The sequence below is a fragment of the Brevundimonas sp. GW821-FHT12C05 genome (assembly GCF_058807475.1).
Window position 1 is genome coordinate 221,160 of the sequence record NZ_JBXAQS010000002.1, and the last position, 110,279, is coordinate 331,438.

The 110,279-nt window shown below is 69.2% G+C and carries 107 protein-coding genes and 1 riboswitch (2 of these 108 cut by a window edge); of the genes, 61 read left to right on the plus strand and 46 right to left on the minus strand.

Annotated elements, in window-relative coordinates:
- Positions 1-342, plus strand: the 3' portion of a protein-coding gene (locus tag AC1RRF_RS10410; RefSeq protein WP_492834364.1) for a hypothetical protein. It extends 93 nt beyond the left edge of the window; the window shows 342 of its 435 coding nt (coding positions 94-435); its start codon lies off the left edge, out of view; its stop codon occupies positions 340-342.
- A 9-nt stretch (positions 343-351) separates the two neighbouring features.
- On the opposite strand, the gene AC1RRF_RS10415 is transcribed toward AC1RRF_RS10410, so the two are convergent.
- Together AC1RRF_RS10415 and AC1RRF_RS10420 are read right to left on the minus strand one after the other, a co-directional pair.
- Complete coding sequence (locus tag AC1RRF_RS10415; RefSeq protein ID WP_492834365.1) at positions 352-1,158, minus strand: SDR family NAD(P)-dependent oxidoreductase; 807 nt, start codon at positions 1,156-1,158, stop codon at positions 352-354.
- A gap of 7 nt (positions 1,159-1,165) precedes the next feature.
- Positions 1,166-1,636 (minus strand): Rrf2 family transcriptional regulator, encoded by a 471-nt coding sequence (locus AC1RRF_RS10420; protein WP_492834366.1) that lies wholly within the window; start codon positions 1,634-1,636, stop codon positions 1,166-1,168.
- 159 nt (positions 1,637-1,795) lie between these two features.
- On the opposite strand from AC1RRF_RS10420, the gene AC1RRF_RS10425 reads away from it, so the two are divergent.
- Together AC1RRF_RS10425 and AC1RRF_RS10430 are read left to right on the plus strand one after the other, a co-directional pair.
- The gene (locus AC1RRF_RS10425) at positions 1,796-3,784 is read left to right on the plus strand and encodes a potassium transporter Kup (protein ID WP_492834367.1); all 1,989 of its coding nucleotides are present in this window, start codon (positions 1,796-1,798) and stop codon (positions 3,782-3,784) included.
- Positions 3,781-5,166, plus strand: coding sequence for an RsmB/NOP family class I SAM-dependent RNA methyltransferase (locus AC1RRF_RS10430; RefSeq protein WP_492834368.1), 1,386 nt, complete (start codon positions 3,781-3,783; stop codon positions 5,164-5,166). The genes AC1RRF_RS10425 and AC1RRF_RS10430 overlap by 4 nt, the downstream gene beginning before the upstream one ends.
- Here the strand turns inward: AC1RRF_RS10430 and AC1RRF_RS10435 are convergent.
- The 5 genes from AC1RRF_RS10435 to mutS all read right to left on the minus strand — a co-directional run bounded on the left by AC1RRF_RS10435 (position 5,159) and on the right by mutS (position 14,112).
- The gene (locus tag AC1RRF_RS10435; RefSeq protein ID WP_492834369.1) at positions 5,159-5,839 is read right to left on the minus strand and encodes a GNAT family N-acetyltransferase; all 681 of its coding nucleotides are present in this window, start codon (positions 5,837-5,839) and stop codon (positions 5,159-5,161) included. The two genes, AC1RRF_RS10430 and AC1RRF_RS10435, sit on opposite strands and share 8 nt — an antisense overlap.
- A gap of 66 nt (positions 5,840-5,905) precedes the next feature.
- Positions 5,906-6,955, minus strand: coding sequence for a tryptophan--tRNA ligase (trpS, locus tag AC1RRF_RS10440; protein ID WP_492834370.1), 1,050 nt, complete (start codon positions 6,953-6,955; stop codon positions 5,906-5,908).
- A 144-nt stretch (positions 6,956-7,099) separates the two neighbouring features.
- Positions 7,100-8,695, minus strand: coding sequence for a murein biosynthesis integral membrane protein MurJ (gene murJ, locus AC1RRF_RS10445; protein WP_492834371.1), 1,596 nt, complete (start codon positions 8,693-8,695; stop codon positions 7,100-7,102).
- Between the two features lie 30 nt (positions 8,696-8,725).
- Complete coding sequence (gene glnD / locus AC1RRF_RS10450) at positions 8,726-11,404, minus strand: [protein-PII] uridylyltransferase (protein ID WP_492834372.1); 2,679 nt, start codon at positions 11,402-11,404, stop codon at positions 8,726-8,728.
- A complete protein-coding gene (gene mutS, locus AC1RRF_RS10455) occupies positions 11,401-14,112 on the minus strand; it encodes a DNA mismatch repair protein MutS (RefSeq protein ID WP_492834373.1) in 2,712 nt (903 codons plus the stop codon). Before mutS ends, glnD begins: the two co-directional genes overlap by 4 nt.
- 92 nt (positions 14,113-14,204) lie before the next feature.
- Here mutS and AC1RRF_RS10460 point away from each other — a divergent pair, with 92 nt between their 5' ends.
- Together AC1RRF_RS10460 and AC1RRF_RS10465 are read left to right on the plus strand one after the other, a co-directional pair.
- Positions 14,205-15,053 carry a hypothetical protein gene (locus AC1RRF_RS10460; RefSeq protein ID WP_492834374.1) on the plus strand — a complete coding sequence of 283 codons (849 nt, stop codon included), beginning with the start codon at positions 14,205-14,207 and terminating at the stop codon, positions 15,051-15,053.
- Between the two features lie 24 nt (positions 15,054-15,077).
- A riboswitch (cobalamin riboswitch) is annotated at positions 15,078-15,269 on the plus strand.
- A 144-nt stretch (positions 15,270-15,413) separates the two neighbouring features.
- Entirely contained in the window at positions 15,414-17,249 is a 1,836-nt protein-coding gene (locus tag AC1RRF_RS10465; protein WP_492834375.1) for a TonB-dependent receptor plug domain-containing protein, read from the plus strand.
- Here the strand turns inward: AC1RRF_RS10465 and AC1RRF_RS10470 are convergent.
- On the minus strand, positions 17,233-18,129 hold the full coding sequence (locus AC1RRF_RS10470; RefSeq protein WP_492834376.1) for an aldo/keto reductase: 897 nt from the start codon (positions 18,127-18,129) through the stop codon (positions 17,233-17,235). The two genes, AC1RRF_RS10465 and AC1RRF_RS10470, sit on opposite strands and share 17 nt — an antisense overlap.
- 333 nt (positions 18,130-18,462) lie before the next feature.
- Here AC1RRF_RS10470 and AC1RRF_RS10475 point away from each other — a divergent pair, with 333 nt between their 5' ends.
- A complete protein-coding gene (locus AC1RRF_RS10475; RefSeq protein ID WP_492834377.1) occupies positions 18,463-19,695 on the plus strand; it encodes an argininosuccinate synthase in 1,233 nt (410 codons plus the stop codon).
- A 9-nt stretch (positions 19,696-19,704) separates the two neighbouring features.
- Here the strand turns inward: AC1RRF_RS10475 and AC1RRF_RS10480 are convergent, their stop codons facing one another.
- Positions 19,705-20,988, minus strand: coding sequence for a PQQ-dependent sugar dehydrogenase (locus AC1RRF_RS10480; protein WP_492834378.1), 1,284 nt, complete (start codon positions 20,986-20,988; stop codon positions 19,705-19,707).
- 190 nt (positions 20,989-21,178) lie between these two features.
- Here AC1RRF_RS10480 and AC1RRF_RS10485 point away from each other — a divergent pair, with 190 nt between their 5' ends.
- From AC1RRF_RS10485 to AC1RRF_RS10500, 4 genes are all read left to right on the plus strand, one after another.
- Positions 21,179-21,640: a translation initiation factor IF-2 gene (locus tag AC1RRF_RS10485; protein ID WP_492834379.1), complete on the plus strand. Its 462-nt coding sequence runs from the start codon at positions 21,179-21,181 to the stop codon at positions 21,638-21,640.
- Positions 21,641-21,717: 77 nt separating this feature from the next.
- Positions 21,718-22,317 (plus strand): hypothetical protein, encoded by a 600-nt coding sequence (locus AC1RRF_RS10490; RefSeq protein ID WP_492834380.1) that lies wholly within the window; start codon positions 21,718-21,720, stop codon positions 22,315-22,317.
- Between the two features lie 44 nt (positions 22,318-22,361).
- Entirely contained in the window at positions 22,362-22,994 is a 633-nt protein-coding gene (locus AC1RRF_RS10495) for a LysE family translocator (protein WP_492834381.1), read from the plus strand.
- Between the two features lie 82 nt (positions 22,995-23,076).
- Positions 23,077-23,628: a CC0125/CC1285 family lipoprotein gene (locus tag AC1RRF_RS10500; protein WP_492834382.1), complete on the plus strand. Its 552-nt coding sequence runs from the start codon at positions 23,077-23,079 to the stop codon at positions 23,626-23,628.
- 62 nt (positions 23,629-23,690) lie between these two features.
- Here AC1RRF_RS10500 and AC1RRF_RS10505 read toward each other — a convergent pair whose 3' ends face one another.
- Positions 23,691-24,431 carry a DUF6065 family protein gene (locus AC1RRF_RS10505; RefSeq protein WP_492834383.1) on the minus strand — a complete coding sequence of 247 codons (741 nt, stop codon included), beginning with the start codon at positions 24,429-24,431 and terminating at the stop codon, positions 23,691-23,693.
- 50 nt (positions 24,432-24,481) lie between these two features.
- Here AC1RRF_RS10505 and AC1RRF_RS10510 point away from each other — a divergent pair, with 50 nt between their 5' ends.
- The 4 genes from AC1RRF_RS10510 to AC1RRF_RS10525 all read left to right on the plus strand — a co-directional run bounded on the left by AC1RRF_RS10510 (position 24,482) and on the right by AC1RRF_RS10525 (position 28,310).
- Positions 24,482-25,030 (plus strand): prolyl-tRNA synthetase associated domain-containing protein, encoded by a 549-nt coding sequence (locus AC1RRF_RS10510; RefSeq protein WP_492834384.1) that lies wholly within the window; start codon positions 24,482-24,484, stop codon positions 25,028-25,030.
- Positions 25,031-25,088: 58 nt separating this feature from the next.
- Positions 25,089-25,781 carry a hypothetical protein gene (locus AC1RRF_RS10515; RefSeq protein WP_492834385.1) on the plus strand — a complete coding sequence of 231 codons (693 nt, stop codon included), beginning with the start codon at positions 25,089-25,091 and terminating at the stop codon, positions 25,779-25,781.
- Between the two features lie 127 nt (positions 25,782-25,908).
- Positions 25,909-27,513: a bifunctional phosphoribosylaminoimidazolecarboxamide formyltransferase/IMP cyclohydrolase gene (gene purH, locus AC1RRF_RS10520; RefSeq protein WP_492834386.1), complete on the plus strand. Its 1,605-nt coding sequence runs from the start codon at positions 25,909-25,911 to the stop codon at positions 27,511-27,513.
- A 41-nt stretch (positions 27,514-27,554) separates the two neighbouring features.
- Positions 27,555-28,310 carry a dienelactone hydrolase family protein gene (locus tag AC1RRF_RS10525; protein WP_492834387.1) on the plus strand — a complete coding sequence of 252 codons (756 nt, stop codon included), beginning with the start codon at positions 27,555-27,557 and terminating at the stop codon, positions 28,308-28,310.
- On the opposite strand, the gene AC1RRF_RS10530 is transcribed toward AC1RRF_RS10525, so the two are convergent.
- Positions 28,307-28,768 carry an OsmC family protein gene (locus tag AC1RRF_RS10530; RefSeq protein ID WP_492834388.1) on the minus strand — a complete coding sequence of 154 codons (462 nt, stop codon included), beginning with the start codon at positions 28,766-28,768 and terminating at the stop codon, positions 28,307-28,309. The two genes, AC1RRF_RS10525 and AC1RRF_RS10530, sit on opposite strands and share 4 nt — an antisense overlap.
- A gap of 101 nt (positions 28,769-28,869) precedes the next feature.
- Between AC1RRF_RS10530 and rpe the strand changes: the two genes are divergently transcribed.
- The 5 genes from rpe to AC1RRF_RS10555 all read left to right on the plus strand — a co-directional run bounded on the left by rpe (position 28,870) and on the right by AC1RRF_RS10555 (position 33,266).
- Positions 28,870-29,529 (plus strand): ribulose-phosphate 3-epimerase, encoded by a 660-nt coding sequence (rpe, locus tag AC1RRF_RS10535; RefSeq protein ID WP_492834389.1) that lies wholly within the window; start codon positions 28,870-28,872, stop codon positions 29,527-29,529.
- A complete protein-coding gene (locus tag AC1RRF_RS10540) occupies positions 29,526-31,331 on the plus strand; it encodes a heparinase II/III family protein (RefSeq protein ID WP_492834390.1) in 1,806 nt (601 codons plus the stop codon). Before rpe ends, AC1RRF_RS10540 begins: the two co-directional genes overlap by 4 nt.
- 92 nt (positions 31,332-31,423) lie before the next feature.
- Positions 31,424-32,320 carry a thioredoxin gene (gene trxA / locus AC1RRF_RS10545; protein WP_492834391.1) on the plus strand — a complete coding sequence of 299 codons (897 nt, stop codon included), beginning with the start codon at positions 31,424-31,426 and terminating at the stop codon, positions 32,318-32,320.
- A gap of 11 nt (positions 32,321-32,331) precedes the next feature.
- On the plus strand, positions 32,332-32,991 hold the full coding sequence (locus tag AC1RRF_RS10550) for an LON peptidase substrate-binding domain-containing protein (protein WP_492834392.1): 660 nt from the start codon (positions 32,332-32,334) through the stop codon (positions 32,989-32,991).
- Between the two features lie 77 nt (positions 32,992-33,068).
- Positions 33,069-33,266, plus strand: coding sequence for a Trm112 family protein (locus tag AC1RRF_RS10555; protein ID WP_492834393.1), 198 nt, complete (start codon positions 33,069-33,071; stop codon positions 33,264-33,266).
- Positions 33,267-33,269: 3 nt separating this feature from the next.
- On the opposite strand, the gene AC1RRF_RS10560 is transcribed toward AC1RRF_RS10555, so the two are convergent.
- Both AC1RRF_RS10560 and AC1RRF_RS10565 read right to left on the minus strand, forming a co-directional pair.
- A complete protein-coding gene (locus tag AC1RRF_RS10560; RefSeq protein WP_492834394.1) occupies positions 33,270-34,523 on the minus strand; it encodes a UbiH/UbiF/VisC/COQ6 family ubiquinone biosynthesis hydroxylase in 1,254 nt (417 codons plus the stop codon).
- A gap of 55 nt (positions 34,524-34,578) precedes the next feature.
- Positions 34,579-35,103 carry a HEAT repeat domain-containing protein gene (locus AC1RRF_RS10565; RefSeq protein WP_492834395.1) on the minus strand — a complete coding sequence of 175 codons (525 nt, stop codon included), beginning with the start codon at positions 35,101-35,103 and terminating at the stop codon, positions 34,579-34,581.
- A 166-nt stretch (positions 35,104-35,269) separates the two neighbouring features.
- On the opposite strand from AC1RRF_RS10565, the gene AC1RRF_RS10570 reads away from it, so the two are divergent.
- From AC1RRF_RS10570 to xth, 5 genes are all read left to right on the plus strand, one after another.
- Entirely contained in the window at positions 35,270-37,678 is a 2,409-nt protein-coding gene (locus AC1RRF_RS10570) for an FtsK/SpoIIIE family DNA translocase (RefSeq protein WP_492834396.1), read from the plus strand.
- 28 nt (positions 37,679-37,706) lie between these two features.
- Positions 37,707-37,871, plus strand: a complete 165-nt coding sequence (locus tag AC1RRF_RS10575; RefSeq protein ID WP_492834397.1) for a hypothetical protein — start codon at positions 37,707-37,709, stop codon at positions 37,869-37,871.
- A 137-nt stretch (positions 37,872-38,008) separates the two neighbouring features.
- A complete protein-coding gene (locus tag AC1RRF_RS10580) occupies positions 38,009-38,641 on the plus strand; it encodes a LolA family protein (RefSeq protein ID WP_492834398.1) in 633 nt (210 codons plus the stop codon).
- A gap of 254 nt (positions 38,642-38,895) precedes the next feature.
- Positions 38,896-39,843, plus strand: coding sequence for a hypothetical protein (locus tag AC1RRF_RS10585; RefSeq protein WP_492834399.1), 948 nt, complete (start codon positions 38,896-38,898; stop codon positions 39,841-39,843).
- A 4-nt stretch (positions 39,844-39,847) separates the two neighbouring features.
- A complete protein-coding gene (gene xth, locus AC1RRF_RS10590) occupies positions 39,848-40,642 on the plus strand; it encodes an exodeoxyribonuclease III (RefSeq protein ID WP_492834400.1) in 795 nt (264 codons plus the stop codon).
- Here xth and AC1RRF_RS10595 read toward each other — a convergent pair.
- The gene (locus AC1RRF_RS10595) at positions 40,639-41,544 is read right to left on the minus strand and encodes a LysR family transcriptional regulator (protein WP_492834401.1); all 906 of its coding nucleotides are present in this window, start codon (positions 41,542-41,544) and stop codon (positions 40,639-40,641) included. The genes xth and AC1RRF_RS10595 overlap by 4 nt on opposite strands.
- Before the next feature lie 75 nt (positions 41,545-41,619).
- Between AC1RRF_RS10595 and AC1RRF_RS10600 the strand changes: the two genes are divergently transcribed.
- Positions 41,620-42,804, plus strand: coding sequence for an MFS transporter (locus tag AC1RRF_RS10600; protein WP_492834402.1), 1,185 nt, complete (start codon positions 41,620-41,622; stop codon positions 42,802-42,804).
- Between the two features lie 11 nt (positions 42,805-42,815).
- The gene (locus AC1RRF_RS10605; protein ID WP_492834403.1) at positions 42,816-43,850 is read left to right on the plus strand and encodes an aldo/keto reductase; all 1,035 of its coding nucleotides are present in this window, start codon (positions 42,816-42,818) and stop codon (positions 43,848-43,850) included.
- Here the strand turns inward: AC1RRF_RS10605 and AC1RRF_RS10610 are convergent.
- Positions 43,831-45,387 carry an MFS transporter gene (locus AC1RRF_RS10610; protein ID WP_492834404.1) on the minus strand — a complete coding sequence of 519 codons (1,557 nt, stop codon included), beginning with the start codon at positions 45,385-45,387 and terminating at the stop codon, positions 43,831-43,833. The genes AC1RRF_RS10605 and AC1RRF_RS10610 overlap by 20 nt on opposite strands.
- Before the next feature lie 93 nt (positions 45,388-45,480).
- On the opposite strand from AC1RRF_RS10610, the gene AC1RRF_RS10615 reads away from it, so the two are divergent.
- A complete protein-coding gene (locus AC1RRF_RS10615; RefSeq protein ID WP_492834405.1) occupies positions 45,481-46,371 on the plus strand; it encodes a LysR family transcriptional regulator in 891 nt (296 codons plus the stop codon).
- Between the two features lie 12 nt (positions 46,372-46,383).
- Here the strand turns inward: AC1RRF_RS10615 and AC1RRF_RS10620 are convergent, their stop codons facing one another.
- On the minus strand, positions 46,384-47,070 hold the full coding sequence (locus AC1RRF_RS10620; RefSeq protein WP_291834768.1) for a response regulator transcription factor: 687 nt from the start codon (positions 47,068-47,070) through the stop codon (positions 46,384-46,386).
- 63 nt (positions 47,071-47,133) lie between these two features.
- On the minus strand, positions 47,134-47,835 hold the full coding sequence (locus tag AC1RRF_RS10625; protein ID WP_492834406.1) for a YggS family pyridoxal phosphate-dependent enzyme: 702 nt from the start codon (positions 47,833-47,835) through the stop codon (positions 47,134-47,136).
- On the opposite strand from AC1RRF_RS10625, the gene AC1RRF_RS10630 reads away from it, so the two are divergent.
- Complete coding sequence (locus AC1RRF_RS10630) at positions 47,834-48,487, plus strand: thiamine phosphate synthase (RefSeq protein WP_492834407.1); 654 nt, start codon at positions 47,834-47,836, stop codon at positions 48,485-48,487. The two genes, AC1RRF_RS10625 and AC1RRF_RS10630, sit on opposite strands and share 2 nt — an antisense overlap.
- Here AC1RRF_RS10630 and AC1RRF_RS10635 read toward each other — a convergent pair.
- On the minus strand, positions 48,484-48,876 hold the full coding sequence (locus AC1RRF_RS10635) for an NtrZ family periplasmic regulatory protein (protein ID WP_492834408.1): 393 nt from the start codon (positions 48,874-48,876) through the stop codon (positions 48,484-48,486). The genes AC1RRF_RS10630 and AC1RRF_RS10635 overlap by 4 nt on opposite strands.
- A gap of 337 nt (positions 48,877-49,213) precedes the next feature.
- Here AC1RRF_RS10635 and AC1RRF_RS10640 point away from each other — a divergent pair, with 337 nt between their 5' ends.
- The 4 genes from AC1RRF_RS10640 (at position 49,214) to holA (ending at position 53,843) form a co-directional block, all read left to right on the plus strand.
- Positions 49,214-49,687, plus strand: a complete 474-nt coding sequence (locus AC1RRF_RS10640) for a DUF3576 domain-containing protein (RefSeq protein ID WP_492834409.1) — start codon at positions 49,214-49,216, stop codon at positions 49,685-49,687.
- A gap of 63 nt (positions 49,688-49,750) precedes the next feature.
- On the plus strand, positions 49,751-52,303 hold the full coding sequence (gene leuS / locus AC1RRF_RS10645) for a leucine--tRNA ligase (protein ID WP_492834410.1): 2,553 nt from the start codon (positions 49,751-49,753) through the stop codon (positions 52,301-52,303).
- Positions 52,303-52,794 (plus strand): LPS assembly lipoprotein LptE, encoded by a 492-nt coding sequence (lptE, locus tag AC1RRF_RS10650; RefSeq protein ID WP_492834411.1) that lies wholly within the window; start codon positions 52,303-52,305, stop codon positions 52,792-52,794. Before leuS ends, lptE begins: the two co-directional genes overlap by 1 nt.
- Entirely contained in the window at positions 52,791-53,843 is a 1,053-nt protein-coding gene (gene holA / locus AC1RRF_RS10655; protein ID WP_492834412.1) for a DNA polymerase III subunit delta, read from the plus strand. The genes lptE and holA overlap by 4 nt, the downstream gene beginning before the upstream one ends.
- Here holA and AC1RRF_RS10660 read toward each other — a convergent pair.
- The 8 genes from AC1RRF_RS10660 to AC1RRF_RS10695 all read right to left on the minus strand — a co-directional run bounded on the left by AC1RRF_RS10660 (position 53,840) and on the right by AC1RRF_RS10695 (position 60,485).
- Complete coding sequence (locus AC1RRF_RS10660) at positions 53,840-54,028, minus strand: hypothetical protein (RefSeq protein ID WP_492834413.1); 189 nt, start codon at positions 54,026-54,028, stop codon at positions 53,840-53,842. The genes holA and AC1RRF_RS10660 overlap by 4 nt on opposite strands.
- A 4-nt stretch (positions 54,029-54,032) precedes the next feature.
- Positions 54,033-54,665 (minus strand): class I SAM-dependent methyltransferase, encoded by a 633-nt coding sequence (locus AC1RRF_RS10665; protein WP_492834414.1) that lies wholly within the window; start codon positions 54,663-54,665, stop codon positions 54,033-54,035.
- Position 54,666: 1 nt separating this feature from the next.
- Entirely contained in the window at positions 54,667-55,554 is an 888-nt protein-coding gene (locus tag AC1RRF_RS10670) for a ParB/RepB/Spo0J family partition protein (protein WP_492834415.1), read from the minus strand.
- Positions 55,555-55,580: 26 nt separating this feature from the next.
- Complete coding sequence (locus AC1RRF_RS10675) at positions 55,581-56,396, minus strand: ParA family protein (RefSeq protein WP_492834416.1); 816 nt, start codon at positions 56,394-56,396, stop codon at positions 55,581-55,583.
- On the minus strand, positions 56,380-56,952 hold the full coding sequence (gene rsmG / locus AC1RRF_RS10680) for a 16S rRNA (guanine(527)-N(7))-methyltransferase RsmG (protein ID WP_492834797.1): 573 nt from the start codon (positions 56,950-56,952) through the stop codon (positions 56,380-56,382). Before rsmG ends, AC1RRF_RS10675 begins: the two co-directional genes overlap by 17 nt.
- A gap of 53 nt (positions 56,953-57,005) precedes the next feature.
- Positions 57,006-58,874 carry a tRNA uridine-5-carboxymethylaminomethyl(34) synthesis enzyme MnmG gene (gene mnmG, locus AC1RRF_RS10685; RefSeq protein ID WP_492834417.1) on the minus strand — a complete coding sequence of 623 codons (1,869 nt, stop codon included), beginning with the start codon at positions 58,872-58,874 and terminating at the stop codon, positions 57,006-57,008.
- A 68-nt stretch (positions 58,875-58,942) separates the two neighbouring features.
- The gene (gene mnmE, locus AC1RRF_RS10690) at positions 58,943-60,250 is read right to left on the minus strand and encodes a tRNA uridine-5-carboxymethylaminomethyl(34) synthesis GTPase MnmE (RefSeq protein ID WP_492834418.1); all 1,308 of its coding nucleotides are present in this window, start codon (positions 60,248-60,250) and stop codon (positions 58,943-58,945) included.
- A 7-nt stretch (positions 60,251-60,257) separates the two neighbouring features.
- Complete coding sequence (locus AC1RRF_RS10695) at positions 60,258-60,485, minus strand: DUF6489 family protein (protein WP_492834419.1); 228 nt, start codon at positions 60,483-60,485, stop codon at positions 60,258-60,260.
- 63 nt (positions 60,486-60,548) lie between these two features.
- Between AC1RRF_RS10695 and AC1RRF_RS10700 the strand changes: the two genes are divergently transcribed.
- A complete protein-coding gene (locus AC1RRF_RS10700; RefSeq protein WP_492834420.1) occupies positions 60,549-61,538 on the plus strand; it encodes a quinone oxidoreductase family protein in 990 nt (329 codons plus the stop codon).
- Between the two features lie 2 nt (positions 61,539-61,540).
- Here the strand turns inward: AC1RRF_RS10700 and AC1RRF_RS10705 are convergent, their stop codons facing one another.
- From AC1RRF_RS10705 to hemE, 5 genes are all read right to left on the minus strand, one after another.
- Complete coding sequence (locus tag AC1RRF_RS10705) at positions 61,541-61,762, minus strand: hypothetical protein (RefSeq protein ID WP_492834421.1); 222 nt, start codon at positions 61,760-61,762, stop codon at positions 61,541-61,543.
- Between the two features lie 318 nt (positions 61,763-62,080).
- Positions 62,081-63,493, minus strand: a complete 1,413-nt coding sequence (rho, locus tag AC1RRF_RS10710) for a transcription termination factor Rho (RefSeq protein WP_492834422.1) — start codon at positions 63,491-63,493, stop codon at positions 62,081-62,083.
- Positions 63,494-63,709: 216 nt separating this feature from the next.
- Positions 63,710-64,180, minus strand: coding sequence for a CopD family protein (locus AC1RRF_RS10715; RefSeq protein ID WP_492834423.1), 471 nt, complete (start codon positions 64,178-64,180; stop codon positions 63,710-63,712).
- Entirely contained in the window at positions 64,177-65,214 is a 1,038-nt protein-coding gene (gene hemH, locus AC1RRF_RS10720) for a ferrochelatase (RefSeq protein ID WP_492834801.1), read from the minus strand. Before hemH ends, AC1RRF_RS10715 begins: the two co-directional genes overlap by 4 nt.
- Positions 65,215-65,219: 5 nt before the next feature.
- Positions 65,220-66,266 (minus strand): uroporphyrinogen decarboxylase, encoded by a 1,047-nt coding sequence (gene hemE, locus AC1RRF_RS10725; protein ID WP_492834424.1) that lies wholly within the window; start codon positions 66,264-66,266, stop codon positions 65,220-65,222.
- A 506-nt stretch (positions 66,267-66,772) separates the two neighbouring features.
- On the opposite strand from hemE, the gene AC1RRF_RS10730 reads away from it, so the two are divergent.
- The 5 genes from AC1RRF_RS10730 to dnaQ are packed head-to-tail and all read left to right on the plus strand — an operon-like array spanning position 66,773 to position 70,399.
- Entirely contained in the window at positions 66,773-67,642 is an 870-nt protein-coding gene (locus tag AC1RRF_RS10730) for a pyruvate, water dikinase regulatory protein (RefSeq protein ID WP_492834425.1), read from the plus strand.
- Positions 67,636-68,238 (plus strand): Maf family protein, encoded by a 603-nt coding sequence (locus AC1RRF_RS10735; protein WP_492834426.1) that lies wholly within the window; start codon positions 67,636-67,638, stop codon positions 68,236-68,238. Before AC1RRF_RS10730 ends, AC1RRF_RS10735 begins: the two co-directional genes overlap by 7 nt.
- Entirely contained in the window at positions 68,235-69,032 is a 798-nt protein-coding gene (gene aroE / locus AC1RRF_RS10740; RefSeq protein ID WP_492834427.1) for a shikimate dehydrogenase, read from the plus strand. The genes AC1RRF_RS10735 and aroE overlap by 4 nt, the downstream gene beginning before the upstream one ends.
- Positions 69,029-69,670, plus strand: coding sequence for a dephospho-CoA kinase (gene coaE, locus AC1RRF_RS10745; protein WP_492834428.1), 642 nt, complete (start codon positions 69,029-69,031; stop codon positions 69,668-69,670). Before aroE ends, coaE begins: the two co-directional genes overlap by 4 nt.
- Positions 69,671-69,676: 6 nt before the next feature.
- Positions 69,677-70,399: a DNA polymerase III subunit epsilon gene (dnaQ, locus tag AC1RRF_RS10750; RefSeq protein WP_492834429.1), complete on the plus strand. Its 723-nt coding sequence runs from the start codon at positions 69,677-69,679 to the stop codon at positions 70,397-70,399.
- 94 nt (positions 70,400-70,493) lie between these two features.
- Here the strand turns inward: dnaQ and secB are convergent, their stop codons facing one another.
- Positions 70,494-71,003, minus strand: a complete 510-nt coding sequence (secB, locus tag AC1RRF_RS10755; RefSeq protein WP_492834430.1) for a protein-export chaperone SecB — start codon at positions 71,001-71,003, stop codon at positions 70,494-70,496.
- A gap of 181 nt (positions 71,004-71,184) precedes the next feature.
- On the opposite strand from secB, the gene timA reads away from it, so the two are divergent.
- Complete coding sequence (timA, locus tag AC1RRF_RS10760) at positions 71,185-71,829, plus strand: TIM44-related membrane protein TimA (RefSeq protein ID WP_492834431.1); 645 nt, start codon at positions 71,185-71,187, stop codon at positions 71,827-71,829.
- Between the two features lie 2 nt (positions 71,830-71,831).
- Positions 71,832-72,974 carry an MltA domain-containing protein gene (locus tag AC1RRF_RS10765; protein WP_492834432.1) on the plus strand — a complete coding sequence of 381 codons (1,143 nt, stop codon included), beginning with the start codon at positions 71,832-71,834 and terminating at the stop codon, positions 72,972-72,974.
- A 3-nt stretch (positions 72,975-72,977) separates the two neighbouring features.
- On the opposite strand, the gene AC1RRF_RS10770 is transcribed toward AC1RRF_RS10765, so the two are convergent.
- Both AC1RRF_RS10770 and AC1RRF_RS10775 read right to left on the minus strand, forming a co-directional pair.
- Entirely contained in the window at positions 72,978-73,559 is a 582-nt protein-coding gene (locus tag AC1RRF_RS10770) for a hypothetical protein (RefSeq protein WP_492834433.1), read from the minus strand.
- A gap of 56 nt (positions 73,560-73,615) precedes the next feature.
- Entirely contained in the window at positions 73,616-75,190 is a 1,575-nt protein-coding gene (locus tag AC1RRF_RS10775) for a helicase HerA-like domain-containing protein (protein ID WP_492834434.1), read from the minus strand.
- A gap of 97 nt (positions 75,191-75,287) precedes the next feature.
- Here AC1RRF_RS10775 and AC1RRF_RS10780 point away from each other — a divergent pair, with 97 nt between their 5' ends.
- From AC1RRF_RS10780 to AC1RRF_RS10790, 3 genes are all read left to right on the plus strand, one after another.
- Positions 75,288-76,415, plus strand: coding sequence for an AI-2E family transporter (locus AC1RRF_RS10780; RefSeq protein WP_492834435.1), 1,128 nt, complete (start codon positions 75,288-75,290; stop codon positions 76,413-76,415).
- Between the two features lie 375 nt (positions 76,416-76,790).
- Positions 76,791-81,656 carry an NAD-glutamate dehydrogenase gene (locus AC1RRF_RS10785; protein ID WP_492834436.1) on the plus strand — a complete coding sequence of 1,622 codons (4,866 nt, stop codon included), beginning with the start codon at positions 76,791-76,793 and terminating at the stop codon, positions 81,654-81,656.
- A gap of 418 nt (positions 81,657-82,074) precedes the next feature.
- Positions 82,075-82,545, plus strand: coding sequence for a universal stress protein (locus AC1RRF_RS10790; RefSeq protein ID WP_492834437.1), 471 nt, complete (start codon positions 82,075-82,077; stop codon positions 82,543-82,545).
- A 12-nt stretch (positions 82,546-82,557) separates the two neighbouring features.
- Here AC1RRF_RS10790 and AC1RRF_RS10795 read toward each other — a convergent pair whose 3' ends face one another.
- Complete coding sequence (locus AC1RRF_RS10795; RefSeq protein ID WP_492834438.1) at positions 82,558-83,910, minus strand: serine hydrolase; 1,353 nt, start codon at positions 83,908-83,910, stop codon at positions 82,558-82,560.
- Between the two features lie 121 nt (positions 83,911-84,031).
- Between AC1RRF_RS10795 and AC1RRF_RS10800 the strand changes: the two genes are divergently transcribed.
- The 11 genes from AC1RRF_RS10800 (at position 84,032) to AC1RRF_RS10850 (ending at position 92,472) form a co-directional block, all read left to right on the plus strand.
- On the plus strand, positions 84,032-84,589 hold the full coding sequence (locus tag AC1RRF_RS10800) for a NifU family protein (RefSeq protein WP_492834439.1): 558 nt from the start codon (positions 84,032-84,034) through the stop codon (positions 84,587-84,589).
- Between the two features lie 78 nt (positions 84,590-84,667).
- Positions 84,668-85,249 carry a helix-turn-helix transcriptional regulator gene (locus AC1RRF_RS10805; RefSeq protein ID WP_492834440.1) on the plus strand — a complete coding sequence of 194 codons (582 nt, stop codon included), beginning with the start codon at positions 84,668-84,670 and terminating at the stop codon, positions 85,247-85,249.
- A gap of 66 nt (positions 85,250-85,315) precedes the next feature.
- Complete coding sequence (locus AC1RRF_RS10810) at positions 85,316-85,696, plus strand: helix-turn-helix domain-containing protein (protein WP_492834441.1); 381 nt, start codon at positions 85,316-85,318, stop codon at positions 85,694-85,696.
- 13 nt (positions 85,697-85,709) lie between these two features.
- On the plus strand, positions 85,710-86,384 hold the full coding sequence (tsaB, locus tag AC1RRF_RS10815; protein WP_492834442.1) for a tRNA (adenosine(37)-N6)-threonylcarbamoyltransferase complex dimerization subunit type 1 TsaB: 675 nt from the start codon (positions 85,710-85,712) through the stop codon (positions 86,382-86,384).
- Entirely contained in the window at positions 86,381-86,818 is a 438-nt protein-coding gene (locus AC1RRF_RS10820; protein ID WP_492834443.1) for a GNAT family N-acetyltransferase, read from the plus strand. The genes tsaB and AC1RRF_RS10820 overlap by 4 nt, the downstream gene beginning before the upstream one ends.
- Before the next feature lie 71 nt (positions 86,819-86,889).
- The gene (locus AC1RRF_RS10825; RefSeq protein WP_492834444.1) at positions 86,890-87,321 is read left to right on the plus strand and encodes a Fur family transcriptional regulator; all 432 of its coding nucleotides are present in this window, start codon (positions 86,890-86,892) and stop codon (positions 87,319-87,321) included.
- A gap of 89 nt (positions 87,322-87,410) precedes the next feature.
- On the plus strand, positions 87,411-88,841 hold the full coding sequence (miaB, locus tag AC1RRF_RS10830) for a tRNA (N6-isopentenyl adenosine(37)-C2)-methylthiotransferase MiaB (protein WP_492834445.1): 1,431 nt from the start codon (positions 87,411-87,413) through the stop codon (positions 88,839-88,841).
- The gene (locus tag AC1RRF_RS10835) at positions 88,841-89,830 is read left to right on the plus strand and encodes a PhoH family protein (RefSeq protein ID WP_492834446.1); all 990 of its coding nucleotides are present in this window, start codon (positions 88,841-88,843) and stop codon (positions 89,828-89,830) included. The genes miaB and AC1RRF_RS10835 overlap by 1 nt, the downstream gene beginning before the upstream one ends.
- Complete coding sequence (gene ybeY, locus AC1RRF_RS10840; RefSeq protein WP_492834447.1) at positions 89,827-90,288, plus strand: rRNA maturation RNase YbeY; 462 nt, start codon at positions 89,827-89,829, stop codon at positions 90,286-90,288. Before AC1RRF_RS10835 ends, ybeY begins: the two co-directional genes overlap by 4 nt.
- Positions 90,263-91,876 (plus strand): apolipoprotein N-acyltransferase, encoded by a 1,614-nt coding sequence (gene lnt / locus AC1RRF_RS10845; RefSeq protein ID WP_492834448.1) that lies wholly within the window; start codon positions 90,263-90,265, stop codon positions 91,874-91,876. The genes ybeY and lnt overlap by 26 nt, the downstream gene beginning before the upstream one ends.
- Before the next feature lie 215 nt (positions 91,877-92,091).
- Entirely contained in the window at positions 92,092-92,472 is a 381-nt protein-coding gene (locus AC1RRF_RS10850; RefSeq protein WP_492834449.1) for a helix-turn-helix domain-containing protein, read from the plus strand.
- 15 nt (positions 92,473-92,487) lie between these two features.
- Here the strand turns inward: AC1RRF_RS10850 and AC1RRF_RS10855 are convergent, their stop codons facing one another.
- Positions 92,488-93,012, minus strand: a complete 525-nt coding sequence (locus tag AC1RRF_RS10855) for an S-type pyocin family protein (protein ID WP_492834450.1) — start codon at positions 93,010-93,012, stop codon at positions 92,488-92,490.
- Positions 93,013-93,147: 135 nt separating this feature from the next.
- On the opposite strand from AC1RRF_RS10855, the gene coaBC reads away from it, so the two are divergent.
- From coaBC to AC1RRF_RS10870, 3 genes are all read left to right on the plus strand, one after another.
- Positions 93,148-94,374: a bifunctional phosphopantothenoylcysteine decarboxylase/phosphopantothenate--cysteine ligase CoaBC gene (gene coaBC, locus AC1RRF_RS10860; protein ID WP_492834451.1), complete on the plus strand. Its 1,227-nt coding sequence runs from the start codon at positions 93,148-93,150 to the stop codon at positions 94,372-94,374.
- A 14-nt stretch (positions 94,375-94,388) separates the two neighbouring features.
- Positions 94,389-94,838, plus strand: a complete 450-nt coding sequence (dut, locus tag AC1RRF_RS10865) for a dUTP diphosphatase (RefSeq protein WP_492834452.1) — start codon at positions 94,389-94,391, stop codon at positions 94,836-94,838.
- Positions 94,839-94,921: 83 nt separating this feature from the next.
- Positions 94,922-95,287 carry a hypothetical protein gene (locus AC1RRF_RS10870; protein ID WP_492834453.1) on the plus strand — a complete coding sequence of 122 codons (366 nt, stop codon included), beginning with the start codon at positions 94,922-94,924 and terminating at the stop codon, positions 95,285-95,287.
- Positions 95,288-95,296: 9 nt separating this feature from the next.
- Here AC1RRF_RS10870 and AC1RRF_RS10875 read toward each other — a convergent pair whose 3' ends face one another.
- The 4 genes from AC1RRF_RS10875 to dnaK form a co-directional block, all read right to left on the minus strand.
- Complete coding sequence (locus AC1RRF_RS10875) at positions 95,297-95,503, minus strand: hypothetical protein (RefSeq protein ID WP_492834454.1); 207 nt, start codon at positions 95,501-95,503, stop codon at positions 95,297-95,299.
- A gap of 23 nt (positions 95,504-95,526) precedes the next feature.
- On the minus strand, positions 95,527-96,276 hold the full coding sequence (dapB, locus tag AC1RRF_RS10880; protein WP_492834455.1) for a 4-hydroxy-tetrahydrodipicolinate reductase: 750 nt from the start codon (positions 96,274-96,276) through the stop codon (positions 95,527-95,529).
- Positions 96,277-96,304: 28 nt separating this feature from the next.
- The gene (dnaJ, locus tag AC1RRF_RS10885) at positions 96,305-97,492 is read right to left on the minus strand and encodes a molecular chaperone DnaJ (protein ID WP_492834456.1); all 1,188 of its coding nucleotides are present in this window, start codon (positions 97,490-97,492) and stop codon (positions 96,305-96,307) included.
- 168 nt (positions 97,493-97,660) lie between these two features.
- A complete protein-coding gene (gene dnaK / locus AC1RRF_RS10890) occupies positions 97,661-99,571 on the minus strand; it encodes a molecular chaperone DnaK (protein ID WP_492834457.1) in 1,911 nt (636 codons plus the stop codon).
- A gap of 286 nt (positions 99,572-99,857) precedes the next feature.
- Between dnaK and AC1RRF_RS10895 the strand changes: the two genes are divergently transcribed.
- Entirely contained in the window at positions 99,858-100,256 is a 399-nt protein-coding gene (locus tag AC1RRF_RS10895; RefSeq protein WP_492834458.1) for a hypothetical protein, read from the plus strand.
- Between the two features lie 56 nt (positions 100,257-100,312).
- Here the strand turns inward: AC1RRF_RS10895 and bioB are convergent, their stop codons facing one another.
- On the minus strand, positions 100,313-101,308 hold the full coding sequence (gene bioB, locus AC1RRF_RS10900; RefSeq protein ID WP_492834459.1) for a biotin synthase BioB: 996 nt from the start codon (positions 101,306-101,308) through the stop codon (positions 100,313-100,315).
- 43 nt (positions 101,309-101,351) lie between these two features.
- A complete protein-coding gene (locus AC1RRF_RS10905) occupies positions 101,352-102,686 on the minus strand; it encodes a metal-dependent hydrolase family protein (RefSeq protein ID WP_492834460.1) in 1,335 nt (444 codons plus the stop codon).
- A gap of 162 nt (positions 102,687-102,848) precedes the next feature.
- On the opposite strand from AC1RRF_RS10905, the gene ahcY reads away from it, so the two are divergent.
- A complete protein-coding gene (gene ahcY / locus AC1RRF_RS10910; protein WP_492834461.1) occupies positions 102,849-104,240 on the plus strand; it encodes an adenosylhomocysteinase in 1,392 nt (463 codons plus the stop codon).
- 24 nt (positions 104,241-104,264) lie between these two features.
- Here the strand turns inward: ahcY and AC1RRF_RS10915 are convergent, their stop codons facing one another.
- From AC1RRF_RS10915 to AC1RRF_RS10925, 3 genes are all read right to left on the minus strand, one after another.
- Entirely contained in the window at positions 104,265-105,743 is a 1,479-nt protein-coding gene (locus tag AC1RRF_RS10915; RefSeq protein WP_492834462.1) for a globin-coupled sensor protein, read from the minus strand.
- 106 nt (positions 105,744-105,849) lie between these two features.
- On the minus strand, positions 105,850-106,971 hold the full coding sequence (locus tag AC1RRF_RS10920; protein WP_492834463.1) for a hypothetical protein: 1,122 nt from the start codon (positions 106,969-106,971) through the stop codon (positions 105,850-105,852).
- Positions 106,972-107,075: 104 nt separating this feature from the next.
- On the minus strand, positions 107,076-109,229 hold the full coding sequence (locus tag AC1RRF_RS10925; RefSeq protein WP_492834464.1) for a TonB-dependent receptor domain-containing protein: 2,154 nt from the start codon (positions 109,227-109,229) through the stop codon (positions 107,076-107,078).
- Positions 109,230-109,368: 139 nt separating this feature from the next.
- Here AC1RRF_RS10925 and AC1RRF_RS10930 point away from each other — a divergent pair, with 139 nt between their 5' ends.
- Positions 109,369-109,572 carry a twin transmembrane helix small protein gene (locus AC1RRF_RS10930; protein ID WP_492834465.1) on the plus strand — a complete coding sequence of 68 codons (204 nt, stop codon included), beginning with the start codon at positions 109,369-109,371 and terminating at the stop codon, positions 109,570-109,572.
- Positions 109,573-109,576: 4 nt separating this feature from the next.
- On the plus strand, positions 109,577-110,149 hold the full coding sequence (locus tag AC1RRF_RS10935; protein ID WP_492834466.1) for a cob(I)yrinic acid a,c-diamide adenosyltransferase: 573 nt from the start codon (positions 109,577-109,579) through the stop codon (positions 110,147-110,149).
- On the opposite strand, the gene AC1RRF_RS10940 is transcribed toward AC1RRF_RS10935, so the two are convergent.
- Positions 110,146-110,279, minus strand: partial view of a DUF4287 domain-containing protein gene (locus AC1RRF_RS10940; protein ID WP_492834467.1) — the 3' portion only. Its footprint extends 85 nt past the window's final position; the window shows 134 of its 219 coding nt (coding positions 86-219); its start codon lies off the right edge, out of view — the gene reads right to left on this strand; its stop codon occupies positions 110,146-110,148. The two genes, AC1RRF_RS10935 and AC1RRF_RS10940, sit on opposite strands and share 4 nt — an antisense overlap.

Below are 110,279 nucleotides of genomic sequence, written 5' to 3' on the forward strand. Positions count from 1 at the left end.
GTCGCCCCGAACCCTCTGCTGAGCAGCGATGCCCGCAAGCGCAATGCGGAACTGCGTACGGGGGCGCTCGCGCTCGGCGTTCTCGTCGACTGGCGGGAGGTCAACAGCAATCCACGCGTCGTCCTGATGTTCGACGTGGATACCGCCGAGGGCGTCTCGTTCCGCGGTATCGCGGACGAAGATCTCACGATCACCGAACTCACCCGGCTCGCTCCAGGACAGACGTTGCCCGTGCGTTACCGGCCGGCCGTCATGGACCACTACGTCGCCCTTGCCCGGGATGCGGACCCCGCCCAGGTGCGGCAGCTTTCCGACGAGATGGCGAGCCGCAAGCGGGCCTGACCCGAAGCCTCAGATTCGCTTCAGCCGCTTGGCGTGGCCGCCGACCATGTTCAGGGCGATGCGGTCAGGCAGGTGCTTGGCCAGGCTGGCCAGCACATTGTTCATGGCCCCCGGCGTCACCTTGGGCCGGTTGGCCTCGACGGCGTCGTAGCCGACGCGGGCGACATGGTCGGCGGTCTGCCACATCCAGGCCGGATAGGCGGTCGAGACCTCGTCGCGGGTGCCGTTGACGTCGTGAAACTCGGTCAGGGTGTAGCCGGGGCACAGGGCCGTGACGTGCACCCCCGTGTCCCTGAGCTCCAGGTGCAGCCCCTGCGACGCCTTGATCAGGAAGCTCTTGATCGGCCCGTACAGGGTGTCCCCGCCGGTGGCGGGCATCTGCCCGGCCAGCGACGCCACATTGAGGATGCGGCCATGACTGCGGGCGACCATGTCGGGCGCGAACAGCCGGGCCAGCTCGATCGGCGCCGTCAGCATGACCCGGATCATCGCCGCATGCGCCGCCGGATCGGTGTTGAGGAAGCCGGCGGTCCGGCTGAAGCCCGCGTTGTTGACCAGCCCGTCGACCTCGATCCCGCGCAGGGCCAGGGCGTCGAACAGGCGGCGCGGCGCCTCCGGATCGGCGAGGTCTTCCGGAATGACGGTGACGGCCGAGCCGACGCGCCGCAGGTCCTCGGCCAGCGCTTCCAGAGGACCTTCACGGCGCGCGGTCAGGACCAGGTCCCAGCCCTCGGCGGCGTAGACGCGGGCCAAGGCCGCGCCGATGCCCGCGGAGGCTCCGGTGATCAGGACGGTGCGGCGCCGGCCGGGGTTCACGCGCGGATCAGGCCGCGACGGGGCAGGACTTGTGCGGCGTGAAAGCCGCCAGCGAAGGCGGGTTCTCAGCCAGCAGATCGGCGATGGTGACCTTGGACAGGGCGTCCGCCGCGGCCAGTTCGGCGGCGGTCAGGGCCTTGGCCACCTGACGCGGAATATGCTCGCTGACCGGACAACCCTTGGCCCCCGCGGGCGGCGAGCCGATATGGGCGCAGCCGTTCACGGCGGCCAGCACCTCATCCAGCCGGATATCCTCCGGACGGCGCAGCAGCCAGGCCCCGCCGGACGCGCCGGGACGGGTGGCGATCAGGCCGGCCTTGGCCAGCAGGGCGGTCACCCGGCGCACGACGACGGGATTGGTCGGCACGGAAGCGGCCAACACCGCGCTGGGCGCGGCGTCGGCGGCCGAATAGGCGCCCTTGTGGGCCAGATAGGCCAGGGAGTGGGCGGCGACGGGAAAGCGTTGGCTGTCGGACATGGGCCCTCGTTTCAGACCCCAAGATAGGCATTCGCAGGGCGTTTCACAAACCGACGTAGCCTTCGCACCTGCAGCACGATTGAATCGCCCAATGAAAGAGCCTAAAGGCTCGCGGCTCTTTTGATGGGGCCGCGTTGAGCGGAGCCCCGGAGGAACTTCATGGCCGGGGCCTCTCCCCAAGCTGAAGATGGCGCGAACGCCGCCAGCCAGCCGTCCAGCACCGACAGCGCCGCCGCCCAGACCCCGCCTTCGCAGGCGGAGATGCACGGGCACGGCCACGCCGTCGGCAAGATGGGCAAGTTCGGTCTGATCATCGGCGCCATCGGCGTCGTCTTCGGCGACATCGGCACCAGCCCGCTCTACGCCCTGCGCGAAGCGATCGCCCATGCCCGCGACGGCGTCGGCGGCGACCTGGCCGTGATCGGCGTGGTCTCGCTGGCCTTCTGGGCGCTGATGGTGGTGGTGACGTTCAAATACGTCTTCTTCCTCATGCGCGCGGACAACAAGGGCGAGGGCGGCACCCTGGCCCTGATGGCCCTGGCCCAGCACGCCATCGGCCGACGCAGCGCCCTGATCTTCCTGCTCGGCGTCTGCGGCGCCGCCCTGTTCTACGGCGACGGCATCATCACCCCCGCCATCTCGGTGCTTTCCGCCATCGAGGGGGTCAAGGAGGCCCCCGGCATCGGCGGAGCCCTGGATCCCTTCATCGTGCCGGTCGCCGCCGGCATCCTGGTCGCCCTGTTCCTGCTGCAGGCCCGGGGCACGGCCGGCCTGGCCAAGTATTTCGGCCCGATCACCGCTGTCTGGTTCCTGAGCCTGGGCGTGCTGGGCCTGATCCACATCTTCGACGACGTCTCGATCCTGCGCGCCCTGTCGCCCCACTACGGGGTTCAGCTGCTGCTCAACGACGGCTTCCTGGGCTTCGTCATCCTGGGCAGCGTCTTCCTGGCGGTGACCGGCGCCGAGGCGCTGTATGCGGACATGGGCCATTTCGGCAAGGCGCCGATCCGCGCCGGCTGGCTGTATTTCGTCCTGCCCTGCCTGACGCTGAACTACCTCGGCCAGGGCGCCCTGATCCTCGCTCACCCCGGCGCCGCCGAGAACCCGTTCTGGAGCATGGTGCCGCAGGTCATCTACTGGCCGATGCTGGCGCTCGCCACGGCGGCCACGGTGATCGCCTCGCAGGCCGTCATCACCGGCGCCTTCTCGGTGACCCAACAGGCGGTCCAGCTGGGCCTGCTGCCTCGCATCCAGATCCTGAACACCTCGGAAAGCCAGGCGGGCCAGATCTTCGTGCCGGCGGTCAACAGCCTGCTGATGATCGGGGTTCTGGTGCTGCTGTTCGTGTTCCAGAGCTCGCACAACCTGACCGCCGCCTATGGCGTGGCGGTGACCGGGGTGATGCTGATCAACACACTGATGGCCTGGTTCGTCATCACCAAGAAGTGGAACTGGCCGATCTGGGCCGTGCTGGGCTGCCTGATCCCGTTCGGCTTCATCGACAGCGTCTTCCTGACCTCCAACCTGCTGAAGATCCCGCAGGGCGCCTGGATGCCGCTGGTGCTGGGCGCGGCCCTGGTGCTGCTGATGTGGACCTGGGTGCGCGGCACCCAGATCCTGTCGGCCAAGACCCGCAAGGACAGCCTGCCGCTGCTCGACCTGATCGAGATGCTGCGCGCCCGCCCGCCGCACCGCGCCCCGGGCACGGCCATCTTCCTGACCAGCGACCCGGACATCGCCCCGGTGGCCCTGATGCACAACCTCAAGCACAACAAGGTGCTGCACGAGAAGAACGTCATCCTGACCGTGCGCACCACGGACCGGCCGCGCGTCGATCCGGCCAACCGGGTCTCGATCGAGCCGATCTCCGACGACTTCAAGAAGCTGGTCATCTCCTACGGCTTCATGGAGCAGCCCAATGTGCCCAAGGCGCTGGGCGTGTGCCGCAAACAGGGTTTGAAGTTCGACATCATGTCGACGAGCTTCTTCCTCGGTCGCCGCTCGGTCATCGCCTCGGCCACCGAGGGCATGCCGATGTGGCAAGACCGGCTGTTCATCTTCCTGATGCGCAACGCCGCCAACCCGACCGACTTCTTCCACATCCCGCCCGGCCGCGTGGTCGAGTTGGGCACACAGGTTTCCGTATGACCGGACGTGACACCGGCCGGAACTCGGCCTCCCGCGGGCGCCGCATGGCCGACAAGGCGCGCGGCCCCCGTCCGCCGCGGGTGGACGCCCCGCGCGACGAGGCCGCCGATATCGGCGTCGAGGCCCGCCTGGCCGCCGGCGTGCTGCTGAACGCGGCGCTGGAAGGCCGGGGCGGTCTGGACGCCGCCCTGAACTTCCGTGAGGTGGCCTCGCTGGAAGGCCCCGACCGCGCCTTCGCCCGCGCCGTGGCCATGGCCGCCCTGCGCCGCCTGGGCGAGATCGACCAGATCCTGGACCGCCGCCTGCAGAAGGCGCCGCCGCTGGCCATCCGCACCATCCTGCGCGTCGCCCTGGCCCAGACCCTGGTGCTGGAGACTCCGGCCTTCGCGGCGGTGTCGACGGCGGTGAAGCTGGCCGAGCGCGATCCCAAGACCCGGCCCTACAAGAACCTGGTCAACGCCGTGCTGCGTGGCGTCGGCCGCGACGGTCCGGGCCTGACCACGGCCGAGAGCAACCTGCCCGAATGGCTGGCCGCCCGCTGGAAAGCGACGTGGGGCGAGGCCGGTCTGACCGCCCTGGCGCTGGCCGCGCGCGAGGAGCCGGCGACGGACCTCAGCGTCAAGCCGGAGGCCGATCCCGCCGAAGTGGCCGCCCTGGTCGAAGGCGAAGCCCTGCCGGGCGGAACCGTCCGCACCGGCCGTCGCGGCGACGTGGCGACCTGGCCGGGCTTCGAGGACGGGACCTGGTGGGTGCAGGACGCCGCCGCCGCCGTCCCCGTCCGTCTGCTGGCCCCCAAGGCCGGGGAATCCATCATTGACCTCTGCGCCGCGCCGGGCGGCAAGACCCTGCAACTGGCCGCTTCGGGCGCTTCCGTCGTGGCTCTGGATCGGTCGGACACCCGCCTGAAGCGCCTGCGCGCCAATCTGGAGCGCACCGGGCTGGAGGCCGAGATCGTGGTCACCCCGGCCGAGGACTGGGAGGACGACCGCGCCTTCGACGCCGTCCTGCTGGACGCGCCCTGCACGGCCACCGGCACCTTCCGCCGCAATCCCGAGGTCCTGCGCGCCACCAAGCCGGCCGAGGTCGCCAAGCTGGCCGACGTGCAGCATCGCCTGTTGGACGCCGCCGCCGAGCGGGTGAAGCCGGGCGGGCGCATGGTCTATTGCGTCTGTTCGCTGGAGCGCGAAGAGGGCGAGACCCAGATCATCGCCTTCCTGCGTCGCAATCCGGCCTTCCGGACCGTCCCCGCCGTCCCCGCCGAGGTCGGCGCGCCGGACGAGGCGCTGACCCCCGAGGGCTGGCTGCGCATCCTGCCGTCCATGTGGGCGGAAAAGGGCGGGCTGGACGGCTTCTTCGTCGCCCGGCTGGACCGCGTCAGCTGAGCGCCGGCTCCATCACCACATAGCTGGGCTTGATCCGGGGCTGGAAGCCCAACGTCTCATAGAAGGCGATGGTGGCCGTGTGCCCGATGCGGGCGTGCAGGAAGACCGTGTCGCCCCGATCCAGAATACGTTGGCCCACGGCCCGCATCAGCGCCCCCGCATAGCCGTGCCCGCGATGGTCGGGGTGGGTGCAGACGCCGCTGACCTCGCTGAAGCCCTCCAGGCTCAGCCGCTCGCCGGCCATGGCCACCAGCGCCCCGTCATGCCGGATGCCGATGAAGGGGCCGAGCAGATGGGTCCTGGAGAAGAACGGCCCCGGTTGCGTCAGCGAGGCCATCGCCAGCATCTCGGGCCCGTCCGCATCGGTCAGGGCCTCGAACGCGACCTCCCGGCCGCCGGCGTTCATGGCCGTCGCCGTCATTTGCAGGCAGTCGATCCGGTCGACCTCGACCAGCCCGCGCGGCGCCGCCGCATCGGTCTCGAACAGGGCGACCCGGCCGGTCTCGCGGGCCAGGGCGACCCAGTCGTCGGCTGTCGCGTCCGGTCCGGCGGCGGCGAACAGGGCGTAGGCCGGATCGAACCGCAGCACGCCGCCCCCACGGATCGAGAGCGGCGCCTGACGGGTGGACAGGGCGTTCCAGACGGCGCGGTCGAGCGGATGGTTCGAGGACATGCCCCTACCTAATCGCCCCGACGGCGTTCGCCAGACCCCGCAGGACGCGGGGTCCGGAAATCGCCGTCACGCGCGCCAGAAACCCACGATCTTCTTGACCTCGTCCACCACCGGATCGGCGATTTCCGCCGCGCGTTCGGCGCCGTCCTTGAGGACGCGGTCGATCTCGGCCGTATCCGCCATCAGGCGGCGCATCTCGGCGGTGACCGGGGCCATGGAGGCCACGGCCAGTTCGGCCAGGGCGGGCTTGAAGGCGCCGAAGCCCTTGCCGCCCCATTCGCGCAGCACCTGCTCCCGGGTCTCGTCGGCCAGGGCGGCGTAGATCGTCACCAGGTTCTTGGCCTCGGCGCGGCCCTCCAACCCCTCGACCGTTTCCGGCAGGGCGTCAGGGTCGGTCTTGGCGCGGCGGATCTTGGCCACGATGGTGTCGGCGTCGTCGGTCAGATTGATGCGCGAGGCGTCTGACGGATCGGACTTGCTCATCTTGGCCGCCCCGTCGCGCAGGCTCATGACCCGCGGGGCCGGGCCCTGGGTCAGGGGCTCGGGCAGGGGGAAGTAGCCCGGGACGCCGAAGTCGTTGTTGAACTTGGCGGCGATGTCGCGGGTCAGTTCCAGGTGCTGCTTCTGGTCCTCGCCGGTCGGCACCTCGGTGGCCTTGTAGAGCAGGATGTCGGCCGCCTGCAGCACCGGATAGGTGTACAGGCCCACCGACGAGCGCTCCTTGTGCTTGCCCGACTTCTCCTTGAACTGGGTCATCCGGTCGAGCCAGCCGAGACGGGCGACGCAGTTGAAGATCCAGGCCAGTTCGGTGTGGGCGCGCACCGCCGACTGCGGGAAGATCACCGACCTGGCCGGATCCAGGCCCGAGGCCAGGTAGGCGGCGGCGATCTCGCGCGTCTGGGCGGTCAGCAGGGCCGGGTCCTGCCAAACGGTGACGGCGTGCAGGTCCGCGACGAACAGGAAGCAGGGCGCGCCCGTGTCCTGCAGCTGGGTGAAGCGCTTCAGGGCGCCGAGATAGTTGCCCAGGTGGAGGGCGCCGGAGGCCTGGATGCCGGACAGGATGCGGCGCGGGCCGTCATAGGCCGGAACGGTCTGGGCCGGGGTGGAATCGGTCATGGTCGGTACTCGGGAGGAAATCTGGATCAGGCGCGCGACAGCGCGCGCGGAAAGGCGCCGGAGAAGGTCAGCCGCGCCATCGGCCGGCGGTGAAGGTCTGTCCCGAAATCGTCATTTCCATCGCGCTTATCGTCTCGCTGGCGGTCAGTCCAGACCGGAGGAGATGGAGGCGCCCGGCTCGCGGCGCAGCACCGCCTTCAGTTCGGACAGGCTGACGGCCCGGAAGGCGATCAGACAGACCCCGTAGACCACCGCGCCGAGGCCGCAGACGGCCACCACAGCGACCTCCTTGGCGAGGAAGACCTGGCTCAGGATCTGGTAGCCGATCCCCGCCGCCAGCAGGCCCGCCGCCATGACGGCGCTGGCCAGCAGCACCCGCGACAGGCGCGATAGGAAGGGCGTGGTGGCCCGCCACGCCTTTTCCCGGATCAGGGTCCCGCCCAGCAGGGCGACATTGATCCAGGCCGACAGGCTGGTGGCGATCGCCAGCCCCAGCACGCCGTCGGCGCCCATGGACTGAAGCAGGAAGAACAGACTGGAACCGACCACCACGGTGATCCCCACCGAGGTCACGGCGAAGATCATCGGCCGGCGCGTGTCCTGGCGGGCGAAGAAGGGCGGGGTCAGGACCTTGGCCAGCACGAAGGCCGGCACGCCCCAGGCGAACTGGCGCAGCACATCTGCGGTGCGGGCCGCGTCGGCGCTGGTGAAGGCGCCGCGCGTGACGGTGGCGTCGATGATGAAGAAGGGAATGACGAACAGGGCCACCGCCGCGGGCAGGGTGAAGGCCATCGACAGGGTGATGCCGTCATCCAGCGTCTTGCGCCCGCCCTCATGGTCGCCCTGCACGAAGGCCCGGGTCAGGCGCGGCACCAGGGCCAGGCCGATGGCCACGCCGACGAGGCCCAGCGGCAGCTGATACAGGCGGTCGGCGTTGTACAGCACCGACCGGGCGCCCTCGTTCGATCCGGTCAGGAACTGGCTGACGACAGAGTTGATCTGCAGGGCGCCGCCGGCCAGGACGCCGGGAATGGCCAGGGCCAGGGTCTTCTTGACCCCGGCCGTCAGGCGCGGCCACGACAGCTTCAGCCGGACGCCGAGCCGGCGCACGCCCCACCACAGCAGCCCCGCCTGCAGCACGCCCGAGACGGTAACCGCCGCGCTGACGGCCAGCAGGGTGTCCGGCTGGCTCATCGGGATCAGGCTGGGCGCCAGCAGGGGCGCGAGGGTGCACAGGTTCAGGAACACCGGCACCCCGGCCGACAGGGCGAACCGACCGCTGGTGTTCAGCACGCCCGACAGCAGGGAGGCGATGGTCATGCAGGCCAGGTAGGGCATGGTCAGCTGGGCGGCGGTGACGGCGGCGTGCATCACCCCGGCGTCGTCCTTCCAGGCCGACAGCAGCACCGGCATGATCCACGGCATCAGCACCTGCAGCAGGATGCAGAAGCCGGCGACGACGGCGAACATGAAGCTGAGCGCCTCGGAGGCCGTGACGGCGGCGGCCTCCTCGCCCTCGCGTTCGCGCACCCCGCCGTAGATCGGCACGAAGGCCTGGGCGAAGGCGCCCTCGGCGAACAGACGCCGGAACATGTTGGGCAGCATCAACGCCGTGGTGAAGGCGTCCATCATCGGCCCCTGGCCGAAACGCGCCGACAGGACCAGATCGCGGGCGAAGCCCAGAAGGCGGCTCCCCAGGGTCAGGGTCGCTTGCACCAGGGTGTTTCGGGCGAGGCTCATCGTGAACTCGAATGTCGGATCAGCCGACGCTTAGCGTGCTTCCGGGCGAGGCGATACGGGCCGTTTCCGGCCGAATTCGGAGACGTCGCGCAGGCTGGCGCGAACGGGCGCGGAAACCGAGCGGCTGTTGGCGTCGCGACGGTCCAGCACTGCCTCCAGCTCGGCGCGAAGCCGCTCCAGCTTCGCGCCCGGCTGAGGGCGTCCGCCCTTCGCGTCCGTGACGTAGAAGCTGTCCACCGCCCGCTCGCCGAAGCCGGCGATATGGGCCGAGCGGATCGACAGGCCGTGGTCCGTCAGCATGCGGGACAGCTCGGCCAGCAGGCCGGGACGGTCGGCGCCCGACAGTTCGATCACCGCCGCGTCCGGGCTTTCGTCCAGATCGATCAACACCACCGGTCGTACATCGAAGGCGGCGCGGCGCGGATTGGGCTGGGGCTCGGGCGGCGGGGCGGACCGATCCCCCCGGGCCGCGCTTTCCAGCGCCGCCACCAGCCGGGTCAGCCGGCGCGGCTCGGCCTGGCCATAGGGCGCGCCCGACCCGTCCTGCAGTTCGAACACGTCCAGCGCCGTGCCGTCCTCGGCTGTGGCCACCCGGGCGCCGACCACGTCCGCTCCGCCCGCCGCCAGCGCCGCCGCCAGATCGGCGAACAGGCCCGGCCGGTCCTTGGCCGCCACGGCGACGCGGGCGGCGGCCAGGGGCTCGCTGCCCTCGTCGTTCTTGCGCTCGGCGACGATGCTCGCCGCCGCGCCCGAGGCGCCGGCCCGGGCGACCAGATCGGGGAAGTCGGCCAGCGGATCGGCGCGGGTCACGTCCTCGCCCCGGAACACCCCCTCGGTGCGCTGATACAGGTCGCGCATCAGCTGCCCCTTCCAGCCGTTCCAGACGCCGGGCCCAACGGCCCGGATGTCGGCCACCGTCAGCACCAACAGGGTCCGCAGCCGTTCGGGGTCGCCGACCAGTTCGGCGAAGGCCCGCACCGTCGCGGGGTCGGACACGTCGCGCTTCTGGGCGTAGTCGCTGAGGGCGAGGTGATTGCGCACCAGCCAGACCACGAACTCGGTCCGGCGCGGGTCGATGCCCAGCCGGTCGCAGGCGCGCCGCGCGGCGATCGCCCCGTCCTCCAGCTGCCCCCGGTCGCCGCCCTTGCCGACGTCATGCAGCAGCATGGCCAGCATCAGGGCCTCGAAATCGTCGATGCGGTGGACGATTTCGGTCGCACTGGGATGCTCGGCCGAAAGCTTGCCGCGCCAGATGTCGTTGATGATGCCGATGGCCTGCAGCGTGTGCTCGTCGACCGTATAGGCGTGATACATGTTGAACTGGGTCTGGCCGACGATCCGCCCCCATTCGGGCAGGAACCGGCCCAGCAGGCCTGTCTCGTTCATCAGCGTCAGCACGCGATAGGGCCGCTGCCCCGTCAGAATGTCCAGGAACGCGCGGGTCGCCTCGGCGTCGCGGCGCAGCGACGGGGTGACCAGCGACAGCGACCGCGTCACCGCCGAGAAGGCGTCGGGATGCAGATCCAGATCGTGTTCGTCGGCGGTGCGGAACAGGATCAGCAGCTTGGCCGGGTCCCCGGCGAACACCTCCGGCCCGATCACGGACAGCCGGCCCGAGACCTCCACGAAGCCCTCAACCCCCAGGTTGCGCTTCCGGCCAGGAATCAGTCTGGACAGGCTCATCGTCGGCTTCTGGTGGCGCGCCTCCAGCTTGGCCGAGGTGGCCCGGGTCAGGGCGCCTACATCCCGTGCGACGATGAAATAGCGGCGCATGAACCGCTCCACCGCCGGCTCGTCCCCCCGCCCCTGCCAGCCCATCCGGCGAGCCACCTCGGGCTGCAGGTCGAAGGTGAGCTTCTCCTCGGCCCGTCCCGCCAGCAGGTGCAGGTGAGCCCGGGTGCGCCACAGGAAGTCGAAGGATTCCTCGAACGTCCGCCGTTCGCGCGGGGTCAGCAGGTCGTCCATGACCCGCGCGCCCAGCGGGCTCTCGGGCGCCAGTGAACGGGCGATCCAGAACAGGGTGTTCAGATCGCGCAGCCCGCCCTTGCCGTCCTTGACGTTGGGCTCGACCCTATAGCGCACCGCACCGGTCTTCTGGTGGCGGACATCCCGCTCCTCCAGCTTGGCGGCGATGAAGGGGCGCGGATCGGCCTTGACCACGAAGGCGCGGAAGCGGGCGATGAAGTCGTCGGCCAGCCGCTCGTCCCCGGCCAGGGGGCGGGCCTCCAGCAGGGTGGTGCGGACCATCATGTCGGTCTTGGCCAGCGCCAGAGACTCATCGACCGACCGCGCCGCCTGACCGACCTTCACGCCCAGGTCCCACAGGACGTAGAGCATGAACTCGATCACCTGTTCGCTGCGCGGAATCGACTTCCAGGGGCGCAGGAACAGCAGGTCCAGGTCCGAGAAGGGCGCCATCACGCCACGCCCGTAGCCGCCCACGGCGATCAAACTCAGCCGCTCGGCTTCGGTGGGATTGGGAGCCGGATAGAGGACGTCGGTGGTGAAGCGCCACAGGGCGGTCAGCATGTCGTCGGCGGCGGCGGCGTAGAGCCGCGCGACCTCGACGCCCTCGCCGCCGGCCTCCAGCCGCCGCGCCGCCTTCGCCCGGCCCGCATCCCAGCTCTCGCGAAGGATCGCCGCCACGGCCCTGCGCACATCGGACGCCCCGGCCGTCTCGGCCAGCCGCGCGTCGAGGGTCGGGTTCACCGGCTTGCCGGCCCTTTGGCCAATCCCTTGAGGCGATACAGGGCCTCCAGCGCCTCGCGCGGGCTCAGTTCGTCCGGCTCGATGCCCTTCAGCGCATCCTCGACCATCGAGGGCCGGGCCGGCTCGGGCGCGGCCGGTTCGGCCATGGCGAACAGAGGCAGGTCGGTGAGATTGGCGCCGGCGGTCTTCTCGCCCTCCAGCCGATCCAGAACCTCGCGGGCGCGGGCGACGACCGGTCCCGGCACGCCCGCCAGTCGGGCCACCTGCACGCCATAGGAGCGGTCGGCGGCGCCCGGCGCGGCCTCGTGCAGGAAGACCAGCTCGCCGTTCCACTCCTTGGCCCGCATGGACAGGTTGCAGACGTGGGCCAGCCGCGTCTCCAGCACCGCCAGCTCGTGGTAGTGGGTGGCGAACAGGGTGCGGGCGCGATTGCGGTCGTGCAGCGCCTCCGTGGTGGCCCAGGCGATGGCCAGGCCGTCATAGGTGGCGGTGCCGCGGCCGATCTCGTCCAGCACCACGAAGCTGCGCTCCGTCGCCTGGGTCAGGATGGCGGCGGTCTCGACCATCTCCATCATGAAGGTGGACCGTCCGCGCGCCAGATCGTCGCCCGCCCCGACGCGGCTGAACAGCCGGTCGACCACGCCCAGCCGCATCGATTTGGCGGGCACGAAGGCCCCGGCCTGGGCCAGCACCACCAGCAGGGCGTTCTGGCGCAGGAAGGTCGACTTACCGGCCATGTTCGGCCCGGTGACGATCGACAGGCGCGCGCCCGCGACGCCGGAGCCGTCCAGACGGCAGTCGTTGGGCGTATAGGGATCACCCGCGGCCTTCACCGCCGCCTCGACCACCGGGTGCCGCCCGGCGGCGACCTCGAAGCAGAGGGTGTCGTCGACGTGGGGACGCACCGCCCCGACCTCCTGCGCCCATTCCGCCAGCGCGGCGTGGGCGTCGAGCTCGGCCAGCGCCTCGGCCACGGCCTGCAGCGGCTGGGCCAGCGACTGGACCGTGCGCCGCCAAATCTCGAAGGTCTCGCCCTCGATGGCCAGCGACCGGTGTCCGGCCTGGCTGATCTTCGCATCCAGTTCCGACAGCTCCACCGTCGTGAAGCGGACCTGGTTGGCCAGGGTCTGGCGATGGATGAATGGGCTTTCGCCGGTGGGCCGCAGCAGGGGCTCGGCGGCCTTAGCGCTGGTCTCCAGGAAATAGCCCAGCACGGCGTTGTGCTTGATCTTGAAGGCCACGCCGGACTCGGCGACCGCGCGCGCCTCCAGGTCGGCCACGACCCGGCGGCTGTCGTCGCGCAGGCGACGCGCCTCATCCAGCTCGGGGCGGAAGTCGGGGTTCACGAAGCCGCCGTCGCGCGCCAGATGCGGCGGCTCGGCGACCAGCCCTTCGGCCAGATCGACCAGCAGCCGCCCCAGGTCGGGGGTCAGGGTCAGGCGGTCGACGCAGGCGGCGATGCGCGGCGGCGGGCCGGTCAGCGGATCGGCGACCGGCGGGAACAGGCCGGCGATGCCCTCGGCGATCGACAGGCCGTTGCGGATGCCGGCCAGATCGCGCGGTCCGCCCCGGCCCAGCACCAGCCGCGACACGGCCCGGGCCACGTCCGACGACGCCTTCAGCCCGTCGCGCAGGTCGCGGCGCAGGTCACGGCGCTCCAGCAGCCATTCGACCGCGTCGAGTCCATGATTGATGGCGACGGGATCGCGCAGCGGGCGCGCCACCCGCTCGGCCAGCGCCCGGGCGCCCCCCGAGGTCACCGTGCGGTCGATCGAGGCCAGCAGCGAACCCTCGCGCTCGCCGCGCTGCGTCCGGTCGATCTCGAGGCTCAGGCGTGTCGCCGGATCGATGGCCAGGAAGCCCGTGTCGCCGGTGCGGCGCGGCGGGGTCAGGGCCGGAATCTTGCCCGCCTGGGTCGTCTCCAGATAGGCGGCGATCAGGCCCAGGGCCGAGACCTCCGCCTCCTCGAAGGCGCCGAAGCCGTCCAGCGAGGCCACCCCGTAAAGGCGCTCGACCCGGACCTTGGCCCCGACCGGCTCGGCCAGCGCCTGCGGCAGGGCCTGGACCACGCCGCCGGAGCCGTTCAGCGCGTCCTTGGTCGCCTCGTCCGAGAACAGGCGGTCGGGGACCAGCACCTCGGAAGGCCGGAAGGACGACAGGGTCGCGCCCAGGTCGTCCAGCGAACAGGCCACGACGTCCACGGCCCCGGCGGACAGTTCGACCACGGCCACCGCCGCCCGGCCCTTGCGCACCGCCACGGCGGCCAGCCGGTTGGCGCCCCGCGCGTCCAGCAGCGAATCCTCGGTCAGGGTGCCCGGCGTGACCACCCGCACGACGCCGCGATGCACGACCGCCTTGCCGCCGCGCTTCTTGGCCTCGGCCGGATCTTCCAGCTGTTCGCAGATGGCCGCCTTGAATCCCTGCCGGATCAGCCGGGCCAGATAGCCGTCCAGCGCATGCACCGGCACCCCGGCCATGGGGATGTCGTCGCCGTTGTGCTTGCCCCGCTTGGTCAGGGTGATGCCCAGGGCGGCGGCGGCGATCTCGGCGTCCTTGAAGAACAGCTCGTAGAAGTCGCCCATGCGGAAGAACAGGATGGCGTCCGGCTGCCCGGCCTTGGCCGTCAGATACTGGGCCATGAACGGCGTCGCGCCCTCCAGGGACGGGACGGCGTCGGCGTGCGGCGGGTGAGCGAGGGGAGCGTTCATGAGAGCGGCGCAAGGTGAAGGAATGCCGGGAACGGCTCAAGCGGAATAGGGCGTCCTTTACCTCGGCTCACAACTGAATGCATTGTTCAGCCATGATCCTGCGCGGCCTTGCTTCGATGTTCATTCTGGCGGTCTCGGCCTTGCCGGCGATGGCGGAGGAACCGCCTCTCTGGAAACTGGTCGCCCAGTCCGATCTGATTGTCCTGGCGTCGGTGGACATCCCTGCCGCCCCGCCGCCAAGAACCTACGTTTCCCTGCCGCTGAGAGACTTCACAGCGTTGAAGGGGGAAGTCGGCGCACACCCGAAACTGCAGTGGTACTCGGACCCCCGTCCGTACGCGCCGGCTCTGGAGCAGATGCGGGCCGCCGACAGCTCTCGATCTCTTGTGTTCGCCCTGCGCAGCGAAGGCCGTCTCTATTTCGCCGGCGATACGCCCACCGCCTTCCGTCCGGCCGATGCGGAATCCGTCGCGGCGGTCGAAACGGAGATTTCAAGGCAAGCCGGCGTGCTCGCGCGTTGGCGGCGCGACACATCGGTCCCGCATTACGCCGAGGTGCAGGCCATCATCGAGGCCATCATCGCCCTGTCGCCCGCATCAGGTGACGAAAGGCGGAGTGGACCGAGCCGGCAACAACACCTCTTTGATCGCTTGATCGCACTCGGCCCGGAAGCCGTGCCCGCCATCATCGAGCAGATGGATGACAGACGCCGCCTGCCGGAGCCGCAAATCTCCCTCGTGAACGATGCGTCCAACGCCTTCGAAGGCATTCGTCATTACGGACCCGATGTCATGACTGAGGCTCTGGCCGCTGTTCTGAACCAACTCACGAATGAGGACTTCGGCTCCATCTACAACGGAAGCACGCAGGCCGAGCGACAGGCGGCCGTCCAAGGTTGGCGTGTCTACCTTGATCATCTGCGCAACGACGACGCCGCCTGACCTTGCACAAGCGTCGCTGCACTGCGACAAGCCGCGTCGGCGGTTAAGGGAACACGGTGTGAAACCGTGGCTGTGCCCGCAACTGTAGGCGGCGAGATCGCTGTCCGCCCGGAGCTTGCTCCGGCGCCACTGGTTCCTCCCTCGAGGGACTGGGAAGGCGAGGGCTTCGATTGTCGACCCGCAAGCCAGGAGACCTGGCCGCCACCGTCGCTCGCCGCTGTCCGGGACCAGGCAGAGGCGCGGGGACTTCCGTCGCAGCGACCCGATCTTGCGCCGTCCGGACCTTCGGGTTCGGCGGATCGGTTCGCTCACATGAGGCCTCTCGCGCGCATTCGCGGGGCCCGTACGGGGTTTTCGCTCATGAAGCGCTCCATTCTGCTTTCCACCGCGGCCATGGCCGCGGCCTTCGCCGGTCCCGCCTTCGCCCAGGAGGCGCGGGACGATTCCCTGCCCGAGATCGTGGTCACCGCCACCCGCATTCCCTCCATCGTCGCCGACACGCCCGGCGCCCGCGTCATCGACAGCCGCACCATCGAACAGCGCGGCGCCGTCTTCGCCGCCGACATCCTGGCCGACGTCCCCGGCCTGTCCGTGACCCGTTCGGGCGCTTTCGGGGGCGTCGCCCAGATCCGCATGCGCGGCGCCACCCCGGGCAAGACCCTGGTGCTGGTCGACGGCGCCCCGGTCAACGACGCGGCCGAACCCAACGGCGCCTATGATTTCTCGGGCTTCGACCTGGGCGACATCGAGCGCATCGAAGTCCTGTCCGGTCCGCAGTCCTCGCTGTGGGGCTCCGACGCCATCGGCGGCGTGATCGCCTTCACGACGAAGGAAATCGACGGCGTTCGCGCCGAGGCCGAGGCCGGCAGCTTCGGCACCGTGCGCGGCCGCCTCGCCGGCGGCGTGGCCAATGAGACCTGGGCGCTGGGCGGCTATGTCTCGCGCTTCACCACCGACGGCATCTCCGTCGCCGACGAAGCCAACGGCAACCCCGAGGCCGATGGCTTCGAGAACACCACCGTGGGCGTTCGCGGCCGCTACGCCGTCTCCCCGACGGTGAAGCTGGACGGTTCGGCCCGCTGGTCGCGCAGCGAAGCCGATCTGGATAACGGCTTCCCGGTCTCAGACAACAGCGACCGCTCGGAATCGGAACAATGGTCGGGCGTCGCCCGCGCCAGCGTCGACGCCCTCGGCCTGGACCACCAGTTCAGCGTCTCGGCGTCGAATATCGAGCGCGAGACCTTCAGCGCCTTCGGTTCGGTCTTCGAAGCCGACCGCCAGGCCTACCGCTGGCAGGCCAACGGCGAGACCGGCGCCGCCACCTACGCCTTCGGCGTCGAGCGTGAAGAGAGCGAAGGCAGCATCTCGACCGGCGCCAAGGTCGACCTGGGGACCACTTCGGTCTTCGGCACGGGCCGCTATCAGCTCACCGACGCCCTGAGCGTCACCGGCGGCCTGCGCTTCGACGACACCGACGACTTCGGCTCCAAGACCACCGGGCGCATCTCGGCCGCGTGGGACTTCGGTTACGGCTTCACCCTGTCGGGCGCCTACGGCACGGGCTTCAAGGCTCCGTCGGTCAGCCAGGCGGTGTGCGATTTCTGCTTCTCGTCGATCCCCTTCCCGACCCTGCGTCCGGAAAAGGCGGAAGGCTTTGAGGCCGCCATCGGCTGGCGTTCGGCCGACGGCCGCATCGAGGGCCGGGCGACCGCCTACCACCTCTCGGTGGAGGACCAGATCACCTACTTCTTCGATACGGTCACCTTCGACAGCTACTACATCAACCTCGCCGAGACGGCGACGGACGGGGTCGAGCTGGAAGGTCGGGCCCTCCTGGGCGGCGGCTTCGATCTGAGCCTGGCCTACGCCTGGACCGATGCGAAGGACGAGAGCAACGGCCGCGCACTGGCCCGGATCCCCGAGCATTCGGGCTCGGCGACCCTGGGCTGGACCGGCGATCGCCTGTCGGGCGCCCTGACCGTGCGGGCCGAAGGCGACCAGCCGGACACCAACTCGGCCAACGCCCCGGTCCGCGACAGCTTCGTCACGGCGAACCTGAACGCGGCCTACGTCCTGACCGACAACGTCACCCTGACGGCACGGATCGAGAACCTGGCCGACAAGCACTATCAACAGGTGCTGGGATACGGCGAGCCCGGACGTTCGGGCTATGTCGGGATCAGGCTGCGCTACTGATCCGCGCGCGAGGCCCGGCCGCTACGGCGGCCGGGTGCTCGAGCTGCAGGCTCTGCCAGTCCAGCGCCGGCGCCGGCGCGTGGGCGGCGGCCACCACGGCGCGCAGTTCGGCGGCCGAGGCGGCGCTGGCCACCACGGCGGCGATCTGCGGCAGGCCCAGGGTGTAGGCGAGCGTCGCCTGCATCGGATCGACGCGGGCCTCGGCGAGGCGACGGCGGATGCGCGACAGCTGCGGCGCGTGATGCGCCATCTCGGCCGGAAGGGCGTCGCCGCTCATGAACAGCAGGCCGCCGGCGAACACCGACGACAGGTGGATGTCGGCGCCCAGTTCGGCGATTTCGTCCAAGGTGCCCGAGCGGTGGACCCGCTGATCCAGCAGACTGCACGGCAGCTGGACCACGTCCGGCTGGAAGCGGCGGGCCAGCAGAGCCGGACCGTCCTCGACGGTGGCGCAAAAGCCGATGCGGCGGAACAGGCCCCGGTCCTTGAGCGACTGCATGCGGTCCCACAGGGCGCGGCCCTCGGCCCCGACCAGGTCAGTGGCGTTCGACGCCAGCAAGGTGTCGCCGCGCGGCAGGCCCATGCGTTCCAGCGAGCGGCGGGCGCGGGCCTCGACCCGGTCGACGCCCTCCTCGATGGAGACGGTGCGCACGGTGACCTTGAAGGGCGACGGGAAGGGCCAGGCCTGACCCAGCCAGCGCTCGCCGTCGCCGTCCGGCCTGGTCGCCACCACGGTGACGCCGGCGTCGGCGGCGGTCTGGAGCAGGAACCGCAGGGCCTCCTCGCGCGCGCCGGCGGGAGCGGGCATGGCGCGTTCGGGCTGGTGCACGACGGCGAGAGCCAGCTTTTCGACCGGAGACGGGGCGCGGTTCGGGATCACTGCCGGACCTTGCAGCGTGAAAGCTTAAGACCGCCCTTCCAGGACCTTGACTGAATCTTACCGGACGAACGCTGGTAGGGCCGCAAACCAGCCTTAATTCAAGCTCTTGACCCCAATCGGTATGGCTTGCTCGGCCTCTCGGGAAGGCCGGAAATCCACAGGAAATTTCGCGGAAACGTCATTCAGGCGTGGCCTTTGAAAACCACGCCGCGGCCGCCGTGACGTGAAAGCGGAGCGCTCGCCCCAATCCCGCCCTTGCATCGCGGGGCGTCTGGTCCTTTAAGCGCGCGCAAAGAGGAACGCCTCCCCGCGTTCGCCGAAGGATTCTGCCCCATGTCGTCGTCCTCCGCTCCCAAGAAAGTCGTGCTGGCCTATTCGGGCGGCCTGGACACTTCGATCATCCTGAAGTGGCTGCAGATCGAGTATAACGCCGAGGTCATCACCTTCACGGCCGATCTGGGCCAGGGCGAGGAACTGGGCCCAGCGCGCGAGAAGGCGCTGAAGATGGGCATCAAGCCCGAGAACATCTTCATCGACGACCTGCGCGAGGAATTCGTGCGCGACTTCGTCTTCCCGATGTTCCGCGCCAACACCGTCTATGAGGGCCAGTATCTGCTGGGCACCTCGATCGCGCGGCCGCTGATCGCCAAGCGCCAGATCGAGATCGCCAAGATGGTCGGCGCCGACGCCGTCTGTCACGGTGCCACCGGCAAGGGCAACGACCAGGTCCGCTTCGAGCTGGGCTACTACGCCCTGGATCCGGACATCCACGTCATCGCCCCCTGGCGCGAATGGGAGTTCCGCAGCCGCGAGGCCCTGCTGGACTTCGCCGAGAAGCACCAGATCCCGATCTCCAAGGACAAGCGCGGCGAGGCGCCCTTCTCGGTCGACGCCAACCTGCTGCACTCCTCCTCGGAAGGCAAAGTCCTGGAGGACCCGGCGGTCGAGGCGCCCGAGTTCGTTCACCAACGCACCATCGCCCCGGAAGACGCACCCGATCAGGCGACCATCTTCACCATGGGCTTCGAGAAGGGCGACGCGGTCTCCATCGACGGCGTGGCGATGTCCCCCGCCACGATCCTGGCCAAGCTGAACGAGCTGGGCCACGACAACGGCGTCGGCCGTCTCGACCTGGTCGAGAACCGCTTCGTCGGCATGAAGTCGCGCGGCGTCTACGAGACCCCGGGCGGCACCATCCTGCTGGCCGCCCACCGCGGCATCGAGTCGATCACCCTCGACCGCGGCGCGATGCACCTGAAGGACGAACTGGCGGTCAAATACGCCCACCTGATCTACAACGGCTTTTGGTTCTCGCCCGAGCGCGAGATGCTGCAGGCCGCCATCGACCACTCGCAGGCCAAGGTCAGCGGCACGGTCCGCATCAAGCTCTACAAGGGCAATGTCTCGATCATCGGCCGCGAGAGCCCCCAGAGCCTGTACGATCAGGACCTGGTGACCTTCGAGGAAGGCGTCCAGGCCTACGACCACCACGACGCCGAGGGCTTCATCAAGCTGAACGCCCTGCGCCTGCGCGTGCTGGGCAAGCGCGACAAGCGCAACGGCTAAGGCTCTAGGCTAAGGCCGCGCGATCCTGAGGATGGCCGCGTTGCGGTCATCCGCGATCCAGATCGAGCCGTCGCGCGCCACGGCCAGGCCGACCGGCGCCCCCATGGGATGGCGCCCCGCTTGCGCGTTCCACGCCGGCGTCAGCACCCGGGCCCGAGGAGCCGGCGCGTCGGCCGGATAGGGCATGGAGCCGCGCGGATAGACGGCGTAGCGCGCCCGCCTGTCCGTCAGGGGCGCGCCTTCCGCATCGGTCTCGATCGCCACGACCCGGCCCGCCGCCCGCCGGTAGCCGTGCCAGCTCATCAGCATGCGGCCCCGTAGCTCGGGGAACATGGCCCCGTCGTAGTAGAGCATCGACAACGGCGCGGCGTGGGGCGGCAGCAAGGACACGGGCGCGGTCTGCTCCCGGCAACGCGCCTGACGAGCGGTCCAGCCCGGCATCGCCGTCGCCATGTCGGTGCAATAGGGCCAGCCGTGGTCGCTGCCCCGCGTCAGTCGGTTGATCTCGTCGAAGGGCCGGTCCGGCGTCGTCAGGTCGACGGAGTTCTCTGCCTGGTAGACCGCGCCCGAAGGGTGTCTCACCATTGCGACAGAGTTCCTCAGGCCCGTCGCCCAGGGCGTCCAGTCCGTGCTCCAGCGGCCGTCGCCGAGATAGGCGTAACGCCGCACCATGGCCTGGTCGTCGTCCTCGGCGCACAGGCCTCCGGCGTTCCGCCGCGGCGCGCCACGGGCGTCCAGGCACCGATCCGACGGCGCCCCGACATTGACCAGAAGCGCGCCGTCGGTGTCGAAGATGAAGCTCGACAGGGGGTGTCGGTTCTCGTGCAGCCGGTTGTCGGGCAGACCCTCGACCACGGCGGTCGTGCGATCGGGCCGGGCAGGGTCGAACGCGAAGATCCGGCTCATCTCGGCGAGGTAGAGGCGTCCGTCCGGACCGCGCGCGATCGTGTGCGGCATGGACAAACCCGCCAGCAGCCGCGTCCATCGCGGTTGGTCCGAGGCCGTCGACAGCCGCCAGAGCGCGCCGTGCCCGGCGTCCCAGGTTCCGAGATCCGCCACCAACCAGTCGCCGTCGTCGAGCTCGAACAGGGTCCGGGGCATGCGCGGCCCCTCGGCGGTGCTCCGCTGCCAGACGAGACCGAGACAATAACCCTGCGCCATGCCGACGAGGGTCGCCGGCCGGCCGCCGCAGTCGCCTTGAATCGCATAGGTGCGCGGGGCGGACTGACCGGCCACGGGCGGGGCCGCGACGACGGCGAACAGGGCGGACAGGATCAGGGCCGAACGGCGCATGGCCGACCCTAGTCCGGCGCGGCGGAACGCAAAAGGCGTCTCGTCATCAAGGCCCCTATGCGACCAGACCGGCGGAACGCCCGAGACGCCGGTTGAAGCTAAGCCGCAAAAGCCGTCTCGTCAGCGACACGGAAATGCGCCACGGTGGCTCGAACGGGCCGCCGTGGCCTTTTGTTTCGATGGAAGACCCATGTCCCTGCGCCTGATCCTGGCCGTTTCGACCGCCCTCATCGCCACCCCCGTGCTGGCCCAGACCGCGCCGCCGGCCCCGCCCGCCGCCGCCGCGCCCGCCCAGTCGCCCGAGGAAGCGGCCATGGAGGCCAAGGGCCGGGCCTTCCAGGCCTCCATGGAAGAAGTCGGCGAAGAGCTGGAAGCGGTGATGTCGGACACCGCCAAGGACAACGCGACCAAGGCGACCGAAACCAACGCCATCATCGACCGTCACGCGACCGAGATTAACGCCTTCGCCGCTGATCTTGAGACCTTCCTGCGCGCCATGGCCGACAAGCCCGAAAACGCGGCCCGCCGCGACGAAATCGTAAACGCCGCCAACGCCGCTCCGGCCGCGATCCGCAGCATTCCCGAGCAGATGCGCGCTGGCATCGCCCAGGCCCTGACCGCGGCGGCGCCGGCCCCAGCCCCGGCGCAGTAAGCGCCTTACGGCGATTTCACTTGAGGTCGAACGGCGTTGGGCAGACCTTCGGGTCTGCCCTTCCCCGGAGCCGTTCGATGATCAAGGCCCTCTCCCTCGCCGCCGCCCTCGCCGTCCTGCCGCTGTCGGCGGCGCTCGCGGCCAATCCGCAGACCGCTCCGCAGACGTCTGCGGAAGACGCCGCTGAAGCGGCCATCGAGGCCGCCGCCGAGCGCTTCGAGGCCCGCATGGACGCCTATGGCGAGCGCGCCGAGGCCATTTCCGACGACGCCAGCCTGACCGACGAACAGAAGAAGGTTCGGATCGCCGCCCTCTGGACCGAGTACCAGCCTGACGTGGCCGCTTTCACCGCCTCGGTCTCGGAACACGTCGGCGCCATCGCCGGCTCGGCGCTTGCCGGGCTCGATATCGAGGGCATTGTCGCCGAAGCCATGAATGCCGTGGAGGAGTCCGGCGCCCTGCGGGTCGCGGGCGGCATGGCGGCCAACGGCGCCTGGGCCTCGAACGATCCCGAACACATGGCCACCTACGGCCTGATGGCCGAGTACGCCGCCGGCGAGGCGCTCGACGCCATCGACGAAGCGAGCGACGGCGAGATCAGCGTCCATCTCGACACCCCCGTCGAGGCGGCGCCCGCCGCGCCGTCCGCGTCGGCCCCCAAAAAAGACGCCCGCTGATCCTCACGGCTTGACCGCAACCGGTCGCGGCCCGACATCGGGCCATGGCCAGTCTGCCCGTCGATCCGCATCTGTATGCGACCTTCCTGGGCGTGATGGCCGTGATGGCGATCACCCCGGGCCCGGCCAATGTCTTCTCGGTCGCCAACGGCGTGCAGAGGGGCAAGGCCGGCGCGCTGCTGGGCGTCGTCGGCATGAACGCCGCCACCCTGGTCTGGTTCGGCGCCGCCGCGCTCGGTCTCGGCGCCCTGGTGGTCGCCTTTCCGCAGGTCTTCCGCATCATCTCGGTGGCCGGGGCGCTCTATGTCGCCTGGTTGGGCTATCGCGCCTGGCGCGGCGCCTTCGCCACCGCCGCCCAGCCCAACGCTCCGACCGTGAAGATGGGCCGCAGCGCCGTCGTCGACGGCTTCATGGTGCAGATCGCCAATCCCAAGGCGGTTCTGTTCTTCACCGCCGTCCTGCCACCCTTCCTGGACGTGAACCGGCCCGCCGCGCCGCAGCTGGCCCTGTTCGCCGTGGCCACGATCGGCATGGACGTGCTCAGCATGTCCGCCTACGGTCTAGGTGGGGCAGCGCTGGCCCGGCGCATGTCCGAACCCCGCTTCCGCAAGGGGTTCGCCTTCCTGACGGGCGCCTTGCTGCTCGCCGCCGCCGTGCTTATTCTTTCACGTTTATAACGGCTTGCCGGGTGCGGGAACCGGCGCCGTTCATGTCCCGTTCAGCCGTCAGGGCGCGTAGTGACGCGTCAAGGAGCATCCCATGAACATCCGTTTCCTGAAGCCCGTGTTGTTGGCGACGGCGGCGGCCCTCGCCCTGTCGGCCTGCGCCACGGCCACCCCCTATGGTCCGGCCGGCCCGCAGAACCGCTACGGCTATTCCGAGCAACGCGTCGACGCCGACCGCTACCGCGTCAGCTTCGCCGGCAATTCGGTGACCTCGCGCGAGCAGGTCGAAATGTCGCTGCTGTTGCGCGCGGCCGAGCTGACGCTGGAAAGCGGCCATGACTGGTTCGCCACCGTCAACCGCGCCACCGACCGCGACGTGCGCCTGACGGGCTCGCCGGACCCCTTCTATTATGACCGGTACAGCCCGTTCTGGGGTCCGTCATGGCGCTACTACCGCCGCGGCCTGTGGAGCCCGTGGGGCTACCGCGATCCGTTCGGCCCGGACTTCGACGTCCGCGAGATCGACCGCTTCGAAGCCACCGCCGAGATCGTCTTCGGCCGCGGCTCCAAGCCGGCCGGCGATCCGAACGCCTTCGACGCCCGCGAGGTGGTCAACAACCTGGGTCCTCGCGTTCCGCGCGCCTGAGGTCTCCAAGCCTGAGATGAAGAAGGCCCCGCCGGTCGATCCGGCGGGGCCTTTTGTTTGAGCTAGCCGACCCGCGGGCTGTTCAGCCGCCGCTTGTTGGTGTGCGTCGCCGGCGCGCTCCCCAGTTCCTCGGGGATCTCGCCCTTGAAGTAGAAGCGCTGCCACGCCTCCTTGGCCGCGTCGGGATCGCCCGACGCGAGGCGATGGTTGAAGTCGCTGCGCGCCTTCAGCCAGGCGTCGTACTGGCCCTTCATCGTCGGATTGGACTCCAGCGTCCGGATCACCGGCTGGAAGGCCTCGACCTTGCGGTGCTCGACCGGGGTGATGAAGCAGAAGGGCTCCCCTTTCTCGAACTTGATCTTGCCCGGGCGGGTGAAGGCCCAGTTCATCGTGAAGGGGAAGGGCAGCCAGTCGGTCTCGATCAGGCCGACCAGCGGCTGGATGCCGTCCTTCACATGGTTGGGCGCGCCCCCCGCCAGCATCCCCCAGCCCGGCGGCGTGCGGAACAGATACTGTGGATGCAGGGTCAGGATGCCGCGCGTGAAGTGCGAGGTGACGAAATGGGCCACGTTCGGCGTCGTCCGCTCGGGGGTGATGACGATGTCGGCCTGAGCCGGCCCGCCGTTCCATTCGGCCGTGAAGCCGAACGGGCACAGGATCTCCCAGCCCGTGGTGTTGGCCATGTTCAGCGGCAGGCAGCGGTAGGGATGCCGGCTGGCGAAGGCGTCCATCCAGTCCCGCGACACCCGGCCGGGCACCAGATCCGGCGGCTGCGGCGCCATGGGATAGCATTCCAGTTCCACAGGCGGTCTCCGGCGGGTAAGCGAAAGCGTCCCTCTCCTAACGACGCCGCATGACCGAAGACAACCCGAACCCGCCAGAGTCCGCTTCTGAGCCGCTCTTCGACCGCGACCGCCTGCTGGCGTGGATGGCGGAGAACGGGATCGAACAGACCACCCATGACCACCCGGCCGTCTTCCGCGTCGAGGAGGGGATTGAGCTCAAGGCCGCCATGCCCGGCGCCCATACCAAGAACCTCTTCCTCAAGGACAAGAAAGGGAAGCTGTGGCTGATCTCGGCCCGGCAGGACACGGTCATCGACCTGAAGCGCGCGCCCAAGACGATCGGCTCGGATCGGCTGTCCTTCGGCAATGAAGGCCTGCTCTACGAGACCCTGGGCCTGCGCCCCGGCTCGGTCACGGCCCTGGGACTTGTCAACGACCCCGACCACCGCGTGACCTTCGTCCTCGACAAGGCCCTGTGGGACGCGGACATCGTCAACTTCCACCCCCTGACGAATACGGCGACGACGGCGCTGAAACAGGCGGAGTTCCGCAAGGCGCTGGCGGTCATGGGCCGGGAGCCGGTGATGGTGGTGGATTTCGCGCGGCTGGCGGAGTGACGCGGTTCAGGCGGCGCCTTTAACGTCCCGGGAACACCGCGCGTGACAAGCTTTTGCTGTGAACACCGCGCTGAACAGACGGTCCCTGCTCGTTACCGGTCTCGCCGCCACGGCCTTGGGCGGCTGCGACCATGCTCTCGCGCGCAAGCTGGAACAGTACAGTTTTCGCTTGAAGATGGGCCTCATCATCAACGGCGAACCTCGGGTCATCGAGTCCGTCCGTCGATCAGAATCCTGGCGTCACTACAGCTGGGTTCCCACCGCTAACCAGTCATTCGGTCGCTTGCTGGGCAGCGCGACGCCGGTCGACATCGGGGCGCGCACGCTGTTTCTGACGATGGCGGGGTACCAGCAGTTCAACGGTTCCAGCATGAGCCACTACGGTGATGGTCCGAGGGCCCCTTCCGGGAGGTGGACCCCCTACAGCGTCTATGGGGACAGGGGCGTGAAAGACCCACCGGACTGGTCCAGGGGCGACAAGTATTTCGTGCTGGAGGTCGAACCTCACGAGTTGCCGGTTCTGGTCACCTTCACAGACATCTCCAATCCTCACTCCATCGTTCTGGTGAAGCCGGAGGAGCTGGCGACCTGGTTCCCGGGTGTCCGATTTGGCCGGTCGACGGTCGAATGGACTCGAAGCGCCGTCACCCGAACCGACATCAGGCGACGGCTGCCGTGGGCGTACGACAACAAGAGCAAACCTGAAATCTACCCGTATGTCTGGGCTGACCGGTATCTTTTCGGCGGCTAGCTTCGAACGGGAATGTCTCGGTCGCGTCCCGATTCTCGCCTGAGGTTCACCTCCACGGTTCAATCCTTGGCCGGACAGTGCTAGAGCCGCGCGCGTCTCCCCGACCCCTCAGCATACGGACGCCGCCATGCCCGCCGCTCCCGACTTTCCCCCCGCGCCGGACCGCGTGGCGCCCAAGCGCGCCCTGATCTCGCTCAGCGACAAGACCGGACTGGAGGACGCCGCGCGCGCCCTGCATGATCTGGGCGTCGAACTGGTCTCCACCGGCGGCACCCGCGCCGCCATCGCCGGTTTCGGCCTGCCGGTGAAGGACGTGGCCGACCTGACCGGTTTCCCGGAGATGATGGACGGTCGGGTCAAGACCCTGCACCCGGTGGTCCATGGCGGCCTGCTGGGCGTCCGTGACGAGCCGAGCCACGCCGCGGCCATGACGGAGCACGGCATCGGCGGCATCGATATCGCCTGGATCGATCTCTATCCCTTCGAAGCGACCGTGGCCTCGGGCGGCGGCTTCGAGGCGGCCGTCGAGAACATCGACATCGGCGGCCCGGCCATGATCCGCTCGGCGTCCAAGAACCACGGCTACGTCGCCGTCTGCGTCGACAAGGACGCGGTGGACCAGGTCCTCGCTGCGCTCAAGACTGACGGCGCCACCTCGCTGGAGCTGCGCAAGCGCCTCGCGGCCCGCGCCTTCGCCCGCACCGCCGCCTATGACGCCGCCGTCTCGGGCTGGTTCGCCGGTCAGGTCGGTGACGAGGCCCCGGCCCGCAAGTCGATCAGCGGTTCGCTGGCCCAGACCCTGCGCTACGGCGAGAACCCGCACCAGACGGGCGCCTTCTACCGCACCGGCGAAGCCCGCCCCGGCGTCGCCCACGCGACCCAGATCCAGGGCAAGGAGCTGGGCTACAATAACATCGCCGACGCCGACGCCGCCTATGAGCTGGTGGCCGAGTTCGAGGCCCCGGCCTGCGTCATCGTCAAGCACGCCAACCCCTGCGGCGTGGCCGTCGGCAAGGACCTGTCTGAGGCCTACGCCCGCGCGCTGGAATGCGACGCGGTCTCCGCCTTCGGCGGCGTGATCGCGGTCAACCGCCCGCTGAACGGCGACGACGCCCGCGCCATCACCGGCATCTTCACCGAGGTCGTCATCGCCCCCGGCGCTGATGAAGAAGCCCGCGAGGTCTTCGCGGCCAAGAAGAACCTGCGCCTGCTGATCACCGACGGCCTGCCCGACCCGCACGGCCCGGGCGAGGTGTTCCGCTCGGTCGCCGGCGGCTTCCTGGTCCAGGGCCGCGACCGCAGCCTGATCCGCCCCTCGGACCTGAAGATCGTCACGCGCCGCCAGCCGACGCCGACCGAGATCCAGGACATGCTGTTCGCCTTCACCGTGGCCAAGCACGTCAAGTCCAACGCCATCGTCTACGCCAAGGACGGCCAGACCGCCGGCATCGGCGCCGGCCAGATGAACCGCCGGGACTCGGCCCGCATCGCCGCCATCCGCGCCCGTGAGGCCGGCGAGGCCAAGGGCGTGGCCCATTCGCTGGCCGAGGGCTCGGCCTGTGCGTCGGAAGCCTTCTTCCCCTTCGCCGACGGCCTGCTGGAAGCGGTCGCGGCGGGCGCCACGGCGGTGATCCAGCCGGGCGGCTCGATGCGCGATGCCGAGGTCATCGCCGCCGCCGACGAGAAGGGTATCGCCATGGCCTTCACGGGCGTGCGGGTCTTCCGTCACTAACCACTAGCTGGGCTCCAGCCCCTGCCGCTAAGGTGCCTGCCATGGACACCCTCGCCGCCCGCTGGACGCTGCTCGAACCCGGCGTGGCCGTGGTCGGACCCGAGGACGACCGGCCGCGCCCGGCGGTGATCCTGTTTCATGGCTGCGGCGGCCTGCGCGACCACCTGCCGCGCTATGCGGAGGCGGCCGGGGCCGCGGGCTGGCGCGCCTTCATCGTCGACTCCTACGGCCCGCGCGGCTGGAGCCGCGAACAGGCCCTGATGACGGTCTGCACCGGACTGGTCCTGCGCGGCGACAAGCGCGCCGGTGACGTCCTGGCGGCGCTGGACGGCGTGTCTCGCAGGCGGGACGTGGATGCGTCACGCATCGCCCTGGCCGGCTGGAGCCACGGCGGCTGGGGCATCATGGAAGCCATGAGCTCGGAGCGGCGTGACCGCATGCTGGGCCTCGCCGATCCCGGCGCGGTCAGCCTGGACGGGGTCCGCGCGGTCTACCTGGCCTACCCCTATATCGGCGTCGCCGCCCTGAACCGCATGCGGCCGTGGAAACACTGCCCCAAGACCCTCGCCGTCATCTCGCGGGGCGACCACCTGACGACCGTGCGCAACGCCGAGACCGTCCACGCCATGGTCCGCGACTGCGGGGCGGACGTGGAGACCTGGATCGCCGAGGGCACCCACGCCTTTGACGAGCCCGGCGCCGCCAAGCCGATGCGCTACCATCCCGAACTGGCCGACGAGGCCGTGCGCCGCTTCGTCGCCCTGCTGGAGGATGTGGCGGTCGCGCCCGTCGCCTAGCGCGGCTCCACCGTCACCGGCGCCCGGATCGAATTGGCCACATAGCAGTGCTCGTGCGAGCGATGGTGCAGGTCGGCGATCATCGCCGCGTCCGGTTGCTTGTCGCCCGAGAAGGTCACGGCCGGCCTCAGCGTCACCGCCGTGATCGAGACCTTGCCGCGGTCATCACGCCCCATCACGCCCACGGCCTGATCCAGATAGCGGTCGACCACGAAGCCGTCCTTGGCCGCGTAGGCGAGGAAGAACAGCATGTGACAACTGGACACGGCGGCCACCAGCGCCTCCTCCGGGTCCACCGCGGCGGGATCGGACAGGGGGACCGGCACGCTGCCGGGCGCCGAAGAGCCCCGCACCACCGCCCCGCCGTCGAAGCGCCAGTCGTGGGCGCGAGCGTATTTGTTGTCGAGGAAGGGCTGGTCTCCCCGGACCCATTCGATGGTGGCGACGTATTCGCTCATGACGACCTCCCCGACAGCGATGACCAAACCGTGTAGCGCGCTCTGACGGGCAAACCCAGCCGTCGGCTTGCCCAGACGGGCGACCCGCCTTATCCGGGGGCATGGCCGCCCCCCTTATCTGTCCCTCCATCCTCGCCAGTGACTTCTCGAAACTGGGCGAGGAGGTCCGCGCGCTGGACGCCGCGGGCGCCGACTGGATCCATATCGACGTGATGGACGGGCATTTCGTGCCCAACATCACCCTGGGCCCCGACATCGTGAAAGCGATCCGGCCGCATACGAAGAAGACCTTCGACGTGCACCTGATGGTCGCGCCGGTCGATCCCTGGCTGGAAGCCTATCGGGAGGCGGGCGCCGACATCCTGACCGTCCACCCCGAAAGCGGACCGCACCTGCACCGCACCCTGGGGCGCATCCGTCAACTCGGCGCCAAGGCCGGCGTGGTCCTGAACCCCGGGACGCCGCTGACGGTGCTGGAAGAGGTCGTGGACCTCGTCGACCTGGTCCTGCTGATGTCGGTCAATCCGGGCTTCGGCGGCCAGTCCTTCATCCCGACCACCCTGCGTAAGATCGAGAAGGCCCGCGCCCTGCTGGACGCCGCGGGATCGAAGGCTCACCTGCAGGTCGACGGCGGGGTGACCAGCGCCAACGCCGCCGCCTGCGTCGCCGCCGGGGCCGACGCCCTCGTGGCCGGCTCGTTCGTGTTCAAGGGCGGCCCCGACGCTTACGCCGCCAACATCCAGGCCCTGAAGTCCGCGTGAGCCCCCTGGGACCCTTCGCCCCGCCGCAAGGCGACGGGCCCGCCCCCGGCGAAATCCCGGGCCTGCGCGGCGCGCCCGTCCGCACCCCGGTGCGCGCGACCGGAGCCAGCACCGGCCCCGGCCTGTGGCCTGCGATCGCCGGACGGCTGCTGACCCGCCAGCTGTGGGTCGAGGCCTATGGCCTGCCCGGCTACGCCCTGACGCTGAGTGGCCGCACCGCCCAGAGCTTCGCCTCCACCCCGCGTGACTTCCGCCCGGTCGATCCGGCGGTCGGCAAGGGCGTGCTGGGCGGCCGTTTCGTGCTCGCCGGCTCCAGCCTCGAGGCGCCGGCGCCCGAGGACCCGTTCAACCGACCCAGTCCGACCCGCGCCTTCGCGGTCGACCTGCATGCGTTCGCCTGGCTGCCGTCGCTGATGACCCAGGGCGAGCGGGGCGCGCGCGAAGCCCTGCGTCTGACCCTGATCTGGGCCGAGGTCTTCGTCCGCTGGTCGCCCTTCGCCTGGGATCCCGACATCCTGGCTCGCCGCGCGGTCAACCTGGCCTGCGCCGCCCGCCGCATGGGACAGGTCGCCACCGAGGCCGAGCGGCTGAAGCTGGCCGACGTGCTGGGCCGTCAGGGCCGCCAGTTGCTGCGCCCGCCCGGCGGGGTCGCCACCCGCGCCGAACGCCTGACCGCCGCCGCCGTGGTCGGCTGCGTCCTGGCCGGCGCTCCGGGCGTCTCGATCCGCCGCAAGGCGCTGAGCCGCCTGTCGCGCGCCCTGCCCCGCGCCATCGGTCCCGACGGGGGTCACGCCAGCCGCAGCCCCGAGGCCGGGCTGGAGCTGCTGCTCGATCTGCTGGCGCTTGAGGACGGGCTGGGCCAGCTGTCCGAACCCCTGCCCGAGGCCGCCGCCGCCGCCATCGCCCGCCTCGGCGGAGCCCTGCGGACCCAGACCCTTCCCGACGGCCGTCTGGCGACGCTGCAGGGCGGAGGTCCCTCGACCGCCGCTCGCGTCGCCGCCGCGCGAGGCACCGAGGCCGAGCTCGTCGACGCGGCCGGGACCGTCGCCGGCGCCACCCGCATCCGCAGCCCCCTGCTGACCGTCTTCGCCGACACCGCCCCGCCCGCCCGCGGCCCATGGTCCTCGGCCGCCTGCGCCCAGCCCCTGTCGCTGGAGATCGTCTGCGGCAAGGACCGGTTGGTGACCGGGTGCGGCTGGACTCCGCGCGCGGCCGACCGGCAAGGTCTGCGCCTGACGCCCGGCCACTCCACCCTGACCCTGGGCGAAACATCGACCGGCGAGCCCCTGGGCGGCTGGAAGGGCGAGCTGCTGGGTCCGCGTCTCATCGGTCGCCCGCTCCATGTGGAAGCCAACCAGAGAGATGGGGAAGGCGCCGTCTGGCTGGAGATCGAGCACGACGGCTGGGTCCATGAGTTCGGCCTGCTGCACCAGCGCCGCCTCTATCTCGACCAGCGTCTGGACGAGCTGCGCGCCGAGGAACGGCTGCACCCCGCCCCCGGCCAGAAGGAGGTCGTCCGCGCCATCGCCGCCCCCTATGCCGTGCGGTTCCAACTGGAGCCCGGCGTCCAGGCCTCGCTGGCCCGCGACCGCCGCTCCATCCTGCTGCGCGGCCATTCGGGTCGGGGCTGGTGGTTCCGCACCGACGGGCCGGACGTCGCGATCGAGCCGTCCGTCCATGTGGACGAGGGCCTCACCCGCCGTTCGCTGCAGATCGTCGTGCGCGGCTCGGCCCGGACGGATTCGGAGACCAAGATCCGCTGGAAGCTCAGCCCCGCGGGCGCTGGCAACGATCCTTCCTAGTGCGCCGACGGCGCCTCGACCCTTGAGCGCGGCGTTCGACGCGACCATCTGACGACCTGACGCGTTACGACTGATCCGAGACCAGGACCGACATGACCTTCGCCGACCCGACCGACCTGCCCAATGACCTGATCAAGGAAGGCTCCGACGCCGGCTTCATGGCCGACGTGATCGAGGCCTCGAAGAGCCAGCCCGTGCTGGTCGATTTCTGGGCCACCTGGTGCGGGCCCTGCCGCACCCTGACGCCGATGCTGGAGAAGGCCGTGCGCGCCGCCGGCGGCGGGGTGAAACTGGTCAAGATCGACGTCGACAAGAACCCGGCCTATGCGGGCCAGCTGCGGGTGCAGTCGATCCCCACCGTCTACGCCTTCGTCAACGGCCAGCCGGTCGACGGCTTCCAGGGCGCGGTGCCCGAGAGCCAGCTCAAGGCCTTCATCGACAAGTTGACGGGCGGAGAGAGCGCCAACTCCGACATCGAGCAACTGCTGTCGCTGGGCGAGGAATCGCTGTCGCTCAACGATCTGGGCGGCGCCGCCCAGGCCTTCGCCCAGGTGCTGACGCTGGAGCCGGGCCACGAGAAGGCCATCGCCGGCATGGCCCGCGTCTATCTGGCCGACGGCGATGTCGATCAGGCGCGCCAGACCATCGCCATGGCTCCGCAGGATTCGCGCGACGCCACGGTCCAGTCGGTTCGCGCCCAGCTGTCCCTGGCCTCGTCCGCTCCCAGCGGCGCCTCCACGGAGCTGGAAGCGAAACTGGCCGCCGATCCGAGCGATCATCAGGCCCGCTTTGACCTGGCCCAGGCCCTGGCCGCCTCGGGCGATTTCAAGGGCTCGGTCGATCAGCTGTTGAAGATCGTCGCCGCGGACCGGGAGTGGAATGAACAGGCCGCCCGCAAGCAGTTGCTGACGGTGTTCGAAGCCGCCGGGGCGACCTCAGAGGTGGCCCGCGACGGCCGCCGTCGTCTGTCCTCGCTGCTGTTCGCCTAGAGGAGGTCGCGGTGGCTCAAGGGTATATCAGGGCCGCCGACCTGCCGCAGGTGATCCCCGTCTTTCCGCTGTCCGGGGTGCTGCTGCTGCCGCGCGGCCAGCTGCCGCTGAACATCTTCGAGCCGCGCTATCTGAACATGGTCGATGACGCCATGGCGGGCGACCGGATCATCGGCATGATCCAGCCGACCGGCGGGCTCGGTCCTCTGCCCAGTCTGTCGCCTATCGGCTGCGCGGGGCGGATCACCAGTTTCAACGAGACCTCGGACGGCCGGTATCTGATCACCCTGACCGGGGTGGCGCGCTATCGCATCGTCACCGAGCTTCCGACCCAGGCGCCCTACCGGCAGGTGCGCGCGGCCTTCGAGACCTGGGAAGGCGACCTGACCGCCCCGCCCGCCGGTGAGGGCGGACTGGACCGCGAGGGGTTCCTGGACGCGCTGAAAGCCTATCTGGAGACCCGCGGCCTCGACATCGACTGGGATACGGCCGAGACCGCCCCGCCCGAGGCCCTGGTCAACAGCCTGGCCATGGCCCTGCCCTTCGAGCCTTCCGAGAAACAGGCCCTGCTGGAGGCCGCCAATCTCGACGCCCGCGCCGAAGTCCTGACCGCCCTCATGCGCATCGGCGCCGCCGGCGACGGCGAGGGCGAGATCCCGTCGATGCAGTGATCCGGGTCAGGGGATGAGAGTTTGAGTCGCGCCTGTCGCCCTCGACCCTCGCCCCTCGACCCTGTACCCTCCGCCCCATGACCAGCGACGCCTTCCACACCCCCAACACCGTCGATCCGCGCCTGCTCGAGGTGCTGGTCTGCCCGGTCACGCGCGGCAAGCTGACCTATGACCGCGAGGCGCAGGAACTGGTGTCGGCGGGCGCCAAGCTGGCCTTCCCCATCCGCGACGGCGTGCCGATCATGCTGCCGGAAGAAGCGCGGCAGCTGGGCTAGGTCTCAGACCGCCTCGCCACGCAGCAGGCGCGGCAGGTCGCCCGTCGCGCCGCCGGCCTCGTGCATGAAGGCGCGGCGCAGCGCCGGGATGCGGTTGACCACGGCGATGCCGAGATTGCGCGCCAGCCGCACGGGCGGCAGGTCGTTGGAGAACAACCGGACGAAGCCGTCGAAGCCCGCGGCCAGCGCGGCGTTGTCGAACCGGCGCCAGCGGGCGTAGCGGTCCAGCACGATCTCCGAACCGATGTCCTCGCCCGTGCGCATGGCCTCGACCAGCACCTCGGCCAACGCCGCGGCGTCCTTCAGCCCCATGTTCAGCCCCTGCCCGGCCACCGGATGGACGGCATGGGCGGCGTCGCCGATCAGGGCGGTGCGGGCCGCGGTCAGCTGTTCGGCCAATTGCAGGGACAGCGGATAGACGAAGCGTGGTCCCACCACAGAGACACTGTCCAGATAGTCGCCGAAACGCCGCATCAGATGCGCCTGGAAGGCTTCGTCCGACGCCGCCCTCAGCGCATCGGCGCGGCGCGTCGTCTCGGTCCAGACCAGGCTGGCGCGCTGTTCCGTCAGCGGCAGGATGGCGAACGGGCCGGCGGGCAGGAAATATTCATGGGCGACGTTGCCGTGGTCCCGGCCCAGGGACACGGTGGCCACCACCCCGCTCTGGCCATAACCCCAGCCGACGGTGTCGATCTTGGCCGCCTTGCGAACCGGCGAGGCGCGGCCCTCGGCGCCGACCACCAGTGACGCTTCCAGCACCACGCCGTCGGCCAGCGTCACGCGCGTCCGCGCCGGACCGGCTTCGACGGCGGCGACCGCAGCCGGAGCCCGGACCTCGATCCCCGCCGCCGTAATGGCCTCGGCCAGGGCGGAACGGATGCGGCGGTTCTCGACCATATAGCCCAGAGGCTCGCCGTCGGTGCGGTCGCCGATCTCGTCGGCGTCGAAGCGCAGGAAGGCGGACGAGGCGCTTCGGCTGGCCGCGCCTGGCCGCCGTCCGTCGGTCACCAGGATCCGGTCCATGCGGCAGGCGTGGGGTCGCAAGGCCGCGCCGACGCCGAGGGCGTCCAGCATCCGGAAGGTGGAAAAGGCGATCGCCGTCGAGCGCCCGTCGAAGGTCGGCGCCAGCTGGGCCGAGAAGGGCTGCGGATCGACCAGCACGACCTTCAGGCCGCCCTGCGCGGCGGCGAGGGCGAAGGTCGCCCCGGCCATGCCGGCGCCGGCGATGATCACGTCATAACGGTCGTGCGAGGTCATGACCCGGTTGTCGCGCTCCGGACGGCCGCCGTCCAGTGCGGCGAAGCCCCGCGCGTCACTCGGGACGGCTCTCGATCTCCCTCTGCATGCGCCGCCGCGTCAGCCAGGAGGCCGGTCTGCCGTCTCCGTCTCCCGGATTGACCTGCCAGGCCGTCCGGCCGTCGCCGCGCCGGTCGATGAAGAGGTGATGGTTCTTGTCCAGGATCGCGAACTCCGCGGCCCTGCATGACTGCCGGACCTGCCAGTCGGGATCGTCCCTCAACCGCCTCAGAGGCGCGATCGCATCCTTGCGCAGGGCGTAGGCCAGCAGGGCGCAGGCGCGATACCGGACGATCTTTGACCGGTCCCCCAGCCCGGCCAGTCCCAGCTGGAAGGCGTCCTCGCTCACCCGGGCATGGCGTAGCGCGTGATAGACCAGCGCCACCCGGCCCTCTCCGTGGCTGAAGCCGGGATAGGCGGCGCGAAGATACGGAACGACCTCCACGCCGAGGGGCCTCAGCGCCGACCAGGCCTGATCCCTCTCCCGCTCGCTCTTGCTGTCCAGCCGCGCCACCAGCGCCTGAATGGCGTCAATCTGCACGATGTGCGTCTCCTCGCCGACGAGGCCTGTCGGACACGGTCGCAGAACCCGTTCGTCATTTAAAGGTCGGCCATGAGACCGTCGACAACCGGCCTCTGGTAAACAGCCCCTTAACCCTCCCCGCGCGACAATGGCTCCGAAGTCTCGTCCGGAGTCCGCCCTTCGCATGTCCGCCGCCCTCGCCCTTGGTCAACGCGCCTGGGTCAGCGCCCGCATCCTGTGGGACGCGCCCTTCGTCGTGCGCTTCCGCGGCGTGTTGCAGGCCCTGCTGGCGACCCTGCTGGTGGTGGCCCTGATCTCGTGGAATCCGGCCGATCCCAGCCTGAATGCGGCCTCCAGCGCCGCGCCGACCAACTGGCTGGGAGCCAACGGCGCCCTGTTCGCCGACCTGTTCATGCAATCGCTGGGCCTGGCGGCCTGGCCCTGCGCCCTGCTGCTGATCGCTTTTGGACTTGCGGGCGCCATCGGCGACGCCATCCAGCAGCGGCTCAAACCGACGCCGTTCAAGGCCCTGGCGGCCACCGCCGGCGTCCTGGCCCTGTCCGCCGGTCTGTCGGCCCTGACCCATCCGGCCGCCTGGCCGCTGGCCGCTGGCCTGGGCGGTCTGTGGGGCGATGCGGTCTTCGGCCTGCTGAAGGCGGCCTGCGACGCCCTGCGCATCGGCGCGGCGCCGATCATCGGGGCCGTCCTTTTCCTGCCGCTGGGCCTTTGGGGCGTCGGCTACGCCATCGGCCTGAGGCTGGCCGACCTGGGCGAAGCCTTCGCCTGGACCCGCGGTCGCCGCGCGTCCGAAGCGCCCCGGGCCGCCCGCGGCCGCCGCGAAGCCACGCCCAAGCCCGCCCCGCGTCCGCGCCCCGCTCCGGAGCCGGAGCTGGAGCCCGAGGCGAGCTACGCTCCCGTCAGCCTGGACGACGCCGACGAGACCCCGCCGTGGGACGAGCCGCTCCCCGCGCCGACGCCTGCCCGCAGCGCGCCCGAACCCAAGGTCGCCGCCACCAAGGCCCCCAAGGCGTCGCGTCGCGAGATCGACGACAGCCAGGGCGCTTTCGACTTCGCCAAATCCTCGACGTCCGACGGCTTCGACCTGCCGCCGCTGGGCATGCTCTCCAAGCCGGTCAAGCGCGTCGCCTCGGTTGACGAGGAGGCGCTGAAACAGAACGCCAAGATGCTGGAGGGCGTGCTGCAGGAGTTCGGCGTGCGCGGCGTGATCGATCAGATCCGCCCCGGCCCGGTCGTCACCCTTTACGAACTGGTGCCCGCCCCCGGAGTGAAGCACGGCCGCGTCGTGGCCCTGTCGGACGATATCGCCCGCTCGATGAGCGCCCGGGCCTGCCGCATCAGCGTGGTCCAGGGCCGCAACGCCATCGGCATTGAACTGCCCAACGCCAAGCGCGAGACCGTCTATCTGCGCGACCTGCTGGCCTCGACCGAATACGACAAGCCGACCCACCTGCTGCCGCTGGCGCTGGGCGAGACCATCGGCGGTGAACCCTACGTCGCCGATCTGGCGCGCATGCCCCACCTGCTGATCGCGGGCACCACCGGTTCGGGCAAGTCGGTCGGGGTCAACGCCATGATCCTGTCGATCCTGTACAAGCTGACGCCCGCTCAGTGCCGCTTCATCATGATCGACCCCAAGATGCTGGAGCTGTCAGTCTACGACGGCATCCCGCACCTGCTGGCCCCGGTCGTCACCGATCCCAAGAAGGCCGTCGTCGCGCTGAAATGGACCGTGCGCGAGATGGAGGACCGCTATCGCCGGATGTCCAAGCTCGGCGTGCGCAATATCGCCAGCTACAACGACCGCGCCCGCGCCGCGATCGAGAAGGGCGAGCATTTCGAGCGCACCGTCCAGACCGGCTTCGACGAACAGGGCCGCCCGGTCTACGAGTCCGAGAAGATCCGCCCCGAGCCCATGCCCTATCTGGTCGTGGTCATGGACGAGATGGCCGACCTGATGCTGGTCGCGGGCAAGGACGTTGAGGGCGCGGTCCAGCGCCTGGCCCAGATGGCCCGCGCCGCCGGCATCCACCTGATCATGGCCACCCAGCGCCCGTCGGTGGACGTCATCACCGGCACCATCAAGGCCAACTTCCCGACCCGGATCAGCTTCCAGGTCACCTCGAAGATCGACAGCCGCACCATCCTGGGCGAACAGGGCGGCGAGCAGCTGCTGGGTCAGGGCGACATGCTCTACATGGCCGGCGGCGGCCGGATCACCCGCCTGCACGGCCCGTTCGTGGACGACAAGGAGGTCGAGGCCGTCTGCAATCACCTGAAGTCGCAGGCTGAACCCGACTACCTCGACCTGATCACCGACGACCCGGACGGCGACGGCGACAACGCCTTCGATGACGGCGGCGGAAACGGCGGCTCGGGCGACGACCTCTATGATCGCGCCGTCGCCGTGGTCACCCGCGACCGCAAGGCCTCGACCAGCTATGTCCAGCGTCGCCTGCAGGTCGGCTACAACCGCGCCGCCTCCCTGATCGAACGGATGGAGCAAGAGGGCGTCGTCAGCCCCGCCAACCACGCCGGCAAGCGCGACGTGCTGGCCGGCCCGCCGCCGATGTGACCCACGCCCGCGACAGGAAATCCGTCCAATGAAACCCGGCAAATCCAAACGCCGTCTGGTCATTGCCCTGATCGCCCTGGGGGTGATCGCCGTAGCCATCGGCGCGGCCGTCGTCCTGACCAGCGGGAAGATCCGCTACACGGACGACACCGTCGATGTGGAGCTGATCCCGCCCAGTTCCTCCGCGAACTGACCCCGTCGAGGGGAACCTTCATTCTGAACAGGGCTTCATCGGAGCGCCGGAATATGGTCAGGCTCGGGTCACGCCCCTGACAGACCGGGTCTGCAAGACGGCATGATCGACAACCATCCCGAACGGGAGAAGACCTGATGACCGTCTCGCGTAGAGCTTTCGCGCTTGGATCCGCCGCCGTCGCCGCCATCGCGGCCCTGCCCGCCCATGCCCAGGCCGGTCTATCCGCCGAGGACCAGGCGACCCTGCAGCGCGCCCAGACCTATCTGCAGGGCCTGACCTCGGCCCAGGGCAGCTTCACCGAGGTCTCAGGGCCCCAATCGCGCGAGGGACGTTTCTATCTGCAGCGCCCCGGCAAGATGCGCTTCGAGTACACCAACCCGGCCGGCCTGCTGGTCGTCTCGGACGGCCACAACGTGAAGCGCTACGATCCGCGGCTGAACAATTTCCAGCAAGTGCCGCTGGGCCAGACGCCGCTGTCGACCTTCCTGGCCCGCAATGTCCGCCTCGATCAGGGCGTCCGCATCGACCGCGTCACCCGCATGCAGTCGGGCGCCTTCGCCATCACGGCGCGCGACGCCCGCCGTCCGAACGACGGCCAGATCATCCTGTCCTTCGCCGGCGCGCCGGTCCGCCTGTACGAGTGGACCATCATCGACGCCCAGGGAGGACGCACCACGACACGGCTGACGACGCTGGAGCCCGCCTCCAATCTGGCCGCCAGTCTGTTCCAGCTGCGCGACCCCACCCGCAGGCCGGGCCGGAACTAGGTTTTCGCCTTTCGCGCGAAGCGTGGCCATATCGACACGCTGAAACCGCGACCGGAATCGGTTTGACATTTTCCGGGGTGCGTGGCACTTTCGCAACAGATCGGCGGGAGCCGATCTGAACCGCTACGGATTTCATCCCCTTCCCGGCGGCGAGAGAGACGAACTTCCCCGCGCCCGGTCCACTGCGACCGGGCGCTTTTTTTCGCCCTGCGCCGGGGACTGTTCGGGGCGGCGGCGGCATTGTACGGACAGGCATGTCCGCATCGTCCCGTTACCTCGACTGGCTCAGCAGCAAGCTCGCCCTGCCCGGCGAAGGCGCGCGGGCGGAGGACGGCCACCCCCGCGCCGTGCTGGGCTATGCGACCGGCTACGCCGCCGCCGACCTGATGCCGTTCGTCCGGTCGCTGAGGGCCCATTTCGACGGCCAGATCGTCCTGACCGCCGACGACCGGCCCGACATTCGCGCCCTGTTCGCCGAGTACGGCGTCACCGCCGCCGAACGCCCGCCCGCCGGCTCCTGGTCGCCCCACCCCGTGATGGAGCGTTTCGCCGCCTATGACGCCTGGCTGACCGCGCGGCCGTGGGTGAAGGAGGTCCTGCTGACGGACGTCCGCGACGTGATGTTCCAGGGCGATCCTTTCGCGGAGCCTGCGCGCGGCCTGGAAGTCTTCATCGAGAGCGAGGGCTCGACCCTCGCCGACCACAGCTTCGACCAGAAATACCTCAAGGCCCTGGTCGGTCCCGCCGTCACGGCCCGGATCGCGGACAAGCCCTGCCTGTGCGTCGGCACCGTCTTCGGCCCCGCCGTCGAGGCGAGCCGGCTGTGCAAGGCCATCCTGCTGCTGGCCGCCATCCCCCGGTCCGAGATCGGCGGAATCTTCGGCGCGGACCAGGCCGCCTGCAACCTGGCGGTCCACCTCGGACTGATCGAAGCCGACGTGCGGCCGAACTACGGACGGGTGGCCACCATCGGGGATCGCGCCCAACCGGTGCTGCGCCCCGACGGCCTGATCGCCAATCCGGACGGAAGCGTCAGCCCCGTCATGCACCAGTACGACCGCCACAAGATCCTGGCCGACGCCGTGCGCAAGCGCTGGGGCGCGCCTGAGGATGTCGCGGTCAAGGGCCGCACCAAGTCCCTCTCAGAACGCCTGCAACGCCTGTCCGTTTCGGTCGCCCGCCGCCTGCCGGAACTGCGCTGATCCCATGCTTCGTATCGCCACCTGGAATATCAACTCGGTCCGTCTGCGCGCCGATCAGGTCAGCCGCTTCGTCGCCGAGAGCGGGACCGACGTCCTGTGCCTGCAGGAGATCAAATGCCTGGAGGACCAGTTCCCCCGGGCCGCCTTCGAGGCCATGGGCCTGCCGCACCTGAAGATCGGCGGCCAGAAAGGCTGGCACGGCGTGGCCATCGCCAGCCGCAAGCCGATCACCGAGGCGCCGAAGTTGGACGTTTGCCGCGAGGGCCACGCCCGCTGCGTCGGCGTCGTGGTCGACGGCGTCGAGATCCAGAATTTCTACATCCCGGCCGGCGGCGACATCCCTGATCGGGCGGTGAATCCCAAGTTCGACCACAAGCTGGACTTCTACGAGCGCCTGACCGCCGACATGGCGACGCGGGACAAACAGCGCCCGCTGGTGCTGGCCGGGGACTTCAACATCGCCCCGGGCGAGAACGACGTCTGGAACCACCGCTACATGTCCAAGGTGGTCAGCCACACGCCGATCGAGGTCGAGACCCTGCGCCGCCTGCAGGAGGCGGGCGACTTCTGCGACGTGCTGCGCGACCAGATCCCGGAGCCGGCCAAGCTGGCCAGTTGGTGGAGCTACCGCGCCGCCGACTTCCGCAAGTCCAACCGCGGCCTGCGGCTGGACCACCTGTGGACCTCGCCGGGTCTGACCGCCGCCGTGAAGCCGGGCAGCGCCCGTATCCACGACGATGTCCGCGCCTGGGAGCAGCCCTCGGACCACGCCCCGGTCACCATGGACCTCGACGTCTAGAAACGAACCTCTTCCGCCAGGAAGTCGAGGAACACCCGCACCCGTGAGGGCAGTCGTCCGCCGTGGCCGACATAGACGGCCCGCGTCTCCTCGATGTCGCCGGGATTGAAGGCCTCCAGAACCGTCACCAGCCGCCCGGCCTCCAGGTCGCGGTGAATGTGGAACAACGACAACCGGGCCAGCCCCACGCCCGCCAGCGCCAGCCCCCGCGCCGTCTCTCCGTCCCCCGCCGTGGCCGGGCCGCTGACGGGCCGGGTGATCTTCTGGCCCTCCCCCGTCACGAAGGGCCAGCCGTCCATATGGCGGGTGAAGTTGAAGCCGATCAGGTCATGGGCGGCCAGATCGTCCAGTGTTCGCGGCGTTCCGCGTCGGGCCAAGTAATCGGGGCTGGCCACCACCGCCATCCGCGTCTCGAGCAGTTTGCGCGCCATCAACTGCGACGCGGGCATGGGGCCGACGCGGATGGCCACGTCCGCCCGCTCGTCCATCAGGTTCACCACCTGATCCGTCAGCACCAGATCCAGCGCCACCTCCGGATGGCGGGCCCGGAACAGGGGGGTGAGCGGGATCAGGCAGTGCAGGCCGAACGGCACGCTGGAGTTGACCCGCACCCGCCCGCGCGGCGTGGCCGAGGCCGTCACCGACCGCTCGGCCTCGTCGATGTCGGCCAGCACCCGGATCGCCTGGTCGTGAAACACCTGCCCCTCCGGCGTCAGGGTCAGGCTGCGCGTCGAGCGGTTGATCAACCGCGCGCCCAGCCGCGCCTCCAGCCGTGACAGCAGCTTGCTGACCGCTGACGGCGTCATGCGCAGCGACCGCGCCGCCGCCGACAGGCCACCGGCCGCCACAACGCGCACGAAGACCTCCATTTCGCCGGAGCGGTTCAGATCAAGCCGGGCCATCGTTGATTTGATCTCACAGATGCAGGTCTTTGATGACATCTAGTGCGGAAACCGGCGCTCCGCCATCTGCGCTCCATGACCAGCGCCCCCTCCCGCACCCCGCTCGCCCTCTACGCCCTGACCGTCGGCGCCTTCGGCATCGGCGTCACCGAGTTCGTCATCATGGGCCTGCTGTTGCAGGTCTCGGGCGATCTGGGCGTCTCCGTCCCGGCCGCCGGCCTGCTGATGACCGGCTATGCGCTGGGCGTCTTCGTCGGCGCGCCCCTGCTGACCATCGCCACGCGGACCCTGCCCAAGAAGACCACCCTGCTGGTCTTGATGGCCATCTTCACCTTGGGCAACCTCGCCTGCGCCGTGGCTCCGACCTACGAACTTCTGATGGCGGCGCGGATCCTGACGGCCCTGGCGCACGGCACCTTCTTCGGTGTCGGCGCGGTGGTGGCGACCCAGCTGGTCGCACCCGAGAAGAAGGCCTCGGCCATCGCCATCATGTTCACCGGCCTGACGCTGGCCACCCTGCTGGGCGTGCCGTTCGGCGCCTGGCTGGGCCTGCAGTTCGGCTGGCGCTCGACCTTCGTCGCCGTCACCGGCATCGGCATTCTGGCCCTGGCCGTCCTCGCCGCCTTCGTTCCCGCGACGAAGACCACCGAGCCGCTGGGCCGCCTGCGCGACGAGTTCGCCGTGCTGAGGCGCCCGCAGGTCCTGCTCGGCCTGGCCATGACGGTGCTGGGCTTCGGCGGGGTCTTCGCCATCTTCACCTACATCCAGCCGATCCTGACCGAGATCTCCGGCTGGTCCGAGGCCGCCGTCTCGCCGATCCTGCTGGTCTTCGGCGCGGGTCTGGTCGGCGGCAACCTGCTGGGCGGCAAGCTGGCCGACAAGCGCCTCGCCCCGGCCCTGCTGGGCACGCTGGCAGCCCTGACGCTGGTGATGTTCATCTCCGGCTGGGCCTTCCACGACCGGATCGGCGCGATCGTCGCGACCTTCTTCCTCGGCGCCGCCGCCTTCTCGACCGTCGCCCCGCTCCAGCTGCGCGTGCTGCAGCAGGCCGGCGGCGCGGGCCAGGGGCTGGCGTCCAGCCTGAACATCGCCGCCTTCAACCTGGGCAACGCCTTCGGCGCCTGGCTGGGCGGGGCGGTGATCGCGAGCATCGGCATCGCCGCCGTGCCGATGATCTCGGCCGCCGTGCCGCTGGCCGCCCTGGGGCTGGCGATCCTCAGTTTCTCACTTGAGCGCCGCGCCCGCGTCGTTCCCGCCTGAAGGAGTTCCCCATGGAAACCCGCCGTCTCGGAGCGTCCACGCTCGAAGTCCCCGTCCTCAGCTTCGGCGCCGGCACCTTCGGCGGTCAGGGACCGCTGTTCAGCGCCTGGGGCGACACCGACGTCGACGGCGCCCGCCGCCTGATCGACATCGCGTTGGAAGCCGGAGCCAATCTGTTCGACACCGCCGACGTCTATTCCAACGGCGCGTCGGAAAGCATTCTCGGCGAGGCGCTGAAGGGCCGCCGCGACGCCGCCCTGATCTCCACCAAGATCGGCCTGCCGTTCGGCGACGATCTCGCCGACAAGGGAACCGGCGGCGCGCGTCTGCTCCGGGCCGTCGACGACGCGCTGACCCGCCTGCAGACAGACCGCATCGATCTGCTGCAACTGCACGCCTTCGACGCCCGCACCCCGATCGAGGAGACGCTGGCCGCCCTGGACGCCCTGGTGAAGGCCGGCAAGGTCCTGCACGTCGGCGCATCCAACTTCTCGGGCTGGCAGCTGATGAAGTCGCTGGCCCTCGCCGACGCCAACGGCTGGCCGCGCTATGTCGCCAACCAGGCCTACTATTCCCTGGTCGGCCGCGACTACGAATGGGAGTTGATGCCGCTGGGCCTGGACCAGAACGTCGGCGCCATGGTCTGGAGCCCGCTCGGCTGGGGACGCCTGACCGGCAAGCTGCGCCGCGGACAGCCCCTGCCCGCCGGCAGCCGCCTGCACGACACCGCCGCCTTCGGTCCGCCCGTCGACGACGAGCGCCTGTACCGCATCGTCGACGCCCTGGACGAGATCGCGGCCGAGACCGGCAAGACCGTGCCCCAGATCGCCATCAACTGGCTGCTGCGCCGTCCCACCGTCTCCAGCGTCATCCTGGGGGCGCGTAACGAGGAGCAGCTGCGTCAGAACCTGGGCGCCGTGGGCTGGGCGTTGACCCCTGAGCAGGTCGCGCGCCTGGACGCCGCCAGCGCGGTGACGCCGGCCTATCCCTATTATCCGTACTGGGGCGAGGGCGGGTTCCGAGCGGTCAATCCGCCGCCGGTCTAGGGGCGGCGGGAATCCGGGCGGGCTCAGCCGTCTCTGACCGGAACACCAGCCAGCTGGCCAGGGCGAAGATCCAGACGCTGACGCCGCCGAAGAGCAGCACCGCGCCCATGCCGTCGGCCAGGGCCTGGTGGATGACCGCCGCCGGCACGCCCGCCTCGGGCGGCGGCGTGGTTCCGGCCGCGACCTGTTCGGCGATCGCCTTCAAGCTCGCGGCGCCGGCGCCCGAGGGCGAGGCGGCGGCCAGGGAGGCGCGAACGCCCTCGAGCAGGATGAAGCCCATGACGGCGATGTTCACGGCCAGGGAGATCATGCGCGCGCTCATGTCGACGCCCGACGCCATGCCGGCGCGCTCGGGCGGGGCGGCGCCGGTCGTGGTGTTGGTGACGGGCGTGTTTGTCAGCCCCAGTCCCATGCCGGCGATGACGCAGCCCGGCAGGATCGTCAGGGCGCTGGCGCTCGCCGCCTCCGCGCCCAGCCGCATCAGGAAGAAGCCGAGCCCGATGGTGAAGAGCCCGGCCGGAATGACCACGCGCGGCTGAAGACGCAGGGACAGGCGCTCCGCGATCGGCGGCATGACCAGCGTCGGCAGCGTATAGGCCAGCAGCCCTATCCCGGCGGCGACGCTGTCCAGGCCCAGGCCCGCGCTGAACCAGATCGGCAGGTAGATCATGAAGGGCCAGTAGCTGACGTTCATCGCCGCCGACCCCAGGATCGCGCCTGAGAAGGCGCGAATCCGGAAGATCGAGAAGTCGATCATCGGCCGCCGGGTCGCCCGCTCGACCAGCACGAAGGCGACCGCGCTGGCCACGGAGACGCCCAGCACCACGAGCGCCGCTGGGTTGGCGAAGCCGAGCGCCGGACCCTGGGTGATGTACCAGGCGAGGCAGAACACCGTCAGGGAAAGGGTCGCGATGCCGGCGAGGTCCAGGCGCGCCGCGTCCGGGTCGCGGGATTCCTCGATGGCGACTGCGGCCAGGGCGATCACGGCCACCGCCAGGACGCCGTGGATCAGGAACACCCATTCCCAACCCCAGACCGCGACGATTCCACCGCCGATCAGCGGGCCGAAGCCCAGGCCGACGCCGGCGACGACTCCCCACCAGGCGAAGGCCCGGCTCCGCTCGCTCGCGCTACGGAACTGGTGGGACAGGACGGCGATCCCGCAGACCAGCATGGCGCCGCCGCCCAGCCCCTGAAGGGCGCGGGCCGCGATCAGGATCGGCGTGTTCGGGGCCAGGCCGCACATCAGGGACGCCAGGCCGAAGGCGACGACGCTGGCGATGAAGACCCGCTTGCGCCCGAACCGGTCGGCCAGGGTCCCAGTCCCCATCAGCACCACCGTCACGGCGATGGTGTAGGCGTTCATGATCCACTGCAACTCGGCGAAGTCGGCGCCCAACACCGCCGGATCGCGAAGCGTCGGCAGGATCGCCGGGATGCTGGAAATCTCCAGGCCGAACATCAGGGCGGACAGGCAGACCGCGAACAGGGCGATCACGCCGCAGCGGCGCGCGGAGACAGCGGGGTCGGTGACCATGAAGGACCTCTCGTAACGGTGAGAGGCGAACCTAGTGGGGCTCCAGTCACAACAAAACTGGATGTCTGGTCATTTCAGAGATAACAAAGACGGATGACTTCAGCGATCACCCTGGACGTCAGCGCCGTACGGGCGTTTGTCGCCATCGCCGACCTGCGCAGCTTCACGCGCGCCGCCGAGGCGCTGGGCTCCACCCAGGGCGCGATCAGCGTCAAGTTGAGACGGCTGGAGGATCAGCTAGGCCAGCGGCTGATCGAACGCACGCCTCGGCTGGTCCGGCTCTCGCCCCAGGGCGCCCTGTTCGTCGACGGCGCCCGCGACTTCCTGGCTGCGCACGAAAAGGCGGTCGCCGCCCTGTCGAAGTCGCGACGGCGCTTCGCCCTAGGCGTCGCCGCCCACGTCGCCGGGCCGGAAGTGACCACCCTGCTGGCGCATCTCAACGCCTATGATCCCTGCCTCACCATCGAGGTGCGGATCGACACGCCTCGTGCGCTGTTGGACGCCTTCGATCGCGGCGAACTCGACGCCGCCATCGTCCGGCGCGAGGACGTCCGGCGCGACGGCGAAGTGCTGGGACCCGAACATTTCGGCTGGTTCGCGTCGCCCAATCTTCGATGCAGACCGGACGAGCCGCTACGGTTCGCCGCCCTGTCGACCGAATGCGGCGTCAGGAACATCGCCACCCAGGCGCTGGACGCCGCCGGCATCCCCTGGTCGGAGGTGTTCGTGGGCGGCAGTTCCTCGGCCGTCGCCGCGGCCGTGTCGGCGGGGGTGGCGATCGCGGTCTTCCCCCTGCGGCTCGCGCCGCCCGGGACGGTCGAAGTGAGCGAACGCTATGCGCTGCCGCCCCTGCCCGATTCAGAGATTCTGCTGTTCTCGACCCTGGTCGACGCCAAGTCCCGCGAGGCCCTGCGGACGATCGCGGCCGGGTTCCGGTCGCACCGTTCCCGCGAGGCTTCAACCCTGGTCGCCGAACCCGCCTAGAAGGAAAACGGTCTAGGGCTGCAGCCGGTATCCGCCCGCATCGGTCAGCAGCAGCCGGGCCTGGCCGGGCTCCGGCTCGATCTTCTGGCGCAGGCGGTAGATGTGGGTTTCCAGCGTGTGGGTCGTGACCCCGGCGTTGTAGCCCCACACCTCGGTCAGCAGCTCCTCGCGCGATACGGCCTTGGCCCCGGCGCGGTAGAGATACTTCAGGATGTTGGTTTCCTTCTCGGTCAGCCGGACCTTCTTGCCCTTGTCGTCGACAAGGACCTTGGCCGCCGGACGGAATTCGTAGGGCCCGATGCGGAAGACGGCGTCTTCCGACTGCTCGTGGCTGCGCAGATGGGCGCGGATGCGCGCCAGCAGGACCGCGAAGCGGAAGGGCTTGGTGACATAGTCATTGGCCCCGGACTCCAGTCCCAGCACCGTATCGGAATCCGACGACTGGGCGGTCAGCATGATGATCGGGGTCGAGACGCCGTCCTTGCGCAGCAGGCGGCAGGCCTCGCGGCCGTCCATGTCGGGCAGGTCGACGTCCAGCAGGATGAGGTCAGCGCGGACCTCCCGGCCCATCTTCACGCCCTCGGTGGCCGTCGAGGCCTGGACTGGGCGGAAGGCCTCGTGAAGCGCCAGCTGCTCGGCCAAGGCCTCGCGCAGGTCGTCGTCGTCGTCGATGATCAGGATCGTCTTGGGCGTCGGCATGGGTCCAACAATGGAGAGAGCCGGTCCAAACGCCAAGGGCGCCGGTCCGTCAGGGCGTGATTTTCAGTCCGAAGGGGGCGTTTCGCCGCGATTTCGTTCCCCGAACAGGGCCGAACCGACGCGAACATGGGTCGCCCCGAAGCGGATCGCGACCTCATAGTCGCCGCTCATCCCCATCGACAGAACGTTCAAGCCGTTCCGGCGCGCGATCTTGCGCAGCAGGGCGAAATGGATCCCGGGAGCCTCGTCCGCCGGCGGAATGCACATCAGCCCCTCGACGGTCAGCCCCGCGGCCCGCGCCTGGGCGACCAAGACGTCCGCCTCTTCCGGCAGGACCCCGGCCTTCTGCGGTTCGGCGCCCGTATTGACCTGCACCAGAACCCGCGGCGTCCGACCCGCCTTCCCGGCCTCCGCCGCCAGCGCCTCGACCAGTTTGGGCCGGTCCAGGGTCTCGATGACGTCGAACAGGGCGACGGCGTCGGCGACCTTGTTGGTCTGTAACGGCCCGATCAGACGCAGTTCGAGGCCCGGCGCGGCGCGGCGTTCGGTCCAGTGTCCTTGCGCCTCCTGAACCCGGTTCTCGCCGAACACCCGCTGTCCCGCGGCCAGCGCCGCCTCCAGCGCCGCGTCGGGCTGGGTCTTGGTCACCGCAGTCAGGGTCACGGTCGCCGGATCGCGCCCGGCGATACGGCAGGCGCGGGCGATCTTGCGACGGACGGCGTCGAAGCTGGACGCGATGGAAGGATCGGGGGAAGAGGAGGTCATGAACCGGTCGGACGCGGATACCCTGTGGCGGATCGCCAGCGGTCTAGCCCGTGAAGCCGCCAAAGTCAGCCGGGCGCAAGGCCGCCCGGCTCCCGACCTGCCGCCCCTGCTGTTCTTCACCGATCCCGAGCGCACGCCGCGTCCGTGGGAGGTCGCCGAACGCCTGCCCATCGGCGCGGGCGTGGTCTGGCGCCATTTCGGCGCCCCGGACGCCCATGAGACGGCGTTGCGGCTGCGCGAGGCGACGCGGCGGCGCGACGGCCTGCTGCTGATCGGCCTGGACGCCGGCCTGGCCGAGGCGGTCGAGGCCGACGGCGTCCACCTGCCCGAAACGGCCATTGGCGAAGCCGCCGCGCTGGCGGCCCGCCATCCGGACTGGACGATCACCGCCGCCTTCCACGGCCTGTCCGACTTTCCCGATGTCGTCGGGATCGATGCCCTGATCGTTTCCCCGATCTTCCCCGCGGGCGGAGCGTCCGCCTCGAAGACGCCCCTCGGCGTGGATCGATTGAAAGCGCTGGCGAAGGCCTCCCCGGCGCCGATCTACGCCCTGGGCGGCGTCGACGCATCGAACGCGCACGAGCTCATCGGCTCGGGCGCCTGTGGAATAGCGGGAGTGGGGTCGATCCGCGCGGCCTTCGGAGCCGGTTAGAAACGGAAGATCGATTCCAGGCGGAAGCGAGCCGCCGGACGCTCGGTCTGCGGCGCGCGGGCCGGATCGCGCTCGGTCTCGGCCAGACCGGCGGCGGCGCCGACCCGCAGGCGCGGATTGACGCGGTAGTAGGCCCCGGCCTCGACGTCGCCCAGGGAGTCCTCGCGGCCGACCGGCTGGCTCATGTTCAGGTCCAGACCCCAGCGGCCGCGCTCGGTGAACCGCATACGGCTCTGGCTCGGCGTGGCGGTGCGGGCGGCGTTGGCTTCGCTCAGGGAGACGCTGGGCGCACGACCCCGCGACGTCGCGGTTTGGGCCGCGGCGGCGTCCGCGACGGCGACGAGGCCAAGCCCCGCGACCAGTCCAGCGATGACGGCGCTCTTGCGCATGTCCTGCCCTTCACGTCCCGCCGGGGGTCCCGGCGTGATCTGTCGCCGGCAAGTAGACACCGCCAGACAGCCCGGTCAACGGAACGGCGACGCTGAACGTCAGTTCCGTGCGACTCAAAGAGACTCCTGTGGCGCGAGCGTCACGGCTACGGCCTCCCCCGCCGCGTGCGCGCCGCCTCCCGGACACGATCCGGCGCCGCTTGAAACGTCTTCGCCTTGTCATCGCCCCTTTTCGCCGTGTTATAGAGCCTCGCTTCGGCTCTGACCCGCGTTCGGGCGGCCCGGCGCGTGCGACGGAAGGTCCGGCGTACGCCCTTGATCGAATGGAGAACTCTCGATGGTGCTGGTTCGCGGTGCGACGCTCGCCCTGATCGCCTCGGGCCTGGTGCTGGGCGCCTGCTCTGCCGAACGCCCCTTCGGTCCCACCGTCGGCGACGTCTTCGGCGGCGGAAAGCCTTCGGCCACCGCGGCGCGCGCCGCCCAGACGGGCATCGGCGTGAACGCCTACCTGTGGCGCGCCACCCTGGACACCTTCGCCTTCATGCCGCTGGCCAACGCCGACCCGTGGGGCGGCGTGATCAATTATGACTGGTACACCGACCCGCAAACGCCGAACGAGCGCTTCAAGGCGACCGTCTTCATCCTCGACACCCGCCTGCGCGCCGACGCCCTGAACGTCACCGTGACCAAGGAAACGCGTGATGCGTCGGGCAATTGGGTCGGCGCTCCGGTGGCGGCCCAGACGGAAACCGACCTGGAGAACGCGATCCTGACCAAGGCGCGCCAGCTCAACCTCCAGAACGCCGGCTAACACCCTCTCACGACCACCGCCTCCTTTAGGCCGCGCCCTTCAGGAGCTGCCTAAAGGATTCCCGTGGCCCGCTACGAGCCCAAGACCGCCGAACCCCGCCAGCAGGCCCGCTGGGCGGCCGCCGACGCCTTCCGTACGCCGACCCAAGGCACGGGAAAGCCGAAATACTATGTGCTGGAGATGTTCCCCTATCCGTCGGGGAACATCCACATGGGCCACGCCCGCAACTACGTCATGGGCGACGTCGTCGCGCGGTCCAAGCGCGCCCAGGGCTTCGACGTCCTGCATCCCATGGGCTGGGACGCCTTCGGCCTGCCGGCCGAGAACGCGGCCATCGAACGTGGCGTCCATCCCGGCGATTGGACCTGGTCCAACATCGCCGCCATGCGCGAGCAGCTGAAGCTGCTGGGCCTGTCGCTGGACTGGTCACGCGAGTTCGCCACCTGCGACCCGGCCTACTACGGCAAGCAGCAGGCCTGGTTCCTGGAGCTGTTCAAGCGCGGCCTGGTCTATCGCAAGGACTCCGTCGTCAACTGGGATCCGGTCGACAACACCGTCCTGGCCAATGAGCAGGTCGTCGACGGCCGCGGCTGGCGCTCCGGCGCGATCGTCGAGAAGCGCAAGCTGAACCAGTGGTTCCTGCGCATCACCGACTACGCCGACGACCTGATCGAGGGCCTGAAGGAATTGGAAGGCCGCTGGCCTGACAAGGTCCGCCTGATGCAGGAGAACTGGATCGGCCGCTCCAAGGGCCTGCAGATGACCTGGGCCTGGGCCGGAGACGCGCCTGACGCCGCCCCGAACGGGCTGGAGATCTACACCACCCGCCCGGACACCCTGTTCGGCGCCAGCTTCATGGGTATCGCCGCCGACCATCCGGTCGCCCGCGCCCTGGCCGAGGCCAACCCCGACGCCGCCGCCTTCGTCGCCGAATGCCGCAAGGGCGGCTCGACCCAGGCCGAGATCGAACAGGCCGAAAAGATCGGCTTCAATACCGGTCTGACGGTCCGGCATCCCTTCGACGGCCGCGAGGTCAGCGTCTGGATCGCCAACTTCATCCTGTCCGACTACGGCACCGGCGCCATCTTCGGATGTCCCGCCCATGACCAACGCGATTTCGAGTTCGCGACAAAATATGATCTGCCGATCATCCCGGTTGTGAGACCTGATGGCGCCGGCGACGATTTCACCGTCGGAACAGAGGCTTACACGGGTCCCGGAGCCATCTTCCACTCGGACTTCCTGGACGGTCTGGATATAGAGACCGCCAAGGCCGAGGCCATCGCCCGCATCGAGGCGGCCGGCCAGGGCGAAGGCAAGACCATCTATCGCCTGCGCGACTGGGGCGTCAGCCGCCAGCGCTACTGGGGCTGTCCGATCCCCATCGTCCACTGCCCGTCCTGCGGCGCCGTGCCCGCCGCCGACCTGCCGGTGGAACTGCCCAAGGACGTGACCTTCGACACGCCCGGCAATCCGCTGGACCGGCATCCGACCTGGAAACACGTCAAATGCCCGTCGTGTCACGGTGATGCGACCCGCGAGACCGACACCCTCGACACCTTCGTGGATTCCAGCTGGTATTTCGCCCGCTTCACCGACCCGACGGCGTCCGAGCCGATCTCGCGCGACGCGGCCGACCACTGGCTGCCGGTCGATCAGTACATCGGCGGGGTCGAGCACGCGGTGCTTCACCTGCTCTATGCCCGCTTCATCAGCCGCGCCCTGAGCGACGCCGGCCTGATGACGGTCAAGGAGCCCTTCGCCGGCCTGTTCACCCAGGGCATGGTGGTCCACGAGACCTACCGCCGCGCCGACGGCGCCTGGGTCGAGCCGACCGATGTCGAGCTCTCCAACGCTGACGGCGTCCGCTCGGCCCGCCAGCTCTCGACCGGTGAGACCCTGACCATCGGCGACATCGAGAAGATGTCCAAGTCCAAGAAGAACGTCGTCGCCCCGCAGGAGATCGTCGAGACCTACGGAGTCGACGCCGGACGCCTGTTCGTTCTGTCCGACAGCCCGCCCGAGCGCGACGTGCAATGGACCCCCGGCGGCGTCGAGGGCGCCAGCCGCTTCGTCCAGCGCGTCTGGGCCGAGGTGGAGGGCTACGATCCCGCCTTCGCCGGCGAGGCCGACGCCAACGCCGCCCTGCTGCGCGAGACCCACAAGGCCATCAAGGCCGTGTCGGAAGGCATCACCGGCTTCCGCTTCAACTCGGCCATCGCCAAGCTCTACGCCTTCGTCGCCACCGTGCGCGATCACTCCAAGGCCGGCGGCGACGCCCGGCGCCAGGCCCTGTCGGCTATGCTGCGCCTGGTCGCTCCGTTCACCCCTCACCTGGCCGAGGAAGGCTGGACGCGGCTGGGCGAAGAGGGGATGATCCTGGACGCGCCCTGGCCGGAGTACGATCCGGCGCTGGCGGCCGATGACGAGGTCACCCTGCCCATCCAGGTCAACGGCAAGCGCCGCGGCGAGATCCGCGTCGCCCGGGGGCTGGAGCCGGCGGCGGTCGAGGCCATCGTCCTGGCCGATCCGGACGTTCAGGCGCGACTGGAGGGTCTGACCGTGAAAAAGATCGTCGTGGTCAAGGATCGCATCGTCAACGTGGTGGTCGCGTGATGGGAATGCTCGCCCCACGCGGCCTGGCCTTGGCGCTTGTCGCATCGCTGGGACTGGCCGGTTGCGGCTTCACGCCCCTGTACGGCGACGCCGGCGCCGGGACCTCCCTGTCGCGCATCGCCGTCGTCGCCCAGGACGACCGCCTGGGCTACCGCGTCCGCGAACAGCTCGAGGACGCCCTCGGTCGCGACGGGTCGCAAACGCCCCTGTGGCGTCTCGAGACCACCCTTGAGCAGTCGCGCCGCCCCATGGGCCGGCGCATCGACGACACCGCCACCCGCTATGAACTGACCGTGCGCGGAACCTGGACCCTGACCCCGACGACCGGCGGCGCCCCCGTCACCGGCGTCGAGACCGTCACCACCACCTATGCCGCCGCCGACCAGCCCTATGCCGCCATCGCCGCCCAGCAGGACGGCGAGGAGCGCGCGGCGGCCGAACTGGCGCGCCTGATCCGGCTGGACCTCCTCAGGACCCTGTCCGCCCCGTGATCCTGTCGAAGCGGCCCGAGGTCGATCGCTTCCTGAAGTCTCCGGACAAGGGCGTTCGCGCCGCCGTCATCCACGGTAAGGACCGCTCGGGCGTGGCCGAACGGGCCGAGATCCTGTGCAAGGCGATCACCCCGGACCTCAACGACCCCTTCAACGTCACCGTCCTGACCGACAGCGATATCGACGGCGACGAGGTCCGGCTCGATGAAGCCCTGACCGCGCTCAGCATGATCGGCGGGCGCCGCCTGGTGCGGGTGCGCCTGTCGGCCGAGAAGGCCTCCATCGACAAGATGCTGGCGGCGGCGCTGAAGTCCCATGCCGCCGGCGACTTCAATCCCGACTGCATGCTGGTCATCGAGGCCGGGGCCCTGGGCCGCGACTCCGCCCTGCGCAAGGCCGCCGAGGCCGACAAGGCCGCCGTCGGCATCGCCTGCTATGAGGACGAGACCGGCGACGTGGCCCGGATGACGCGCGAGGCCCTGGCCACCGACAAGGTCGGGCTGACCCAGGACGCCCTGGACCGCTTCGTCGCCCGCCTGCCCCGCGAACGCGGCCTGATGCGGCAGGAGATCGAGCGGCTGGTTCTCTACATCGGCCCGGGCAGCGGCCGCAGCATCGACACCGCGGAGCTGGAACTGCATCTGGGGGTCGAACCCGACGCCTCTCTGCAGGACGCCGCCCTGCAGGCGTTCGGCGGACGCCCCGGCCCCGCCCAATCCGGTCTTCGCCGGGCCCTGGCCGAGGGTGAAAGCCCTGTCATGGCGGTGAGACAAGCGTCTATCCACCTCGGAAAACTCCGCAGGATCAATGTCTTGCAGGGCAACGGAGCGAACGCCAAGGAGGCCGCCAAGGCCGCGGGCGTATTCTGGAAGCAGGAGGCGGAGATGCTCCGTCAGGCCCGCAGCTGGCGTCTGGACGACCTCGACAAGGTGCTGGACAGCGTCAACGCCGCCGATATCGCCACCAAGACCACGGGCTCGCCCGACCAGCTGATCGCCGAACGCCTGCTGCTGGAGATCTCGTCGCGCGCTAGAAGGCTGGGGCTCTAGCCCCGCTTCGACGCCTTGCGGAAGGCCGGCTTGTTGGCCGCCGCGCTCTGGCGGGCCATGCTCTTTTCGGCGTGCTGGGCGGGTTTGAAGCCGCCGGCGGACGGGGCGGCGCCGCCCCCGGCCTTCTTGGCGGCCAGGGCCTTCTTCATCGCTTCAGCGGTCGGGTTGGTCGGCTTGTCGGTCATGGCCTCAGTCTGACATGCTCATGCGCGCCGTCCAGACCCTTGCGCCCTCATCATGATCGGGTGTGAGCGCCACCTCCCCGATATCGACCAGCCCGGCCCGTTCCAGCCCGGCGCGATACTCCGCGGGCTCCAGGCTGGCGTGGTACAGGGGCTGATCCATCCATTCGCCCATGGCCACGCCCCGTTCAGATCCTCCGATGAACATGAGCGCGCCGCCTGGCCGCAGGTGCCGGGCGTAGACCGCCGCCATCGCGCCTTGAGCCTCCGCCGTCAGATGAAAGGCGCTGAACCAGGCCAGAACGCCATCAAACCGTCGGCCCAGATCGAGCCCGCGCATGTCGTCCACCCGCCACTCATGCTCCGGAAAGGCGGCCCGGCAGCGCGCGATCAGACCCGGCGAGGCGTCGACGCCCGTCAGGCGGAACCCCCGCCCGATCAGCCACTCCCCGATCGGCCGCCCGGAGCCGCACCCCAGGTCCAGCACCTCCGCGCCCTCGGGCAAGACCGCCGCGTAGCGTTCGAGATGGGGGCGCTCGTCCGCCGTCGGCAATCCGTCCCGTATCCGGGCCCAGTCGTCGGCGTGCCGACTGTAGAGGCCGATGATCGCCTCGGCCGCCGCCTCGACCGGATCCGTCATCTCAGCCGCGCATCAGGCGACGGCACAGGTCATCCAGCTGTTCCAGCGTGCCGTAGCGGATGGTGATCTCGCCCTTGCCGTCCTTGTCGACCAGCTGGACCTTCAGGCCCAGGGCGTCGGCCAGATCCTGCTCCAGCGCGGCCACGTCGGCCGAGCCCTCGCCGTCGGCGCGCACGGCCTTCGCCTTGACCGGCTTGGGTCCTTCGGCGGCGCGGCGCGCCAGCGCCTCGGCCTGACGGACGTTCAGCCCGCCGTTGACGATCTCATTGGCCAGCTCGACCGCATTGGGCGATCCCACCAGGGCCCGGGCGTGGCCGGCGCTCATCTTGCCGTGCCGCACGTACCACAGCACTTCTTCGGGCAGCTGCAGCAGGCGCAAGGTGTTGGCGACATGGCTGCGGCTCTTGCCGACGATGCCCGCCACCGCGTCCTGGGTGCGGCCAAAGCGCTCCATCAGCTGGCGGTAGGCGTCGGCCTCTTCCAGCGGGTTCAGGTCCGCGCGCTGGACGTTCTCGATGATGGCGACCTCGAACACCTCGACGTCGTCCATCTCGCGCACGACGATCGGCACCTCGATCAGACGGGCCAGTTGCGAGGCGCGCCAGCGGCGTTCGCCGGCGATGATCTGCCAGACGCCGTCCTCGCCGGGCTGCGAGCGCACCAGGATGGGCTGAAGCACGCCCTTGTCGCGGATCGAGGCGGCCAGTTCCTCAAGGATGTCCGGCGTGAAGATCTTGCGCGGCTGGTCCGGATTGGGCTTCAGGCTCTCGATCGGCGCCAGACGAACCCCCGCGGGCGTCGCCGTGCCATCGACCGGCACCGCCTCTCCGGCCTGTTCTCCCAGAAGGGCCGACAATCCCCGGCCCAGGCCGCGCTGACGTTCGCTCAAGATACTGATTCCGTTCTTCTAATTATTCAGGCGGCAACTTGCAGGCGGCGTTTCCGCTCGCGCGCCACCACCTCGCGCGCCAGCCGCAGATAGGCCTGGCTGCCGGCGCATTTCAGGTCGTAGATCAGCGCGGGCTTGCCGAAGGACGGCGCCTCGGCGACCCGCACATTGCGCGGAATGACGGCGTCATAGACCTTTTCGCCGAAGTGAGCGCGCACGTCGTTCGCCACCTGGCCCGACAGGGCGCTGCGGCGGTCGTACATGGTCAGGACCAGGCCCTGGATCTCCAGCGACGGGTTCAGGCTCTGGCGCACCATGTCCACCGTCTTCATCAGCTGTGTCAGACCTTCCAGCGCGAAGAACTCGCACTGCAGCGGCACCAGCACGGCGTCGGCGGCGGCCATGGCGTTCAGCGTCAGCAGGTTCAGCGACGGCGGGCAGTCGATCAGGACATAGTCATACCGGGTCTGACCGTCCTTCCCCTGCCCCGCCAACGCATCGCGCAGCCGGAAGGAGCGGCGATCCGCCTGGCTCAGTTCGATCTCGACCCCTGACATGTCCGCGTCAGCGGGAATGATGTGCAGCCCCGGCACCGAGGTCTGGACGGCGGAATCATCGACGGAGCGGCCGTCCACGATGACGTCGTAGATGGTCACCCGGCGTGTTTCACGTGGAACACCCAGACCCGTGGACGCATTGCCCTGCGGATCCATGTCGACGATCAGCACCTTCTCGCCGATCGCGGCCAAGGCCGTGCCCAGGTTGATCGCCGTGGTCGTCTTGCCGACCCCGCCCTTCTGGTTGGAAACGGCCAGAACGCGGGTCTTACCAGTTTTTGACACGGCTAATTCCACGGACAGATACGATACGGCCGCGCGGGTCGCTGCGCGAGACGGAGAGGTCGCTCTTGAATTGCCAGACCTTGCGGGCCTCGGCCACCTCAACCTCGGCCTTTTCCCCCTTCAGGAACAGTCCGCGCGCACCGCGTTGTAGATAAGGCTGTGCATAGCCCAGGAGCTTCTCCATCGGAGCCACCGCGCGGGCCGTGACCACCTCGACGGTGACCGCATTCTCCTCGGCCCGGCCGTTGATCACGGTTGCACGAAGGGACAGGGCGTCGACCACCTCTTGCAGGAAACGGCAGCGTTTGCCGAGACTGTCGATCAGCCAGACGTGGCTCTTCTGTTCAGTCTTCAGCATGATCGCCAGCACCACGCCGGGGAAGCCCGCCCCGGCGCCGAGGTCGGCCCACATCTTCGCCTCGGGCGCCAGGTCCAGCAGCTGGGCGGAGTCGCGAATATGCCGGCTCCAAATGTCCGGCAGGGTGTCCGGGCCGATCAGGTTCATCACCGCATTGGCCTCGGTCAGCCGATCGATGAACCGCTGCAGGTCGCCCATCTGGGCCGGGGTGGCGTTGAACTCCGCTTGGAAGGCCGCCGCATCATAATTACTCACGCCGCGACTCCGAAAGGCTTGGGCGCCTTCTTCACATGGGACAACAGCGCCGTCAGGGCGCCCGGGGTCATGCCCTCGATCCGCCCGGCCTGACCGAGGGTGCGCGGCTGGACCATGGACAGCTTCTCGCGGACTTCATTGGAAAGCCCGCCGATCACGGCGTAATCGAGGTCCACCGGCAGGGCCAGCGCCTCTTCCCGGCGCAGGGCCTCAGCGTCAGCCGCCTGGCGGTCCAGATAGCCGGCGTAGCCCGCATCGATCTCGATCTGCTCGCGCACCTGGCGGGGCCAGTCCCGAATCTCGGGCCGAACGCTCTCGAAGGTCGCCAGCGTTACGTCCGGGAAGGACAGCAGGTCGCAGATCGACCGGCGCTGCCCGTCGGCGTTGACCTTGATCCCCAGCTCCCCCGCCTCCTTGGGCGTGAACCGCGTTTCACGTGAAACAGCGGCGGCCTCGGCCAGCGCCGCCGCTTTCCGCGCGAAGGCCGCGGCCCGCTCCGGTCCGACAATTCCGGCCTCGACGCCGATCGGCGTCAGCCGCTGGTCGGCGTTGTCGGCGCGCAGGGTCAGCCGGTACTCCGCCCGGCTGGTGAACATGCGGTAGGGCTCGGTCACACCCTTGGTGACCAGGTCGTCGATCATCACCCCGATATAGGCCTGGTCCCGGCCGAGGATCAGCGGATCGGAATCGGCGGCGGCGCGGGCGGCGTTCAGTCCGGCGATCAGCCCCTGGGCGCCCGCCTCCTCATAGCCGGTCGTGCCGTTGATCTGCCCTGCCAGATACAGGCCGGGCCGCTTCTTGACCTCCAGTGCCGCGGTCAGTTCGCGCGGATCGACATAGTCGTATTCGATGGCGTAGCCGAAACGGAACACCTCAACCTGCTCCAGCCCCGGAATGGTGCGCAGGAAGGCCAGCTGGGTCGCGTCGGACACCGAGGTCGAGATGCCGTTCGGATAGACGGTCGGGTCGTCCAGACCCTCGGGCTCCAGGAAGATCTGGTGCGAGGTCTTGTCGGCGAACCGCACCACCTTGTCCTCGATGGACGGGCAGTAGCGAGGGCCCCGCCCCGACAGGTGGCCGCCGTAGACAGCGCTTTCGCCCAGGTTCTCGGCGATGATCCGGTGGGTTTCCTCGGTCGTATGGGTCACGCCGCAGGTGATCTGCGGCACGTCGATCCGGTCGGTCAGGAAGCTGAACGGGACGGGCTCGTCGTCCGCCGCCTGGCTCTCCAGCCGGTCCCAGCCGATGGTCCGTCCGTCCAGCCGCGCCGGCGTGCCGGTCTTCAGCCGCCCCATCATGAGGCCGGCGCCGTACAGGTCGGCGGCCAGTCCGGTGGACGGCGCTTCGCCGTGGCGGCCCGCCGGAATGCGCTGGTCACCCTTGTGGATCACCCCGTTCAGAAAGGTGCCGGTCGTCAGCACGACCGCGGCCGCCGACAGGGTCACGCCCTCGCCCGTCGTCACGCCCGACACCCGGCCGCCGTCGAGGGTCAGGCTTTCGGCCGTACCGGCCATCAGGGTCAGGTTCGGGGTCTGGGCCAGTTCGGCCTGCATGGCCTCGCGGTACAGGCGGCGGTCAATCTGGCTGCGCGGCCCCTGCACCGCCGCCCCTTTGGAGCGGTTCAGCAGGCGGAACTGAATGCCGGACACATCGCCCAGCCGGCCCATGACGCCGTCCAGGGCGTCGATCTCGCGCACCAGATGGCCCTTGCCCAGACCGCCGATGGCCGGGTTGCAGCTCATCTCGCCGATGGTCTCGAGCTTCTGGGTCAGCAGCAGGGTGCGCGCGCCGGTCCGCGCGGATGCGGCGGCGGCTTCGCAGCCGGCGTGGCCGCCGCCGATGACGATGACGTCGAAGGAGTTCATCGCGGGGACATAGTCGAAAACGCCCCCTTTCGCCACCGGAGTCGGCGGCGTGTTTCACGTGAAACAGATCATTTCCCGATGCAGAAGGTCGAGAACACCTCGCCCAGAATGTCCTCGACTCCGATGGCGCCGGTCACCCGGGCCAGCGCATCCGCCGCCCGACGCAGGTCGTCGCCGGCCATCTCGGGGGCGATATCCAGCGCGCGCCGCCCGGCCTCGACGGACGCCAAAGCCTCCTCAAGACGCCGCCGGTGCCGTTCCCGCGTCACCGCCGGGAAGTCCGCGCCGGACAGATCGCGCGCCAGGCGCGCTGCGATCCAGTCATCCAGCGCCGCCATCCCCTCCCCCGTCACGGTGCTGACGACCAGAGCCTCGCGATCTGGAGAAGCGGCCGGCCGATCGATATCCGCCTTGGTCAGAACCAGCAGGTCGCCGGGCCGGACATAGTCCACCGCCACGCCGGCAGCGTCTCCCGGCGCCCGGACCCACAGCCGCAGTTCGGCCTGTTCCGCCCGGACCCGCGCCCGGCGGACGCCCTCGGCCTCGACCACGTCTTCGCTATCGCGCAAGCCCGCCGTGTCCGACAGGGTCACGGCATAGCCGCCGATGATCAGGTCGGCGTCCAGCACGTCGCGCGTCGTCCCGGCGATCGGCGTGACGATGGCCGCCTCGCGCGCCACCAGCGCATTGAACAGCGATGACTTGCCGGCATTGGTTTCGCCGATCAGGACGATGCGATAGCCCTCGCGCACCCGCTCGCCCCGACCCGAATCCGCCAGGGCGGCTTTCAGGTCGACGATCAGTCCGTCCAGCACCGGCCCCGCGGTCCGCGCCAGATTGTCCGGCACCTCCTCGTCCGGAAAGTCGATCTCGGCCTCGACCAGGGCCAGCGCCTTGAGCAGGTCGCGGCGGAAACTGGCGTAGGCCGCGCCCAGGGCGCCGTCCAGCTGACCGAGCGCCTGCGCCGCCTGGGCCGTGGTCTCGGCGTCGATCAGGTCCGCGACCGCCTCGGCCTGGGCCAGATCCATCCGTCCGTTCTCGAAAGCCCGGCGGGTGAACTCGCCCGGATCGGCCGGGCGAAGACCCAACGCGACCAACGCCGCGCTCGCCGCTTCGACCACCGCTCGGCCGCCGTGCAGATGCAGTTCGGCGCAGTCCTCGCCGGTGTAGGAGTTCGGCCCCGGAAAGCGCAGCACCAGCGCCTGGTCGATGGTCCGCCCCCCGTGCGTCAGGGTCCGCAAAGCGGCCATCCGCGCCTTCAGGCCCGGCGCGCCGAGCGCGGCTAGGGCGGCGTCGGTCGCGGGACCGCTCAATCGCACGATGGCGATGGCCCCCCGTCCGGGCGGGGTGGCGAGGGCGAAGACGGTGTCGGTCATTCGGAGGCTACGGCTTGACCGCGCTTTCCATCAAACGACGGAACTGGTCCTGGGCCTGCAGGCCGAAGCTGGTCCAGGTCTTCATCAGTTCGTCGGGCTGCATCGCCGAGATGTTGTCGTCCATCCGCTTCTTCATCTCATCGACCAGATGCTCGTTCAGCGGGGCCACATCCGGCAGCCCCATGAAGGCCCGCGCTTCGGCCGGGGTGCAGTCGATCTCGACATTGATTTTCATGGGATCGCTCCAATCTGAACAACACAGTCTTAGGCCGATCCGGCCGCGAAAAGGAACCCGCTCATGGCCCTCCCCTCGACCCAGCAGGCCGTCCGCTTCGACCGCACCGGAGGGCCGGACGTGCTGGATCTGGTCGAGGTCCCCGTGCCCTCCCCCGGCCCCGGCGAGATCCTGATCCGCCACGCCGCCGTCGGATTGAACTTCATCGACATCTATCAGCGCACCGGCCTCTATCCCCTGCCTCTCCCCTCCCGTCTCGGCCGCGAGGCGGCGGGAACGGTCGAGGCGATCGGCGACGGCGTCACCCGGTTCCAGGTCGGCGACCGGGTCGCCACCGCCACCGCCCCGGTCGGCGCCTATGCGCAGTTCCACGTCCTGCCCGAGACCGCGGCGGTCGCCGTGCCGGACGACATCAGCCTGGAAACCGCCGCCGCCGTCATGCTCAAGGGGATGACCGCCGAGTTCCTGGTCCGTCGGGCGTTTCACGTGAAACAGGGCGACGAGATCCTGCTCCACGCCGCAGCCGGCGGCGTCGGGCTGATCCTGGCCCAATGGGCCAAGTCACTCGGCGCGACCGTCATCGGCACGGTAGGCTCGGAGGCCAAGGCCGCCCTCGCCCGCACCCATGGCAGTGATCATATCGTTCTCTACGATCGCGAGGACGTCGCCGCCCGGGTCAGGGACCTCACCGCCGGCCGCGGCGTCGCTGTCGCCTATGACTCCGTCGGCCAGTCCACCTTCGAGTCTTCGCTGGCCAGTCTGAAGCGGCGCGGGACCCTGGTCCTGTTCGGTAACGCCTCAGGCCCGGTCCCGCCGTTCGACCCGCTGCGCCTGTCGCGCGGCGGCTCGCTCTACGTCACCCGCCCGACCCTGTTCGACTATGTCGCGACGACCGAAGAGCTGGACGCCAGCGCCGCCGCCCTGTTCGAGGTGATCCGCTCCGGCGCGGTCAAGGTTGAAATCGGCCAGACCTTCCCGCTGGCGGAGGTGCGGCAGGCGCACGAGGCGCTGGCAGGTCGGAAGACGACGGGTTCGACGCTGCTAATCCCATAGGCCTAGCCCTGCCCCGGCTGGGGCGGGCAGGAGGCTTCCACCAGATCATCCGCTGCTACGCGGAACCCAGTCGCGCCGTCGGCGACGATGCGGACCGCCGACGTCGCCCGATAGGTCCCACCATTCCGCGCGACGTCGCTGAAGCAGGCGATGACGCCCGTCTTGTCCCGACGGATGATCCAGAGACCCAACTCCCATGGTTGATCTCCGACGGCCTCCGCCATCGCGTCATCCGCGCCGCTCCCGGAGAACTGCGTGAAGCCAAAATCGGCCGGATAGCGACGCCCGTTCTCACGCGATTGGGCTGTCGAGTTCCTGAAGGTCGTCAGGTCCAGCCTTCTCAGGACGTCCTTGGCGGTCCACGTCGACGGGGCTGCCTCGGAGTTGGAGACGCAAGCGCCAACCATCACCATACAGGTCAAAGTCGCTGCGTTTCGCCATTGGCCCGTTCTCATACCAAAGCTGTACCAGCCGATCCCTCAAAACAGAAAGGGCCCCGGATCGCTCCGGGGCCCTACTCGATTCCGTGCCGCGGCTGCGGCTCAGGTGTTCATCGACTGGAAGAAGTCGCCGTTGTTCTTGGACTGGCGCAGCTTGTCGAGCAGGAACTCGATCGCGTCCTGCGGGCCCATCGGGTTGAGGATGCGGCGCAGGACATAGGTCTTGGCCAGCTGGTCCTTCGGGGTGATGAGGTCTTCCTTGCGGGTGCCGGACTTGAGCACGTCGATGGCCGGGAAGATGCGCTTGTCAGCGACCTTCCGGTCCAGGACGATTTCCGAGTTACCGGTGCCCTTGAACTCTTCGAAGATGACCTCGTCCATCCGCGAGCCGGTGTCGATCAGGGCGGTGGCGATGATGGTCAGCGAGCCCCCCTGCTCCACATTCCGCGCCGCGCCGAAGAAGCGCTTGGGACGCTGCAGGGCGTTGGCGTCGACACCCCCGGTCAGGACCTTGCCCGACGACGGGACGGTGGCGTTGTAGGCGCGGCCCAGGCGGGTGATCGAGTCCAGCAGGATGACGACATCCTTCTTGTGCTCGACCAGGCGCTTGGCCTTTTCGATCACCATCTCGGCGACGGCGACGTGGCGGGTGGCCGGCTCATCGAAGGTCGAGGCGATGACCTCGCCCTTCACCGTGCGCTGCATGTCCGTCACTTCTTCCGGGCGCTCGTCGATCAGCAGGACGATCAGGAAGACTTCCGGGTGGTTGCGCTCGATCGACTTGGCGATGTTCTGCAGCATGACCGTCTTGCCGACGCGCGGCGGGGCGACGATCAGGCAGCGCTGGCCCTTGCCGAGCGGGGCGACGATGTCGATCACCCGGCCCGAACGGTCCTTCAGGGTCGGGTCCTGGATCTCCATGTGGATCCGCTCTTCCGGATAGAGCGGGGTCAGGTTGTCGAACAGGACCTTGGTCTTCACCATCTCGGGGTCTTCGAGATTGATGGTGTCGACCTTCAGCAGGGCGAAGTAGCGCTCACCCTCGCGCGGGCCGCGGACGGCGCCGTGAATGGTGTCGCCCGAGCGCAGGCCGAAGCGGCGGATCTGCGACGGCGAGACATAGATATCGTCCGGGCCCGGAAGATAGTTGGCGTCCGGGCTGCGCAGGAAGCCGAAGCCGTCCGGAAGGATCTCGAGCACGCCGTCGGCGATGATCTCGACTTCCTCGTCGGCCAGGGCCTTCAGGATGGCGAACAGCAGGTCCTGCTTGCGCAGGTTGGAGGCGTTCTCGACCTCCAGCCCCTCGGCGAAGGCGACCAGGTCGGCCGGCGTCTTCTCGTTGAGCTCGGCCAGGGTGATGCGGCCGTTGGGAACGATCGGCTCGCCGTCGTCATCTTCGTCTTCATCGGCCTCCTGGTCGACCATCGGCAGGTCGGCGGCGGAGACCTCGTTCGACGGCTCGTCGAAGGTTTCGGTCTCGGGCGAGGTCGGATCGGTGTCGCGGACGTCGGTCATGGGAATTCGTCTTCTGGCATGCGCGCCCGGGCGCTCGCCGGGGCGAGGTCGGGTCAGGCTGGCGATGTCTGGCCTTGCGGCCGGCAGGAAGGGCGATGGAGTCCCGCAGGGTCGATCCGGCAGGCATCGCTTTGAGAGAGGGACCGTCCGGCGAAACGCCAGGATCGGTTCGCGACCAGCGAAACCATGGTTCCGGGGGTCAGGTCAAGCGGGGCCTCAACCGAACGTCCACTCCGTCGTCACCGACAACACCATGATGATGGCCAGGACGAAGGGGATTTCGTTGGTCATGCGCCAGAACCGGCCCGAGTATTTCGAGGTCCCGGCCGCGATCTTCTTCCTCTGCCCGGCCAGGAAGCCGTGCCAGCCGGCCAGCAGGAAGACCCCGATCAGCTTGGTGATCATCCATGGCTGGTGGACGAAGCTCCAGTCCGCGCCCTCCCCACTGCGCAACCAAAGCAGCCAACCGCCGAAGACGAAGGCCAGCACCATGGCCGGGTTGACGATGATGCGCAGCAGCCGCCCCTGCCAGATCCGCAGCAGAGCCTGCATCTCGCTTTTCAGCGGTTCGGCCTTGCCGTTCTGTTCGGCGTCATAGGCGTAGAGGCGGGGCAGGAAGAGCATGCCCGCCATCCAGGCGATCACCGCCAGGATGTGCAGGCCGCGGGCCAGGTCGTACCAGTTCACGCCGCTCTCCGGTCGCAGGTGCGCGGACAGGCCTTCCAGTCCGCGCGGCAGCCCGGACCGTGCGGCGCGACGCCGGTTCGCGCAAGCGCGCCGACGGCCGCCTCGGCCAATCCGTCGATGAAGGCCTCGGTCACCCCGACCGCCGGAACGCGCAGATAGGGAACCACGCCGAGCTTGTGCGCCAGCTCGCCGTATTCGATGTCCAGCTCGACCAGGGTCTCGACGTGTTCGGAGACGAAGGCGATGGGCGCGACCACCGCGCCGACGCCGTCCTTCGCCGCCTGTTCAATGGCCTCAATGGTCGACGGCCCCAGCCATTTCATCGGCCCGACGCGGCTTTGATAGCAGACGGACCAGTCGGTCAGACCCGCCGCGGCCGCCACGGCGGCGCAGGTCGATTCCACCTGCTCCTGGTAGGGATCGCCCTTCTTCTCGACCAGGCTTTCCGGAATGCCGTGGGCGGAGAACAGCACCCGGATCGGCTGGTTTCCCGCCTCGGCGAGCTTGCCCCGGATCGCCTCGGCCTGGGCCTCGACCCAGCCCCGGGCCTGGGGCCAGCAGCACACCGTGCGCACCACGCCGGATCCGGCATAGGCGGCGTTCCAGGCCTTCAGCGAGCTCTCGCTCGTCGTGGTCGAGAATTGCGGGTAGAGCGGCAGCAGCACGATCTCGTCCGGCCCGAAGACGGCCACGTCGGCGGCGGTCTCCTCGGTCAGCGGCGACCAGTAGCGCATGGCGACGAAGGCCTGGACCTCGTCCTGCGGCAGACGGCGGCCCAGGGCGGCCGCCAGCGCATCGGCCTGTTTCCGAGTCTCAGGCAGCAGGGGCGAACCTCCGCCCATCAGCGCGTAGTTGGCCTGGGCCGTCTTCTCGCGGCGACTGGAAATCAGCTTCGCCAGCGGCGTGCGCGCGAAGCCCGGCAGGCCGATGATGGCCGGGTCGTTGAACAGGTTGAACAGGAAGGGCTTCACCGAAGCCTGATCGTCCGGCCCGCCCAGATTGAACAGGACGACGGCGATGCGGCGGCCCTTCATCCCTGTCATTGCGCGCCGATCCGTTTCAGCACCTGCTCGACATGGGCGATCGGCACGTCCGGCAGGATTCCGTGGCCGAGGTTGAAGATCCACGGTCCTTGTCCCCACGCCTCCAGCAGCTGATCCACCCGACGGTCCAGCAACGGTCCGCCGGCGCGCAGAAGCAGGGGATCCAGCGCGCCCTGGATAGTCTTGATCTTCTGGACCCGTTGTCCGAGCGGCAACGGGCAGGCGGTGTCCAGGGCCACGCCCTGCACCGCGACTTCATGCGCATAGCGTTCCGCCAGCGCCGCCGAGCCACGGGGGAAACCGATCAGGGGCGTGGTCACGCCCAGTTCGCGCACTCGCTTCACCAGCTTGATGTGCGGCTGCAAGACCAGGGTCTCGAACAGATCGTCCGGCAGGCCCTCGGCCCAGCTCTCGAAGATCTTGAGCGTCTGCGCCCCGGCGTCCGCCTGCATCTTCAGATAATGGGCCGTGGCCTCGACCAGCACGTCCAGGACGCCCGCGACCTTTTCCGGTTCGGCATAGGCGTAGGTCCGGGCCTGGGCCCGTTCGCCCTTGCCGATCGTCCGGGCTTCACCGTCCAGCATATAGGTCGCCACTGTCCACGGCGCGCCCGCGAAGCCGATCAGGGCCTTGGACGGATCCAGCTGCTCACGCACCAGCGACAGGGTCTGTCCGATGGAGTTCAGGGCCTCGCCCGCGCCCTCGGCCTTGTCCCGCATGGCTTCGACCGACGGCATGGCGCCCAGCCGAGGCCCTTCGCCGGCCTCGAACCAGACGTCCTGGCCGAGCGCCCGGGGGATCAGCAGGATGTCGGCGAACACGATGGCGGCGTCGAAGCCGAACCGGCGCATCGGCTGCAGGGTCGCCTCGGCGGCCTTCTCCGGATCGTGGCAGAACTCGATGAAGCCCGGGGTCGTCGCTCTCAGCGCCCGGTACTCCGGCAGGTATCGCCCGGCCTGACGCATGAACCACACCGGCGGACGAGACGTCGTCTCTCCGGCGAGGGCCTTGAGGAACAGCGGAGTGTCGGGGGAGGTCGTCATGTGACCGTCGGCTTACCGGGGGGCGAGGACAGGCTCAAGCCCGACCCGTGTCGCACCCCTCCCCTTCTTATAAATCGAATTGATTTAAGGGTTGAAGGAAGTGGCTAGGGCGGGGGATGGCGGGGACAATCGGGTGAAATGCACCGTCTGCGGAGCGGTTGTCCGCATTCAGTCACAGGCTGATCGACAGACCCGGTCCGCCCTGTCGATACCGGGGATAACCCTTAACAAGACCTTAACATCGGGCCTTTTCGGGCATTTGAGCGGCCGGCGGGCCTGGGCGCCGGTTCGGGTGACTCCGGTTCCTCCACAAGCGAACCCCGTGACCGGATCGGCCGGTGGAGAACCGGGTGCAGGACCGGGATGCTGCTCCACCGTCATCCCCGCTCGCCGCCTTCACCGGGGAAAGCTATAGAGATCGGCGCCCGGGCCGCACGGAACGGCGCCCCGTCCCGTCCACAGGAGTCCGCGCGCCATGGACCCGTTATCCCAATGAGTCCTGTCCGATGAATCCGGGTCGTCCCGCCGGGGCCTCGCGCCTGGCCACCTATTTCCACGTCCACCTGGTCTCTGACTCCACCGGCGAGACCCTGAACGCCATGGCCAAGGCCGTGGTGGCGCGCTTCGACGGCGTCATCCCCATTGAGCACATCTACGCCCTGGTGCGCTCAGACCGGCAGATGGAGCGGGTTCTGGAAGAGATCGCCGCCGCGCCCGGCGTGGTTTTGCACACCTTGGTCGACCGCGAGCTGCGCGAACAGCTCGAGGAGGGCTGCCGCCGTCTCGACATGCCCCAGATCGCGGCCCTGGATCCGCTGGAGACCGTGCTGTCCCGCTATCTCGGCGCGGCCCTGGCGCCTCGCGTGGGCGCCCAGCACGCCCTGAGCTCCGAGTATTTCGACCGCATCGCCGCCCTGGACTTCGCCATGGCCCACGATGACGGTCAGGGCGCCACGGAACAGCTCGAGACCGCCGATGTGGTCCTGTGCGGGGTCAGCCGGACCTCCAAGACCCCGACCTGTATCTACCTGGCCCACCGCGGCATCCGCGCGGCCAATGTTCCTCTGGTGCCGGGCCAGGAGGACGGAGAGCGCCTCGTCGCCCTCAAGAATCCCCTGGTCATCGGATTGACCGTCTCACCCGACCGGCTGGTGCAGATTCGCCGCAACCGCCTCGATGGCCTGAACGCCGGCCACGCCTCGGCCTACATCGACCACGACGCCGTGCGCGAGGAGACGGTCAAGGCGCGCCGGGCCTTCGAACGGCGGGGGTGGCCGGTCATCGACGTGACCCGCCGCTCGGTCGAGGAGACCGCCGCGGCTATCATCAATGTGCTCAATGAGCGCCGCACCAAGCGGGCGGCCGCCTCATGGTAAAGCGATCCGAACGACTGATCCTGGCGTCCAAGAGCGCCGCTCGCCGCGCCATGCTGGAGGGCGCCGGCGTACCCTTCTCGGTCCAGGTCGCCGATGTGGACGAGGATGCGGTCAAGGCGGTGCACGACCCGGCCGACGCCGCCGGCCTGGCGGTCGAACTGGCCCGGGTCAAGGCGTTGGCGGTTTCCCGCCACGACCCGGACGCCTGGGTTCTGGGCGCCGACCAGACCCTGGCCTTCGACGGCGGCCTGATCTCCAAGGCCCGCTCGCTGGATGAGGCCCGCGCCCGCCTTTCGGCCATGCGCGGCAGGCCCCATGCGCTCCATTCCGGCGCGGCCTTGGCCCGCAACGGCCAGATCGTCTGGTCCGGCGTCGATACGGCCTTGATGCAGGTGCGGGTGTTTTCGGACGCCTTCCTGGACGCCTATCTGGACCGTGAGGGCGAAAGCCTTCTGTCCAGCGTCGGTTCGTACAAGCTTGAAGGTATGGGCTCCCAGCTCTTCGACCGCATCGACGGCGACTATTTCACAGTCCTGGGCATGCCCCTGTGGCCGGTGCTAACCGAGCTGCGCCGGGCCGGGGTGCTGCGGGCATGACAGTGGACATCGGCATCGTCGGCCAACCGGTCACCCACTCGCTGAGCCCGTTCATCCACTCCGCCTGGATAAAGGCGGCAGGGATTGACGCCCACTATGGCAGCTACGGTCCCGGGGACGCGGATCAGTTCAAGGCCCTCATGGACTGGGGACGCCGAGGCGGTTTGCGCGGCCTGAACGTGACGGCTCCGTTCAAGGAGCTTGCCCTGTCGTTGGCGGATGAGATCGAGCCGACGGCCGCGACCTGTGGAGCGGCCAATCTGCTGCTGTTCGAGGGGGGCCGCATCCAGGCCGACAGCACGGACGGCGAAGGATTGATGGCCGCATTGGCCGAACAGGCGCCGCTGCTGGACGTGCCCGGTCGGCAGATAGTCGTGCTGGGCGCGGGCGGCGCGGCGCGGGCGGCGGTGGCGGCGCTCAAGGCGGCTGGCGCCGAGGTCGGGGTGCTGAACCGGACGGCTGAGCGGGCGCGGGCGCTGGCGGACGATCTGGGCGTGACGGTGGTCGATGCTGGCGCGCTGGAGGAGGCCGCTCTGGTCGTCAATGCGTTGAGTATTCGCCCTGCGATCGACCTCGAGGCTCTGCGGGATGACGCGGTGCTGATGGACATGACCTATCGACCGTTGATGACCCCCTTCCTGGCGGCGGGGCAAGCGCGTGGCCTGACGGTCGTGGACGGCCTGGCCATGTTGATCGGCCAAGCGCGGCCATCATTTGAGGCCTGGTTCGGGATCCAACCGCCCGATGTCGATGTGCGGCGGATCGCGCTGCGGGTGCTGGAGGGCGAGCCATGATCGTGCTCGGCCTGACCGGCTCCATCGGCATGGGCAAGTCGACGACAACCGCCATGTTCGCCGACCATGGCGCCCTGATCTGGAACGCCGACGAGGCCGTTCATCGGCTCTATGCCCAGGGCGGGGCGGCGGTCGCGCCTGTCGACGAGGCTTTTCCCGGCGTCGTGGCGGACGGCGCCGTCGATCGGGTCCGGCTGGCCGAGGCGTTGGGCCGGGACGATCAGGCTTTCCGCCGGCTGGAAGCCATCGTCCATCCGCTGGTCCTGAAGGGACGGATCGAGGATCTGGAGGCCGCCGAGGCTCGGGGCGTCAAACTGGCCGTGCTGGACATTCCCCTGCTGTTCGAGACCGGCGGAGACGCCGCCGTCGATGCGGTGGTGGTGGTCTCGGCCCCCGCCTCCGTTCAGGCCGAACGGGTTTTGGCCCGCCCCGGCATGACGCGCGAACGGTTCGAGGCCATCCTGTCGCGCCAGATGCCGGACGTCGAGAAACGCCGCCGCGCCGACTTCGTGATCGACACCGGCGAGGGGCTGGAGGCGGCGCGAGCCCGGGTGGATGAAATCGTGGGGATGGTTCTGTCCCAAGACTGGACCCCGCCCCGTCGCGGTCTTCCGAAAGCCGCCGAACGCCCCCATTAAGGGGTCATGTCCCGCGAAATCGTTCTCGACACCGAAACCACCGGCTTTGATCCGAGGACGGGCGACCGGCTGATCGAGGTCGGCTGCATCGAGATCATGGATCTGCTGCCGACCGGCCGGACCTACCACACCCTGGTGAACCCTGAGCGGCTGATCCCGCCGGACGCCATCCGGGTGCACGGCATCACCGATGACAAGGTCAAGGACGCGCCGAAATTCGCCCAGATCGTCGCCGATCTGGCCGCCTTCATCGGCGACGCGCCGGTGATCGCCCACAACGCCCAGTTCGACCGCAACTTCATCGACCACGAGTACAATCGCTGCGGCCATCCGCTGATCGAGGAGACCCGCTGGATCGACACCCTCCAGCTGGCCCAGAAGAAATTCCCGGGCATGCCCAACTCGCTGGACGCCCTGTGCAAGCGCTTCAAGGTCAGCCTGGCCGACCGGACCTTCCACGGCGCCCTGATCGACGCCCGCCTGCTGGCCGAGGTCTATCTGGAGCTGCGCGGTGGCAAGGAACGCCGGCTGGACCTGTCGTCGGCCCGGGTCACCGTCGCCGGCGGTCCGGTGGCCGTCGCCGCCCACGGCGCCCGCCCGCGTCCGCTGGAGCCGCGCTCGACGCCCGAGGAACGCGCCGCCCACCTGGCCTTCCTCAAGGCGACCCTGAAGGACCAGTCCCTGTGGGAAGCCTATGGACTGGACGTGGAAAAGGCGTCCGCCGCCTGACGAACGCCTCCATTTTTAGCGCCCTATCGCAGGCGACGCGGTCGCCTGCTGCTTGAGGACGGGCGGGACCCGCCCCTCCCGATAGGTTCGTCGATTACGCCTGGCCGCTGTCGGCCGGGCCGCGGGCGATCTGCTGCTGGCGGGCGACGTAGATGGACGCGAAGTCGATCGGGTCCAGCATGAAGGGCGGATAGAAGCCGCCGTCCGAGGTCGCGCGGGCGATGATCTCGCGGGCGAACGGGAACAGGTAGCGCGGGCATTCGATCAGCAGCAGCGGCTCGATGTCCTGCTCGGCCACGCCCTGCAGGGCGAACAGGCCGCCGTATTGCAGTTCGACGTTGAACACGGTCATGGCGTCGGTGGTGGCCTTGATCGACAGGCGCAGCTCGACTTCGAACAGACCGTCCTGGCGGCCCTGGGCGTTCATCTCGACGCCCATGTCGATCGCCGGCTTGCCGTCGATGCGCAGGCTGTCCGGCGCCTTCGGGTTCTCGAAGGACAGATCCTTCACATACTGGGCGACGATGCGGAAACCCGGGCCCATGGGCGGCTGGCCGTTGGTCTCGGCGGGGTTGGCGTCGGCGGGCGGAGCAGCGTCGGTCATGGGTGGAAGTTCTGTCTGGAAGGTGGGTCGGACGACTGTCCGGAAGGCGCGGCGACTAGCATGAGAGCCCCCCTGCGGCAACGACGCTCGCCCAACCGGTAGGGCGGCGCGCCTTGCGCGCCCCTATATGACCCCCTAATCGTCGTTTCATGCGCCCGTCCCCCGGGGCGCCCTTCAAGGATTGCCCGTGCCGCCGGTTCAGGTCCAGATCGTCATCTTCGCCGTCATCGCGGCCTTCGTGCTGTTCCAGCTCTACAATGTGCTGGGCAAGAAGGTCGGCCGTCAGCCGGAAGAAGACGCCCGCGCCCAGCCGCCGGCGCCGGCCGCCGCGCCCCAGGGAGAAGCGGGCGCGAACCGTCCGGGCGTGCTGGACGCCGTGACCCTGGCCTCCATCGCCGGTCTCAAGGCCCGCGATCCGGCCTTTGATCCCGTCCGCTTCCTCGAGGGCGCCCGCCAGGCGCACGAGACCATCGTGCGCGCCTACGCCGCCGGCGACCGGGACACTCTCAAGCCCCTGTTGACCGCCAAGGTCATGGAATCCTTCGAGGCCGGCATCGCCGCCCGCGAAGCCCGGGGAGAGACCACGACGGTCGATTTCATCCATCCGGCCCGCGCCGACCTGGAACTGGCCACCGCCGAGGACAACCGCGCCATCGCCAAGGTCCGTTTCCTGGCCGAACTGCGCGACACGGTGAAGCTCGTGGATTCGGCCGCCGAGCCGCAGATCGAGGAGCGTCGGGTCGCGGAGGTCTGGACCTTCGAACGCACGCTCGGCGCCAGCGACCCCAACTGGGTGCTGGCCCGCACCGGACCCGCCGAGGCCTGACCGTGCAGCGCGGGCGCGCCGTGCGGATGCGGGGCGTGGTGGCCGCCGCCCTGTTGGTGTCCCTGCTCGCCGCTTGCGCGACCCGTCCGCCCGTCGTCGCCCCCAGACCCCTACCCGACGGCGGCCCCGCGCCGTCCCGGCCCCAACTGCCTGAACCCCGGCCGACGCCGCGTCCGGAACCGCCGCGCGGCGTAAGTCCCGCGACCCTGCCCGGCTGGGACGAGGAAGACCATCTGTCGGCCTTCAACGCCTGGGCCGATGGGTGCCGCGCCGCCCGGGACGCCGCCGCCCGCGTCCAGTGCGACCGGGCCATGCACATCCGCCAGACCTCGCGGCCCGTGACGCCTTCCATGGCCCGCGCCTTCTTCGAGACCGGCTTCACCGTCGTTCCGGCCGAAACCGCCGACGGACGTCCGGGCCTGCTCACCTCTTATTTCGCGCCGGAATACGCCGCCCGCCATGCGCGGGACGCCGACTTCGACATGCCGGTACTGGCCGCGCCCACGGGTTGGCGCCGGGGCCAGACCCTGCCGCCCCGCGCCGAGATCGAGGCCGCGCCGCCGACGGAGACCCTGGCCTGGATGCGGGCTGAGGACCTGTTCTTCATGCAGATCCAGGGCTCGGGCTATCTGACCTTCGAGGATGGGTCCAAGGCCCGCGCGGCCTACGCCGCCGACAACGGCCAGACTTTCGTCGGCATCGCCCGTCCGATGGCGCAGCAAGGCCTGCTGCCGCAGAACGGAACCTCGGGCGAGGCCATCCGCGCCTGGCTGGCCGCCCATCGCGGGCCCGAGGCCCAGGCGGTGATGGCGCTGAACCCACGCTACATCTTCTTCAAGCTGGACCCGGACGACGGCGGCGATCCCGCCGGCGCGGCGGGCGTTCCCCTGCCCGCCCGCCGCGCCATCGCGGTCGATCCGGCCCATTGGCGCTACGGCGACCTGGTCTGGATCAGCGCCGACGGCGGCAATCTGGCCGGTGCGCGCGGCAGTTATCAGGGGCTGGTGGTGGCGCTGGACACCGGCTCAGCCATCCGCGGCCCGGTCCGCGCCGACCTCTACATGGGCCGGGGCGACGCGGCCGGCGCGGAAGCGGGCGCGGTCAGGCATCCGCTCCGGATGTGGCGGCTGATCCCGCGCCCCTGACCGTCAGCGGCGGCGCTGGCCGAACGAGGGAACGCCCGCAGGCGGGTCGGCGGTCCAGCTGGCCTCTTCTTTCGCCAGAGGCTCCGGGTCCGTGCGGCGCCGGAAGGCCGTGAAGGCGGCGACCGCGCCGACCACGGCCCCGGAGAACATCCCGAAGACGACGGTCATGCCCATGCCCGGATACTGCTGGACCATGGCCTTGACGAACTGCACCGTCGTGGTTCCCGCATCCGTCCCCGCCGAGCGGCCGAACAGGATCGCGAAGAACAGGCCCATCAGGCCCAGGAACAGAATGATCCCGGCGCCGAGGGACAGGCCCGCGCCGCAGAAGATGCCGATGACGCCGAGCCGGGTCAGCTTGCCGGCCTTCGCGGCGACGGCCGCGTTGAACAGGCCCATGGCGCCGATCAGCGGAGTCAGCCCGATCAGGGCCGGTCCGGCCTGCCTGAAGGCGGCTTCATCGATCAGATGGAAGGCGGAGGCGAAGGCCACGATGAATGCCGGCAAAAGCAGCGTCATCAGCCAGGTCGCCGGCATCCAGAGCCATTTGTACGGCCGCGCCTCGAGCATGAGTTTCTCCCGCATGCCGCCCTTGTGGGGCCGCACGCGGAAAGAACCCGTCTACCGGAATGGTGAACGGCCTATCGCCGCTTCAATCCGCCCAGCAGGCCGCGAAGCAGTTCCCGCGTGATCGTCGAGCCCGCCGTGCGCAACACCGACTTGGTCGCCGCCTCGATCGGGGTCTCGCGGGTTGAGCGACGGGCCGGCGCGCGGCTGCGGGCGGCTTCGCGCTCATACTGCGCCTGCTGGCGGGCCTGCTCCTTCTCGCGGGCGGCGGCGGCCTTCTCGGCGTCCTTGGCGGCGACCGCGTCGGCCTTGGCGCGGGCCTCGGCCAGCTTGGCTTCGGCGGCGGCGTGGTCGGCCTCGCCCCGGCGGGCGGCGAGGATTTCCTCGGCGGACTCGCGGTCCACCACCGTGTCATAGAGCCCGCGCACCGGGCTGGCGGCCATGACCTGCGCCCGTTCGGCGTCGGTGGCCGGGCCCAGGCGGCTGTCGGGCGGACGGATGGCGGTGCGGCCGACGATGTTCGGCGCCCCCTTCTCGTCCAGGGTCGAGACCAGGGCCTCGCCCACGCCCAGACCCTGGATGGCCTCGGCGGTGTCGAAGGCGGGATTGGGCCGGAAGCTTTCCGACGCGGCCTTCAATCCCTTCTGCTCGGACGGGGTGTAGGCGCGCAGGGCGTGCTGGATACGGTTGCCCAGCTGGGCCAGGACGCTGTCGGGGATATCCGCCGGGTTCTGGGTGACGAAATAGACGCCCACGCCCTTGGAGCGGATCAGGCGCACGACCTGTTCGACCTTCTCGCGCAGGGCGTCCGGCGTATCGTTGAACAGCAGGTGGGCCTCGTCGAAGAAGAAGACCAGCCGCGGCTTCTCGGGATCGCCGACCTCGGGCAGCTGCTCGAACAGTTCGGACAGCAGCCACAGCAGGAAGGCCGCGTACAGGCGCGGGCTGTTCATCAGCTTGGTCGCGTCCAGCACATTGACCTGGCCCCGGCCGTCCAGGCCGGTGCGCATCATGTCCTCCAGCTTCAGCGCGGGCTCGCCGAAGAAGGCCTTGCCGCCCTGTTGTTCGAGCTGGAGAAGGGCGCGCTGGATGGAGGCGATGGAGGCGGGGGCGACATTGCCGACCTCGCGGCCGATCCGTTCGGCGTTCTCCCCGACATAGACCAACATGGCGCGCAGGTCGTCCAGGTCGAGCAGCAGCAGGCCCTCGGCGTCGGCCACGTGGAAGACCACCGACAGCACGCCCTCCTGCACGTCGTTGAGGTTCAGCATGCGGGCCAGCAGCAGCGGCCCGATCTCGCTGACGGTGGTGCGGATCGGGTGGCCCTTCTCGCCGTACAGATCCCAGAAGACCACCGGGGCGGCCTTCGGATTGAGCGTCAGCCCCATGCTCGCGGCCCGCGCCAACAGCTTCTCGTTGGGCGACCCGGGCAGGGCGATGCCCGACAGATCGCCCTTCACGTCGGCGCAGAAGACCGGCACCCCGGCGTCGGAAAAACCCTGGGCCATGATCTGCAGGGTCACCGTCTTGCCGGTGCCGGTGGCGCCGGCCACCACTCCGTGCCGGTTGGCGCGGCCATAGAGCAGGATTTCGGGCTTGTCGGTTCCGTCCTGCGAGGACTGGCCGAGGAAGACGCCGGTATCGGTCATGGGAACTCCGCATTGAGGGGCGCGCTCATGCTCCACCCGCACGCGCCGCGGTTCAAGGGCGATTGACGCCGCCTCGCGAGACCTTGACCATATGCCGATGAAGCCGCCGATCACCCTTCCGACCTCGACCGTGGCGCGCAACGCCCTCGTGGCCCTCGCCGTGGTCGCCGTGGGCGCGGTGGTTTACTGGCTGGCCGACATCCTCACGCCCCTGGCCATGGCCATCTTCCTGTTGATCATGATCGACGGGGTGAAGCGGTTCATCGAGGACCGGACCGCTATTCCGAACCGCTTCGCCGGCGTCACCGCGCTGATCTTCATCGTGGTGATCTTTTTCGCCTCCATCGCCTTCATCGTGAACGGCGCGGCGGGCTTCTTCTCGGAAGCCAGCGGCGTCACGACGCGTATCGGCCCGCGCATCGACCAGATCCTCAAGGACGGGGCGCAGCTGTTCAACGTCGATACGGCGCCGACGGCCGCGCAGCTCCTGGCCCAGCTCGATGTGCGCAGCTATCTGACCAGCGCCGCGATGCAGGCCCAGGGCGTGCTGAGCGGGTCGCTCTTCGTGATGATCTACCTGGCTTTCCTGCTGGCGTCGCAGGCGGGCTTCCGTCGCAAGATCATCGGTCTGTTCCCTGATCGCACCGCTCGTGGCGAGGCGCTGGAAGTGTTCCAGCGGGTGCGTGGCGGGGTCGAGGGCTATATCTGGGTCCAGACCGTGACGGGGGCGATGATCTGCGCCGCCGCCTGGGTGCTGATGCGGATCGTCGGTCTCCAGAACGCCGAGTTCTGGACCTTCGTGATCTTCATCGTCTGCTTCATTCCCGTGCTGGGCGGCGCCGTCGCCGGCCTGGTCCCGCCCCTGTTCGCCCTGGTGCAGTTCGAGACCTACTGGCAGGCCGGCGTGCTGCTGGTCGGGCTGCAGGCGATCCTGTTCATCAGCGGCAACTTCATCCAGCCGCGCATGCAGGGCGACAACTCCAACATCGATCCGGTGGTGGTGCTGCTGGCCCTGGCCTTCTGGGGCAAGGTCTGGGGCGTGGTCGGCATGTTCCTGTCCACGCCGCTGGCGGTGATGGCCATGGCCATCCTGGCCGAGTTCAGGGGATCGCGCTGGATGGCCATCCTGCTGTCCGGCGACGGCGAGCCCTACGCCGAGACCGAAGGGCCGGTCGGCAAGCCGAAACGGCGCCGCGTCAACCCGCCGCAGATAAAGGACGAATGACGGGCCGGGGCGCCCTTGATTGGTCACAAGCGGCGCCTATCTCCCCTCTGTCGCCGCGGGCCCCCCTCCCCCCCAAGCCCGCGGTTGAAGCGATCGGCGCCAACCCTCCCCCTCCTGGGCGCCGATCCGAAGCAGGCCGCCGAACGCAAGTTCGGCGGCCTTGTCGTTTCCGGAGGGCGTATCCGCCTCTGACTGATCGCCGATAACCGGCGCCGGCCTCCGCAAAGGACCGGCGCCGCCGTTTTTGGGGGTTCACGCTGCCGTCAGGCTGGCCTAGGACCGCCCGACTGACCGGACCTTGCCCCCGCGCGGGAGCGGTCTAGTCTGCCTTCTGAACCGGCGGCCCGCCCGGGCCGCGCCATACGAGACCTGTCCATGTCCGGCGCCACCGCCCCCACGCTCCCTCAGGCGATCAACCTGGAGGCGCTGGAGGCGAATTTCGCAGCCGCGAACGGCCATCCGCCCGGCCCGGCCGAGAAGGCCTACCTGTCCCAGGTGCTGGAAGACTACGCCGCCGACGAGACGCCGGAACTGGACGGCGCGGATCTCGCCGCCCTGCTGGCCACGGTGTGGCGTTCGGTCGCCGAACACGATCCGGCGGCTCCGGCCCGCATCAGCGTCGGTCCGCACACCGGCGCCAAGGGCGCGATCTCCGGCTATGACGTCCTGACCATCATCCAGAACGACAAGCCGTTCCTGGTCGACAGCGTCATGGGCGAGCTGGCCGAGGCCGGCGTCACCGTCCGTTCGATGTTCCACCCGATCGTCGAGGGGCCGACCGGCCGCGTCTCGGTGATCATCGTCGTCATCGACGCCCTGCCGCAGGAGCGCCGCGACGCCCTGGGCGAGGCCATGGCCCAGACCCTGGCCGATGTGCGTTCGGCCGTGACCGATCACGGCGCCATGAACGACCTGATCAGCCGTTCGATCGCCCACCTCGAAACCTCGCCTCCGGGCGTCGACGCCGAGGTTCTGGCCGAGAACCTGGAATTCCTGCGCTGGCTGGCGTCGGATCACTTCGTCTTCCTCGGCGCCCGCGACTACGACTATCCGCGCGGCAAGAACGGCGAGTACGAGGCCGAGGCTCCTCTGTCCCAGTCGGGCGTCGGCCTGGGCGTGCTGGCGGATCCCGAGCGCACCGTGTTGCGCCGCGCCTCCGAACCGGCCGTTCTGACCAAGCAGATGAAGCGCCAGCTGGACCTGTCCGAGCCGGTCACCGTCGCCAAGGCCAACGTCCGTTCGCGCGTCCATCGCCGGGCCTACATGGACTATGTCGGGGTCAAGCGTTTCGGCGCCGACGGACGTCCCTCGGGCGAGACCCGCTTCGTCGGCCTGTTCACCGCCGAGGCCTATGACAAGGCCGCGTCGGAAGTGCCGCTGATCCGCCGCAAGGTCGCCAATGCGCTTGCCCGCGCGGGCAAGCTGGAAGGCACGCACAGCTACAAACGGCTGAAGAACATTCTGGAAAACTATCCGCGCGACGAGCTCTTCCAGATCACCGAGGACGAGCTGCTCGACATCGCCCTGGGCATCCTGCACCTGCATGACCGCCCGCGGATCAAGACCTTCACCCGCAAGGATCCGTTCGACCGTTTCGTCTCGGTCCTGGCCTTCATCCCGCGCGAGCGTTTCGACGCCTCGGTCCGTGAACGGATCGGCGCCATCCTGGCCCGCGCCTGGGGCGGCCGCCTGTCCGCCTGGTATCCGCAGCTGTCGGACCAGCCGCTGGTCCGCATCCACTACATCATCGGCGTGACCCCCGGCGACCATCCGTGCCCGGACCAGGCCGCGCTGGACGCCGAGGTCGCCGAGGCCGGCCGCAGCTGGATCGACCGTTTCGAAAGCGCCCTGCGCGCCGCCGACGTGGAAGAGGTCTCGGTCGGGCCGGTCAGCGCCCGCTGGGCCGACGCCTTCGGGGCCGGCTATCGCGACCGCTATGACGCGGCCGAGGCCGTCGCCGACTACCAGGCCATCGACACGCTCAACGCCTCGGGCGAGGTCGGCGCCGGGGAACCTGTGGCCGTGCGCGCCTTCCGCACCGGCCGCGACGGCCCTCTGAACTTCCGTTTCAAGCTGTACCGTCGCGGCGCGGCCGTGCCGTTGTCCGACGTCCTGCCCATCCTGGCGGACATGGGTCTGAAGACGCTCGAGGAGTGGGGCTATGCCCTCAAGCCCTCGGGCGACACCGAGATCCACGTGCACGAATTCCTGCTTGAGGACCCGCGCGGCGGCGACCTCAGCTTCGACACGGTCAAGGACCCGTTCGAGTCCGCCTTCGCCGCCGTCTGGAACGGCCGCACCGAGAGCGACGGCTTCAACCGCCTGGTGCTCGAACTGGGCGTGGGCTGGCGCGACGCGGCCCTGATCCGCACCCTGGCCCGCTATCGCCAGCAGACCGGCCTGGATCCGTCGCAGGCGGTTCAGGAAGAGGCCCTGCGCGACTATCCGGCGGTGGCCCGCGCCATCCTGGCCCTGTTCGACGCCAAATTCAGCCCGGCCGCGGGCGGCGACGCGGCGGCCCGCGAGACGGCGGTCGCCGATCTGGCCGCCCACATCAACGACCTGCTGCAGGACGTGAAGAGCCTAGACCACGACAAGGCGCTGCGCCGCCTGTCGCTGCTGGTCCAGGCGATCAAGCGGACCAACTACTACCAGCCCGGTCCGGACGGTCAGTCCAAGCCCTATATCTCGATCAAGATCGCCTCGCGCGAACTGGTCGACCTGCCCCTGCCCAAGCCGTTCCGCGAGATCTTCGTCTGGGCGCCCTACATCGAGGGCGTGCACCTGCGCTTCGGCCCGGTCGCCCGGGGCGGCCTGCGCTGGTCGGACCGCCGCGACGATTTCCGCACCGAGGTCCTGGGCCTGGTGAAGGCCCAGCAGGTCAAGAACGCCGTCATCGTGCCCGTCGGCTCCAAGGGCGGCTTCTTCCCGAAGAAGCTGGCCGAGATCGTCCGCGCCGGCGGCGACCGCGACGCCCAGCAGGGCGAGGCCATCCGCGCCTACAAGACCTTCCTGTCCGGTCTGCTCGACGTCACCGACAACATCGCCAAGGACGGCTCCGTCGTCCCGCCCGCCGCCGTGGTGCGCTGGGAAGGGGACGACCCCTATCTGGTCGTGGCCGCCGACAAGGGCACGGCGACCTTCTCGGACATCGCCAACGGCGTCTCGGCCTCGTACGGCTTCTGGCTGGACGACGCCTTCGCCTCCGGGGGCTCGGTCGGTTACGACCACAAGGTCATGGGCATCACCGCTCGCGGCGCCTGGGAGGCCGTGAAGCGGCACTTCCGCGAAGAGGGTAAGGACATCCAGTCCGAGCCCTTCACCGTGGTCGGCGTCGGCGACATGTCGGGCGACGTGTTCGGCAACGGCATGCTGCTGTCCAAGGCGATCAAGCTGGTCGCCGCCTTCGACCACCGCGACATCTTCATCGATCCGAACCCCGACCCCGCGAGCTCGTGGATCGAGCGCGACCGCATGTTCAAGGTCCCGCGCTCGTCCTGGCAGGACTACGACACGTCCAAGATCTCGGCCGGCGGCGGCATCTTCCCGCGCTCGGCCAAGTCGATCGAGCTGACCCCTGAGATCAAGGCCGCGCTCGACATCCAGGAAGACGTCCTGGATCCGGCGGCCCTGATGAAGGCTATCCTCAAGGCCCCGGCCGAGCTGCTCTATTTCGGCGGCATCGGCACCTATGTGAAGGCGCCGAACGAGACCGACGCCCAGGTCGGCGACAAGGCCAATGACGCCATCCGCATCGACGGCGCCGAGGTTCGGGCCAAGGTCATCGGCGAAGGCGCCAACCTGGGCCTGACCCAGGCCGGCCGCATCGCCTTCGCCCGCTCGGGCGGCCGGATCAACACCGACGCCATCGACAACTCCGCCGGCGTCGACAGCTCCGACCATGAGGTCAACATCAAGATCCTGACCGGGGCCGCCATCGCCTCGGGCGCGCTGAAGCAGGAGGACCGCAACGCCCTTCTGGCCTCGATGACCGAAGAGGTCGGCCTCAAGGTGCTGGTCCACAACTACGACCAGACCCTGGCCCTGACCCTGCAGCAGGCCGAGGGCGCGGCCGCGCTGGATTCCCAGCAGCGGTTCATGCAGTGGCTGGGCTCCAAGGGTAAGCTGGACCGCAAGGTCGAGGGCCTGCCCGACGACCTCAAGCTCGCCGAGATGAAGGCGTCCGGCCAGCCGCTGTCGCGCCCCGAACTGGCGGTGCTGACCGCCTATTCCAAGCTTGAGCTGTTCGACGAGATCGTCGCCTCGGGCGCGCCCGACGACGCCTTCTTCAAACAGACCCTGGTCCGCTACTTCCCCGGTCCGCTGGCGAAGTTCGAAGCCGACATGCAGCGGCACCGCCTGAAGCGCGAGATCATCTCGACCATCCTGTCGAACGAGATCGTCAACATGTGCGGCCCGACGTTCCCGGAACGCCTGCGCCTGTCGGCCCAGTGCGACACTGGGGCCATGGTCATCGCCTTCGAGGCGGCCCGTCAGATCTTCCGCCTCGACCAGGCGTGGGACGCGGTGTCGGCGCTGGACGGCAAGATCCCGGCCGAGGCCCAGACCGCCCTCTATCAGGAAATCTCCACCGTCCTGCGCCGCCAGACCTTCTGGCTGGCCAAGCGGGCCGCCCGCGAGGGCGCGACCGTCGACGGCCTGATCGCCGCCTACCGTCCCGCCGCCGACGCCCTGCGTTCGGCCGGCGGCTCCGTCCTCAGCCGCTTCGAGGAAGGCCGCCTGGAGGCCCGGGTGCAGAGCTTCGTGGGCCTGGGCGCCTCCGAGGCGATGGCCAGCGACTTCGCCATGCTGCGCCCTCTGGTCGCCACCGCCGATATCGGCGACCTGGCCCGCGAGGCCGGCTGGCCGGAGCCGGCCATGGCCATGCTCTACCACCAGGTCGGCGCGGCCTTCGACTTCGACCGCCTGCGCGCGGCGGCCGGAAACGTGCCGTCGGCCGACCATTTCGACCGGCTGGCCGTGCGCCGTCTGATCGAGGATCTGATGGCGGAACAGATGACCCTGACCCGCGCCGTGGCCAAGGCCTCGAACGTTTCGGTCGGGGCCAGCGAGGCGGCGGCCGAGAAGGCGGTCGACGATTGGGTCGGTCCGCGTCAGGGCGCGGTCGAGGGCGTCCGCGCGTCGGTCGACGAGATCGAGGCCTCGGGCTCGGGCTGGACCTTCGCCAAGCTGACCATCGCCAACTCGGTCATCCGCGAGATCGCTTCGTCAGCAAGCTGAGGACCGTCAGAATTATACCTGTTGATCGTTGGGCCAGTTATCCAACATCAGGCGTACCGAGTTGCGATGTTCGTTGCGACCATCATCGTGATGGGGCACCCTCTGAAAGGTGGGGACCGCCTTTAAAGACGATCCCCACCCCCGCAGGGTGCGCCAGACGAACATGCGAGGTATTGGGCCTGCCGTCTTGACCACGGCGGGCCCTTCGCATGCCCGACACCGTCATCATGGGCGCTGATTCGCCGCTGCGATATGTGGGCGCCATGCGCGGCGGGGGATAGTTCCGCCGGATTGTGGACAGGCCGGAATTCCGTAGCCGCTTCAGCTCAGCTTGTTGATTTAGATGGTTTGACTACGGGCCTGTACTTCGCGGTTTGGGGCCTCATCTGCTAGCGTGACGGGCTGAGGGAGAGGGCTGATGCCACGCAAGTTCCTGGTCGTCGTCGACGACAGCCCCGAATTCGAGGCGGCCCTGCGCTATGCGGCGCGGCGGGCTCGCTCGACCGGCGGCCGCGTCGTCATGCTGCGGATCATCCCGCCGGCGGCCTCCGACGCCCACTGGGCCGGGGTTCGCGACGAGATCGAACGCCAGACCCGCACGGAGGCCGAGGCCTCGCTGAACCGCTGGGCCGGTGAAGCCGCCGAACGCTCGGGCGCCACGCCGGTGCTGGTGATCGAGCGCGGCGAGCCGCAGGCCTGCATTCGCAAGGTCGTCGGCGAGGACGCGGACATCAAGATCCTCGTGCTGGCGGCGGGGGACGGCGGGCGCGGTCCCGGCCCGCTGGTCGCCGCCGTGGTCAAGCAGGGGGCCGCCTTCACCGGCCGCAAACTGCCCGTCACCATCGTCCCCGGCGAACTGACCGAGAACGACATCGAGGATCTGGCTTGACCGTCAGAACGGCTATTTCCGCCGAGCGGTCATCGCTCCACCGCCCTGATGGAGGACCAGTCCGCTGACCGTTCCGGAAGAATCCCGATTAAAGGTGATCTGGGCATCGATCGCGCGGTTGAAGAAGGCGTCGGGCGCCTCGGCCTGCATCTCCAGTGCGCTCTGGCCGGTCCCCTTGGCCTCGAGTTTTCCGTTCGCCACCGAGATGGTGATGGCGAAATCCGGGGTCAGCTCATAGACGCCTTCGTAGGTGCGCAATGTGTCGGGCGCCACCGAGATCGCCTGCCGTTCTTCGTTCAGGACGACGGTCCCGCCGCGCGCCAGGGTCATCAAGTTCGTCCCCAACTGAGCGGCGGGCCCATTCATATTGCCGAGCACGATCACGGCCAGCCGACGGTCGGGATCATAAGCCATATGGGTGTTGAAGCCCTCGATGCCGCCGGAATGGCCGATGGTCGTGGCGCCGCCGTCGGTCTTGACGGATAGACCCATGGCGTAGTTGTCGCGGTGGGGCGTGATCAGTGTCGCCAGAGAGTCTGGGCGCAGTACTCGGCCCCCAAACAGACCCTGTTCCCACTTCAGCAGATCGTGGCTCGTCGAATACAGCGCTCCGGCGCCCTGAGGGACGCTCATGTCGATATAGTCGGCGTTGACCACGCCACGCCTGGTGGGCGTGTAGCCGGTCGCGCGGCGCGGAAGGACGGCGGCGTGAGTGTCATAGCCGCTGTCATTCATGCCCAAGGGCCGGAACAGGTTTTCAGCGACGAAGTCGGCGTAGGATTGATCACTGGCCCGCTCGATGATGGCGGTGAGCAGAACATAGCCCGAGTTGGAATAGGCCCAGTCCGCGCCCGGCTGGAAATCCAGGGGACGGTCACGAAAGCGCCCGATCAGATCGTTGACCGTCGTGGGGCGGGTCTTCAAGGCCTCGTAGTCATCGAAACGGGTGTAGTCGGGAACACCGGAGGTGTGGGTCAGCAGGCTACGAACCGTCACTGCGTCCCACGCGGCCGGAGCGTCCGGCAGCCAGGTCTTCACCGGGGCGTCCAGATCAACCTGTCCGCGTTCGTGCAGGATCATGACGGCGGCGGCCGTGAATTGTTTGGTGACGGACGCCAAACGGAACTTGGTGTCGCCGTCGTTGGGAAGGTTCCACTCGCGGTTGGCGAGGCCATAACCCCGATCAAGCAACACCTGGCCCTCGCGTGCGACGAGCACCGAGCCGGAAAACTTGCCCGCCTCGGAAGAGGCGCGAATTATCTGATCCATTCGCTCAACATCCTGGGCGCGCACGGCGGTGGCCGGCAGAGACAGGACGGCGGCCCCCGCCAGGATCAGTCGTGCGGCGCTGGCCATTTTCGACATGGAGTTTCTTTCGGAGGGTGCAGCGAAGCCCCGAGACGCTACAAATGTAGCGAATACCTGTCAATCAGCCTGGAGTTCCCGAAACCTTGCGCCCCGGTGTCTCAGAGCGCATCTGAGCGCCATGTTCATCCAGACCGAACCCACGCCGAACCCCAACGTCCTGAAGTTCCTGCCGGGCCGCGACGTGTCGAGCGATCCGCGCGACTTCGTGAACCGGGAAGAGGCCGCGGCCTCGCCGCTGGCCGAAGCCCTGTTCGAGCTCGATGGCGTGACCGGGGTCTTCTTCGGCTACGACTACGTCTCGGTCACCCGCGAGGCGCAGGGGCTGGAATGGACCCAGATGAAGGCGCCGATCCTGGCCGCCATCATGGATCATTTCGTCTCGGGCGCGCCCCTGCTGCGCGGCGAGGCCTTCTCCAGCGCCGATCCCGACGGCGAGGACACCGAGATCATCGCCGAGATCAAGCAACTGCTGGACAGCCGCATCCGCCCGGCCGTGGCCCAGGACGGCGGCGACATCCTGTTCGACGCCTTCGACGAGGAGACCGGGGTCCTGTCGCTGCGCATGCGCGGCGCCTGCGCCGGCTGCCCGTCCTCCTCGGCCACGCTCAAGGCCGGGGTCGAGCAGATGATGAAGCACTATGTGCCCGAAGTGACCCGCGTCGAGCAGGTGATCTAGCCGCGGGCCTCGCTCCCCTGAGCGCGACGAAACAGTTTTATTCTCGTCACACGCGACGGCATCCGGCATGCTGATGCGATGCCCCGGTTTGAAAGCGACACCGACGCCCGACGTCTCGGCGAGGCCCTCGCGGCCTTGCGCCGAGCGCGCGGTCTGAGCCAGGCCGAGGCGGGCGGGCGCGTGGGGATCACTAGCCAGGGTTGGGGGCTCTACGAGGCGGGCAAGCGGCCCGGCCTGTTCCGCCCCGACGTTCAGCGCCGCCTGACCGCCGCCATAGAATCCACGCCCGAAGCCCTGGCGCTCGGCCTTGCCGCCACACCCCTCGAAGGCCCGGCGCCGTCGGGGGTCGAAAGCCGCGCCCGCGCCTTCGAAACCGCCGCTCCCGCCGGAACGCGGCGTCTGCAACTGTCGAGCGACGACCTGGCGCCCTGGGCCGCGTCGGGGGTGACCCTGGAGTACGCCCCGGGCCGCTGGCCGCGCCGCGATCAGGGCTGTGTCATCGACATGGTCGACGGCCGCCGGCTGGTCCGACTCTACGAACGGGCCGAGGGGGAGATCCTGGTGGTGCGCGGCGGGCCGGGCGGCCTCGCGGCGGAGGAGCGTATTCCTCGTGCCGACACCCGGGCGGTCTCCGCCGTGATCGCCCGGCTGGATGATTGATGAAACTTTTTGGTTGCAACTTGGGCGTGTCGATGAAACTGTTCCGTATCGAACAGGAGACTCGCCATGGCCCGAACCGCCGCCCCGGACCACATCGACGCCTATGTCGGCGCGCGGATCGGCCTCAGGCGTTCGGCCCTGGGCCTGTCGCAGTCGGCGCTGGCCCAGCGCATCGGGGTCAGCTTCCAGCAGGTGCAGAAATACGAGACCGGCTTGAACCGCATCTCGGCGTCGCGGCTGCACCGGGTGGCGGTGGTGCTGCGATCACCGGTCGACGCCTTCTTTCCCCCGATCGACGGTCCGTCGACCGGCGAAACCGACACGCTCCGAGCCCTGAGCGCGACCATCGACGGCCGCGCGGTGGCGAACGATTTTCCGCGCATCGCCGACCGCGGCGTGCGGCAGGCGGTGGCGCGTATCGTGGCGGCGCTGGCCCCCGCCTCCTGATCGGAGCCGTGTCGTGAGGGTCCTGGTCATCGATACGGCGCTGGGCCTGTGCACCGCTGGAGTGTTCGAGTTCGGCGAGACGGCGCGGGTGCTGGGCCTGCGCTCGGAAGCCATGATCAAGGGCCATTCCGAGCGGCTCGGCGGCCTGGCTCGTGATGCGGTCGCGCAGGCCGGGGGCTTCGACGCCGTCGACCGCATCGGCGTGACCGTGGGGCCGGGCTCCTTCACCGGCCTGCGTGTCGGCCTCGCCTTCGCCCAGGGCCTGGGCGCGGCGTTGAGCCGCCCGGTGGTCGGGGTCTCCACCCTCGATGCATTGGCGGCGTCCGCCGATGCGCCCGACATCGCCGCCCTGATCGACGCCCGTCGGGGCCAGGTCTACGCCCGCGTCTGGCGGAACGGCGCGGCCGAGGGCCCGCCCGAGGCCCTGTCGCTGGAACAGGCCGCCGAACGGCTGGCCCGGCTCCCCGCCGGCGCGGTCCTGGTCGGATCCGGCGCGGCGCTGGTCGCCGACGCCGCGCCGGGCGCGACCGTTCTCGACCTGGCCGGCCCTTCGCCCGAAGCCCTGGCCCGGCTGACGGCCCGGCTCGATCCTGCGACCGCGCCGCCCAAGCCGCTCTATCTGCGCGCGCCGGACGCGACCCCGCCCACCCGTCTGCCGGGCCAACCGCGCGTTCAGGCCCCCGCATGACCCGCGACCCGGACGCTCGGGCGGACCGGCTGGCGGCGCTCCACGCCACGGCCTTCGACGCGCCGTGGGACGCCGCCGCCTTCGCCGGCCTGCTGGACCAGGCGGGCGTCTTCGTCGCCGAGACGGCGCAGGGCTTCGTCCTCATGCGGGCGGTCGCCGACGAGGCCGAGATCCTGACCCTGGCGGTCCGTCCCGAAGCGCGCGGGCGAGGGCAGGGGGCGCAATTGGTGGCCGAGGGCGTCGCCGCCGCCGGCGAGAGGGGCGCGGAACGGGTCTTCCTGGAAGTGGCTGACGACAACGCCCCGGCGCGCGCCCTTTACGCCCGCGCGGGCTTCGTCGAGGCCGGCCGGCGCCCGGCCTATTATTCGCGTCCGGACGGTTCGCGCGCCGACGCCCTGCTTTTGTCGCTGAACTTGCCGGTTCGACTTCCCTAGGCCGCCGTCGCCGCCTATTCTCGCATCCCATGGACCGGATCGAAAAACTCTGCGCCGACCGCGGCATGCGAATGACCGAGCAACGCCGCGTGATCGCGCGGGTGCTCTCCGCCGCCGCCGACCACCCTGACGTCGAGGAACTGTACCGCCGCGCCTCGGCCATCGATCCGCACATCTCGATCGCCACGGTCTACCGCACCGTGCGCCTGTTCGAGGAAGCGGGCGTGGTCGAGAAGCACGATTTCGGCGACGGGCGCAGCCGCTATGAAGAAGCGGGCGACGATCACCACGACCACCTGATCGACACCCGCTCGGGCGAGGTGATCGAATTCTTCGACGCCGAGATCGAGCGCCTGAAGACCGAGATCGCCGAACGCCTCGGTTTCAAGCTGATCGGCCACAAGCTGGAGCTCTACGGCACGCCCATCGAAGGCGCCGAACCGTCGAACCGCGAAGGTCTGATCTTCACGCGCCACGCCCACCGCGACGAATCCGAAGCTTGATACGGTCCGGCGCCGCCCGATCGACACGCGGCTCCGGAATCGTCCGCGCTCAAGTAGCGCGAAGCGCGGTAGCGCCCTAAAATGTCTTCATGACCGAAACCCTCGTCCCGCCGTCGGGGAAGCAGGCCGCGCCCAAGCGCCTGTTCATCAAGACCTACGGCTGCCAGATGAATGTCTATGACTCGGAGCGCATGGCCGATGTGCTGCGCCCGCTCGGCTATGCGTCGACCGACACCGCCGAGGACGCCGACTTCGTCATCCTGAACACCTGCCACATCCGCGAGAAGGCGGCCGAGAAGGTCTATTCCGAGCTCGGCAAGATGCGCGAGCTGAAGGAGGCGAAGAACGGCGCCATGACCATCGCGGTCGCCGGCTGCGTCGCCCAGGCCGAGGGCGAGGAGATCATGAAGCGCCAGCCGGCGGTCGATCTGGTCGTCGGTCCGCAGGCCTATCACCAGCTGCCCGAACTGCTGACCCGCACCGCCCGGGCGCGCGGCGAGCGTATCGGCGCCGACTTCGCCCCTGATGAAAAGTTCGACGCCCTGCCGACCGAGCGCGGGGTCGAGGGCTTCACCGCCTTCCTGACCGTGCAGGAGGGTTGCGACAAATTCTGCACCTTCTGTGTTGTGCCCTACACGCGCGGCGCCGAATGGTCCCGCCCGGTGACAGCCATCCTGGCCGAGGCCCGCGAACTGGCGGCCAAGGGCGTTCGTGAAGTCACCTTGCTGGGTCAGAACGTCAACGCCTACGACGGCGAGGGGCCGGACGGAAAGCCGTCCACCTTGGCGCGGCTGGCCTGGCTGCTGGCCGAGATCCCCGGGCTGGACCGCATCCGCTATACGACCAGCCACCCCAACGACATGTCGGACGACCTGATCGAGGCGCACCGTCAGCTCGATGTCCTGATGCCGTGGCTGCACCTGCCGGTGCAGTCGGGTTCGGACCGCATCCTGCGCCTGATGAACCGCAAGCACGGGCGTCAGAAGTATTTCGATCTGATCGAACGCATCCGCGAGGCGCGGCCCGACATGGCTATGTCGGGCGACTTCATCGTCGGCTTCCCGGGCGAAAGCGACCGGGATTTCGAGGACACCATGGATCTGGTCCGACGTGTGACATACGCCTCCGCCTTCTCCTTCATGTACTCGCCCCGTCCCGGCACCCCCGCCTCGACCATGGCGGCCCAGGTTCCCGAGGCGGTGTCACGGGAGCGGCTGCAGGCGCTGCAGGCGCTGCTGTTCGAACAGCAGACGGCGTTCAATGTCTCCCGCGTGGGGATGACCATTCCGGTCCTGTTCGAGCGTCCCGGCAAGTTCGACGGCCATGTGACCGGCCGTTCGCCCTGGCTGCAGCCGGTCTATGTCGACGGCGTCGCGGATCAGCTGATCGGCCAGATCGTTCCGGTGGCGATCGAATCCGGCGGCCTGAAATCCCTCAGCGGCCGCCTCCTGAACACCCCCGTCGCTCAAGCAGCGAGCGCCAGCGGCGCGAGCGTTGGCGACCCAAAGAAAGCCGCTTGATGGCGCGAGAGTCCGAGTTCCTGGCGTTGGACGACGTCGCCCTGCGCGCCGTCATCGGGCCGAACAGTCGCCACCTGGCCCTGATCGAGGACCGCTTCAAGGTTCTGGTCGAAACCCCCGGCGGGGGCGTCTCCATCAATGGGTCCGCCCGTGACCGGGCCCAGGCCAAGCGGGTCATCGAGGTCCTGGCCGACCGCGCCGACACGGGCGCCGAGATCACCGAAGCCGATGTCCGCACCGCCCTGGGCGCCGCGGTGGCCCAGCCGCGCGCCGGGCAGGGCTCGGTCGCGCCGGACGCCGTGGCCCTGCCGGTCGGCCGTCGCGGCGCCATCGCGCCCAAGACGGCGGCCCAGGCCCGTTATCTGGAACTGCTGTCGCGCTGCGAACTGACGTTCGGCGTCGGTCCGGCGGGGACGGGCAAGACCTTCCTCGCCGCCGCCTACGGCGCCTCCCTGCTGCGCCGCGGACAGGTGGACCGGCTGGTCATCACCCGCCCGGCGGTCGAGGCGGGCGAGAAGCTGGGCTTCCTGCCCGGCGACCTGAACGAGAAGGTCGACCCCTATCTGGCGCCCATCTGGGAAGCGCTGAACGACATTCTGGGCGCCGACGACGTGCGCCGTCGTCGCGACAAGGGCGAGATCGAAGCCGCCCCCATCGCCTTCATGCGCGGCCGCACCCTGGCCCACGCTTTCATCATCGTGGACGAGGCGCAGAACCTGACCCGTCTTCAGATGAAGATGGTCCTGACCCGGCTGGGGGAGGGGGCCCGGATGGTGGTCACCGGCGACCCGTCGCAGATCGACCTGTTGAATCGCCGCGACTCCGGGCTGTCGCATGCGTTGCGCATCCTCGAGGGGGTGCAGGGCGTGGGCATGCTGAAGTTCGAGGCCCAGGACGTGGTGCGCCACGCCATGGTCGAGCGGATCGTGCGCGCCTATGACGCCGACTCGGCGGTCCCGTCTCCTGATCTGGAAGAGCCGCGCCGGTGATCGAGGTCGAGATCGAGGATGAAGCCTGGCCCGCCGCCCTGCCGGACGTCGAGGCCGTGGTCGCCCGCGCGGCGACCGCCGCGCTCGGGACGGTCGAAGGCGACATCGTCGTCCTGCTGACCGACGACGAAACGGTGCGCGACATCAACGCGCGTTTCCGCGACCGCGACCGGCCGACCAACGTCCTGTCCTTCCCGGCGGCGGAAAGCGCCTTTCCGCATCTGGGCGACCTGACCCTGGCCTTCGGCGTCTGCGCGGAGGAGGCGAGGGCGCAAGGCAAGACCCTGTCCGACCATCTGTCGCACCTGACCGTCCACGGCGTCCTGCACCTGCTGGGCCGGGACCATGAGGACGACGCCGAAGCCGACGCGATGGAGGACGAGGAGCGATCCATCCTTGCCAGCCTGGGCGTGGCCGACCCATACACGGCGGATGAGCATTCTCGCGGCGACGCCTGAAACCGACAGCCCGCGCGCGCGGCTGATCCTTCGCTTCGGCCGGATCGGCCTGGCGCTGGCCGCGGGCGCGGCGGCGGCCCTGGCCCATCCCCCCTTCGGCGTCCTGCCCGGCCTGCTGGGCTACGCCCTGCTCATGTTCCTGGCGGAGCGGTCCATGACCGTGCGCGGCGCCTTCTGGATGGGGTGGCTGGCCGGCTTCGCCTATTTCTTCATCAGCTGCTGGTGGGTGGCCGAGGCCTTCCTGGTCAATCCGGCGCAGGCGTGGATGGCGCCCTTCGCCGCCTCGGCCCTGCCGGCCGGCCTGGGCCTGTTCTGGGGGACGGCCACGGCCCTGTACCGCCGCTTCCTGCCCTCGGGGATGAAGCGGGTCCTGTTCTTCGCCGCCCTGTTCTGCCTGCTGGAATGGCTGCGCGGCCATGTGCTGACCGGCTTCCCGTGGAACCCAGCCGGCGCCAGCTGGAAGGCCGGCTCGGCGGCGTCCCAGTTCGCCTCGATCGCCGGCGTCTATGGGCTCGGCTTCGTCACCGTCGCGGCCTCGGCGGCCTTCGGTCCCCTGCTCGGCGAGGGCGCGCGCAAGGCCCGCATCACCACCGCCGCCCTCGGCGCCCTGGCCCTGGCCGTCCTGGTGGTCTCGGGTGCGATACGGCTGTCGTCGGCGCGGCTGGAGTTGACCCCCACCCTGGTGCGTATCGTTCAGGCGGACGTGCCCCAGGCGTCCAAATGGACCCCCGAGGCCTATCAGGGGATCATCGACCGCTATGTGAACCTGACCGCCCGCCCCGGTGCGGCCACGCCCGATCTGATCATCTGGCCCGAGGGCGCCCTGCCGGCCACGGCCAATGAGGTCTTCGCCCCGGGCTCGCCGGACGCGGTCGCCATCGCCCGCGCGGTCCAGCCGGGACAGAGCCTGATCATCGGCCTGGGCCGGGGCGTCGCCGATCCTTCGGTTCCGGAGGGGGGGCGCTACTTCAACAGCCTGTTCGTTCTCAACGACGAGGGCGGCGAGGGCCTGCGCATCGCGACGGTCTATGACAAATACCGGCTGGTGCCCTTTGGCGAGTTCCTGCCGGCGGGCGGGCTGATGGGCGCGCTGGGCGTGCGCGCCCTGACCCATATGCCGCTAGACTTCAGCCCCGGTCCGCGCCCCGCGCCCATCGACATCCCCGGCGCGCCGCGCGCCCAGCCGCTGATCTGCTACGAGAGCCTCTATCCCGGCTTCACTCCCGGTTCGGCGGGGCGTCCGGGCTGGATCGTCAACATCTCCAACGACGCCTGGTTCGGCCGCACCTCCGGCCCGCTGCAGCATCTGAACCTGGCCAGTTATCGCGCCATCGAAACCGGATTGCCGGTGGTCCGGGCGACGCCGACGGGCACCTCGGCGATGATCGATCCCTGGGGCCGGGTGGTCGACGGCCAGCGGCTGGATCCCGGCGAAAGCGGCGTCATCGACGCCCGCCTGCCGCAGCCGACCGGAGTGACCCTCTATGGCCGGATCGGCGACCTGCTGTTCTGGCTGGCGGTCGCGGCGAGCCTTCTTGTCGCGGCGCCGTGGCGTCGGGTGATTCGTTCCAAGACCGTTGTTCCGTAAGACGGATTCCCTTCTCGGTCGATGCCCGGATGACGGGATTCGCGCTGGGCGGGAAAGGGGGCGAATTCGTGGCGCAGAAGCTCCGGGATGCGCCCTGAATTGTGCATTTTTTGATGACAGAGGCCTGCGGGCGGCGCATTCAGGCTTAGCTGAATGGGCGACTTGAAGGGCGTGTCACGATGGCGAGAGGCAAGGGCGAGGATGGTCCTCATCCCGTGGACCGGCATGTTGGCCGGCGAGTCTGCGAGAAGAGGCTGGCCCTCGGCTATAATCAGAGCGATCTCGGTCGTGCCCTGGGTCTGACTTTCCAGCAGATCCAGAAGTACGAGAAGGGCGCCAACCGCATCTCCGCGTCGAAGCTCTGGGACATCGCCCGTTTCTTCAAGGTGGACATCGGCTATTTCTTCGAAGGTCTGACCGGCGCCCAGCTGGCGGGTATGGCAGAGGGCGAGACCGCCTTCGAGCATGACTTCCCGGCCACGCGCTACACCATCGAAATCGGCCGCCTGTCGCCGCAGCTGTCGACCCGTCAGCAGAAGCTGGCGCTCGAACTGATCCGCGACATGGCCGACCGCAAGGAAACGGACGAGGACTAAAGGTCCTCTTCGGCTTCAACCACCGCCGCCTTCATTTCCTGACGCACGCCGCTGACCGAAGGTCGGCGCGCGCGCCTTCTGCTCGGCCCAATAGGCGGCGCCGTCGCGCGGCTTGAACATGGTCTTGGCGACCCCGTCGCGCGACACCACCGCGAAGGTGTTGGTCGAGGCCTGGTACAGCAGCACGTCGCCGTTCGGCCGCTCCACCCGCTCGGCGTCCGCCGGCGGCCGGGTGGTGAAGGCCTGGACCCTGGCCAGATAGTCCTCCGCTGTCCGCGCCCCGAAGTCCGCCCCGTTGCGCTCGAACAGCCGCGCGATCTTGGCGTCCACGGTCTCCTGCCGGTTGGCGGTCAGCGCCGGCTTCGCCTTCGCCGGCGCTGCTTCCGCCGCCTCCGCGGGCGCACCCGCGGCCGAGGTCAGCACGGCCTGCGCGCCCTCTGCCGCCCGGTCCCGCGTCTCGACCGCCGAGCCTCCGTCCCCACAGGCCGCCAGCCCCAGCATCACGGCGCCGACGGCCGCGATTGTCGCTGATCTCCTCATCGCACCCTCCCACGTTGAAAATCATCAAGCGGAAGCCTAACCATAGGTTAACAGTTCATGCAATGTTCCGTTTCGTCGAAGCGTCACTCGGAACCGTCACTCGACGGGGGCGGGTCGCGTCGTTAGATCAACGGCATGACCACGACATCGCTGTCCGGACGCAAGGTCCTGCTGATCGTCGGCGGCGGCATCGCCGCCTACAAGGCGCTGGAGCTGACGCGCCTGCTCAAGAAGTCCGGGGCCGAGGTGATGAGCGTGCTCACCGCCGCGGGCGCCGAGTTCGTCACCCCCATGTCGCTGGCGGCCCTGACCGGCCATCCGGTGCGGCAGGCTCTCTTCATGCCCGAGGACGAGACGGCCATGGGCCATATCGAGCTGTCGCGCTGGGCCGATCTGGTGGTCGTGGCCCCCGCCACGGCGGGCCTGATCGCCAAGGCGGCCAACGGCCTGGCCGACGACCTGGCCTCGACCACGCTTCTGGCCACCGACAAGAAGGTGCTGCTGGCCCCGGCCATGAACGTGCGCATGTGGCTGCACCCGGCGGTGCAGGCCAATGTGGAGCGGCTCAAGGGGTTCGACGGCTTCCACGGCGTGGCGGTGGTCGGCCCAGACGAGGGCGAGATGGCCTGCGGCGAGTTCGGCCCCGGCCGCATGGCGGAGCCGGCGGCCATCCTGTCGGCCATCCAGGGCCTGCTGGCCGGTCCCGACGGACGGCCCCTGGCGGGGCGCACGGCGGTGGTCACCGCCGGCCCCACCTTCGAGCCTATCGACCCCGTGCGCGGCCTCACCAACCGGTCCAGCGGCAAGCAGGGCTATGCGATCGCCCAGGCCCTGTCCGAGCTGGGCGCCCAGGTCACCCTGGTGTCCGGACCCGTGGCGTTGGAGGCCCCCGTGGGCGTCGAGCGTGTCTGGGTCGAGACCGCGCGAGAAATGCAGGCGGCGGTGCAGCAGAGGCTTCCCGCCGACATCGCGGTGATGAGCGCGGCGGTCGCCGACTGGCGCGTCGACGGCGTCGCCTCGGGCAAGATCAAGAAGGCCCCCGGCGGTCCGCCGTCGCTGGCCCTGATCGAGAACCCCGACATCCTCGCCGGCGTGTCCAAGCCGGGCAAGGCGCGCCCCACGCTGGTCATCGGCTTCGCCGCCGAGACCACGGATCTGGAGGCCAACGCCCGGGCCAAGCTGTCGAGAAAGGGCTGCGACTGGATCGTCGGCAATGATGTGTCCGACGACGTCTTCGGGGCCGACGGCAACGCCGTCACCCTGTTCACCCGGGACGGCGCCGCTGAAAGCTGGCCGCGCCAGTCCAAGACCGAGGTGGCGAGGAAGCTCGCCGCCCGCATCGCCGATCAATTCAAGGCCTGAGAGAGACAGCCCCCATGACGACCGTTCGCGTCGAACGCCTTCCGCACGCCGAAGGCCTGCCGCTTCCGGCCTATGAGACCACGGGCTCGGCCGGCATGGATCTGCGCGCGGCGGTGCCCGAGGGCGAGCCGCTGACACTGGCGCCGGGCGCCCGCGCGCTGGTCAAGACCGGTCTGAAGATCGCGCTGGAGCCCGGTTACGAAGCCCAGGTGCGGCCCCGCTCGGGTCTGGCGCTCAAACATGGGATCACCTGCCTGAACTCGCCCGGCACGGTCGACAGCGACTACCGCGGCGAAGTCGGGGTCATCCTGATCAATCACGGGCAGGAGGCCTTCGTCATCCAGCGCGGCGAGCGCATCGCCCAGCTTGTTATCGCCCGGCATGAACAGGCCCAGATGGTCGAGGTCGAAACGCTGGATGAGACCGCGCGCGGCGCGGGCGGGTTCGGCTCGACGGGCCGTTAAGCCTGGCGGGAGCGATTCCGCGAGACCGGCGTTAACCCTGCGAAGCGGTCAGGCTTGGCCGTATGCAGATGGAGACGACCGGTATGGAATCCCTGATCGATTCAATCACCGCTTTCCTGTCCGGCCTGTTCGGCCTGGCCCAGGGCGGGTTCGACGGCGTCAATCAGGTCATGGGCCTGCTGATCGCCGTGATCGCGGCCTTGTTGATGCCCGCCTGGAGCCGCCTGTGGGCCACGGCGCTCGGCGCGGCCTTCGTGCACATCCTGATCGGTGTCGTGCGCCCGGCGCTGGACGGCGCGCCCCTCGTTCTGCCGCCGCTGCTGACGCTCGGCTTCTGGATGACGGTGCTGGCCCTGTTCCTGGGCTATGCGATCGTCATCGCCGTCTTCTTCTTCATCAAGTCGCTGGTCACCGGCGGCGGCCACCGGAAGGCCAGGCACGCGCACTGATCGCGCGGGTTAAAGCGCCATCAGCGGCTGCAACCAGATGCGCAGGCCGAGGCAGATGGCGGCGAACGCAGCCAGGCCGTAGGCGGACAGTTCGAGAACCAGAGCTGTTCGCCCGCCTCGCGGAAGAAGCGCCGGCCGCCTGTTGAGAGCCACGAGAGCAAATAGTCCCAGCAGGACGACCGTCGCGATCGCGTAGGCCCAGCCCGAGATTTCCATGGCGTGCGTCCTGACGGTTCTGGTTACGCCTGCCTGAACCCAAGCACGTCCTGCATGTCGTAAAGCCCCGGCTTGCGGTTCCGGACCCAGGCGGCCGCAGCCACCGCGCCGCGCGCGAACAGCGAGCGGTCGATGGCCGAGTGGCTGAGGGTCAGGACCTCGTCGTCCGAGGCGAACAGGACGGTGTGGTCGCCGATGATCCCGCCGGCGCGGATCGAGGAGAAGCCGATCTTGCCGCTCTCGCGCGGGCCGGTGATACCGTCCCACGGCGCGGCGCGGACGGCGTCCAGATCTTCGTTGCGGCCACTGGCGGCGGCCTCGCCCAGCATCAGGGCGGTGCCCGACGGCGCATCCACCTTGCGGCGGTGATGGGCCTCGGTGATCTCGATATCCCAGTCGCGCGCGTCCAGCCGCAGGGCGGCGTGCTCGACCAGTCCGATCAGGATGTTGACCCCCAGCGAGAAATTGCCGCTGCGCACGATGGCCACCGTCTCGGCGGCCTTGAGAATTTCAGCGTCCTGCTCGGGCGACAGGCCGGTCGAGCCGATCACCAGGGCCGGGCCGCCGCCTGCGGCGCAGGTCTGGGCCAGTTCCACCGAGGCGTCGGGGGTCGAGAAGTCGATGATCACGTCGCACAGCGACAGGTCGGGCGTTTCGCCCCGGTCGAAGCGGGCGGCGACCACCACGTCGTCACGGGCGTCCAGAACGGCCGAGACGGCCCGGCCCATACGCCCTCGGGCGCCCGAAATACCGGCGTGGAAAATGGCGCTCAAATCAGACCCCTCGCGGTGACGTTCGTCCCTATTGGGCCGTTTCCTTGGTCTCGCCAAGGATGTCGGCCCAGAAGCGCTTGGCCTTGCCCGCGAAGGACGAGTTGCGCGGCGTCTGGGTCTCGCCCAGCGAGGCCGACAGCTCTTCCAGAAGCTCTTTCTGGCGCGGGGTCAGGTCGGTCGGGGTCTCGACGAACAGCTCGACCACCAGATCGCCGCGCTGGCGGCCGTTCAGGTGGGGCATGCCCTTGCCCTTGATGCGCACGGTCTTGCCGGTCTGCGAGCCGGCGGGAACGTCCACGGCGGCGCGGCAGCGGCCGTCGCAGGCGTCGGAGACCAGGCAGGGCGCATCGACCTCGCCCCCGAGGGCGGCGGTGGTCATCGGCACCGGCACGGTGACCAGCAGGTCCAGATTGTCGCGCTCGAACAGCTCGTGCGGCGTCACCGACAGGAAGACGTACAGGTCGCCGCGCGGTCCGCCGCGCTGGCCGGCGTCGCCCTCGCCCGACAGGCGGATGCGCGAGCCGTCGTCGACCCCGGCCGGGACCTTCAGCTGCAGTTTGCGGTTCTTGCGCACCTGACCATGCCCATGACAGGTCGTGCAGGGTTCAGCGATCATCTGGCCGTTGCCGCCGCAGCGGGGGCAGGTGCGCTCGACCTGGAAGAAGCCGTTGGCGGACCGGACACGGCCCGCGCCCTGGCAGGTGGAGCAGGTGGTCGGCTTGGTGCCCGCCTTGGCGCCCGAGCCCTCGCAGGTTTCGCAGGTGGCCGTCGTCGGCACCGCGATCTCGACGTCGGAGCCCTTGTAGGCCTGCTCCAGCGTGATCTCGAGGTCATAGCGCAGGTCCGAGCCGCGGCGCGGTCCGCCCTGCCGTCCGCCGCCCTGGCGGCCGCCGAAGGCGTCTCCGAACGCGTCGCCGAAGACCTGGGAGAAGATGTCGTTGATGTCGTGGAAGCCCTGGCCGCCGCCGGCGCCGAAGGGATTGCCGCCGCCGCCGTTCACGCCCGCATGGCCGAACCGGTCGTAGGCCGCGCGCTTCTGATCGTCGGACAGGACGGTGTAGGCCTCGGAAATCTCCTTGAACATCGCCATGGAGTCTTCCGAACCGCCGTTGCGGTCAGGGTGATGCTGCATCGCCAGCTTGCGATACGCCGCCTTCAGACCGGGCGCGTCGATCGTCCGCTCGACCCCCAGAACCTCGTAATAGTCTCGCGCCATCCGGCGTTCGTCCTCTTACTCTCGCCCCCGCCCTACGCCTGTTTTCGGCGTCTCGAGCGAAGCGGTGACCGGGCTGACATGGGCGCCCGATCCTGTGATGCAAGTTTCATGAAAGGAGCCCCCGCCTGCGGATGCAAGCGGGGGCCCGATTTATGCGCCCGGTGTGTCCTAGGCGCTCTTCTTGTCGTCGGAATCCGAGACTTCCTCGAACTCCGCGTCGACCACGCCGTCGTCGGCGGGCTTCTCGGCTTCGCCCTCTTCGGCGGCCGCGGCGTTCTGAGCCGCGTACATGGCCTCGCCCAGCTTCATCGAGGCCTGGGCCAGGGTGTTGGTCTTCTCACGGATGGCTTCCGGATCGGAGCTGTCCTTGGCGGCCTTCAGGTCCGCCAGCGCGGCTTCGATGGCGGCCTTGCCGTCGGCGTCGATCTTGTCGCCGTGTTCCGACATCGCCTTCTCGGTCGAGTGGATCAGGCTGTCGGCGCCGTTGACCGCTTCGACCAGCTCCTTGCGGGCCTTGTCGGCCGCGGCGTTGGCTTCGGCTTCCTTGACCATCTTGTCGATGTCCGCGTCCGACAGGCCGCCGTTGGCCTGGATGCGGATCGACTGTTCCTTGTTGGTCGCCTTGTCCTTGGCGGTGACGTGCACGATGCCGTTGGCGTCGATGTCGAAGGCGACCTCGATCTGCGGCATGCCGCGCGGCGCGGGCGGAATGCCCATCAGGTCGAACTGACCCAGCACCTTGTTGTCGGCGGCCATCGGACGCTCGCCCTGGAAGACCCGGATCGTCACGGCCGACTGGTTGTCGTCGGCGGTCGAGAAGGTCTGGCTCTTCTTGGTCGGGATCGTCGTGTTGCGTTCGATCAGCGGGGTGAAGACGCCGCCCAGGGTCTCGATGCCCAGGGTCAGCGGGGTCACGTCCAGCAGCAGCACGTCCTTGACGTCGCCCTGCAGCACGCCGGCCTGAACCGCGGCGCCCAGCGCCACGACTTCATCGGGGTTCACGCCCTTGTGCGGCTCCTTGCCGAAGAAGGCCTTCACGGCCTCCTGCACCTTGGGCATGCGGGTCATGCCGCCGACCAGCACCACCTCATCGATGTCCGAGGCCTTCAGGCCCGCGTCCTTCAGCGCCTTGGCGCAGGGCTCGATCGTGCGGGCGACCAGGTCTTCGACCAGGGCTTCCAGCTTGGCGCGCGACAGCTTGATGTTCAGGTGCAGCGGGCCCGAGGCGTTCATGGTGATGAACGGCAGATTGACCTCGTACTGGGTCGTGGAGCTCAGCTCCTTCTTGGCCTTTTCGGCCTCTTCCTTCAGGCGCTGCAGGGCCAGCTTGTCGGTCCGCAGATCGACGCCCTGTTCCTTCTTGAACTCGTCGGCCAGGTAGTCGACCAGACGCAGGTCGAAGTCTTCACCACCGAGGAAGGTGTCGCCATTGGTCGACTTCACTTCGAACACGCCGTCGCCGATCTCCAGGATCGAGACGTCGAAGGTGCCGCCGCCCAGGTCATAGACGGCGATCTTCTGGCCGTCGTTCTTGTCCAGGCCATAGGCGAGAGCGGCCGCGGTGGGCTCGTTGATGATGCGCAGGACTTCCAGACCGGCGATCTTGCCGGCGTCCTTGGTCGCCTGACGCTGGGCGTCGTTGAAATAGGCGGGAACGGTGATGACGGCCTGGGTGACGGTCTCGCCCAGATAGGCCTCCGCAGCCTCCTTCATCTTGCCCAGGGTGTAGGCCGAGACCTGCTGGGGCGAATAATCCTTGCCGTGGGCCTTCACCCAGGCGTCGCCGGTCGGGCCCTTGACGATCTCGTAGGGCACCATGTCCTTGTCTTTCGCCACCACGGGATCCGTGAACGAGCGGCCGATCAGGCGCTTGATGGCGAAGAAGGTGTTGGTCGGGTTGGTCACCGCCTGGCGCTTCGCGGGCTGGCCGACGAGGACCTCGCCGCTGTCCTGGATCGCCACGACGGACGGGGTGGTGCGGTTGCCTTCCGCGTTCTCGATGACCTTGGGGTTCTTGCCGTCCATGACGGCGACGCACGAATTCGTGGTCCCCAGGTCGATGCCGATGATCTTGGCCATGCTTAAGTCTTTCACTCCATCTCAGCGGGCGGTGCGGCGGCCTTTTAAAGCGAAGCGCCGCGCGTGACTGCCCCCGATTTCAGGGTTGGTTCGATTTGTACGGTTACGGGCGGAAAGCCCCACGCTTTGCGGGGTTTTCCAGGGACTGACGCCGATATGGGAAACACCCCCCCGCCTGCAAGACCTTTAGACGATTCAGTCGTCAGGCCCCGTCAGGCGACAAGCGCGAAAAGAGGGTGCATTACAGCGTTATAGGAGAGCCGGAAGGCGGCTCGGGGAGGAAGACATGAAGAAGGCCATCCACATCATCGCCAGCGCGGCCTTGCTCGCGGCGGCTCTCGGAACGGTTTCGGCCGCCACGGCCGGCGAGCCGCGTCTCGCCGCCGAACCGGCCGCCACCATCCTGGTCCAGTCGCGCGACGGCCAGAACCGCCGGGTCCGCATCCACAACCAGACCGGCTGGACCATGACCCATTTCTACGCCTCGGACTCGCGCGTCGATGACTGGGAAGAAGACATGCTGGGCTCGGGCGTTCTGGCCAACGGCGCCAGCGTCACCATGAACATCGACGACGGCTCGGGGGCCTGCCTGTACGATTTCAAGGCGCGCTTCACCAACGGGCAGGAGCTGACGCGCATGCGTATCAACGTCTGCGAGATCGCCGACTATTACTACACGCGCTGATTTTTCAATCAGTTAGCTGATTTGCCGCCTCCCCTTCGCGGGAGGCGGTTCGCGTTTCAGGCGGCGGCTTCGGCCGCGGCCGGCTCCAGGGGGCGCAGGTCCAACAGGGCGAACAGGCGCGCGTCCTCGTCCTGCTCGGGGTTGGGCGTGGTCAGCAGCTTGCCGCCCACGAAGATGGAGTTGGCGCCGGCCAGGAAGCACAAGGCCTGCATTTCCGGGCTCATCGTCTCGCGACCCGCCGACAGGCGCACCATGGCCTTGGGGCAGACGATGCGGGCCACGGCGACGGTGCGGACGAATTCGATCGGATCGATCTCGCCCTCCTTCTTCACCCGATCGCCCAACGGGGTGCCGGTGACCGGCACCAGCGCATTGACCGGCAGACTGTCGGGATGGACCGGCAGGGTCGCCAGCGCATGCAGCAGACCCGCCCGGTCGCGCCGCGCCTCGCCCATGCCCACGATCCCGCCGCAGCAGGTCGACATGCCCGCGTCCCGCACATGCTCCAGGGTGTCCAGCCGGTCCTGATAGGTCCGCGTGGTCACGACATCGGCGTAGTACTCCGGTCCGGTGTCGAGGTTGTGGTTATAGTAATCCAGACCCGCGGCCTTCAGCTGCCGGGCCTGATCGGCGGTCAGCATGCCCAGGGTCGCGCAGGTCTCCAGCCCCAGCGCCTTCACGCCCGAGATCATGGCCGCCAGCTTCGGCGTGTCGCGGTCCTTCAGCTCGCGCCAGGCCGCGCCCATGCAGAAGCGCGAGGCCCCGCCCGCCTTGGCCGCCATGGCCTCGGCCAGCACGGTGGAGGTCTCCATCAGCTTCTCGGCCTTCAGCCCGGTCTTGAAGCTGGCCGATTGCGAGCAGTAGCCGCAGTTCTCGGCGCAGCCGCCGGTCTTGATCGACAGCAGCTGGCTCTTTTGCACTTCCGACGGGTCGAACCAGGTCCGGTGCACCGTGGCGGCGTCATAGACCAGCTCCATGAACGGGCGGGCGAACAGCGCCTCCACCTCTTCAAGCGTCCAGTCCTGGCGGGGGGTGGAGAGGTCACGGGTCATGGACGGGTTCCTAGCCCCGCCCGAGGCGCCCGCCAAGCCGTGTTCAGTCCTCGCTGCGGTAGACCCGGCCGTCCCGCATGACGAAGTCCACATCGGTCAGCACGGTCACGTCGGTCAGGGGGTCGCCGTCGACCGCGATCAGGTCGGCGCGCTTGCCCGGCTCCAGGGTCCCGATCTCGGCGGACAGGCCCAGCAGGTCGGCGGCGTTCACCGTCGCCGCCTCGATCGCCGTCATCGGCGTCATGCCGTTCTGCACCATCAGGGCGAACTCATCGGCGTTGCGGCCATGCTTGGACACGCCCGCGTCGGTTCCGAAGGCGATGCGCACGCCCGCCGGGACGGCGCGCCGGAGCGACTGGCCGGTGATCTCGATACGCCAGCGGATCTTCGGCAGGACCTCGGGCGGATAGGCGTTGGGATCGGCGGCCAGCCGCGCGATGTATCCGTTCACGGTCGACAGGGTCGGCACATAGTAGGCGCCGCTTTCGCGGAACAGCCGGATCGTCTCGTCGTCGAAGATCGTGCCGTGCTCGATCGAGTCCGCTCCCAGACGCAGCGCCATGTTGATCCCGTCGGCGCCGTGGGCGTGCACCGCGACCTTCAGGCCGTACAGGTGCGCCGTCTCGATCAGGGCGCGCGCCTCGTCATCGAACATCTGCGCCCCGACCCCGGCGCCGATCCGGCTGTTCACGCCGCCGGTGGTCGCGATCTTGATCACGTCCGCGCCGCGCCCGACCTGGATGCGCACCGCCTCCCGGCAGCTTTCGACGCCGTTGCAGACGTTCTCGTGCGGGATGGTTTCCCGGAAGTCGTCATTGAAGCCCAGCCGCCCGTCCATGTGGCCCGAGGTGGTCGAGATGCTGTTCCCGGCGTCCACGATGCGGGGTCCCGGAAGCCGGTGAGCCGCCGTCTCGTCCGACAACGCCAGGGTGACCCCGCCCTCGTCCCCGAGGTTCCGCACGGTGGTGAAGCCGGCCATCAGGGTCTTCTCGGCGTTCTCCGCCGCCCGGTAGGCGTGGACGGGCAGGTTCTCGGTCACGCCCGAGAGGAAGCCCGCCTGGCCGCCGAGGTCCGAGACCAGGTGCACATGGCTGTCGATCAGGCCCGGCAGGACGAAGCGCCCGCGCTGGTCGATGACGACGGCGCCGGGGAAGGCCGAGGCATCGACGAAGCCGTCGCGGATCTCGACGATCCGCCCGTCACGAACCACCAGGGTCGAGGGGCCGCGCGGCGTCCGGCCGGGACGATCCAGCAGGCGGCCGGCCTGGATCAGCGTCACCGGACCCTCGGTCGCCGGCGCCGCCTCCTGCGCCCATGTCGCCCCGGCGACCAGCGCCGAAGCGGCGACACCCAGAACGCCCGCAGCAAGACGGTTCATGCCCGATCCCCCAATGAACAGGCGGGCACTAGAGCGCAGATCGGCGCCCCTCGCCAGCGGTCCCGACGCTCAAACACATAAGGATATCTTTATGGGTTTCTTGCCGGATCGACGGCTTCGGGCTATAGGCCCGCGCGAACATCCGACCGGAACAGACCCCCCATGACCGACTATATCGTTCGCGACATCTCGCTTGCCGACTACGGCAACAAGGAAATCGCCATCGCCGAAACCGAGATGCCGGGCCTGATGGCGCTGCGCTCCGAGTTCGGCAAGGACAAGCCGCTGAAGGGCGCCCGCATCGCCGGCAGCCTGCACATGACCATCCAGACGGCGGTCCTGATCCAGACGCTGGAAGCCCTGGGCGCCGAAGTGCGCTGGGCCTCGTGCAACATCTTCTCGACCCAGGACCACGCCGCCGCCGCCATCGCCGCCTCGGGCACGCCGGTCTTCGCCACCAAGGGCGAGACCCTGGTCGAGTACTGGGACTACGCCCACAAGATCTTCGAATGGGCCGACGGCGGCTATCCGAACCTGATCCTGGACGACGGCGGCGACGCCACCCTGCTGTGTGTGCTCGGCCCCAAGGCCGAGAAGGACATCTCGGTCCTGTCGAACCCGCAGAACGAGGAAGAAGAAGCCCTCTTCTCCGTCATGAAGCGCTACATCGCCGAGAAGCCCGGCTTCTACTCAGCCATCCGCGACGCCATCGGCGGCGTGTCGGAAGAGACCACCACGGGCGTCCACCGCCTGTATCAGATGGCTGAAAAGGGCGAGCTGCCGTTCCCCGCCATCAACGTCAACGACAGCGTCACCAAGTCCAAGTTCGACAACCTGTACGGCTGCCGCGAAAGCCTGGTCGACGCGATCCGTCGCGGCACCGACGTCATGCTGTCGGGCAAGGTCGCCGTGGTCTGCGGCTACGGCGACGTGGGCAAGGGCTCGGCCGCCTCGCTGCGCCAGGGCGGCGCCCGCGTGAAGGTCACCGAGGTCGACCCGATCTGCGCGCTGCAGGCCGCCATGGAAGGCTATGAGGTCGTGACCCTCGAGGACGCGGCGGCCGACGCCGACATCTTCGTCACCGCCACCGGCAACAAGGACGTCATCACCGTCGAGAACATGCGGGCGATGAAGAACAACGCCATCGTCTGCAACATCGGCCACTTCGACAGCGAGATTCAGGTCGCCGGCCTGAAGAACTTCAAGTGGGACGAGATCAAGCCGCAGGTCCACCACATCGAGTTCCCGGACGGCAAGAAGATCATCCTGCTGTCGGAAGGCCGCCTGGTGAACCTGGGCAACGCCACGGGCCATCCCTCGTTCGTGATGTCGGCGTCCTTCACCAACCAGACCCTGGCCCAGATCGAGCTGTGGACCAACGCGGCCAGGTACGAGAACAAGGTCTACACCCTGCCCAAGCACCTGGATGAGAAGGTCGCCTTCCTCCACCTGGCCAAGCTGGGCGCCAAGCTGACGACCCTGAAGACCGAGCAGGCCGACTACATCGGCGTGCCGCAGCAGGGCCCGTTCAAGCCGGACCACTACCGCTACTGATGCGAAGGCGGCCTGGCCGGCGGATCAGCCGGCCAGCCGCAGATGCGGGGCCTCGTCCCGCTCCAGCCTGAAGCCGGCGACCTGCCGGCTCAGGGTCTGGGCTTCCTGCGCCAACTGACGCGCCGCCGCGGTCGCCTGTTCGGTCATGGCGGCGTTCTGCTCGGTGATGTCGTCCATCTCGCCCATCGTCCGGCGCACGCGGGCCAGGCCGTCGGCCTGCTCGCGCGCCGCCTCGGCGATGCCGCCGGCCAGGGCGTCGATCGACAGGACCCGCGAACGGATCCGTTCCAGCGCCTCGCCGGTCCGGGCGGTCAGTTCGACGCCGCGCGCGACCTGGGCCGAGGAGGTGGCGATCAGCTGCCGGATTTCACCCGATGCCGCCGACGAGCGCTGGGCCAGGGCCCGGACCTCGGACGCCACCACCGCGAAACCGCGTCCAGCCTCGCCCGCGCGCGCGGCCTCGACCCCGGCGTTCAGGGCCAGAAGGTTGGTCTGGAAGGCGATCTCGTCGATCAGGCTGGTGAAGCGGCCGATCTCGCCCGAGGACTCCGCGATGGCGTGAATGGCGGCCACGGTCTGGCCGGCGACGTCGCCGCCTTCCTCGATATCGGCCCGGGCCGAGACCAGGGCCTGGGCGGTCTGCCGCGCGCCGTCGGCGGTGCTGGCCACGGCCAGGGCGATGGCGTCCGCCTCGGCGACGGTCCGTTCCAGGCTGGCGGCCTGCCGTTCGGTGCGGACCGCCAGGTCCTCGGCCGCGCTGGCCAGTTCGCCGGCCCCCGCATTCAGGCTGCCGACGCTGTCGGCCATCGATCCGACGGCGACCCGCAAGGCGCCGGTGGCGGCCTGGAAGTCCGTGTGCAGCGCCTGGTATTCTTCGGGGAAGGCCCCGCCCAGCGACACCGACAGGTCGTTCTCGGCCAGGGCGTGCAGGGCGTCGCCCAGGCGGCGCACCACCAGCGACTGGCGCGCGTCCGCCGCGGCCTGCACCGCCTGCGCCTGATCGCGCTCGACCTGCAGAATCTCGAGATAGATCGAGATGGCCAGATCCATGTCCAGCATCACCCGGCGGGTCAGCTCGCCGACCGCCTCGGCCGTGGTCCGGTCATGGGCCTTCCGGCTGGCCCAGCGCGGCCGGGGCCGGGAGACGACGGCCTGGGTCAGATGGGCCAGAAGGGTGCTGTAGCCGCCGATGTACCAGCGCGGCTCCAGGCCGATGCGGGCGTGCACCTGGCCGATGGCGCGAACCGAGCGCGCATAGTGGGCGTCCGCCCGCCCGTCGATCAGGGCGTCCCAGTGACGCTGCTGCGCCAGGCTGGCGGCGCCGATGTGGGCTTCGTCGCGGAAGAAGGCGCGGGTCTCCGGGAAGGCGCGGACCCGGTCGTAGAAGGCGCCGAGGGCTTGAGGAACCGCATCGCGCAGGATCGGGCCCATCGCCTGGTAACCGGGCGACGGCTCGCCCAGGTTCATGAAGGCCATGCGCCGCTCGATGTCCTCGTTCGCCATGACGGCGCGTCTCCCTCTCGCCTGTTGATGAGCGGGAAGTCCCTGTGCCTTGTGGGGGTATTAGGGTCTTAAGACAGGGCTACGCAGTGTTCCCTAGCGGACCCGTTCAGGCGGCCAGGAAGCGCTGGCCCAGCTCCTGGTCGCGGTCGGCCAGGCCGGTCTCGAAGTCCATGAAGACATCGATCAGTTCGTCCACGCCGATGGGGGCGGCGCCGGGGCTGAACCGGAAACGCCAGAAGCTGACCACGTGCTGGATCGCGCCCAGCTGCTCGCCCAGCCGGGTGAACAGGCGCGGGGCCTGCAGCAGGAAGTCGCGGAAGGCGCCGGGACGCGAGTCCTGCGTCAGGGCGGCGTAGGCGTCGTCATAGATCCGCAGGGTCCGCGAGGCGTCGTCGCAGACGGCGACGATCCGGTCGCGCAGCACCTGACGGCCCCGATCCAGATACTCGCGCGAACTGCGGTCCACCTTGCCGATGGGCTTCACGGTCGCGACCGCCTCGGCGACGTGGGTCACGTCCGCCATCAGGCTGGTCAGCACCCATTTGTAGTAGAGGAAGCCCTTCCAGCAGAAGATGCCCTCCTGATACTCCTCGGGCTTCAGGTGCAGGGTCTGGCGCAGGGCCTCCATGCGGTCGCCGGGATCGTTGGACAGGATCTTGCCGGCCAGCCGGCGGGTCGACCCTACCGCCTCGACGTCCGCGCCGAAGCTCAGGGTCACCAGCGGGCGGATCTCGGACTCGACGAACTGCGCCATCCGCGTCAGGTCGCCGTCGCTGATCGAGAAATAGCAGGGAGCGGGCTCGATCCCCTCGCGACGCAACTGTTCGCGCAGCAGGAAGGGGTCCAGCGAGGGCAGGGCGTCCATCAGCCGCAAGGTGCGCAGGTCCGGATGCTCGGCCTCCAGGCCGAAGGCCTCCTGCATCATTCGTTCGAAACCGCGCTGATCCACGAAGACGAAGCGGCCGCCCGTCTTCAGGTCGTCGGCGTCAATGGGGATGACCACCTTGGTCGCCACCTGGCGGCGCAGGTGGAAGGCGTCCAGCTCGTCGCGGCGCAGGCGGTGCTTGATGATCAGGGCGCTGTTCAGCGCCGGGGTCTGGAAGATCGGTCGGGTCCGCCACTCCAGCTCGTGGCCGTGCTCGGTGGCGACCTTCAGCAGGTTGAGCACGCGGGCCGTCGACGCGGAACGGCGCAGGTGGGCCAGATTACGGATCGCGCGGTCAGTCATGGGGCCCCCGGGAAGCGGGCACCCAATCATGAAAACATGACCAACGGCTTAGCCGATCAGCGATAGCGGGAGCGGCCGCGCGGTCCGTTCCCGCTATCGATCGGTCAGAAGGTCGCCGCCACCGACAGCCACAGGCGCCGCGGCTCCTGATTGTTGGCGTACAGATTGGTGTAGGCGATCGCATTGGTGTTGGTGTTGCTGACGTAGGAGCCGTAGCTGACGAAATCCTTGTCGAGCAGGTTGTAGATCGCGCCGTTGATCGTCACCCGGTCCGTCACGGCGTACGAGCCGCCCAGGTGGAAGACTTCATAGGCGCGATAGTCGCCCCAGGTGGCCTTGGCGCGGCTGGTGGTCGGATCCTCGGGCCGATAGCGCTCGCTGCGGTACTCGCCGCGAAGCCACAGGTTCAGACGGTCGGTGGCGGCCCAGCGCAGGCTGCCGTTCAGGATGTGCTCGGGCGTGTCGCTGAGCGGCAGACCCGCCTCGGCGCCGCTCTTCTGCTCGGAGTCGGTGTAGGTGTAGTTGCCCGACAGCGACCAGTCGCTCGTCAGGTCCCAACGGACCGAGGCCTCGACCCCGCGGGTCACCGCCTCGTCGATGTTCAGGGTCTGGGCGAAGGTCTCGACCAGAGGCCAGAAGCCGTAGTCGGCGCAGTTCGGCAGGGCCTGCTGGCCGGCGTCGTACTGGGGCCGGGTCAGGCCGAACGAACAGTTGTTCAGCGGCAGGCCGGTCGCGATCTTGTCCTCGAACTGGTTGTTGAAGAGCGTCAGGTTGGCGCGGAAATTATCCCGGTTGTCGTAAAAGACGGCCAGTTCCGAACTGGTGCTGGTCTCCGGCTTCAGGGTCGGCGTGCCGATGGTCGGACGGGTCCCCTGTCCCGTGAAGCCGGTGATGCCGTCCACGATCTGATCCAGGCGCGGGGTCTTGAAGCCCTGGCTGACGCCGCCCTTCAGGGTCCAGTGGTCGGCGGCGTTCCACACCAGATAGGCGCGCGGGCTGAACTGTGCACCGAACTGGCTGTGATCGTCGTGACGGGCCCCCAGGGTCAGGGCCAGGGTGTCGGTGAAGCGCCATTCGTCCTCGGCGAACAGGGCCCATTGCTGATGTTCGTAGGGGGCGACCGCGACGCCGTCGATCATCTCGGCGTCCCAGTACTGACCGCCGACCGTGAAGGTGTGGTTGTTCCAGGACGAGAAGAATTTGGTGTCGAAGATGGTGTTGGTGGCTTCCAGCGTGCGCGGACCGCCGGCGCCCGGAACACCCGCCGGGACGATCCGCCCGACCGTCTCTCGCACGCCCCGCGACAGGGTCGACTGCAGCTCGCCGAAAGGCAGGCGCCAGTTGTGGGCCAGGACGTATTCCTCCTGGTTGAACTCCATGTCCGCGGCGTAGCCCTGGATGCCCAGGGTGCCGAGCTGGCCTGCCGAGTTGTCGTACCACTGGCGGGTCACGTCGATGTCCAGCATCAGCTCGTGGTCGGGGTGCGGCGTCAGGGCCAGGCGGCCGCCGACGGACCAGATCTCGTTCTCCACCGGGCTTGGGCCGCGCGTGCTGACGACGGCGTTTCCACCGCTGTCGGTCTCATAGGTCAGGCTGGACGCCTCGCGAGTCTGGTACCGGCCGCGCAACGCGGCGCCCAGCAGGCCGGGGATCAGCGGACCCGCCGCATAGACGTTGGCGCCGTACTGGGCGCCGAACTGATCGTCGCCCTGCAGGGTGGCGTCCGCCGCCACCGAGCCGGTCCAGCTGTCGCCGACCTTGCGGGTGATGATGTTGACGACCCCGCCCATGGCGTCGGACCCGTACAGGGTCGAGACCGGGCCGCGCACGACCTCGATCCGCTCGATGGCCGACATCGGCGGGATGAAGCTGGTCGAGGTCTCGCCGAACCCGTTGGGGGTGATGGAGCCGGCGGCGTTCTGACGGCGTCCGTCGACCAGCACCAGGGTGTAGTCCGAGGGCATGCCGCGGATCGAGATGTTCAATCCGCCGGTCTTGCCCGCCGTGGCGCCGACATCGACGCCTTCGACGTTGGCCAGGGCTTCGGCCAGGCTCTGGTAGCGTTCCTGCTCCAGGTCCGACCGCGACAGGACGCTGATGGAGGCCGGGGCCTGCTCGATCTTCTGTTCGAAGCCCGCCGCCGTGACCACGACCTCGTCCAGATGCGTCGCCTCCTGGGCCATCGCCGAGCCGGCGGCGGCCAGCAGCGCGCCGGCCGAGGCCAGGCTGGTCATGGTGCGGAATCGGATCGTGAACATGGGCGCCCCTCAAAATGCGAGCGCCTCTCAATCGCGGAACGAGCGTTGCAGCAACCCGGGTGCGCGGTTCCGCCGCAAGTGTCGCAGGGGGCGATCCGCCGCTCTGGCGCGGCATCGGATCGAGGCCTAGAAAGCGTTCATGACCGTCTTCGACATTCTCATTCTCACCGCCGTGACCGCCGTGGCCGTGACGCTCGCCCTGGGCCTGCGTCAGCTCTACAAGGACGGCCCTGAGGCCCGCTCGCGCTCCAACAAGCTGATGCGGCTGCGCGTCGCCCTCCAGGCCGTGGCCGTGGTGCTGCTGGTCGCGGGCATGTGGTGGAAATCCACGCACGGGGCCTGAGCCCATGGTGGTCCTGAACAAGATCTACACCAAGACGGGCGACGGCGGGCAGACCCGGCTGGCGTCCGGCGCGACCGTGTCCAAGAGCGACCGGCGGGTCGAGGCCTACGGCGCGGTCGACGAACTGAACGCCGTGATCGGCGTGGCGCGCCTGCATTCGGGTCAGAACGACCGCATCGACGCCATGCTGGGCCGTATCCAGAACGAGCTGTTCGACCTCGGCGCCGACCTGGCCACCCCGCTGGAGCCGGCGCCCAAGTGGGAGGCCCTGCGCATCCTCGACAGCCAGGTCGAGCGGTTGGAGCAGGAAATCGACTGGATGAACGAGAGCCTCAAGGCGCTGGACAGCTTCATCCTGCCCGGCGGCGCGCCCCTGTCGGCGCACCTGCACCTGGCCCGCACCGTGGCGCGGCGGGCCGAGCGCGAGGCCGTGCGGCTGGTCGAGAGCGGCGAGGCGGTGACCCCGGCGTCCGTCCGCTACCTGAACCGTCTGTCCGACCACCTGTTCGTCGCGGCCCGCCGGGCCAACGCCAACGGCGCGGGCGACATCAAGTGGAAGCCCGGCGCGACGCGCTAGCTGCGCTTGCCCTTGAAGTAGGCGTAGATCGACATGGCGTGGCCGTGTCCGAGGTCGAACTCGCTCTTCAGCCAGTCGGTGACCTGCGTCGCCTTCACCCCGGCCTTGAGGTCGTCGCCCTCGATCAGGC

Coding starts and splice junctions, on each gene's coding strand:
- AC1RRF_RS10420 (WP_492834366.1), bottom strand. CDS start 1,636: ATGTCCGACAGCCAACGCTTTCCCGTCGCCGCCCACTCCCTGGCCTAT.
- AC1RRF_RS10425 (WP_492834367.1), top strand. CDS start 1,796: ATGGCCGGGGCCTCTCCCCAAGCTGAAGATGGCGCGAACGCCGCCAGC.
- AC1RRF_RS10430 (WP_492834368.1), top strand. CDS start 3,781: ATGACCGGACGTGACACCGGCCGGAACTCGGCCTCCCGCGGGCGCCGC.
- AC1RRF_RS10435 (WP_492834369.1), bottom strand. CDS start 5,839: ATGTCCTCGAACCATCCGCTCGACCGCGCCGTCTGGAACGCCCTGTCC.
- trpS (WP_492834370.1), bottom strand. CDS start 6,955: ATGACCGATTCCACCCCGGCCCAGACCGTTCCGGCCTATGACGGCCCG.
- murJ (WP_492834371.1), bottom strand. CDS start 8,695: ATGAGCCTCGCCCGAAACACCCTGGTGCAAGCGACCCTGACCCTGGGG.
- mutS (WP_492834373.1), bottom strand. CDS start 14,112: ATGAACGCTCCCCTCGCTCACCCGCCGCACGCCGACGCCGTCCCGTCC.
- AC1RRF_RS10460 (WP_492834374.1), top strand. CDS start 14,205: ATGATCCTGCGCGGCCTTGCTTCGATGTTCATTCTGGCGGTCTCGGCC.
- AC1RRF_RS10465 (WP_492834375.1), top strand. CDS start 15,414: ATGAAGCGCTCCATTCTGCTTTCCACCGCGGCCATGGCCGCGGCCTTC.
- AC1RRF_RS10475 (WP_492834377.1), top strand. CDS start 18,463: ATGTCGTCGTCCTCCGCTCCCAAGAAAGTCGTGCTGGCCTATTCGGGC.
- AC1RRF_RS10480 (WP_492834378.1), bottom strand. CDS start 20,988: ATGCGCCGTTCGGCCCTGATCCTGTCCGCCCTGTTCGCCGTCGTCGCG.
- AC1RRF_RS10485 (WP_492834379.1), top strand. CDS start 21,179: ATGTCCCTGCGCCTGATCCTGGCCGTTTCGACCGCCCTCATCGCCACC.
- AC1RRF_RS10490 (WP_492834380.1), top strand. CDS start 21,718: ATGATCAAGGCCCTCTCCCTCGCCGCCGCCCTCGCCGTCCTGCCGCTG.
- AC1RRF_RS10495 (WP_492834381.1), top strand. CDS start 22,362: ATGGCCAGTCTGCCCGTCGATCCGCATCTGTATGCGACCTTCCTGGGC.
- AC1RRF_RS10500 (WP_492834382.1), top strand. CDS start 23,077: ATGAACATCCGTTTCCTGAAGCCCGTGTTGTTGGCGACGGCGGCGGCC.
- AC1RRF_RS10510 (WP_492834384.1), top strand. CDS start 24,482: ATGACCGAAGACAACCCGAACCCGCCAGAGTCCGCTTCTGAGCCGCTC.
- purH (WP_492834386.1), top strand. CDS start 25,909: ATGCCCGCCGCTCCCGACTTTCCCCCCGCGCCGGACCGCGTGGCGCCC.
- AC1RRF_RS10525 (WP_492834387.1), top strand. CDS start 27,555: ATGGACACCCTCGCCGCCCGCTGGACGCTGCTCGAACCCGGCGTGGCC.
- AC1RRF_RS10530 (WP_492834388.1), bottom strand. CDS start 28,768: ATGAGCGAATACGTCGCCACCATCGAATGGGTCCGGGGAGACCAGCCC.
- rpe (WP_492834389.1), top strand. CDS start 28,870: ATGGCCGCCCCCCTTATCTGTCCCTCCATCCTCGCCAGTGACTTCTCG.
- trxA (WP_492834391.1), top strand. CDS start 31,424: ATGACCTTCGCCGACCCGACCGACCTGCCCAATGACCTGATCAAGGAA.
- AC1RRF_RS10555 (WP_492834393.1), top strand. CDS start 33,069: ATGACCAGCGACGCCTTCCACACCCCCAACACCGTCGATCCGCGCCTG.
- AC1RRF_RS10560 (WP_492834394.1), bottom strand. CDS start 34,523: ATGACCTCGCACGACCGTTATGACGTGATCATCGCCGGCGCCGGCATG.
- AC1RRF_RS10570 (WP_492834396.1), top strand. CDS start 35,270: ATGTCCGCCGCCCTCGCCCTTGGTCAACGCGCCTGGGTCAGCGCCCGC.
- AC1RRF_RS10575 (WP_492834397.1), top strand. CDS start 37,707: ATGAAACCCGGCAAATCCAAACGCCGTCTGGTCATTGCCCTGATCGCC.
- AC1RRF_RS10580 (WP_492834398.1), top strand. CDS start 38,009: ATGACCGTCTCGCGTAGAGCTTTCGCGCTTGGATCCGCCGCCGTCGCC.
- AC1RRF_RS10585 (WP_492834399.1), top strand. CDS start 38,896: ATGTCCGCATCGTCCCGTTACCTCGACTGGCTCAGCAGCAAGCTCGCC.
- xth (WP_492834400.1), top strand. CDS start 39,848: ATGCTTCGTATCGCCACCTGGAATATCAACTCGGTCCGTCTGCGCGCC.
- AC1RRF_RS10595 (WP_492834401.1), bottom strand. CDS start 41,544: ATGGCCCGGCTTGATCTGAACCGCTCCGGCGAAATGGAGGTCTTCGTG.
- AC1RRF_RS10600 (WP_492834402.1), top strand. CDS start 41,620: ATGACCAGCGCCCCCTCCCGCACCCCGCTCGCCCTCTACGCCCTGACC.
- AC1RRF_RS10605 (WP_492834403.1), top strand. CDS start 42,816: ATGGAAACCCGCCGTCTCGGAGCGTCCACGCTCGAAGTCCCCGTCCTC.
- AC1RRF_RS10610 (WP_492834404.1), bottom strand. CDS start 45,387: ATGGTCACCGACCCCGCTGTCTCCGCGCGCCGCTGCGGCGTGATCGCC.
- AC1RRF_RS10615 (WP_492834405.1), top strand. CDS start 45,481: ATGACTTCAGCGATCACCCTGGACGTCAGCGCCGTACGGGCGTTTGTC.
- AC1RRF_RS10620 (WP_291834768.1), bottom strand. CDS start 47,070: ATGCCGACGCCCAAGACGATCCTGATCATCGACGACGACGACGACCTG.
- AC1RRF_RS10630 (WP_492834407.1), top strand. CDS start 47,834: ATGAACCGGTCGGACGCGGATACCCTGTGGCGGATCGCCAGCGGTCTA.
- AC1RRF_RS10625 (WP_492834406.1), bottom strand. CDS start 47,835: ATGACCTCCTCTTCCCCCGATCCTTCCATCGCGTCCAGCTTCGACGCC.
- AC1RRF_RS10635 (WP_492834408.1), bottom strand. CDS start 48,876: ATGCGCAAGAGCGCCGTCATCGCTGGACTGGTCGCGGGGCTTGGCCTC.
- AC1RRF_RS10640 (WP_492834409.1), top strand. CDS start 49,214: ATGGTGCTGGTTCGCGGTGCGACGCTCGCCCTGATCGCCTCGGGCCTG.
- lptE (WP_492834411.1), top strand. CDS start 52,303: ATGGGAATGCTCGCCCCACGCGGCCTGGCCTTGGCGCTTGTCGCATCG.
- AC1RRF_RS10660 (WP_492834413.1), bottom strand. CDS start 54,028: ATGACCGACAAGCCGACCAACCCGACCGCTGAAGCGATGAAGAAGGCC.
- AC1RRF_RS10665 (WP_492834414.1), bottom strand. CDS start 54,665: ATGACGGATCCGGTCGAGGCGGCGGCCGAGGCGATCATCGGCCTCTAC.
- rsmG (WP_492834797.1), bottom strand. CDS start 56,952: ATGGGCGACCTGCAGCGGTTCATCGATCGGCTGACCGAGGCCAATGCG.
- mnmG (WP_492834417.1), bottom strand. CDS start 58,874: ATGAACTCCTTCGACGTCATCGTCATCGGCGGCGGCCACGCCGGCTGC.
- mnmE (WP_492834418.1), bottom strand. CDS start 60,250: ATGACCGACACCGTCTTCGCCCTCGCCACCCCGCCCGGACGGGGGGCC.
- AC1RRF_RS10695 (WP_492834419.1), bottom strand. CDS start 60,485: ATGAAAATCAATGTCGAGATCGACTGCACCCCGGCCGAAGCGCGGGCC.
- AC1RRF_RS10700 (WP_492834420.1), top strand. CDS start 60,549: ATGGCCCTCCCCTCGACCCAGCAGGCCGTCCGCTTCGACCGCACCGGA.
- AC1RRF_RS10705 (WP_492834421.1), bottom strand. CDS start 61,762: ATGGCGGAGGCCGTCGGAGATCAACCATGGGAGTTGGGTCTCTGGATC.
- rho (WP_492834422.1), bottom strand. CDS start 63,493: ATGACCGACGTCCGCGACACCGATCCGACCTCGCCCGAGACCGAAACC.
- hemH (WP_492834801.1), bottom strand. CDS start 65,214: ATGAAGGGCCGCCGCATCGCCGTCGTCCTGTTCAATCTGGGCGGGCCG.
- hemE (WP_492834424.1), bottom strand. CDS start 66,266: ATGACGACCTCCCCCGACACTCCGCTGTTCCTCAAGGCCCTCGCCGGA.
- AC1RRF_RS10730 (WP_492834425.1), top strand. CDS start 66,773: ATGAATCCGGGTCGTCCCGCCGGGGCCTCGCGCCTGGCCACCTATTTC.
- AC1RRF_RS10735 (WP_492834426.1), top strand. CDS start 67,636: ATGGTAAAGCGATCCGAACGACTGATCCTGGCGTCCAAGAGCGCCGCT.
- aroE (WP_492834427.1), top strand. CDS start 68,235: ATGACAGTGGACATCGGCATCGTCGGCCAACCGGTCACCCACTCGCTG.
- coaE (WP_492834428.1), top strand. CDS start 69,029: ATGATCGTGCTCGGCCTGACCGGCTCCATCGGCATGGGCAAGTCGACG.
- dnaQ (WP_492834429.1), top strand. CDS start 69,677: ATGTCCCGCGAAATCGTTCTCGACACCGAAACCACCGGCTTTGATCCG.
- secB (WP_492834430.1), bottom strand. CDS start 71,003: ATGACCGACGCTGCTCCGCCCGCCGACGCCAACCCCGCCGAGACCAAC.
- AC1RRF_RS10770 (WP_492834433.1), bottom strand. CDS start 73,559: ATGCGGGAGAAACTCATGCTCGAGGCGCGGCCGTACAAATGGCTCTGG.
- AC1RRF_RS10775 (WP_492834434.1), bottom strand. CDS start 75,190: ATGACCGATACCGGCGTCTTCCTCGGCCAGTCCTCGCAGGACGGAACC.
- AC1RRF_RS10780 (WP_492834435.1), top strand. CDS start 75,288: ATGAAGCCGCCGATCACCCTTCCGACCTCGACCGTGGCGCGCAACGCC.
- AC1RRF_RS10785 (WP_492834436.1), top strand. CDS start 76,791: ATGTCCGGCGCCACCGCCCCCACGCTCCCTCAGGCGATCAACCTGGAG.
- AC1RRF_RS10790 (WP_492834437.1), top strand. CDS start 82,075: ATGCCACGCAAGTTCCTGGTCGTCGTCGACGACAGCCCCGAATTCGAG.
- AC1RRF_RS10795 (WP_492834438.1), bottom strand. CDS start 83,910: ATGTCGAAAATGGCCAGCGCCGCACGACTGATCCTGGCGGGGGCCGCC.
- AC1RRF_RS10800 (WP_492834439.1), top strand. CDS start 84,032: ATGTTCATCCAGACCGAACCCACGCCGAACCCCAACGTCCTGAAGTTC.
- AC1RRF_RS10805 (WP_492834440.1), top strand. CDS start 84,668: ATGCCCCGGTTTGAAAGCGACACCGACGCCCGACGTCTCGGCGAGGCC.
- AC1RRF_RS10810 (WP_492834441.1), top strand. CDS start 85,316: ATGGCCCGAACCGCCGCCCCGGACCACATCGACGCCTATGTCGGCGCG.
- AC1RRF_RS10820 (WP_492834443.1), top strand. CDS start 86,381: ATGACCCGCGACCCGGACGCTCGGGCGGACCGGCTGGCGGCGCTCCAC.
- AC1RRF_RS10825 (WP_492834444.1), top strand. CDS start 86,890: ATGACCGAGCAACGCCGCGTGATCGCGCGGGTGCTCTCCGCCGCCGCC.
- miaB (WP_492834445.1), top strand. CDS start 87,411: ATGACCGAAACCCTCGTCCCGCCGTCGGGGAAGCAGGCCGCGCCCAAG.
- AC1RRF_RS10835 (WP_492834446.1), top strand. CDS start 88,841: ATGGCGCGAGAGTCCGAGTTCCTGGCGTTGGACGACGTCGCCCTGCGC.
- lnt (WP_492834448.1), top strand. CDS start 90,263: ATGAGCATTCTCGCGGCGACGCCTGAAACCGACAGCCCGCGCGCGCGG.
- AC1RRF_RS10855 (WP_492834450.1), bottom strand. CDS start 93,012: ATGAGGAGATCAGCGACAATCGCGGCCGTCGGCGCCGTGATGCTGGGG.
- coaBC (WP_492834451.1), top strand. CDS start 93,148: ATGACCACGACATCGCTGTCCGGACGCAAGGTCCTGCTGATCGTCGGC.
- dut (WP_492834452.1), top strand. CDS start 94,389: ATGACGACCGTTCGCGTCGAACGCCTTCCGCACGCCGAAGGCCTGCCG.
- AC1RRF_RS10870 (WP_492834453.1), top strand. CDS start 94,922: ATGGAATCCCTGATCGATTCAATCACCGCTTTCCTGTCCGGCCTGTTC.
- AC1RRF_RS10875 (WP_492834454.1), bottom strand. CDS start 95,503: ATGGAAATCTCGGGCTGGGCCTACGCGATCGCGACGGTCGTCCTGCTG.
- dnaJ (WP_492834456.1), bottom strand. CDS start 97,492: ATGGCGCGAGACTATTACGAGGTTCTGGGGGTCGAGCGGACGATCGAC.
- dnaK (WP_492834457.1), bottom strand. CDS start 99,571: ATGGCCAAGATCATCGGCATCGACCTGGGGACCACGAATTCGTGCGTC.
- AC1RRF_RS10895 (WP_492834458.1), top strand. CDS start 99,858: ATGAAGAAGGCCATCCACATCATCGCCAGCGCGGCCTTGCTCGCGGCG.
- bioB (WP_492834459.1), bottom strand. CDS start 101,308: ATGACCCGTGACCTCTCCACCCCCCGCCAGGACTGGACGCTTGAAGAG.
- AC1RRF_RS10905 (WP_492834460.1), bottom strand. CDS start 102,686: ATGAACCGTCTTGCTGCGGGCGTTCTGGGTGTCGCCGCTTCGGCGCTG.
- ahcY (WP_492834461.1), top strand. CDS start 102,849: ATGACCGACTATATCGTTCGCGACATCTCGCTTGCCGACTACGGCAAC.
- AC1RRF_RS10915 (WP_492834462.1), bottom strand. CDS start 105,743: ATGGCGAACGAGGACATCGAGCGGCGCATGGCCTTCATGAACCTGGGC.
- AC1RRF_RS10920 (WP_492834463.1), bottom strand. CDS start 106,971: ATGACTGACCGCGCGATCCGTAATCTGGCCCACCTGCGCCGTTCCGCG.
- AC1RRF_RS10925 (WP_492834464.1), bottom strand. CDS start 109,229: ATGTTCACGATCCGATTCCGCACCATGACCAGCCTGGCCTCGGCCGGC.
- AC1RRF_RS10930 (WP_492834465.1), top strand. CDS start 109,369: ATGACCGTCTTCGACATTCTCATTCTCACCGCCGTGACCGCCGTGGCC.
- AC1RRF_RS10935 (WP_492834466.1), top strand. CDS start 109,577: ATGGTGGTCCTGAACAAGATCTACACCAAGACGGGCGACGGCGGGCAG.